Here is a 115,343-nt window from a genome sequence, read left to right on the forward strand (position 1 = left end):
GGGAATTCCTCAGCCAGACACTGGCTAAAGGGATTCCCTTTTTTATTAGCACAAATATGGTATCCTACTCTGTTCCATCAATCTTTGCTAGCGAACGGTAAATATCCATATAAGCCTCGGCCGATACATCCCAACTGTACTCTCCTGCAAAGGCTGTCTGTGTAAGCTTGTTCCAATGCTCAGGTTGGCGATAGTAATCAACAGCACGACGAATGGTGTGCAGCATGTCATGTGCATTATAGTTCGTGAAACTAAAACCGTTACCTTCACCTGTGGATTCATTGTAAGCCTGTACAGTATCGTTCAGCCCTCCAGTTTCTCGCACTATAGGGATACTTCCATAACGAAGCGCCAGCAGTTGACTAATCCCACAAGGCTCAAACCTCGATGGCATAAGATACATGTCACTTGCCGCATATATTTTTCGTGACAGTGGCTCGCTAAAAGTAAGCTGCGCCGACATTTTCAGAGGATACCGTCCCGCTGCTTCCTGGAACCAGTGCTCAAAAGCCGGGTCCCCTGTTCCCAGCACGACAAACTGAATATCGTCATAATACAAGATTTCGTCAAGCACTCTCGTAACCAGATCTAGCCCCTTCATATCCACAAGTCTAGTTACCATTGCTATCATAGGTACGTCCGGACGGACCGGCAGACCTAGCTCCTTTTGCAAGGCAATTTTATTTTCCTTTTTCTTTGCCAGACTTGTGCGGTACTTTGTATAAATACGGTTGTCTGTGGCAGGATTGTAGCTTTGGGTATCAATTCCATTCACAATCCCCGTTAAGCGTCCCTGCTCTCCTAATTTACGAAGTAAACCCTCCAGTCCGTATCCGTAAAATTCAGTTTGAATCTCCTCTGCATAGGTTGGACTCACGGTCGTGACATGATCGGAGTAAGTAAGCCCACCTTTCATAAAATTCAGTCTGCCATAATATTCCACACCTTCGGAAGTAAAATAGCTTCCATCCAAGTTAAGCAGCTCCGTTAAGACCTCATATGGAAAATCACCCTGATACAACAGATTATGTATCGTAAACACCGTGCGAATATCGTTGTAAAAGGGCAAATGTCGATAATCGGCATTCAGAAGCAGCGGAACCATTGCCGTATGCCAGTCATGACAATGCACAATATCCGGCCGAAAATTCAGTTCAGGCAGCACTTCCAAAATCGCCCGGTTAAAGAAGGAGAAGCGTTCGCCATCATCCATGTAACCGTAAATACCGTCACGACCGAAGTAATATTCATTATCTATAAAATAAACCCTGATCCCGTCCAACGTCAGCTCCTCTACTCCACAATACTGATCACGCCAGCCTACAGCTACATGCTTGACCGTTACCGGACGCAGAGACTTCTTATAGGTATCGGGAATGCCCGCATATTTAGGTAAGATGATTCGGACGTCGCATCCTGCCTGATGAAGTGCCTTTGGCAGTGCGCCAATAACATCAGCCAACCCGCCTGTTTTAATAAATGGATGTGCTTCTGCTGCCGCAAACAAAATGTTCATATGTGCTTCCTCCTTATGTGGTTAATCTACTTTTTTAGACCTACGTGGTGGTGTTTTCTTGAGTATAACGATGCCTAGGGGTGGAATCGTCACCTCCAAGCTGTGAAGCTGGCCGTGGTAAGGGATTTTGGAAGTACGTATCACCCCAGAGTTAAGCTGACCACTCCCCCCAAAGTCCTTATGATCGCTGTTCAGTAATTCCATATAGCTTCCTGCCTTTTGCAACCCAATTCGATAATTTTCTCTTGGCACAGGTTGAAAATTAATGAGGACAACCAGCGTATCTCCTGCTTTTTTGCCTTTACGTAAATACGTAATCACACTCTGTCCGCGGTCTTCAGCTTCAATCCATTGATAGCCGTCCCACGAATGGTCCAATTCCCATAGTGCCTTCTCCTGAAGATATAAATGATTCAGTGCTTTCGAATATGCGTGCAGAGACCGATGACTGTCATAGTCCAGCAAAAACCAGTCAAGCTGATCCTCATCCTTCCACTCAATAAATTGACCAAATTCCCCTCCCATGAATAAAAGCTTTTTACCTGGTGAGGTCATTTGATAGCCAAGAAGTGCCCGTAGTCCGGCAAATTTTTGTTCATAGGTGCCCGGCATTTTATCAAGCAGCGACTTTTTACCATGCACAACCTCATCATGTGACAATGGCAGTGTAAAATTTTCGCTGTACGCATAGGCTATGGGGAATGTCAGCAAATTATGGCGATCGGGTCGTTGATCAAACTCTGATTCCATATAATCAAGTGTATCGTTCATCCAACCCATATTCCATTTGTAATTAAAACCGAGTCCTCCATCGCTTACTGGGGAGGTCACCATCGGCCAAGCGCTGGACTCCTCTGCCATCATGAGTGCGTATGGATAATAGCGGAATACCGTCTCATTCAGCTGTTGAAGGAAGGCGATAGCCTCCTCATTTTCAATCCCTCCCTTGGAATTGAGACAATATTGTCCATCCTGCTTTTCAAAATCAAGCCGTAACATGCTCGTCACTGCATCTACACGCAGACCATCAATATGGTACACATCCATCCAGAACAATGCATTGGAGATCAGAAAAGAACGTACTTCTGGCTTGCTATAATCGAATGTCAGGGTTCCCCAGCCGGGCTTTTCCGCAATTAGCGGGTCCGCGTATTCGAACAGCGGCGATCCGTCAAACCGTCTCAATCCATGAGCATCCTTGGCAAAATGAGCTGGAACCCAATCCATAATCACTCCAATTCCCGCCTGATGGCAACGATCCACCAAATACATAAAATCATGTGGTTCACCATAACGGCTTGTGAGTGCAAAATACCCGGTGAGTTGGTAGCCCCAGGAAAGGTCATACGGATGCTCACTCAGCGGCATCAGCTCAATATGTGTATACCCCATATCTGTTACATAAGGCACAAGAAGCTCAGCCATCTCCCTGTATGTATAAAACGTACCATCTGCTTTTTGCTTCCAAGTGCCTAGATGAAGCTCATATATATGTAGAGGTTTACCATATGGTGCTCTACGTTTACGGCGCCAAGCTGCATCATTCCAAACATAACCATCCAATGAAGCTACCACTGACGCCGTAGCCGGTCTTACTTCAGCACGTACGGCGTAAGGATCTGCTTTCAGAAATCGTTCACCATTTGGACCTGTAATGTCGTATTTGTAAAATGTTCCTTGGGATATCCCCGGAAAAAAACGACTCCAAAAACCGGATTTGGGAACCCTATATAAGGAATCCTGTTCCCCATTCCAGTTGTTGCGATCTGTAGCAAGCCCGACATGGAGAGCATGAGGAGCCCAGACCGTAAAACGAACGCCCTGTTCTCCGTTCTCCACAGTAAGGTGGGAACCCAAAGATCGGTAGCTGTGATAAAGCGTTCCTTCATGAAACAAATAAATATCTTCCGATGATATCGTCTGTTGCGGAAGAGTTTGGTCTGTCATCACGTCACCACCCTTTTATGTTTTGTGAGTAAAAATGTATGAGTCGGTAATGCATTCGCTTTTGGGTCAAAGCTGACCTGAGTTATTACCCCATTCTAGCCACAATGAACAGAAAAATGACTAGGAAAAAAATAAACCTTAGTTTTTGGGGAATCTTATATACCTGATGGTTTCAAGAGTACCCCATACCGTTTATGTATGTACTACAACAGACAACTAAACCGGGAGGGAAACGAAATGTTTAATAAAGAATGCATTGCCATGCTGCTGGCAGGCGGAGAGGGACGCCGTCTTGCTCCCCTTACTTCAACGATTGCAAAACCCGCCGTACCTTTTGGCGGTCATTACCGGATCATCGATTTTCCTCTCAGTAATTGCGTAAATTCAAACATTGATACTGTAGGTGTACTGACGCAATATGAGGCGGAATCCTTGCACGAACATATTGGGGATGGGACTCCATGGGGCCTTACAAAAACGGATGACAAAGGAATTACCCTGCTTCCATCTTATAATACAGGTAACGCTGAATACTTAGGAACGGCAGATGCTATTCATAAGAATATCGAATATATTGACAGCCAAAATCCAGAGCATGTGCTTATTTTATCCGGTGATCATATTTACTATATGAATTATCGCGAGATGCTGAACTACCATAAGGAAAAAGGAGCTGCGGCAACCATTTCTGTCATGGAGGTTCCTTGGGATGAAGCACACCGTTTTGGTGTTATGAGCGCCGATGAAGATCTGCGTGTCACTGAATTTGCAGAGAAGCCGGAGAAACCCGAAAGTAATTTGGCCTCTATGGGGATTTATCTTTTCAAATGGGATTACTTAAGAAATTACCTGTTGGAAGACGCACAGGATCCTCAATCCAGTCATGATTTTGGCAAAGATATCATACCTAAAATGCTGGCGGACCAAGAATCTCTATACGTTTATGAATTCCAAGGCTACTGGAAAGACGTAGGTACAGTTAAAAGCCTATGGGACTCCCACATGGATCTGCTCCATGAAAATTGCGCAATTGACCTTCAGCGTCAAGACTGGCCGATGTATACACGTGAACGCCGCACAAGGCTGAGCGCGCAAAAGGTGCCTGGTCGTAAAATGCAGTCATTGGACAGCCTCCTGCATGATTCCTGCCAAGTAGAAGGCCAAATTGAGCGCTCTGTAGTGTTTAGTGGCGTCGAGGTGGGAAAAGGCTCATCCATCAAGGAAAGTATCGTTATGCCCGACACACGTATTGGGCGCAACGTGCATATTGAGCATGCCATTATCGGTGAAGGTGCTGTGATTCGTGATGGTGCTGTGATTAAAGGTAATCCGAGCGAAATTATGGTTATCGGACCCAATGAAACAGTATTTGGTAAAATGGCAGTACGGCCGCAAACTACACGTATGCTAAAAGAAGCCTATGAGCGTAACACACGCTTGCGTGCAGAAGGCTTTACATCATAACTCTCCCTAAAATTTCAAATAGCCAGCCCTCCAATATAGTGAGGACTGGCTGTTTTTTATTACCTCTTACAACTGACTTTAAATTTGCCCTTCCGAGAGTTGTGGTAGTTCCACGGATGACTCTGCTTGCAGAGCAGGCAATGAAACCGTAATGGTGGTTCCAGCTCCCAATTCACTTCTGATGAGCATCTGACCGTGATGACGCTCAACAAACTGTTGCGATATTGCCAATCCGAGACCCGTCCCCCCATTTTGGTGGTCTACCTGGAAAAAGCGATCCCTTACTCTGGCAAGGTTTTCTTCACTAATCCCAATCCCTGTATCCTGTACCGATATCTCGATATTACCCTTAATGCGTTGAAGAGACAGATAAATAATCGAGCTTTCATGCGAAAACTTGATAGCATTATCTACAATGTTCAAAAATACCTGCTTCAGACGGTTACCGTCTCCATGAACGAGATAAGCCGTTTCCTCGGAATCCAGTTGAAGCTTGATCCGCTTCATTTCTGCCTTTGCCCATACGTTCAGCATAATTTCCTGCAAAAGCTCTCGAAGATCAACTGTTCCCATCACGAGCTTCATGGCATTTTGCTCCAGTTTGGAAAAATCGAGAATTTCCTCCACTAAGCCAATCAGTCGATCCGTTTCCTTGGAAATAATCTGCATCCCAATTTTCGTCTCTTCCGGGTCATATCCGCCAGAATTTAACGTTTCACTCCAGCCCTTAATCGAAGTAAGCGGAGTACGCAACTCATGAGAAATGGAAGAAATAAAATCATCCTTGATTTGATTGGTTCGGACAATCTCCTGTGCCATGTAGTTCAACGTCGATGCCAATTCACCCAGTTCATAGCGATAATCGCCTTTAATACGTGCATCAAATCGTCCCTGTGCCATCTGAGCAGATACATCGCGAATGTTGTTAATCGGTCTGACAATGGAATTGGCAAGCCCTGTGCTTACTATAAATACAATAATCAGTACAGCTGCCATGATTCCCACCGAAAATAATGTAATGATGAATAATTTATCATTTACTAATTCCAACGAAGTCGTATACCGGATAATATACACCTGATCTCCGACGATATTGTCCAGTTTCTGAGATACCGCCATCACCTGCTGTCCCGTGCCGGGTTGCTTTCCGATCCATTTGCCCGTATCTCCAGCTAAGGCTTGTGTCACATCACTGGTTTGCACACTTAGATCCGCAGCAAAATTTGTCGAGTTATCAATTACATTTCCCTGTTCATCAAGCAATTGTAATTCAGTGAAGGGCAGAGAAAATGTATTCAACAAATACGATTGCAAAGACTGTTCTGGCTCTTTGAATTTGGATGCAAATTCACTTACCGATTCGATACGGCTTTCGATGTGTTTGTAAATGGAGTCGTAATAATATGACCGGAGTGCAAACATAAAAATGACTTCTACTAACAGAAGCGCCAAGAACACTACGAAAAAATAGTGAAGCACAATCTGTCGGCGAATTCCCTTTTTGATCATTGAGACTGACCTTTCCATTTATATCCATGTCCCCACACGGTTTGTAAGAAAGCCGGCTCGGATGGATTGTTTTCAATTTTCTGCCGCAGACGTCGGATATTCACATCTACAATTTTCGGATCGCCCATATATTCCTTGCCCCATACGTGGTCAAGTAGCACATCTCGGCTAAGCGGCGTATTTTCTTTCTCCAGAAAAAACTGAATCAGCGAAAACTCTGTCGGTGTCAGTTCGATCAGCTGTCCGTTTTTCTTAAATTGCTTAGCTATCAAATCCAGCGTGAACGGACCGGACTGGAAAGACACCTTGGCTGCTGTTTCACGATGTACATTTACCCGACGCAATAACGATTGGATACGTGCAATCAGCTCTGTCGGGCTGAAAGGCTTGCTCACATGATCATCAGCCCCTACAGACAAGGCATACACCTTATCCTGTTCCTGTACCTTGGCTGTCAGAAAGATAATGCCAATACGCTCATTCGTTTCCCGAATTCTCCGACAAACCTCAAAACCATCCATCCCAGGCACCATCACGTCAAGCAGCGCGATATCAATATCCCGCACCGTGTTCAAAATATTCAGAGCCTCATGCCCATCTGCCGCCTCCAGCACCTCAAAACCGTTACGTTTCAAGTTAATAACGATAAAGCTACGGATCGATTCCTCGTCTTCCATGATTAAAACTTTACTCACTCTATTCTACCTGCCTTTCCCCCATCTTGTTTTTAATGGTTTTACGTGGTTCCAGCTCGCTGGATCGCTTAATGCCAATTACCTGTGCGTTCGTTCGCCACAATTGGCTATAGCCTTCATTGTTTCGCTCCCATTGTGACAATGAGAAAAATTTAATTTCCGCTATTGTTTTGTCTGTATCATCCAGAATAAACCGCAAATAGCTGTCTTTCCTGGAAACCTTCGGATCAATAGTCACCTTGCCATGCAGCTCTTTCGGCAGTCTGAAGTAGACCTGTTCATTAGAATCACGATACTGTTGCTGCTTGAAAATCGTCCCTTTGGCCCCATCCCACTGATAGAACGATACAAAATAAGGAACTTCATCCAGCGGCCTGTTGCTCCAACCTTTAGGCTTCTCTAAATTCCCAAATTCGAGAATACCGTCACCATCCACATCACCACTGGCGATGGTAGCATCCTTAAAGGTAACATCCATAAGATTGAGCTTTCTGAGTTTGCCGTGATCCATCACGATAACATTGGAAACCGTAGTTGTCTCGGCAATCTTTGTATCAATAATGATCCCTTGCCTACCTTGGGCTACCTTACCAGCGACAACATTGTAGACACCTAAAGCCTGACTGTCCAATTCCAACGATCCGATCTCCTTAAAGGTCCCTCCGCTGAACTGGAATGTTTTCACGGTAAAAAATTCATTACGACGGAGCAAGATAATCGTCAAGTCATTCAGATTGTCCCCGTTCAAATCTATCTTCTTATGGTTAAAATCGTCTACCACGAAGTCCGTATAGCCCGTTGCATATATTTTTTCCAACGTTCCTCCAGTATAAGAGTACACGATGAGGCCCTTCTGGTCCCCGTTTTCACCACTGTCTCCGCTCGAAAAACCTGCTACAATATCAAGCGTACCGTCATTGGTTAAATCCACAAGCTTAAATGATTCCAACACCGTGCCTTCCCCATCAAATGTAAGCTTCTTTACCCACGTGCCGCCCTGATCTTCAAACAAGGCACCATGTATCTTTACGCTCTCATCTGGTGTTTCATAAAAGAGCACCGCTTCATCTATACCATCATTATTCAAATCTCCCGTCCGAATTGGCGTAGGATCATCCGGATCGTTCGGCCTTAAAGGCTGTACCGCCCCTAATTGCGTATTTACTGCTCCATTCAGCTGTTGTTTCTCATCAGACATCGTTGGTGTCTGCATCAGCGAAATCGGATCGCTAATCACATTACAGCCGCTTAAAAATCCAGCAAGGAGCAGCAAGGAACAGCAGCACGCCACCATTTTCAACAGCATTTTTTTCACTTCTCTTGCCGTCCCCTTCACAATTTGTTCTTTTCTGCCTGTGTCAATCGTCTTCCCTGGATATCAAACACCAGCTCGCCCTCATTCAGCCCCCAGATTCGGGAAGCAAAACGTTCAGCCATTTCCAGCGGCAGTACAGTAATGATTGTTACTCGTTCGTCAGAACACAGCTTGCGAAAGGTTTCCAGTACATGCGCTGCTGAGGCAGGATCAAGTCCATTTACAGGCTCATCAGCTAAAATAACCTTAGCTCCGTGAACGAGAGCACGCGCTGTGGCTACCCGCTGCCGTTCGCCGCCGCTGAGCTTGTCGCATTTATCATGCGCCTTATCCAGCAGACCCAGATCCTCCAGAACGTCCATCGCTCCCATATAATCGTCGGAACGCACCATACCAGTAACCATTCTCCACCAGGGGGTCTGACCCGATCTGCCAATGAGCACATTTTTAAGAGCGGTCCGATTCATATTAAGATGCGGATTTTGCTCCAGATATGCCCATTCCCGCTTTAATTTCATCTTGCCTGTCCACCCGGATTTCAGTACATCATTGCCTCCTACAATTAAACTGCCTTCTTCCCAAGATTCATGTAAAGCAAGACAGCGAAGAAGTGTCGTTTTACCGCTTCCGCTTGGCCCCACTATAGCAATGAATTCACCCTGATGAATTTCAGCATCAATCCCTCGAAGCAACGGGATACGTTCAGGCCCCACGTGCTTGGTCAGCTTCCGAATTTTAATCATCTATGATTCCCCTTTGTCCGCCATCAATACATATTTATATTTTATAGTAATTGTGAAACAAATACCATGCAAACCGCAGTTTTAAACCGCCGGTGCTCTTTTTCGGGAAAACAAACCTAACAATCCAAAAACAATGTAACTACCTCCAAGGACTAGAAACATGCTGCCTTGAGTTCCAATGTCCAGCAACCCTCCGCTAATATTAGGTCCGACCACACTTCCCAGATTAAAATGAAAGGATGCCAGCACATTTGCAGCCGCCAAAAATGATTTGGGCAACAGGTCAGCTGCATAGGCCAAACCAAGTGAGAAAAAGGAGCCTACCAATCCACCTGCGATGGTCAGCAATACCAAAGTGAACATAAAATGATTACCACTCCAGGGTAGCAACATAAAGGTCAATCCTCCCGCTATACCTACGCTCATTAGCACTTTTTTACGTCCCCAACGGTCACTTAATATACCCAAAGGCAGTTGCAACACTAAGCCTCCCAAACTAACGAAAGGCAGCAAAGCAGCAATTTCATCGGTATGGAAGCCGATACGCAGGCCATAGACTGGAAAATTACTGTTCAGGCTCGCTTCCATATAACCGTATAGAAATGCAGGCAACAGAGCGTACCATGCCCAGCTATAGCTGCGTCGGAATCTTTGTGTGGGACGCGCCTCAGTTTCCTGCTTCTCCGGTCTGGAGTCAGGTAGCTTGATTAACACTAACAGCAACACAAGCAAGCACAAAAAAGCCAACGCAGCAAATGGAACCAGCATTCCATAATCGAGTAGCCATAATCCCAATGGGCCTAATGCAAAACCCAGACCGTAAGACATACCATAAAAGGAAATGTTGCGGCCTCGATTCTCTGGTGGAGTTACTAGCAATATCCACAACTGCGCAGAATAGTGCAACGCACTGTCTCCAATACCTACGAGCAGACGCAGTACGAACCAAATCCGAATATCAGGAATTAGCGGGAACAGCAGCAGCGTAATGAGCACAAGCACAAGACCACCGGCCATCAGCTTTTTGAACCCCAGCCATCCCAAAGTCCGTTCAGCCACCAGTGTCATTGCAAATGAACCAATATACAGTGCAGCCGCGTTCATTCCGTTTAGCGAAGACGAAACCCCCATTTGTTCCAAAGAAATCGACAAAATAGGTAATAGTAAACCCTGACATAATCCAGCAACAATAATAACTGCAATTAAAATAAAATAATGAACACGTAACGACGACGACATCCTAGCTCCTCCTGCCCGAACAATTAAATTATTAACATCATAAAATGAATGCTTAGAAATGATTTGCATTTGATACCATAATCAATAATAATTCTTATCACGATGTATACCATGACCATCTGAAAAATCGGTATATTACATATTAAGATGTTTTTAGCGTTAATTTTAGTGTATTAAAGAGAGAAAGAAAAAAATCGCCATCTGAGATGACGATTTTACGGATAGAGCTAGTCTGGTATGTATCCGACTCCATTTGGTGAGCCTCGTATGTTCAATCCGACCAAGTTCACGTCACAACGCACTATTTCATATTATAGTGGACAATGCCCGGCAGAACAAGCCATAATAAATAAGTGGGCAATTTCAAAATGCTCATGTTTTGCTTATGGACGGGCTTTATTTACGTTCACCGCTCTGGGCTAGAAGACAGAATAGGAGGCATTTGGTTCCATGAGTTATCAAATTAAAATAGACACTTCTCCAATTTATGAATTGCTCGGCAGCTTTATGGCCTATGTAACTAAAAAGTGGGTCCAAGATATGGACTTGGGCCATGAATGGATCGACAAGGTGGATGCACGACTACAACAAGAAGTTCGTACTGAGCTTGCTACAGCTCAGGATTGCCCTTTTAGCGATTATGACGCACTCTATGCCTGGGCGTTGCTTCGACCGGAATCAGATGAAATATCCGACTATATTTCTTACTTGGATCACGGACCGGACAAGGATATGTTTGAGCTGCTTGTTCCGCATATTCCTTTTTTAACCTTTGAAGAATCTTTACGCATTCGTAAGGTATATGCACCACTCCTCAGATTGTGGGATCGTGATTACTTTCGGACGTTGGAAGGCGAACTGCGTGTGTTGGCAGAAGAAGACGCTGCAGAAAAGCGCATGCTGTTAAGTAAAATGGAACCGGAAGCACTTGTTGAATATGCGACAGCTGGACTAGTTGTGCCCCATATGGAAGATCTCGATACAGTGGTGCTGTTTCCGGTCGTCCATAACCGCCCAATTAATTCATACTGCTTTTATACCCGCACACTGCTGATTCAGTATCCGGTAGATATCCCCGAGGAGAGTGAGGAAGAACCGCCTACGCTTCTACTACGACTTACTCGTGCTGTCAATGATCCGCAACGACTGCGTATTCTGCGTTATGTAGCTCAAGGTCCTAAGTCTCTCGAAGACATGCGCCATGATTTAAGCCGATTGGAAGATACACTTATGTCTGATATGATGATTTTGCGTGTGGCTGGCTTGCTCCGCATCCACATTGGACGCTATCACAAGGAAAAATTCAGCATCCGTCCCGACGGTGCGGCTGATTTGCAGGTATTTTTGGAATCCTATATTGGATTGTAATTTGAATCGCAACTTAGTTATAAACCGAACACCGTTAAAGCTTTGGCTTGGAAGGAGTATGCATCATGTCGTATCCGAAGCAGCACATTTTATTTGATCTTGATGACACTTTGGTCCACTGCAACAAGTATTTCGATCTTATTCTCAACCACTTTTTCGATTTGCTTCAGGAATGGTTTGCAGCTCATAACCTAACAAGAAATTCGATCCGTGAAAAACAAATCGAAATTGATGTGGCTGGAGTTCATCAGGTGGGTTTTGCCAGCGAGCATTTTCCACAATCCCTAATAGATACGTACCAGTTTTTCTCGGAACAATTTGGACGCCGTACGGATTCTCGGGAAGAGCAGGAGCTTCGCTCGCTTGGCCGAAGTGTGTACGAGCAGGAAATCGAACCGTATCCAGGTATGGCCGAAACGTTAAATTCACTCCAAAAAGCAGGGCATTCCCTTCATCTTTACACTGGGGGTGAGCAGGTCATTCAAGAAAGAAAGATTGAACAAATGAAGTTGGCTACTTACTTTGATGACCGCATCTACATTCGCCAGCATAAAAATGTAGATGCACTGGAAGAAATCATCCAAATGAATCGCTTGGACCGAAGCATCACCTGGATGATTGGGAATTCTTTACGCACCGACGTATCTCCAGCCCTTGCGGCAGGTATTCACGCTGTGTATCTTAAGCAGCCCAAAGAATGGATTTACAATATGGTTGAATTGCAAAAAAACGTGAACTCTGTGATGTATACTATACAGAAGCTAACAGAAGTGCCACGGGTGATCCACGAAAGCATACAATTGCATCAACAAAAAAGGACCCTCGGATAGGGTCCTTTTTTTGTTGATGCTCCTATCTCAGGCATCCTCACGAACGCTAAGTTGTCCTGTTCCTGGCACATCCAGAACAATCCGCGCTTTGACGGTCGATCCATCTTTACGTTTAAAAGACAACAATTGCGTCTGCCCCTTGGCGAGCAGGGACTTGAGCATCGTTTCGGTAATCTGCTTGCCCGCATATTCCTTCCAAATGACAAAACCACAGCCCTGCTTAAAGTGGCTACACCCATACCCTTTGCGGCCTTCAATAATGCTTCCACCGCAATTGGAGCACGGGCAGCTGCCTAACGCCTGCCTTTGGTTCGCTGAAGTATCTGACTGTCCATCAGATGAGCTCCGCACTGCTTTTGTAGTCGAACTGCGACTTATTGGCGCCGATGCTTGCTTTAGCGCAGCACTTCCTGCACTGCTACCGCCTCCTGATGCTGTGCGGTCTCTTCCTTTGGCGGTGGTGGCACGTCCACTCGTACCTACGCCGCGGGCGTTCGTCTTTCCTCCCGAGCGATTACTCCTTGCCTCCTCGCCAAAGGCATTTGCGGGAGCAGGTGGCTGCTGCCTTACCTTATCAATGATGGACAACGTAAATCTTTTAACGTTATCCATAAACTTCTCCTGAGCTGCCTCACCCTTGGAAATTTGATGAAGACGGCGTTCCCATTGACCTGTCATCTCCGGTGAAGCTAATAGATCTACCCCGGCATGACGGATCAGGTCAATAGCCATCTTTCCCTTATCTGTAATAAGAATCTTTTTGCCCTTCATCTCAATGTAGCCGACTTTCTTTAATCGTTCAATTGTGGCGGCCCGTGTCGCAGGTGTACCTAATCCAGCATCCTTCATAACCTCGCGTAATTCCTCATTCTCCATCTGCTTTCCCGCGCTTTCCATCGCTTTAAGCAATGTGCCCTCCGTGTAGCTTTTAGGAGGCTGAGTCGCCTTTTCTTTCATCTCAGCGCGAACACAATCTACCGGACGCCCTGCATCAATTTCAAACTTCTTGTCCGTCCACTCGTCCGTTTCCTCTTCATCCTCTTTTTTGGATGTTTTGCTCTTTTTACCTTTATCCTGATCAGCCTTGCTCAAAACCACTTTCCATCCCAAGGACAGAAGCTCCTTAATATTAGTTTTAAACAGATGCTTGTCCACCTGCGTCATTACGGTATGCATTTTATATTCAGCTGGCGGAAAAAAATGCGACAGAAACCTACGAATAACCAGGTCATATACATTTTGTTCCTCCTTGCTTAGCGTTCCCGGCCTTTTTAACGTCGGCAAAATAGCATGGTGATCCTCAACACGAGACGGATTGCAGACCGATTTATTCTGTTTATGGACCAAATTAGGGTTTGCTTGTTGTACCAGATCAGCATAAGGGCCTGTCCCCAGCATCCGTAATGCCTTATGCATGCCGTCTATATTCTGCTCTGTCACATAATTAGAGTTGGTCCGCGGATAGGAAATGACCTTGTGACGCTCATAAAGAGCTTGTGCCACATCCAGCGTTTTTTTAGCCGAATAACCGTACTTGGCATTCGCCTCGCGTTGAAGCAGCGTCAAATCGTATAATTTAAAAGGATACTCCTTTGTCTGCTTCGTATCATATTTGGTAATTTTACCCTCTTTCCCGCGTACCGCCGCAGCGATCCCCTCAGCTTCTTCCGGATTCGTCAGCCGATCACCCTGCCATGCCCCTTTGTACTTAATCTGATCTTGTTTGAACTCAGCCCATACGTCATAGAAGGTTTGAGACTGAAATGCTTCAATTTCCTTTTCTCGATCATGAATTAGTGCCAACACGGGAGTCTGCACCCGTCCTACCGACAGCAAGGTGTTATGTCGTGTTGTGAACGCTCTGGAGGCGTTCATGCCAATCAGCCAGTCCGCTTCACTTCGTGCCCGCGCAGCTTGAGTCAGGAATTCAAACTCCGAGGCATCTCGCAATCGTTCAAAGCCAGTCGCAATACTTTCCGCCGTCAAGTCCGAGATCCACAATCGCTTAACCGGCTGTCGTAGCTTTAACTGCTGCTGAATTAACGCAAAAATATATTGCCCCTCCCGTCCAGCATCACAAGCATTCACGATAGCATTGCAGCGTTTGGCCAGCTCACCAATCATTTTTAGCTGATCTTTTGTTTTCGGATTAGGTACGATTTTGAATTGTTCAGGGATAATCGGAAGATCTTGAATATTCCATCGTTTGTACTTAGCATCGTAAGCATCCGGCTCAGCCAGACCCAACAAATGACCGATCGCCCAGGTTACAATGTATTTCTCCCCTTCCAAATAGGTACGGTTATTTTTAGCACGCGGCTCCATAACAGCGGCAATTGTCCGCCCCATATCTGGTTTCTCAGCAATAATCAACGTCTTCATTCATTCCATTCCTTCCTGACGGCCTTCTGTTTCTCCTCCATGAATCATAGATATACATGGAACGCAAATGAAAACACAGGTTCCCGGCCTCATGCAAAAGGAGCCTTCTCCCGGCGAAAGCTCCTTTGTAAATTCATTTAGTCTAGCGCTTCAACAATGTACGTCTATTATACCATAGATATCATGATTCTCTCAGGTCATGATTTTATGTAACCTTGGAAAAGATCATGTCATCTTCCTTTTAAAGCAATATAAATATAGAAAACCCAAAATAAAACTGCACTATTAGCAAACTTGTGTAATATTAATGTTAATTTATATTACGCAATTTAAGTTTTTATCTAATTATTTTGTAAAATAAATGTATTTTTCTTTGAAAAGGCTACACAAGCCGTCCTTATTTATGTTATGATTATTTTAGATAACAACTACATGATTAAAAAGTTAATTTTAAGTTAATTTATATAACATTTAGTTTACAACGTTTTGTATACCTCACTAGAAAATTGGTTTCAACAACGACTAGTGATAAAGCTTTAAACACAAATAAAGCCCCATCCTAAGATGGAGCCTTTACTTGATTCGTAACGTAACATAAAAATTTATAATTATACCAAAACAGTAGCACCCATGAGGTATTTATCAACTTCACGTGCTGCTTCTCGGCCTTCATTAATTGCCCACACCACAAGACTTTGTCCGCGGCGCATGTCACCCGCAGCAAACACCTTATCCACATTCGTCACATATTTCCCATAACGAGCCTTAACGTTGGAGCGACGGTCTGTTTCCAAACCTATTTCCTTCACAATCGTTTGCTCAGGCCCATCAAATCCAATTGCAATCAGCGCAATTTGTGCCGGAAATACGCGTTCCGTACCTGGAATTGGTTGATAGATTTTACGTCCAGTTTCATCAACAATACGTTGAATTTGAATGGTGTGTAGTTCTTTCAGATTGCCATTCTCATCACCCACAAATTTGGTTGTCATAATGGAGAACTCACGCGGGTCTTCACCGAACAACGCTTTCGCTTCTTCCTGTGCATAATCGAGAGAGTACACATTCGGAAACTGCGGCCAAGGATTCGCAATCGGATCACGTTCCAGCGGAGCTTTGGTGTGTGTGCCAAATTGAGTGACACTCCGGCAACCGTGCCGCAAAGAAGTAGCTACACAGTCCGAACCTGTATCACCGCCACCGATAACAATAACGTCCTTACCTTTGGAGGACAAATAGTTGCCATCTTCGAGGTTGGAATCCAGATAACTCTTGATGGTGCCATTCAAATAATCCATAGCATAATGGACACCATTCAAATCGCTGCCTTCAATATTGAATTCTCTCGGCTTTGTAGATCCACCGCATAGCACAACTGCATCATAGTCAGCAATCAGCTGCTCAGTAGGGATATCCTTGCCGATTTCCGTATTCGTGATGAATTGGATACCTTCAGCCTCCAGCAAATCTACACGGCGCTGTACAACCTTCTTATCCAGCTTCATGGATGGGATTCCATACATCAGTAACCCACCTACACGATCTGCACGCTCATACACTGTCACGCTGTGACCTGCTTTGTTAAGCTGTGCTGCCGCAGCCAATCCCGCAGGACCCGAGCCAACAATAGCCACTCGTTTGCCTGTACGTTTTTCCGGCGGGTTAGGAACGACCCAACCTTCCTCAAAGCCTTTTTCGATAATCGCTTCCTCAATTGTCTTAATGGTAACAGACTCCCCAATAAGGCCAACTGTACATGAACCTTCACATGGCGCAGGACAGACACGACCCGTAAATTCTGGAAAGTTATTCGTTTTGTGCAGCCGATCTAGCGCTTCCTTCCACAAACCACGATATACGAGATTGTTCCATTCCGGAATAAGATTATGAACTGGGCAGCCTAAAGTTGCTCCCATGAGATCCATCCCCGTATGACAATAAGGAGTTCCGCAGTCCATACAACGCGCCCCTTGGGTACGCAGCTCTTCTTCAGACATATGCTTATGGAATTCTTCCCAATCCTTTATACGCTCTGCCGGGTCCCGGTCTGTAGGAAGCTGTCGTGTGTATTCCATAAATCCAGTTGGTGTAGACATGTTACGTTCCCCCATCTCTTCGCTTATGAACCCCGATCATCCATTCAGAATTCTAATCAAATTCGAACTTGTCTGTTTGTGTTATGAAAGGGTCTGTTCTCATTGAATTTGATTTATTGTATCACAATACAGCGTAAAAGTAATGAAAACTTATGCAACTTTCTGCATCTACAGCCAAAAGGATTTTTTATATGGTTTATTAATTTTTCAAATGAGCTAGGTTGAATTCCTGTATGTTATTCTGTTCTCTCGTAAACAACAAAACGGTAGTCATACAAGTTTTTGTCGTCCTTGATACCTGGCGTCTCACTGACTATAGTCCAGCCGCTCCAATCCAGCTCAGGAAACGTCGTATCGCCTTCAAAAGTCTCCTCAATTCGAGTCACAATCAGTCGATCCGCATGTGGCCAAAACAGTGAATAAATCTCCGCTCCGCCAATGACCATTAGCTCTTCTTGCTGTGCAAGTTGGAGCCCCTCCTCCAGTGTATGGATCACTTCTGCACCTTCCGCCTGATAACTCTCATCTCGAGTCAAAACGACGTTGCGGCGGTTTGTTAGGCTTCTCCCGCCAAAGGATTCCCACGTCTTGCGTCCCATGAGTACTGTTTTATTAATCGTCTGCTCTTTGAAGAAGGCCATATCTCTGGGAAGACGCCAAGGAAGTCTGTTATCCCGACCAATCACACCATTTTGTGCCATAGCCCATATCATCGAAATGCTCATCTTTCCACCTCCTCTAATCAGATGGCGACAGGCGCCTTAATCCCTGGATGATGCTCGTAATTCTCAAAAACAAAATCCTCGTAAGTGTAATCAAAAATGGATTCAGGCTTGCGCAGGATTTTCAACTGTGGCAAGGGATAAGGATCACGCTCCAACTGCGTATGCACTTGTTGTATATGGTTTGAATAAATATGCACATCGCCGCCTGACCAAATAAACTCTCCAGGCTCCAAACCGCACTGCTGTGCAACCATATGCGTCAGCAATGCATAACTAGCGATGTTGAACGGCAGTCCAAGGAATGTATCCACTGAACGCATCGTCAGCATACAGGATAGCTTTCCCCCAGCTACGTAGAACTGGAATACAAAATGACATGGCGGCAATTTCATCGATTCAATTTCAGCCACATTCCAAGCACTGACAATATGTCGACGTGAATCCGGATTGTTTTTGATAGCTTCAATGACATTCGCAATTTGATCAATATGTTGTCCGTCCGTTGTTTCCCATGCGCGCCATTGCGATCCATATACAGGTCCCAGATTCCCCTGTTCATCTGCCCATTCATCCCAAATGCTAACTCCGTTCTCCTTGAGATAAGCAATATTGGTATCACCTCGCAAAAACCATAACAGCTCATGTATAACGGATTTCAAATGTACTCTTTTAGTGGTCACTAACGGGAAGCCCTTGGCCAGATCAAAACGAAGTTGCCTTCCGAAAACAGATAATGTTCCCGTTCCTGTCCGATCCTCTTTTTTTACCCCGTTCTCTAAAATATCCTCCAGCAATTCCAAGTAGTTGCGCACGTTGTTTCTCTCCTTTGAGCATGAATAAAAAACAGTATTGTCCATTTTTAATTTTGAAAACTCTCGATCTACACCATTAATCTATATTTAGTTTATCATGTAGGGTACTTTTTTGACCATGTACTGTGTGAATTTTCATGATAGTCCAATAATCTTAAAGTTTGAAAAAAAGAGACAAAGAGCGCACATATAGCGCTCCTTGCCTCTTTTTCATGTATGAATCCAAAAACAAGATAATGAAATGGAATTAGCGACGTGGCGCCAATGCGTGGATCGGATGACCCATTACGACTTCTGCTGCTTCCATCACAAGTTCGCCCAGTGTAGGGTGAGCATGGATAGTCAGGGAGATATCTTCAAGTGTAGCACCCATTTCAATCGCCAGACCCAGCTCAGCAATCAGGTTGGAAGCTTCCAGACCTACGATTTGCGTACCCAGTACCAGACCTGTATCTGCGTCAGCTACGATTTTCACAAAGCCTTCAGCAGCGTTCAGGGAAACAGCACGACCGTTTGCTCCGTAAGAGAACTTACCAACTTTGACATTGTAGCCTTTTTCTTTAGCTTGTGTCTCTGTGTAGCCTACGCTAGAGCATTCTGGATCTGTGAACACAACAGCCGGAATACATTTATAGTCTACAACAGATGGTTGGCCGGCAATTACTTCAGCAGCTACTTTACCTTCGTAAGAAGCTTTGTGAGCCAGAGCAAGACCAGGAACAATATCACCGATTGCGAAGATGTGAGGGATGCTTGTGCGTCCTTGGTGGTCAACTTTCACCATTCCGCGGTCATCCAGTTCTACACCGATCAAATCCAGACCCAGTTCACCGTCTGTATTTGGACGACGTCCAACAGTTACAAGCAGGTACTCAGCAGTTACTTCTTTGCTTTCACCGTTAACAGAGAATTTCACTGTTACATCTTTATCAGTTTGTTCCGCACTTTCCGCTTTAGCGCCAGTGAAGATTTCGATACCTGTTTTCTTCATGCTTTTCGAAACGATGGAAGTCATATCTTTATCGAAGCCAGGAAGAACAGTATCCATACCTTCAATGATCGTTACTTTGGAACCGAATTTGGAATACATTTGTCCAAGCTCTGCACCAATGTATCCACCACCGATAACGATCAGGCTTTTCGGAATTTCAGGCAGGTTCAATGCTTCAGTAGAAGACAGAATGCGTCCGCCAAATGGGAATGGCTTCAATTCGATAGGACGGGAGCCTGTTGCGATAATCGCATTTTTAAAACGGTAACGTGGTGATTCATGTTCGTTGAATACACGCGCTTCGTTTTCGTTGATGAACATGCACTCACCGTTGAAAACTTCGACTTTGTTGCCTTTGAGCAAGCCGCTTACGCCGCCAGTCATTTTCTTAACAACACCGTTTTTGAATTCTTGCGTTTTAGCAAAATCTACTTTTACATTTTCAGCCGTAATACCGAAAGTTTCGCCATGTTTAGCTGCTTCGTATTGATGAGCTGCAGAGATCAAAGCTTTGGATGGAATACATCCACGGTTCAGACAGACACCGCCCAGCTCAGATTTGTCAACGATCAATACGCTTTGTCCCAATTGTGCGGCACGGATGGCAGCTACATAGCCGCCAGGACCCGCACCGATAACCAATGTGTCAATATCCAGAGAAGCGTCTCCTACTACCATTGATTACACCTCCATTACAAGCAGCTCAGGGTTAGCGAGCAGCTGTTTGATATAGTTCATGAAGTTTTGAGCAGTTGCACCGTCAATAATACGGTGGTCAAAGCTCAGGGAAAGAGCCATTACTGGAGCGGCAACAATTTCACCGTTTTTCACGACTGCTTTTTCACTGATGCGGCCAGTACCCAAAATTGCAACTTCAGGGAAGTTGATGATTGGAGTAAAGAACATACCGCCTGCGGAACCAATGTTCGTGATGGAAATCGTGCTTCCTCTCATCTCATTGGCAGCCAATTTACCATCACGACCGCGTACAGCCAGATCACGAATGGAATCAGCAATCATCCAGATACTCTTACGATCAGCATCTTTGATAACAGGAACGATCAAGCCGTTGTCTGTATCAGTAGCGATACCGATGTTGTAGTATTTTTTGTAGACAATTTCGTTAGCTTCTTCGTCGATCGAGGCATTCAGAGCCGGGAATTGACGGGAAGCAGCAACCAAAGCTTTTACGATGAACGGCAGGTAAGTTACTTTTGTGCCTTTCTTCTCTGCAATTGGTTTGATACGAGTACGGAAAGCAACCAGCTCGGTTACATCCACTTCATCCATAATTGTAACGTGTGGAGCTGTGTAAGCCGACTTAACCATAGCATTGGAAATTGCTTTACGGATACCTTTGAATGGTACGCGTTCTTCCTCAGCACGCGAATCTGCAGCTGGTGCGGATGGTGCTGCAGCTTTCGCTTCTTTTTTAGCTGGCTCTTGCGCTTTTGCAGCTTCTTTCGCTGATGGTATAGCCGCTTGGCCTCCGCCATTTTTGAAAGCTTCTACATCTTCTTTAGTGATTTTACCGTTTTTGCCGGAGCCACTCACTTGAGCGATGTTAACACCTTGCTCACGTGCAAATTTGCGGACGCTAGGTGTAGCCAGCACGTCTTTGTTCGAAGCAGCAGGTGTTGCACCTGGTTGAGTGTTCGCTCCACCTTTTGCAGCATCCTCTTCTTGTTTAACAGCAGCTGGTGCTTCTTCTTGCTCAGGAAGTTCACCCTCAGCAGCGATGACAGCCACAACTTGACCTACGTTAAAGATGTCTCCGTCTTTGGCAAATACTTCTTGAACCGTACCATTAACCGGACATGGAACTTCAACTACAGCCTTGTCGTTTTGTACTTCCATGATGATATCATCATCAGTTACTTTGTCACCGGGCTTGATGTGCATCTTGATGATTTCACCTTCGTGAAGACCTTCACCCAGCTCTGGGAATTTATATTCAAATCTAGCTGTACCTGCAGCTCCGCCTTGCGCAGCAGCACTTGGCTCAGGGCTAGCAGCTGGTGCTTCCGGTGCATCTTCTTGTTCAGGAAGTTCACCTTCTGCGTCGATGATAGCTACAACTTGACCTACGTTGAAGATGTCTCCGTCTTTGGCAAATACTTCTTGAACCGTACCATTAACCGGACATGGAACTTCAACTACAGCCTTGTCGTTTTGTACTTCCATGATGATATCATCATCAGTTACTTTGTCGCCGGGCTTGATGTGCATCTTGATGATTTCGCCTTCGTGAAGACCTTCACCTAGCTCCGGGAATTTATATTCAAATTTTGCCACGTTTAAAACCTCCCAAATTTACGGTGTGCTTTAATTAAAATTCCAATACTTTATTAACCGCATCAATGATACGTGTTGGCGTTGGCAACCAAGTATCTTCAATTTGAGCAAATGGATAAACGGTATCCGGACCTGCTACACGCAGAACTGGTGCTTCCAGATGCAGGATTGCTTTTTCGTTAATTTGTGCAATAACTTCAGCAGCAACACCGGCACTCTTTTGCGCTTCTTGAACAACGATGGCACGATTTGTTTTTTGAACGGAAGCAACAATGGTATCAATGTCAATCGGGCTGATTGTACGCAAATCAATGATTTCCACTTTAATACCTTTTGTTTTTTCCAACTCTTCAGCAGCCTTAACTGAAGTGTGTACCATCATACCGTAAGTAATGATCGTTACATCAGAACCTTCACGAACTACATTAGCCTTGCCCAGTTCAACTGTGTAATCATTCTCAGGAACTTCAGCACGGAATGCATGGTACAGGTTCAAATGCTCCATGAAAAATACTGGATCGTTATCGCGAATAGACGCGATCATAAGACCTTTTGCATCGTAAGGGTTGGAAGGAACAACAACCTTAATACCTGGTGTTTGAGTCAAAAGACCTTCCAAGGAATCTGTATGCAGCTCGGCTGCCTTAACACCGCCACCAAAAGGTGTACGGAATACGATTGGAGAATTGTAACGTCCACCGGAACGGTAACGCATACGGGATGCTTGAATCGCCATTTGATCGAGCGCTTCAAAGATAAAGCCTACGAACTGGATTTCAGCTACAGGGCGGAACCCTTGGATACCCAGACCGACAGCAAGACCCCCGATTGCGGATTCCGCCAGCGGAGTATCGAATACACGTTCTTCGCCAAATTCTTTTTGCAAACCTTCTGTAGCGCGGAATACGCCACCTACATGACCTACGTCTTCACCGAAAAGCAGGACGTTAGGGTCGCGTTTCAACTCTACGCGCAGTGCGTCACGAATCGCTTCTTTCATGTTCATTTGTGCCATTTGCTTCATTTCCTCCTTAAACATTGACAGATCAATTTCAGTTCAGGTCAATCGAAAAGCAGACCGGATCGGGTTGCCGCCCGGTCTCTTTCAAGTTCAATTATTTAAAATCAGCTTTTTGTTCTTCCAAATGCTTAGGCGTAGTTTCGAACATGCTATCGATTAGGCCAGGAATTGTCATTTTTTCTGTTTTCTCGGCTTTTTTGATCTCTTCGTTCACTTTTGCCTTAGCTTCTTCTTTTACGCGAGCTGTATCTTCTTCAGTCCAAAGACCTTTTTTCTCAAGATATTTCGCAAAGCGGGCAATTGGATCTTTCGCATTCCATTCGCCTTCTTCTTCTTTAGAACGATATTTCGTCGCATCATCAGAAAGGGAATGCGGACGGAAACGGTAAGTAACGGCTTCAATCAATGTTGCGCCTTCGCCATTACGGCCACGCTCTGCAGCTTCTTGAACGGCTTTAATAACTGCAAGCACGTCCATACCGTCAATTTTAACACCTTTAATACCAGCAGCTACTGCTTTATGAGCGATCGAAAGAGCAGCTGTTTGTTTTGAGAATGGCGTTGTGATCGCGTAACCATTATTTTGCACAAAGAAAATAACTGGCAACTTGTACACACCAGCATAGTTCAGACCTTCGTAGAAATCACCTTCGGAAGAACCGCCGTCGCCTGTATATGTAATGACGACTTGTTTTTGTTTTTTCAGTTTGTAGCCCATTGCAATACCCATAGCGTGCAGAATTTGCGCACCAATGATAATTTGCGGCATCAATACGTTAACGCCGTCCGGAATTTGACCACCGTGTTGATGACCACGGGAATACAAGAAAGCTTGATATAATGGCAGACCATGCCAAACGAGTTGCGGAATATCTCGGTAGCCTGGTGCAATAAAGTCTTCTTTTTGGAGTGCAAATTCACTACCAACCATTGTTGCTTCTTGTCCGGATACCGGAGCGTAGAAGCCGAGACGTCCTTGACGGCCCAAGTTAACAGCACGGTCATCCCAAGTACGTGTAAATACCATACGATACATAATTTCTTTCAATTGATCATCTGTAAGTTTAGGCAATTTATCTTTATTGATAATTTCACCATCCGGAGAAAGCACGGACAGAGCCTCAACTTCCTCTGTGTAAACTTCATAAGGAACCTTGCTCATTTTCTTCACCTCAACAAAAAAATTTGAATATCAAGTTCCGCTGTTATAGGATTATTATACACCTGTTATATCGCTCGCGTCAAAGATTTAGTTATTTTTTTTGAGTTTGCCACATTTTTGTGTATGTAACAGGGTGTGTTTTTTACTATAACAGCTTAGTACATGATTGAAATTTTAAACATCTATTGCAATCAGGGTAATCTTAACTTATTGTGATCCTTAATGCAAAATAATACCCAAGAAAGGTGACGAAAAATGACGGATTCTAGGTATTTAAAACGAACTATCCTTAAAGACGAAGTAGACAGCCGCTTACTTGGCGAAACCCGAATTCTTCGGATTTATTTGCCGCCCGGCTATAATGAAATATTGAGCTACCCGGTCGTCTACTGTCAGGATGGAGAGGAATTCTTCAACTTTGGACGCATTGCAACACACGCCAACCGTCTCATACTGGATGAAGGCGTGGAACCCTTCATTATTGTAGGTGTAGAAGTGAACACCAAAATCAGAACTCAGGAGTACGCTCCCTTCGGCAATCGTTTTGAGGCATACACTGCCTGTTTTGCAGAAGAGATTATTCCCTATGTGGAACAAAAGTATCCTATAAGAAAAGATGCAGCTTCCCGCATTCTTGCTGGAGATTCACTGGGAGGCAGTGTGTCTTTGCATTTGGCGCTATTGTATCCTGAGCTGTTTAATCGTATTATCAGCCTCTCAGGTGCCTACTATGAAGCTTCGCAAGAAATTATTGCCCGTGAGAAAGAACTGTCGCATCTAAATGTTTGGATGACAGTTGGCCTTCAGGAAGATGCTTTTGAGAGTGATACCGGCATTTACAACTTTGTAGAGCTGAACCGTCAATGCGCACATTTACTGCGCGAGCGGAACGCCGAAGTTTCTTACCGTGAAAAGGATGGCAAACATTTATGGGGCTTTTGGCAAAACGAGTTGCCTGACGCGCTAATGTATTTTTTGGATCGTGCCTGAGTAAAAAAACATCCCAGCATGATGAGGAATTGAGCATTGACCTAGGAGGTCATAATGCTCCTTCCTCTTTTTTATGATTTGGTTGCGCTTTCAAAAATGTATAACGAAAAACGGCAACGATTGCCGTCATCTGTCGTTCACATTATAGCTTTTCTTCTATGATCTTGTCCAGCAAGGCTTCGCATCCCGCGTCCAATAATCGATAGGTCTCTTCAAAATTTCCGGTAAAATATGGGTCGGGTACTTCTCTTAACTTTTCTTGGGGAAGCAAATCCATAAATTTTAGAATATCAGCATCAGCTCCACCTGCAAGTTTACGCATATTTCGTTCATTAGAGTCATCCATGCACACAATATAATCAAACGCGTCAAAATCACGATCCGTTATTTGCCGTGCCTGTATGCCTTGTTCGCTGATTCCGTGCAGTTTAAGCTGCTTTAGCGTTCCCTCATGCGGAGGATTTCCAATGTGCCAATCTCCTGTTCCAGCCGAGTCCACCCGGATTTCTGCGTCTAATCCCCGTTCCTTTGCCTTATGTCTCAGTATTGCCTCCCCCATGGGAGAGCGGCAAATATTGCCCAAACACACAAACAAAACGTTAGTCATTTCGTTCCCCTTCCTATTCACGTCACACTTCTTTTTTCTGTTCCATTGTAGCCAGGTCCTCCAAAATTGTGCAAGCCATATTTATCGCGGTATACTTAAAATGATCGTATATATGGGACCGTATACAGAAAGAAAGGATGTTGGATATGAGGAAAAAACGAGCCATTGTATTTTCAGGCGGTCGTCTTAATGAAGAAGATTTACAACAAATACAACCCGATGATTTTATTATAGGTGCAGATAAAGGTGCCCTTTTCCTGATAGAACACGGTATTACGCCTCATGTCTCTGTAGGAGATTTTGATTCGATTACTTCGGAGGAACAAGAAAGGGTGAAATCAGCAAGCCAACGTATGCTTGCGTGTGATCCAGTACTTAAGGACCTAACAGATACAGAACTCGCTTTAGAAATCGCTATGGACGAACAAGCAGATCATGTACTCATGCTCGGTGTGACTGGTACTCGGATGGACCACACATTAGCCAATGTTCAAATATTAGTACGGGCTATGCAGCATCATATTAGTTGCGCTATCATGGACGCACATAATTATATCGAGCTGACCGGATCAACGCTCGAGATCCAGCCTATGGGCTATACATATACATCGCTGATTCCAATGACCGCCGAAGTAACAGGTATACAACTGGAAGGATTTATGTATCCACTTCATAATGCAACCCTTAAAATGGGACAATCACGTGGTGTTAGCAATAAGCTAACGGCTGCAAAAGGTACAATTTCTATTAAAAGCGGTCTACTACTCGTTATTCAAAGCAAGGATTAATTATGACATTATTGTAACTATTTAAAAAGTTGTTCACCCACTCAAAACCCTTGATTAACAAGGGTTTTTCCGTTTTCACAGGTTCTAGAATCATTTTATTTTTTACAAATTGTAATTTTTAATCGTTTTTTAATAATTACGACGTAAGCCTTGTCCCTCAAGCATTTGAGAGTAGTTTTCCAACTATTAGGTGGCTTCAAAACTGTTATACTCAACGCTGTCAGTTAGTTAGCAACTCAGCAAATTATTGCACAAATCAATTTTTGGAGGTATTTACAACATGAATATGCATAAAATCATAAAAAAGGTAATTATCGCAGGAGTCGCTGCCACGATCGGCTTTGGTACTTTTGCCATTGAGGGAACAAATACAGCACAAGCTGCTACTGCTACTACTACCGTAGGTCAAAAAGTAATTAACTACGGCAAAAAATATATGGGTACTCCTTATAAGTTTGGAGCTTCCACAAGCACCACACGCAATTTTGACTGTTCTTCTTTCATGAAGCACATATTCAAGAAATACGGAGTCGATTTGCCGCGTACTTCTGTTCAACAATCTAAAGTCGGACATGCCGTATCCAAGGCCAATTTGAAAAAAGGGGACTTAGTGTTCTTTTCAAGCGGTAGCCGTGCCACAGGACGTAACATTACTCACGTAGCAGTATATATGGGCGGGGGTAAAATTTTACACACTTACGGCGGACCTGGGGTGACCATCTCTGATTTAAACTCTGGCAACTGGAAAAGAACATACATTAAAGCACGTCGCGTGCTGTAATGTAACACTCATTTGAAATAGGTAAGCCGGGACGAAAAGTTCCGGCTTTTTTTATATAACTTATGCTATTTTGCTTCGGTTGGCGTTCTGAGTGAATAGCCAATACCTCGTTCCGTTCGAATCATTTTAAACTTTTGTCCTCTATCTACTTTAACCCTTAAATGCCTGATGTACACATCTACTACGTTCGTATCAGCGATATAATCATGTTTCCAAACATCTTTTAAAATTTGCTGCCTGCTGCAAACTTGGTTAAGATGTATTGCCAGATGTAGCAAAAGATCGAATTCTTTCGGAGTTAATTCCAGTTTTCGCTCCCCTCTGCTCACCATTCTGCTTGCAGTGTCTATATGTATATCCCCCGCTTCGATTGCCCTTTTCACATCACGTTCAACACCAAAAATTCGTAATAAATTAGCCACTCTAGCCTGAAGAACTCTAGGATAAAAGGGCACTACCATTACATCATGAGCTCCTTGTTCAAAGCAGGAAACCATATGTGCCTCTTCATCTGATGAAATCATTGCAAGTATCGGGACATGAGGATGGTTCTGCTGCAAAATGCGAATCAAGCCTTGAGTGCCCGCCTGTTCATCTTTAATGTTTAGGAGTAGCAAACTCACAGGATGCTGAGCTATATAAGAGCGTACATCCGACGTATTACGAACATGAACCACCTGATAACCTGCCTGCTCCAATGGACGAACGAATACAGCGGGCGCTTCATTTTCATCCACAAGTACAATTAACGGGCTCATCTTTTTCACCCACCTGGTTTGGACATCGCATTACATATTGGATACGAACAAGTTTGTTATAAGCCATTAAACATATTTGTATTAGTGTAACAAAAAAGCAGAAAATCATTCTCTGAAGAATGGCTTTCTGCTTTAAGGTTTATGGTTTTTAGCCCAAATAACGATGATATAGACTTCTTGCTTTGGCCACGTCCTTTGTCCCATGGATCAGCGCTCTGCCATCTGCAAAAACCACCAAGCGATGCTCTCCCACACTAAAGGAAACCAGATACGAATTCCACTCTACGTTTCCCTCGCCTAATGCTGCAAATCTATCTGCTATCTCTGCGAGATTCAGATATATCCGGTTGGCAGGTCTTATTTGAACGGTATCCCTACCGCACAAAACATCTGTTTTCTGCCGATGAGAGGTCGATAAATAGGGATACGTCGGTTGGCTACCGCAAGAAGGACAATTCGACTTTTTGAGACGATCCACTGCTATTGCTACATATTCATTTTTCCACAAATCAAACGAAAGCAATTTTCCTCTCAAGTCCTCGGGATATCCACCAAGAAGTTTGAAAGCTTCTGTAGTCTGATTAGCGGTGACCATTTGTACTGCCTGCGGAATAATGCCGGCTGTATCACATGTTTCTCCTCCAAACGGTACAGTTCCCATCAGACAGTGTAGACAAGGTGTTTGACCCGGTAAAAAAGTGTAAGTTACACCGTAGCTACCCACACATCCTCCATAAATCCAAGGAATATGATGCTTGAGAGCCATGTCGTTCATAAGAAGCCGAGTATCGAAGTTATCGGTTGCATCCATCATGAGATCCACCCCCTGGATCAACTCTTCCAGCTCTTCTACCCCAACATCCAAAACATGTGCATGGATGACTGTTTGCGAATTAATATCCTTTAATCTTCGCTGGGCCGCTATTGCTTTGGGACACCTTTGCGCTGCATCACTTTCCTGAAAAAGCTGCTGGCGCTGCAAATTGCTCCATTCCACATAATCCCGGTCTACGAGACTTACCGTACCTACGCCTCCACGAACTAGCGTTTCTGCAATGCCTGTACCCAGCGCTCCAACACCTATGATTAGTACGTGAGAAGAAGCAAGCCGGAGTTGGCCTGCAGGCCCAAAGGGTGCAAACCTTTCCTGTCTGGAATAACGATCAATTTGTGGTGTTCCAGCACCGGATTTTTCAGATATCCTCATCCTTGAACCATGCCTTCTGTTGGGCTGCTCGCTGAAGCATATCGTTTTACAGGTATCATCCCTGCCTCAAAACCATATCTGCCTGCACGCACAGCCAGCTTCATGGCCTCAGCCATTTTCACAGGGTTCTTCGCTCCCGCCACAGCTGTATTTAGCAGAACACCATCTGCTCCCAACTGCATCGCCATTGCTGCGTCACCAGGTGAGCGAATACCTGCATCGACGATAACCGGAACTTCTGCTTGCTCAATAATTAACTCTAATGAAAACGGATTGAGCAAACCATGTCCTGTACCAATCGGTGAGGCACCAGGCATAATGGCATGTACTCCAAGCTCTTGCAGCCTCTTTGCTAGTATCACATCATCCGATATGTAAGGCAGTACGACAAAGCCTTCCTCTAGCAGTTTTTCACTAGCCTTCAACGTTTCAAAAGGGTCAGGCAACAGCGTTTTGCTATCCCCAATGACTTCCACCTTAATCATGTCGCACAAGCCAGAGGCTTTTGCCAACTTGGCAATACGGATTGCCTCTTCTGCTGTTGTTGCTCCTGCTGTGTTGGGAAGAAGTGTATACCTGCTCAAATCTAGCGTATCAAGAAAATGTTGCTTATCCCGTTCCTCCAAATTCAGTCTGCGCACAGCGAACGTTAATATTTCCGTCTCAGCAGCCTCTACAGCCTGGGATTGGATATCCAGATCCGAAAATTTCCCTGTTCCCAGCAACAGCCTTGAGGTAAAAGATGCTTTTCCAATGGTTAACATGATCAACCGCCTCCTACAAAATGTACGATTTCTAGGCAATCTCCATCCTTAAGTACCGTCTCATGATGATCTTCACGGGTCAATATATGCCGATTCAGCTCTACCACTACGGTTTTCACCTTTAAATCAAGTTCATGCAGCAATTGATCCACATGAGTGATTCGATTAGAAATGGTCATGCTCTGTCCGTTAATGATCAGCTTCATAAGCTTTCCTCCTTGAGGAGTTCAGAAGAAAATTTGCTTATTCCAAGTCCAGCCGCATCAGCCCCTTTAAGCATAGCTGCCATCGCTCGCCCAGTCGCATCACTAAGCAAGACACCGTTACGATAATGCCCGACTGCAGCATAGACGCCCTCTACTCCAGGAACAGGGCCAATGAAAGGACGCTCCGCAGCTGCCTGTGGACGTAAGCCCGCCCAAGCACGTATAAAAGAAGCTTCTTGTACACGCGGCAACCAGGCAGATGCACGTACTAACAGTCCTTTTAAGCCTCCTACGGTCACCTCTTTGTCATATTGATGTGGAAGACTCGTAGCCCCAATCCAAAGCTCGTTATTCTGTTTAGGCACGAGGTAAACATCATCGGCATAAATGGTATAATCCAACGGATGGTCCTTCAAGGAGACTGCTACCACTTCACCCTTGACTGGATAAAGAGGATAATCAAATCCAATTTGTTCTAGTAATTTCAAGCTGTCCAAGCCTGCGGCAATCACGACCTGATCGCAGGAAAAAAATCCACTATCCGTTCGCACACCGCAAACTCGGCCGTCCTGTATGATCAGTTCCTCGGCATGAGTTCCAGACCATATTGTTGCTCCCAGCACCGCAGCTGCCCCTGCATAAGCACGGCAAAGCTGAACAGGGGCCACTTGTGTCTCCTTTGATCGGTATATAGCCCCAATTACTTGATCTGCCAAGCCCGGAATCCGTCGAGCCAATTCCCTGGCATCCCACCAAATAGGGCTATCATCCTCTCGGATATTCGCAGCATTCCAGCGCCTTTGGCCCTCTGCTTCTGAACGAAAAGGGGTCACAAAACCTTCTGTACGAAAATCAACTGAAATACCCGATAAACGCTCCAAATCACAGACAAGGTCAGGGAATGCATCTCGACTTGCGCGAGCAAATCGCGCCAGCTCAAGGTCTGAGAACTCTTCGCTTTCCGCTGCCAGCATTCCCGCCGCTGCTCCTGATGCTCCCTCACCGGGGATCCATCGTTCCAGCATAATTGTACTTCGTCCCTCCTTAGCCACATGATAAGCAATGGCACTGCCGATCACACCTCCGCCTATGACCAAGCATTCTGCGTGTCCTATTGCTTTTTTCTCTGTATGTGTCTTTGACATATGTTCCGTGTCTCCTCTCCGGTGAGCATTCTGCTTTCCCTTCGTCTCGTTTTCTTGCTACAGGTCATGAACTACAAGATCTACCATTCGCCTATATTCCATCGCTGCTGCAACGGGTGACTCTGCTTCCCATATACCAGACATCACCGCAATTCCGCTTGCTCCGGCATGATAGAGCTCTGGAACATGATGAGGTTGTATGCCTCCCAACGCTATCACCGGAATGGCCGACAATCTGCAAATGCGTTCAAGCTGTGCTACACCCCGCGGTACAAGACCGGCCTTACAATAGGTCTCATATACATGACCAAATAGTACATAGTCTGCTCCCCCCTGCTCAGCGGTCTGCACCTCCTCCAAGGAATGTACAGACACTCCACAGCGTGTACCCACTGGAAGCAGACTTTTCGCATCCATCACAGATAACCCATTAGCAGGTAGCTGGACAGCTCTTGCCAAGGTAAGTAAAGCTACGTCCATACGGTCATTTACTACAATTTGCTGCAAAGGAACTTCCTGCTCGATCATGCTACGAGTCAAAGAAAGCAAAGCAGAGGCACCCTTCTGTTTCGAACGTGCGTGTACATAATGAATATAAGGACAAATAGCGGCAGCCACTTTGGGTACATCCACACAGGAGACACTTTCCATCGTAATTACGTGTAATTCGATCTCATTTTCACCTCACTTGGACTAAAAAATATAAAATAATCGTATAAGCTGAACTATATTGTTGCAGCTCCCTATTGGGTAATATCATACGGAGCCAGCCACATGTACCAGCAATAATGAAAGGAGATCATATGTAAATCCGTCTACGGAAGCTCGAACAAATGAAGATGAACGAAACGCAAAAAGCCACTTCCCAGAGGAAGTGGCTTGACAAACGTTCAAAATCGAACGGACTATTATATCCGTAAACGTATATCGTTCCCTGCACAAACAAAAGTAAAGATCTACTACCTTGTTTGTACAGTACTCACTTCCCTACGCTGGCATAACCCAGATCAGGTACAAAGAGTCCGAAATCCATTTATTTCGTCTCAGCCGCATGGGCGGCTCCCCTAGTGTGGCTATTTTATTGTATCAGCTAAAGATAGCTTAGCATATTTTCCTAATTCTGCAAACCCCACCTTGTGTGAAATCTGTCAGAACTGGATTTTAGTTAACTTTACTAGACCACTCTTCTACATTCCACGTTTTGGTTACCCAATCCTCGTAAAAATCCGGTTCGTGGGATACAAGCAATACGGTCCCTTTGTATTCCTTCAAAGCGCGTTTGAGTTCATCCTTTGCTTTGACATCCAAGTGGTTGGTAGGCTCATCAAACAGTACCCAGTTGCTCTCACGCATTAACAGTTTACAAAGGCGGACTTTAGCCTGTTCTCCACCACTAAGCGCAGACAAAGGCCGGGTGATATGCTCATTCTTCAAACCACAGCGCGCCAAATGCGCTCGTACTTCATGCTGATTCAAATGCGGAAATTCATTCCATACATCGTCAATCGGTGTAATTTTCTCCGCCTTTACTTCCTGTTCAAAATAAGCAGGCTGCAAGAAATCCCCTTGATAGGTTTTTCCGCTGATTGGAGGTATTTTCCCAAGAATGGTTTTGAGCAACGTAGACTTACCAACACCATTGCAGCCAACAATTGCGATCTTTTCGCCACGTTCGATCGTCATGGACATTTTAGGCAAAAGAGCATGAGTGTAGCCAATTTCAAAATCAATACCCTCAAAAACCGTTTTCCCGCTCGCACGGGCTTCTTTGAACTGAAAGGTTGGCTTTGCAGCTTCTTCAGGCTTATCAATACGTTCGATCCGATCAAGCTGCTTTTCACGGCTTTTTGCACGGCCTGATGTAGATGCGCGCGCTTTATTGCGCTGAATAAAATCTTCCTGTTTCTTAATATATTCCTGCTGCTTCTCATATGCATCAATATGCTGTGCTTTGTTCAGATCCGCCATTTCAAGAAACTTTTCATAGTTAGCTGAATAGCGGGTCATCTTAGCAAATTCAAGATGGTAGATTACATTAACGACTTGGTTCATAAATTCAGTATCATGTGAGATGAGGATAAAAGCATAGGGATAATCCTTCAAATATCGCGTAAGCCATTCAATATGCTCCACATCCAAATAGTTGGTAGGCTCATCCAGCAGCAATACATTCGGCTTTTCCAACAGCAACTTAGCAAGAAGCACCTTTGTCCGTTGCCCACCACTAAGTGCTGCTACATCCCGATCCAGTCCGATGGCAGAGAGACCTAATCCATTCGCCATTTCTTCAACCTTCACATCAATGAGGTAAAAATCCCCCATATCCAATTGCTCTTGAATTTCTCCCATCTGTTCCAGCAAAACTTCCAACTCTTCGGGAGAAGCCTCTCCCATTTTGTCTGTAATTTGCATCATTTCCTTTTCTAGTTCCAACAAAGGAAGAAAAGCGTCTTTTAATACATCACGTACTGTTTTGCCCGGCGTCAGCTTGGTGTGCTGATCCAGATAGCCATAACGTACACGTGGAGTCCATTCCACTTTGCCTTCATCTTTAAGCAATTTTCCAGTCAGAATGTTCATGAGTGTCGATTTACCAACACCATTAGCTCCTACCAATCCTACACGTTCCCCCGCAAGTAATCGAAAGGAAACATTTTTAAATAATGCACGGTCCCCAAAGTTGTGGGATACATTTTCTACAGTCAATAAACTCATAAGCTGTTTTTGGCTCCTTATTGTCATCGGCACTGCCGAGTGTTCTTATTTCATCAATCTTTCGTTTCTTTCAAAGCTTTATTGTAGCACATTCGGCACCCTTATCGGAACATTGAAAACAGCGAATTTTAAGGTTTTCAGATGGAGTGGCCTAAAAAAAGAAAACCAGCTAATGTTAGTCAAGGGGTCCACCAACATTTTAACGAAAATATACGCTAAGGACATGGCTTGTTTTTTTGCCCTCATTGCCCTTATTAATCCGGATTTGAAAGTAGTAGAAATCGACATCGGCCAACTTGATATTGGTCAACTCGCTTCCCAAAAGTCGGTAAATAGCAACGTATTGACAATCAATATGTCTTGAAGGTTTTTCGCTTGCTAAATCATATCGAAGTAGCGCTTAATCTCCTCTTCGGTAGGTACATAAGGAGTTTCTTTGCTTCTTTTGGCAATTTAAGCTTCAAGCTCAGTTCTAAGATGTTGAACCAGACTCTAAGATAAGCATAATGGTAAGATCGGAATTATTGCGTTGAAGTTAGTATGCAGAAGCTTACAATTCCAAATAATGAATACCTTAATAATTGATAAGTTCTAATAACAATTAAAAAACAGAACTCTATGTAGACAGTCCTCATGAGTATTGAAGGAATAATAAAATGGAGAAAATGTAATTATCCCGGCCTGGGTTCCGGACCGGGAAGAAATAAAATAAAATAAAATATAATTGGATTTATTTATCTTTCAGCAGACATGGCAATTTCTTTTGATTCATGAACTGTTCCAAATGGATGCTCAGGCGGTGCATAGATAACGTATATCTTAAGGGGCATATTTCCTGTATTAATTACATTGTGCCATTTTCCAGCAGGTATCATAATTGCATAGCCATCATAGGCCATCACTTGAAAATCTAATTGGTCTTTCCTATCCCCCATTTGAACAAGTCCCTGACCTTCTTCAATACGTATGAATTGATCAGTTGTTGGATGAGCTTCTAAACCGATATCATCGCCAACATTAATGCTCATCAGAGTCACTTGTAAATGTTTTCCTGTCCATATAGCGGTACGATAATTTTTGTTTTGTTTTGCAGCCTGGTCCATATTCACTACAAATGGACTTTGTCCATAATCTCTTAATATTGTCTTTTCATAGAGATTACTGTCGTTATTATACCAATTGTAGTATTGAGGATCATAACTCCGATAATTGTAATTACAGCTGTTATACATAGGAATATGCCATGGAAAGTGATGGCATGATTTATGGTACATACTCATTCTCCTTTATTTGATTCAGTGTTTACTTATCATATGCGGCTACCTATATAAAGGACTAAAAAACCTTCAACAATAGGCAAAAGCCTAATTGATGCCAAGACAAAAATATTCACAAGCGTTTTCGTCCTTCACTTCAAAAGACGTTATTACTTAAAGTTACATTTAATACCATATACTCCCAATTGGTGTCATCTTCTTCGGAACTCCCCCGGTAAGTCGAGTATTAAATTCCATTTATTTGACTCACTCTTTAAAAAAGCAGTGACCATAAAGGCAAAAGACTAGGCTGGCACTGCTTCTATGGTGCTATCGGCTTGGCTTGGAGATTCGTCTATTTCTCTGCCCATTTCAAAACAAAGTTCTTCCCGGCTAACGTCATATTAACCTCCTATTAAAACAGGCCAACCTTTTGGTTGACCTAATAATACGAAACCCACCCCGGAGGGTGATTATTTTAAGCTGTTATGATATTGGTACTCAAAATAACCAGCAGCTGCCGCAGATTTTTCATCCGTAAAACGCTCAGTCGTTTGAAAAGGGGCTGGATATGAATCTCTATAAAAATATTTCATTCCAGTACCCGGTTCTATGCCACCAATAATAGATTGCTTTCGGACGACTCTTCCACCACCAAACCCATAATTATTGTAATATCTGTCTCCAACTGGAATGCCTTGGATAAACGCGATCATACCCACATCATCTATTGTGTTATACCACTCCTCTTGTGAAATGAGTGGTAGGGTGAACGTATAGGAAATGCCATTCCGTGCTGCTTTTTCGTTATGGACATTAATCAGTCGAGCCAGATCTTCCTGAATGGTGCGAACAATGGTGGAACGGCGTATTTGCTCAAAGGTTAATGAATTGTTCAGTAACGAAATGGGGGTCTGACCCTCAAGCTCTTTTTGAACCCCCTCCACCCATCTGTGATTCTGCGCATCATAGGCATGTAGATAATTATCCAGGGTGAATCCCACACTATTGCCTGCGGAATCAACATAGGCATAAGGCTTTTTTTCGCTCCACTTGGGGCCTATAACCGCTTGTCCATACGCATCTTTATAGGATGATGAAGCGAACGTATAATAACCATCATAATCCAGTATCACAATAGCTGGTATGTAATTCAATAACGCACGTTGTGCTGCTGTATCCCCATCAATGTCCATATTAAGGAAGAAAGTGTGCAAGAATGTGGCCAGCGCTTCTTCTTTATCTACACGAAAAAACTTATCTGATCCATATCCGGCCTCGCGTTCCTGACGTTCATTCTGTGAGAGCACAACACCTGCATCCTGAACTGCGGTACGGAGAGCAGACGTATATTTCATTTCTAGCTGCTGTACTTCACGCTGATTCTGCACTCGTAAATCACTAACCACACCAAAGGGCAAAAAGAGTAGGATAAATATAACTGCAAAATCAGTAATCTTCATTCAAAACCATGCCCCCGTAAGAAGCTGAAACTGCCGGCTTATCGTTATCTATTCCACCCAGAAGCCATGATTTGTATAAATCCGCAGGAGTCCGATTCGTATTATATAATCGTACTGTAAAATAATCACCGGCCATCAAGGTATACCGACGTATCTGTTCCGACTTGGGCTGCGAATGATCAGGAAACAGTACAGGTAAGATTTGCGGGTTATAGTAACTATCGTATACAACTTCATAATTACCCAGAAAACTGTCTGGCTTCGCCGCATCTGCATAATTCGGTACATATTTTTTGTGCATATGCTCCAAATCAACTTCGTACGTATTGCCTGTCAGCTCCAGATCACGTATAAAATCGTTATACATCGTCGGTGTAATGTAACCTTTGGTTCTTACCATATCAACAAAATGTACAGTCGAATGATATGTATTTAACCCGGATATATCATCCTGCCGTTCAGCAGCTTGAGCTGCGGGTACGATGTACAAAAGTAATACAGCTAGCAGTGCTCCCAACAGCTTAGATATTGTTTGAACCACTTCAGTCCTCCCCCAATTTCTCAAAACGTACAGATGTTATGTCTCCATTCCCATTACGCTGTGAGTACATGGCATATATAGAGGAAGCATCCAAGGTAGATACATCAGGCTCAAACGGTTCAGAATATACATCGTACTCTGAACCGTCAACTTGAACCGAAATCCCCTCCTGCAAGTTCAAGCGAATGGTCTGAATGACTTGAGTCCCTTTAATCCGTTGCGGTGTCTCCACCCCTATAGTACGGGAGATCCGTCCCTCAGATTGCTCCTCCTGCTGCGACCTTAATTCCAGTGCGCTATCCAGTTGACTGGACAAGTTTGCTGCTGCTGCACATGCGGTTACAAATAGAATAACTGACACACCAAGCCGCAGCATACTTGAAGCGTGATCAGACATACTCACGACTCCCTTATAACTATTATTCTTGCTGTACTACTTAAGACTGGGTAAACAACAACCCACGTACCACGTTAGATTTGTCTTTAACGATTTCAGCCTTGAATTTACCACTTGGATTTACATATTCATTCTCCTTTTCATTCAGTGTATTCGCGATTTTTCCTGTCTTATCACTGCCGCCATTCACAGCGCCATACTGCTCACTGTCTGGACTAATGTTCAGAGCATTTCCGTACCACTGTCCTGACATGTTTTTGCCAGTTTTAATTTGAATACCGAACTGGTCCTTTCCCTGAAACTTCCGCAGCGCATTGGTTACCTGGGAGCCGCTAATCGTTGTGCCGTCGTATACCGTAAAAGAGGCTTGAGACAATTCGGTCTGGATATCGGCGAAATTGTTTTGTGCCGTTTTAGTGGCTTCCTGAGCTGAGATAAACAGTATAACTACAATTGTGATTAGTGCGATGGTCAAAAAAATCCCAGCGGCTACCTTTAATGCCGTTGATGCATTATTCATCTTTTTCTCTCCTCAACTTGTAATATTGGTTAAGCATTATTGAACTTACTTACTGAATTTTTTGTATTTGCTCATAATAGCTATCCATTTGAACAAAGCTCATTCCAATCAGTGGAATTACCAAATATAAAAAGATAAGACCATACATTGGGGCAAAACCAATCATCCTCCCCCAGATCGCCTTGCTGTCTATTATTTTTTCATACTCCTGTTTTCTTTGTTCAAAATAGTAGGACATATGGGATTCCAAATCATCAAATGCCTCTCTAATGGTAATTTTACCCAAAGATAAATGGAGCTTGTCCACCAGACGTTGAAATTCCGGCAAAGGTGCTTCTTCTTTCAACAAATCGAGAGCTGCCTCTGGCCCATGTTCATAATGAAGCAGACATTTTTGCAGAGGTCTTTTGAAGATTACTGAAAATCTATTCAGCCACTCCAATATTTCCTCGACAGACATTCGTTCCATAACCCGTAAAATGGAAATAACCGTTTGAAACTGATAGACCTCATGCTTCATGTCCAAATGACGCATTTTCCGTTGCAAATATAATAAAAGTATGGGCATTTGGTAGGCTACATACCCAGCAATCATACTAATCAGTACTTCCCACCACTTTATATATTCTTCATTCCAATCTTTCAGCTTTTGGAGGATTCGATGAGTATTCCTGGATAGCTGCTCTGGAGTAGCTGTGCCATTAGCATAATGTTCTAAAGCAGCGTACGTTCGCTCGTATGTGCTGTCCGCTTTCATGTTCAACATTTGCATGATTTTGCGGTCAATCTCACTCTGCTTCAAAGCTTCCTTTTCCTCTGTCGGACTTAAACGTCCAAACATTTGCCCCGATTGTACTGGCGCGTGAAGGATATGCGTTTTTTCAGCTCCATGTAAAACAAATATAGTACTAATACTAAGCACTAATCCTAAGATAAAAAGAGCAATTCTGCGTATGTAGAGCCACTCGAGCTTTACCTCCGCACCACTTTCCTTTAAGAGTCGGGTTATCTGGAAATAAGATGACATATGCTGCCGAGGAATTAGAGAATCCACCATATTACGAATGATGGGCATACGATATAACCTCTGCTCCCACACCCTCTGCCCTTTACCCGCACGATATCCTGTCTCGTCGGACTGTTGCAGTTTCTGCAACAGAAAGTAGGATAGGATGATAACAATGTAAACGGTCAATTTTGTGATATAACCCAATTTCCCCTGATAAAACTCATCCATGGATGGAAAGCTGGATCTCGCCCATCTCTCGATTGGGGTAGTAAAGAAAACAGGGGCCAGAGCGATCACGTTTAAACTTTTTAGCAGGTAGTCCAGTTTATTTCTCCTCAGCAACTCCAACTGGATTTCGCGTGCAAGACTGCCTAGCCCCTTTAAATAAATGGAACCACCATCCTCAACCCGATCACCAAACTCCATGACCATATACGAGATACCAGCAAAGGCTTTTAAAAACCGATTTGGAGCTGATTCATAATATCTTTCGAGGGCCTCGTGGGGATCTGCATCTGTCAGCGCCTCATGGATGAGCCGTGCATGTCTTCCAGCCTCTGCCTCTGCTAAATCGGCTGCTTCGGATATGGCTTCTTCCACCATACCGTGCTGATGATAGTGATGACGTACATTGGCGAACAATTCGATCATTTGCCCAAGTAGCCTTTTTTCCATTTGGCTAGTGGTCACGTCTATAATAAGGCTGTTGATTACCACTCCGCATAAAACGGCCAATACAGCAAACTCTATTCCTGGTTTCATCATCAACAGCACAACGCCGCTGCAAGCAAAAGCCCCCCAAATGAACAGTATCATCTTCATGGTCTGCAGACGAAGCTTATACTCATCGTATGCATGCTGACCAGCTAGTCGCTTACGTACACTTGTGATGTATCCAGCTGTGATAGGGACCCTCATACACAGCGTATACAATTTATGCATTAAAGTTTGAAGTTCCCGTTGAAGTACCGCTTTTCCCTTTCGTGCTTCCTGTACAGAATGAATTCTACCTCTGAAAACTGCATAGCTCTTATACTTATGCAACCCATACAAAACTGTATATAGAACTGCAAATCCCCCACCTGATATAAGCAAAACCCACAATAAAATTTCTTTAAGACTCATAGTCTTCCTCCCAATAACGGGTCAAAAAACTGCGGAAATCTGCCGCATCGTTTGCATTCATCTGCTCACACATTTCTTCTACACTTTTAGCTGTTAAGGGCTCCATTGGTATATAGCTTCCATTTCGATATTCCATAACATGGCGATAGCTATAACTCGATGAAGCATTGGGACCTATATTCGTATGCTCTGGATTACGCGGTACACATTCTGTGATCCGTTCGATATAACGCCGCCCTTGCGCATCACGCTTGAGATGAACATCAAAGTTAATGACATGCACTACCTGTTCTTCAGCAATACCTTCATGCTGAAATACTCCTGTTTTGAGCAGTGAATTACGAAGTGAAAATACAAGATCACGAAATGTTTTAGCATGGTGAGTAAAAATAGTAAACAAACTAGCAACCTGCGACATTTGAATCATCCAAGCAGCTACTTCATCACTCGCTACTTCGCCTAGAATATTGACGGTTCCATCTGTTTTTTTCTGCAAGTCAAGACCTTGTTGCCCTGAAATGTGATCTGTTTCTCGAAAAGTAAGAATATTACGGCGACTGTAAATGCTGCGTAGATGCAGTTCAAAGGCCATTTCCTGAACGCGAAGCGTATACGAAGCGTAAATATGCTTGACCATCGCCATTAACAATGTTGTCTTACCTGAACCCTGCGCACCTGTAATTGCAGTAATCCGACTGCCTTTCATTAGATATGATAGTAGCTGGATTGGAACATCAGCGTTTTGTCCCCTAATTAACTGTTCGAGCGAAGCGCTTTGAATATCAAATTTACGAACAAAGAAAGCCCATGATTCAGAGAAAGGCGGGCGCACTACTACTACCCGTGATCCATCCTTCATCTCATTGACCTTATAACCATTCGCTTCAGAAAGCTGTCCTGGGTAATTGTATTTGTAAATATTTTGACATACCCTTTTAAGCTCACGTTCCGATCCAAAGGAGAGGAATGAAAGGTGGATAGTTTTACCTTTGTAGAAAATCCATACACTCTCATATCCATTCGTTATGGGCGCAGAGGTTTGTTCAAATGCATACCTATCTGAAGGCCACTGTGGTGATGAAGAAATACTCCCTTCCGGCACACCACTTACACCCCCACTTACACCATCGATCCTCTGGTCACGAATATCATCAATGACAGAAAAACCTTTGTAATGTTGATAAATCCGCTGCACAATAATATCCACTTTCTCCATAAAGGAAAGGGGACGGTATTCACAGTCATAGATATAGCGGATATCCTCTGTCGTTACGAAATAGCTTCCATCCTCTTCACCTTGCTGTGAATACCTCATTTCGGCTAAGTCATAAGTATCCAGCAAACGTGATAGTGCATCCGCGCCAAATTTCTGCTGATATTGGTAAAAAATAATTTCGAATTGATCTTGTGTGCTAAACAACTCAGGTCTAGAGAATGGCATAACAGTATCGGCGATTTTCTCGTTCAATCCGTAACCGTTAATCAGAAGCTCACTCATCAGATTTTTAACAAAACGTTTATCTCCACTGCTGCCATTGGCACAGTCCTTTAACGCCCTTCGTAGTTCTGCCCTTTGATGGATACGCCGCCTATATTCCTCTTCATGTAATCCGGCATCCGCCATCTGGCTATGACTTAGTTCATGAAGCGCATTTTTGATATACTCTATCAATGTTTCGAATGTGGCATCTTCGCTCTTTGGTTCTACCCGAAGAGCTGAATGTTGCGAGTGAAGATTTCCTCGATATTTAAAAATAATCAGTACGATGCACAGTAGCACAATGCAGGTAATAATTAATCCGTTGATCATATGAGCGGACAGCATTAAGCGCCCCTCTCCAAAGCCTTGAGCCGAAGATCGGACTCTGCCGCCTCCAGAATAGCTTTGCTAATCTGCCGTATGCTCTGCGCCCATCCTACAGACATAAAAGGCTTACGTTGCTGCTCTTTTCCACTTCGCACCTCGCGTTGCACATGACCAATCACATCCCTGCGGTTCCATGCATCCATAAAGTCGGTGCTGTAAGGGACTGTAAGCAAAGTACCCTTGTAGCCATATCTCCTGCGGATATTCGCTTCATTCGCTTGTGAATGCACATCATATTTTCCAAGGACAACTAATATGGGTAATGACGAATATGTGGATAATGGAGACACAGATTCAAAATAAGCGTCCAACTCACGCATATTCTGAGTGAGCGAAAGAACGGCCAGTTTGGCTTGTGCACATGCTTCATGCTGTACAGCCCCCCAGCCTACTCCACTCCCTGCATCAATCAGCGTTAAATCATAATATTGATTTGCTGTATCAATTACCACTTTTACAAGATCAGGGGAAAGTAGCGGCGGTGCAGCTCCAAAACCAGAGGTTCCCTCAAGTACATCCAGAGTGTGTTCTAGTACAGGTGTCGTATAGTTACGAATATTTTCTCTAGACAGCGTCCCTCTCAGAACTAAACGTGAAACAGCATCCCAGCCCCCTTCCTGAATCTGTAGACTTGGATCGTCCATGCCATACTCCTGTATAGGAAATCCTGATTCAATACCGGTATGCCTACGGCCCAAATGAGTCAACAAAAGTCTTCCTCTATATAAATTACCTATGGTAATTGCTATTGCTGCCGCTAATGAGCTACTTCCACTCGCTCCCTTAGTGGGGCTCCAAAACAAAATGGTGCTCATGCTCTCCTCCTTTCCGCACGCTTTAGCGCACGACGACTTTCTTTTATCTCCCAACTCATCCATTCTCCAATACAACGGCACAATTCTCTCTTATATATTCTGGATAGAGGTTTTAACAGAAGCTGTTTTTTATGCTCATTTTCTAGCTTTAGAGCAAGCTGTCCTTCATCCCATGGCAGTACATACGGCTCTGGTTGCCATAAGGCAGGAAAGCGATTCATGTATTCCCACAAATACGCCTCCTCCACACCGCAATCCACTGCCTGTATAAATAGCTTGTGAAATACAAGATCTTTGGGAAATCCAGGTTGGCCAAACAAATGCTCAAGCCAATTCTGTCCGCTGTGCATTAGCATGTGGCTATAATCACTGACCCAAACCCGGAGTTCCGAAATTTTCCAAACAGAAATTGGACAAAAATCAGGTAGCTCTACATCCAAAATAACAATGTCATAAGTCTGTTCTGCCTTTTGATCAGCCAGCATACCGATATGCAGATCTTCCCATGCTGTAAATCCAATCGCCACATCGAATCCACAAAACTGTGTAATGGGTAGTGGTTTATCGAGCATTCCTATGCTGTACCGATATTGTCCCCGCAGTGTAGCGTCCACAAGCAGTACCTGTTGGCCTGAAGCTGCCAATACGCTGCTGATGTATAATAAAGTATCGCTTTTGTCACAAAGACCGGCAAATATCCATGTTTTCATACTTCCGTTCCTTTTCTCTCATTTATTTGGCATACGGATCAGAGCTACCACCCTGCGTTAGAATCTTCGTTTGTTCTTCGTGGTCCTGTTCCTCACTCCCTGTATCATCAATTCCACTTACTGCATCTTCAATAGTTGTGCCTGCATGCTGAGCTGCAACCTCCTCACTTAGACCTTTTTCCACAGGTGTTGAAATCACATTGTTTGATGAATTAATTGCATTTTCTAGAGAATTTCGTAGCTGCTTGGACAGTTTTTGTTCAGCAACATGGACTAAATTCGGATCACTATTCATTAACGCTAACACCTGTGCATTAGGCGGATAGGTCTGTATGGCCTTGGGCTGAAATTGGGGATCTACATATGTCAGAGCATAGATGGATGCTTTATGCAGATAGGCATCTACAATAGCACTCGAAAGGGATAGTATTTCCTGCTCATTCATAGTAACCCATACGGTTGGGCCTTCTAGCCGAGAAATCTTCTTTTTGGATAATAGAATGTAATCCTGACCTGTTGGAAATTGAATGCGAATATCTACCTCGTCCCCTGGCTTCAGGCTGCTGGGCAGTACCACCACTTTTAACTCACGGTTGCGTAGATCCTTAGGTGTGGGTTCATCAGCAGTAATCATAGCTGATGTAAGCACAGCTCCTTTTTTTAGTTCTATCTTAGCTGTAGTGCGAGAAACTTCACTTTTATTTGTCAACAAATTAGACGGGGCTTGAGAACCAGGAACCTTAATTCCCTTCAAATCATTAGATGTAATCTGCTCGCCTGGTGAAATGTCACGAACAACCGCCCAGCCTGTTTTCGCAGTCCGTTGCTCTTGTTCATACAGTTTCCATTTCTGCTCTGCCTCCACCTTTGCCTGCTTCCTGATCTCACTCATTTGATGGATATTCACCATAAGGTAGCCCACAAAGATCATGCCTACAATACCCGCGCCAACACAACCTGCATATAGTTTTTGTTTGCTGCTTTTTCTTAGCTTGGACACACAGCTTCTCCCCTACCTCTTTAGATATATACCTGCCTATTTAGTGCTGTTGTTTAAGGAATCTGAAACGTCTTTTCCGAGTGTCTGTAATGACTCCACGAAAAAGCTCGTCCAATACCTGATCCATTTCATCATCCCGTTCGAAAGGATCTGAATGGAACGGCAGCGCAAATACTTTATCGTGATCTAGCTCCTTTCGTAACCTGCGGACAGCCCCCGAGGGTGCCAATGGCAAGCAGTAATTCCATTTGTGTTGCGGATGACGCTGAAGAGATCGGGCTAGACCCGTTATATCCTGAACTCTCCATTCGGCCCCTGAGCCGACAACTAGCGGATAATCGGCTCTCAAAAATTCTTCCAGTCGTTCATTGTCCTGCCCATTCCCCAAGTCCAGTACGATAAATCTGTAGGATCCGCCCAGCAAGGAAATGACATCTGCACGAGATGTTTGCCGCCAATAATGAACTCCATCGACTTCAAAACGCCGACTTGAACTTGCTTGTCCAACAGGTATGCCTTCCACGACTTCTTGCAGTCGGGCAAATGCCTTAGCTGTACTATGCAGCTCAACCAAGGCTACGGAGTGGGTCTTTCGAGCCAAGTAGTGGCTCACTGCAATTGCTGTGTGTGTAGCACCGGAGCCGGAAGACACACCCAACACTGCCACTACCCTTGTTCCAGCATAATCCGACGAAGCATTACTAACAGATTTCCCTGGTTGAGCAGACTGAAAATTAGCACTGCGCCTCAGTTCTCCAATGACCTCCTCAGCAGACTGAAATCGTTCCTCAGGATGATGCCGCAGCAGCTTTCGAATTATTGGAATCAAATGTCGAGGCAATTCCCCGCGAATATACCCTTCAACTCCTGCTGTCCACTCGCTATATTTACCACCTGTACATAGATACAATAGTAACGCCCCTAGACTGTACAGGTCCGAGCGAGCATCCGTCTGTCCTGTTCCATATTGCTCTGGGGCAGCAAAGCCCACTGTGCCCAGCTTTATCGTATCCTGATCCAGCTCGGACTTATAGCTCCTCGCTATCCCAAAATCGATTAGCTTAAATTCCATTTCCGGTGTCAGCATAATATTCGCCGGCTTGAGGTCCCGATAAATGACTGGCAATTGGCGGGTATGCAAATAATCAAGTACATCCAGTACCTGCAGAGCGAATGGAATGATTTGCTCCTGTGGAATACAGCCTTGGTATCCCCTCATGTATGCTTCCAGTGTAATTCCTTCGATGTAGTCCATAACCAGATATACCGCACCAGATGGAGGATATTCAAAAAAATCAACAATCCTCGGTAAACGTGGATGGCTTAGCGAAATCAACATTTCGGCTTCCGTCCGTACAATCTTCATTATTTTTGGGTCGGCAATCGACTCCTTCACTGCCCAATGCTTGCCCGGCAGCTTTAAATCTTCGGCCATGAACACGCGGCTCATGCCTCCCGAACCTAACGTACGAATAATTCGGTAACGTTCACCGACAATTGACCCGAACTCTAATTGTGATGGTTGATTCATCATTCTCTTACCTCCCTTCTACAAGCAGACAACACAAAAAAGGGAAAGCCACCGCAAAATGAAGTCTTCATAATGACATGAAAACAATTTTCGCGGGATGCTTTCCCTTGATTTAATACAAATATTTTTTAAAGGAACAATTTGGATTTATTATATAGCACACTGCATCTATTGTAAAGAATTATTTTCCATACTTGATCATATACAGGGTAATCTCATCTCGGTTATGGAAAAGCTGTTTGGCTCGCTGAATCTGCATGCCGGACTCTTCAAAGGAAGCAATCACATCATGAATAAGCGCCAAGGGCTTTTTATGCATTAGCTTGACTGTTACGATAGCCGTACCACCACTCCGCAAACTATACAGTAAATCAGTAACGAGCCTTGCCATCTGTTTTGGACTCCAACTCATATCACAAACCAGCAGATCGAACGAATTCTCTTTAAATTTGACTTCACTTGCATTTTTACGCAAAAATGTCAGATTGGCGTACTTCATCAGCGATGGCTCCATCTTGGCCGGATCAACCGCTGTAACTTTCAATCCACGCTCCAGCAAGAAGGAAGTCCATCCACCCGGTGCTGCCCCAATATCCAGTCCCTGATGGAAAGCGCTAAAATCAATGCCGAACGTTGCTTCTGCTTCCAGTAGCTTGAATTTGGCACGCGAGATCTGTCCGTCTTCCTTCTGAAAACGAACTGCACCTCCGCTCCAATCTGATAGGTTGTCCTGAGGATGTGATACGCCTGCGTACCACGTATCTGTATCTGCAAAAACGGATACAATAACATCGGCGCCATGCACTACCAATTCCATAGGTAGATCACTTAATTGTTCACTCAAAGCCAGCTTGAGCGCACCTGCGCTTTCAGCCCAACTGCTATTAGATCCTTTGCGTACTTGCAAAGAAACACGTTGATCTATCAATTCCCTGCGGTTACGGATAAATGCAACCAGACGCTCTTGCACTTGAACCAGATCCGTACCTTCCTCCTGAAAATGAACAGGAAACAAGTGACGCAGAAACATCGGTGGCTGACCTGTAATCGTCTTCACTGCCTCAATTTCTTGCGCAGGTAATGTTGCTAGAAAAATTTCACCAGGTAGAAGCATCGTGCTTTTCACAGAGCCAAATAATCTTCTAAGCTCCTCCTGAGCATAGGGTGCAAAACCATGGTTGGCCGTACAAACAAATCTCGATGTCGACAAAGTGGACTCACTCTGTTCATCTGTATTCACGTATAGTTCCTCCAAAATAACGTTACCCTCCAGCGCACACCCGAATCCAGGGACGTTCTCCATCCCATTCCAGCTCAACTGGAACTTCATAAGTGTGCATAATCAATTCTTTCGTTAAAACTTCTTTTTTCAATCCAGCAGCTGCGACCTTGCCATCCCGAATCAACGCAACATGCGTAAAGAGAGGGACAATCTCCTCAATGTGATGAGTTACATAGACCACTGATAAGTCTCGCTTGCGAAGCCGATCAATCTCGACCAACATCTTTTCCCGTTCAAATAAATCCAATCCGGCACAAGGCTCGTCCATTATCAGTAGGCGAGGTTCAGCCATCAGCGAGCGGGCCAGCATTACCTTTTTACGTTCTCCTTGAGATAAGGTACCTAACGGGTGATGAATCAGATCGCCTAAATTCATACCCTCCAAAAGAGATACGGCTTTTTCTTTTGCCTCCGTCGGAATCTCCTGATAAAAACGCAAAAAAGCATACGCACCTGTAGCTACCACTTCCCAAACGGGATCTTTTAGCGCCAGCTTTTCCAGTAATGTCTGGCTAATGTATCCGATCTGCTTGCGAACTTCCCGCACATCACATTGACCATACGTTTGCCCAAGCACCTCAATCGTACCACGACTTGGAAACATATACCCTGTCATCATTTCCAACAATGTTGTTTTGCCGGAACCATTTCGACCCAGAATAGCCCAATGTTCACCTTCTCGTATTTCTAGGCTTACATCGTCCAAGATACGTCTTTCTTCCCGCTGTAATGTAATGTTCTTCATGGATATCATTCCATCACGCTCCTTATCCTGCTCAGCAAGTGTTCTACAGATTCCATTTTGTAGATGATTTCAGGATTTTTGTTTTCACCATTATATATAAGAAGCGCGGGGACACTGGAAATCCGATACTCCTGAACCAGTTCAGGAATATAGTTAACGTTGCTCTGCACCACTGCTCCTTCGGGGAGCAAATGCTCTGCTACCTCTAACATTCTACGGGCAGCCGCGCATGTTCCGCACATGGGAGTGTATACAAACAAAGCCAGCTTGCATCCCTCCCATATGGCACGGCGTGCTTCTTTTTGTCCGATCTCTTTCATCGCTTAGACTCGTTTATGATCTCTTGCATACGCACCTCAGGAATCGGCCCGTTATGCACAGTGACTCCCTCCGGCTTATTCGCATAAAGCAGTTCATACATGGCTCGCCGCCCCTGCGGACTGGAGGAATGCAAGTAAATTTCACGCGGATATAACTGTTTACTTGCAATAGCAGCAGCTACATCCTTTCCCGTCGGTTGACCCGGGCCCAAATCATAATCTAACGATAGTATCGAAATTGGGTATTCATGAAGCAGAAGCAGACACTCATCCGCGTCCCTTGCCAGCTTAAAACCTGGAGGACAAGGTCGATAATCGTCCATAAACAAATACACCAACTTCTCCTCCTTCTTCCCAAAAAAGTAAGCTTACATAAGCCTCTAAGATAACTATTATTTATTTAAAATAATTTACTCCCAGCTTTGAATCATTCGAATGTCCTCCTGATGTGTCCCATCAGGTCCCGCCTCACTCTCCAAAACGACGGGAATACCTCTTACAGCTTCTTGTTCTGTTATCCAGCGCATGCCTTCAATACCAATGTAACCTTGCCCTACGCGCGCATGTCTGTCTTTTTTAGAGCCGTACGGGTGTTTGGAATCATTCAAATGAACTCCGTACAGCGCTGACCAATAACCGAGACGGTCCCCTTTTTCAAACAAAGCCTCGTCCACTCCACCGTTCCACAATCCTGCTGCATACGCATGACAAGTATCCAGGCAAAATCCGATGCTGCCAGGATCTCGACACAATTGGCGAATTTGGACCATTTCCTCGAGCGTGGTTCCCATGGGACCGTGATCCCCAGCTTGATTTTCAATTAATATTTTAGCATTTCCCTGCCAGCCTTCGAGCACATCATTCAGACAATTAATAATATTATGATAGCCCTCCAGCGGGTCAGACGAATGCATATGCCCAAAATGAACAACTATCCCCTTCGATCCACAGGCTTCAGCAATATCCAAATCGTTGCGTAATGAAGCAACCATCAGCTCATAAAGTTCCTGACCGCGTTCGCGACCATGAGCTGGATTAACGGGATAGGGCGAATGAGCAATAGATTGAAGCTGGTGCTCTGAACAGTAATCTTTACAAGCAGCAGCATCTATGGAGTTCCATTCCTTCAGCTTGAGACTACGAGGATTTTTCGGAAAATATTGAAATGAACGTCCTCCCTGCTCTCGTGCACGTATAGCAGCTTTGGAAAAGCCACCCCGCGTACTCACGTGAGAGCCGATAAGCAATTTAGGCATCATGCTGCTGCACCGGGCAATAAAATGCTTTTTTCCCCGCCAGCTCGACTCTTACAATTTTCCCACCGCTTGGAGATTCTTCTCCTTCACGGTCATATACTCGACACTGATGATCAAAGCCACCTGTGAGCGTGTCTCCCTCCATTAGAGGCATTTCCATATAACCGCCCTCCGCAGTAGCTTCACGAAGTACGGATTGAGTAGCATGATATAGCTTTTCCACTTTTTCTGGAGACTGTACAATGTTTTGCACCTTGGAACCCGGTGTAAATCCGGCGATATATGCAATTTCGTCTGAATAGCAATTGCCAATCCCCGAAAAAACCTGCTGGTTTACCAGTGTTGTTTTCAAAATTCCCCGTCGTCCTTTTAGACGTGCTGTAAAATTTTCCAATGTCATACGACGGTCTAACGGATCAGGTCCCAGGTCTGACAAAGCTTCATCTGTTTCTTTAGCCGTCAGCAAGTGCAGATAACCTAAGCGCAGTCCGATAAAATAAAGCTTCGCTCCGCTAAAATCCAATTCGATCTGAACCGTACGGTCTGGACGTTGCTCCTCCGTTCCCAGATACAACAATCCTCCCAACATGAGATGAAGCACAAGCCGTTTACCCGTATTTAAATGAAAAATCAAATGCTTGCCCCGACGCTCTAAATATACAACGGTCGCACCTAGCAATTGCTTCTTAAAGGTTTCCACTTCAGTATTAATGGACTTTTCACGGCTAACCGCCACTCCAGTAATTGGAATGTCCAAAATTTGTTTTGATAATAAGATTCTGTAGTTTTCCATTTCAGGAAGTTCCGGCATATCAACATCTTTCCTTTCGTAGCTCATAGCTTTGAATTCTCATATATTTCTAAGTCATATCCTTTTATGATTTCAGCTCTTTTTGCATCCATTCCTGCAGTTCGTCCAAACTTTCAAACATCAGGTCAGGTTTTACTCCAACGGCACGAATATGTTCATCCATATTAGCGCGAGTCGTCACACCCGTCAGAATCAGAGCTGTTTTACAACCTGCTGCTGCACCTGCCGCAATATCTGTAAGCATATTATCGCCCACAACCAGAGCTTCATCCGCTCTAATGTTCAAGCGATTTAGTGCATAATTCATTAGCATGCTTGAAGGCTTGCCGATGACGACCGGTTTGACCTGTGAAGCAGCTTCAATGGCAGCTCCAATGGTACCTGCACCTGGTGTAAGCCCGTCATGCGAAGGCAATTGTAGATCCGGATTTGTCAAAATAAATGTAGCTCCCTCACGAATCCAACGCATGGCAGCTGCCAGCGTTTCATATGTAAATTGACGATCTATCCCCTGTACCACATAATCAGGATGATTCTGAACAAGCTGCAAGCCAGCCCCTGTGAGTGCCTCGCGTAATCCCGTTTCACCAATACAATATACATGAGCTCCAGGGCTTTGCTGTGCAACATATTGTGCAGCTGCTAACGCTGAAGTATATACTTCATGACTAGCTGCTTCAATTCCCATACCAATCAAATGCTCGGCCACCGATTCGGGTGTGCGTGAAGCATTGTTGGTGACATATGCATAAGGTATATGCTCTGAACGCAATCGCGAAATGAACAGATCCGCACCCTTGATCATCCGATTTCCATGATAAAGTGTTCCATCCAGATCAATTAGTAACGATTTTATCGCAATCCCCTCCCCCGCTTCATTTCATACATCATAACATTGAAAATAATAATTCACCCCATGAATGGTATTCTCCTTTTTATTTAACCACCTGAATGACTTAGGGCATTAAATAATCGGTCATTTCCATTCCTCTCATCTATCTTAAGTCAAAAATGCTTATGAAGTCCATGTATTGCTGGTAAACCATCCAAAATAGCGTCATCCCTCGCTAAAAGCCGTCGCTTCCACATAGCATAAGATCATTTCTTCGTCGAATCTCATCGAAGATGCTACGTCTTCAAAGGAAATTCCCTGTATTTCCTGGGCGTACTCAAGCAACTAAATCCTTTAAATTCGATATATAGAAGCTCCAATATGACATGCCTCCATATGTGGTAGAACAATTTCGTTCATCCCATACTAATGCCCGTCTCACCTCTTGTCGCATCCTGCGCTTTCCCGGAAAATAATTTCTAGGGAAAAAGAAAAGCACCGGAGCAAGCCCCGGCACCTATGCACATATCTTCTCTCCAATCATTTATTGGCCGATATCAGGTACCGGTAACAACACATGCTGCTCCGCAAGCAATGAATTGGGGAATAGGCTTCGCGCTTCCTCCAGCAAAGGCTGAAGCTGCTCTTGATCTTTATACCTAGAACTAAAATGCGTCATAATTAACTGCCCTGCGCCTGCGGCTTTGGCAGCTTCCGCTGCCTGAAGCGCCGTACTATGATGATACTCGTACGCCGTATCCGCCAGATCATGCAGAAATGTGGCTTCATGAACGACGACAGTTGCATCTCGTGCCAGCACTACTGTATTCGGACAAGGTCTCGTGTCACCTAAAATAGTGACGATCCGCCCTTTTTTAGGTGAACCCAATACATCCTGAGGATGCAGAATAACTCCACCCTCTACTTCCACACTTTCTCCACGCTTTAATTTACCGTACACTGGGCCAGGCTTGATCCCGTATCGCTCCAACAGTTCTTGGTTAAGCTTACCGGGCTTATCCATCTCTACAATTCGGTAGCCATAACTGTCGATCCGATGATCCAATAAAGCTGATTCCACCCGAAATTGACCGTCATCGAACAGAACCCCGCCCGTATGCTCCACAATATGTAGTGGGTAATTGATACGAGATTGGCTGATCCCTAAAGATAGCTCAATATATTGCTGAAGACCAGGCGGTCCATATACCGTCAGAGGTGCCGTACCTCCCTGATATGCCCTGCTCGACAAAAGACCCGGCAGACCAAAAAGATGATCCCCATGCAAATGAGTGATAAATATTTTTTCAAGTCTGCTCAGCTTGAGCGGCGAACGCAACACTTCCTGTTGAGTGCCTTCACCGCAGTCAAACAACCACATGCTTCTTCGTTCCTCCAGTAAACGAAGAGCAATGGACGTTACATTTCGCTGAATTGTAGGTACCCCTGCATTTGTACCGAGAAAATATAATTCCATGACATTTACCTTCTTCCTGCTGACCAGCAAAAAACCTCCGAAGCTCGGAGGGTTTTTGCTATCCCATCTGATAAAGGTGTTAAACCTTTTCGACGTTAAAATACTGCGCCTGAGGGTGGCTGAACACCATGGCTGATACTGAAGCCTCCGGTTCCATCATAAACCCTTCCGTTAGCTCAACGCCAATGTCCTCAGGTTTTAACAATTGGAACAACGGTCCCTGATCCTCCAGATCCGGACATGCCGGATAGCCAAAGGATACCCGTATACCTTGATATCTGGCGCCGTGCCGCTGTTTCATCGTCATATCGGCAGGGTCCGGGAAACCCCAGCTATCCCTGATAATATGGTGAAGCCGTTCTGCTAACCCTTCTGCCACTTCGAGCGCTACCGCTTGAAGTGCATGTGAGCGCAGATAATCTCCGTTGTCTTTCCATTGGGTAGATAGCTTCTGAATGCCATGACCAGCGGTAACAACCATAAAACCTACATAGTCCATAACCCCTGATTCCACTGATTTCAAAAAATCAGCCAGACATAGATAAGGCTCTACCTGCTGACGTGGAAACGTAAATGTGTGCAGTACCTTGCTTACATCCGATGGATCATAGATTAGAATTTGGTTTCCTTGGGACTGAGCTGGGAAGAACCGATACATAGCACTCGCCTGAATAATTCCGTCTGTAACAGCTTCAAACATGATGCTGTCTACGGTTTCCTTCAACTGAATCGCTTTCGGATCCCCCGAAGCTAGCAGTTGCTCAACATTGCCTTTTAAGCCAAGATGATGCCCCATTAGCATCTGCATATTCACATAAGGCAGAATATAATTCAGTGGGTAGTTACGCAGTACATGGCGATCCGTATCCGGCGGGATATAGACGGGCAAATCCTGAGCAATGTTAGAACGTACAGCCCGAGTTAGCTTAGGGAGCGGCTTGACCTCCACGACCGTTGCCGCTTCCGCCTCCTGCTCAGCCTTCATGTCCTCGGCCATTTTTTTACGGGACTCAGGGTCCATAAGCTTATTGGCAATATCCAGTCCATCCATAGCATCTTTCGCATAGGCTACCAGCCCATCATACTCAGGACGAATACGATTTTTAGTAAACTTACGCGTTAAGGCAGCTCCACCAACCATTATTGGAATATCAATGTTCGCATTTTTCAAATCCTGCGCGGTTAGCACCATTTGTTGTGCCGATTTAACAAGCAAACCGGACAGGCCGATCATGTCAGCCTTTTCTTCACGATAAGCCTCAATGATGCGTTCTGGTGGTACTTTTATACCCAGATTTACAATATGGTAACCATTGTTGGATAGAATAATCTCCACCAAATTCTTACCTATATCATGCACATCACCTTTAACCGTAGCCAACAAAATTTTACCTTTTACTGAGGACTCATTCTTCTCCATGAACGGCTCTAAATAAGCCACGGATGCTTTCATTACTTCAGCGCTTTGTAGAACCTCCGCAACAATCAGTTCGTTGTTGTTAAACAAACGTCCTACTTCTTCCATCCCTTTCATTAGCGGTCCGTTAATAATCTCCAGAGAAGAATATTTAGCGAGCGCTTGCTCCAGATCCGGGATCAGTCCCTCCTTACTTCCCTCCACTACATAGGAAGCCAGCCGTTCTTCGAGCGAAAGGTTTGATATCTTCTCTTTTTTCTCCACTTTCTTGTTACGGAAAGCTGCTACAAATGCAGATAACGTATCGTCATTTGTTTTATAGATCAGGTCTTCCGCCAATTTCCGTTCATGCTCGGGGATCGATGCATAGCGTTCAAGCTTCTCCGTATTTACAATTGCATAATCCAGTCCCGCTTTGGTGCATTCGTACAAATAGACAGAATTGAGCACTTCACGACCCGCTTCCGGTAAGCCAAAGGATACGTTACTAATGCCCAATATAGTATGAACCCCAGGAAGCGCTTCTTTAATGATACGTATGCCCTCAATCGTTTCCTTAGCCGAACCGATATATTGCTCATCCCCTGTTCCTACTGGGAATACGAGCGTATCAAAAATGATATCCTCCGCTGCCAGACCGTAACGGTTCACCAACAGATCATAAGAACGCTTAGCTACCTCGAGCTTATCCTCACGCGCAATTGCCTGTCCACGTTCATCAATCGTTCCGACAACAACAGCAGCGCCGTATTTATGAATAATAGGAGCCATTTTCTCAAATTTCTCTTCACCATCCTCCAAATTAATGGAGTTAATAATTGCCTTACCTTGCGAATATTGAAGTGCTTTATCAATAACTTTAATATCCGTGGTATCAATCACCAATGGTACTTTCACCTTGTTTACAACCAGTTTCAAGAACGCTTCCATATCTATCATTTCATCACGGTCCGGATCTTGCACACAAATATCAATGACATGTGCTCCGCTTTTTACCTGAGCGCGCGCAATTTCAGACGCCTCTTCATATTTGCCTTCCACGATCAAACGCTTGAATTTCCGGGAACCCAGAACGTTTGTTCGCTCACCAACCATATACGGACGATTATCCTGTTCAATATACACAGGCTCAATGCCTGATACGGCAGGAGGATGATGACCTACGAGCTGACGTGGCTCAAACTGCGCCATACTTTCACTCATTACTCTTATATGCTCTGGAGTAGTACCGCAACAGCCTCCCGCAATATTCAACCAGCCTTTTTCAGCGAAAGCAGCCATTTTACGAGCTAATGAATCCGGCGATTCATGGTATTGACCATTTTCATCGGGCAAGCCCGCATTTGGATAACAGCTAATAGCTGCAGAGGACATTTCAGACAAAGAACGAATATGATCACGCATAAACTCTGGACCTGTAGCACAATTCAGTCCAATCGAGATTGGATGTAAATGTTCGAGTGATATGCAGAAGGATTCGATGTTTTGTCCGGCCAACGTTGTTCCCATCGGCTCAATCGTGCCAGAAATCATTAATGGAAGCTCAATCCCTGTCTGCTCAAAAGCCTGACGAATTCCAATGCTACCTGCCTTAACGTTAAGCGTATCCTGTGAGGTCTCCAACAGAAGAACATCTACCCCACCTTCAATAAGCGCCAAAGCCTGCTCCTGATAGCTTTCAATCAGCTCTACAAATGTAACACCGCCTGTGACAGACAAGGTTTTTGTAGTTGGACCCATAGCTCCTACAACAAAACGAGGCTTGTCCGCAGTGCTGTACTTATTCACCGCGTTACGCGCCAGTTTGGCCGCCACCAGATTAATTTCACGGGCACGTTCTGGTATATCGTAATCCGCCAAAACGACGGATGTCGCTCCAAATGTATTCGTTTCAATCAGGTCTGCTCCGGCCTCCAAGTATGCTTCATGAATCCCTTGAATGACATCCGGTCTTGTTAAGACCAACATCTCGTTGCAGCCTTCTAACTCTTCCCCACCAAAATCAGCGGCAGAAAGGTCTTCCTGCTGAATCATAGTGCCCATAGCCCCATCAAGAAGGAGTATTCTTCGTTGTAACGCATCCTGCAAGCTAACTTTATCCAAAATTTCTTCACCCCCGCAAAACGTTAAATCCTAGTTTAGCAGAAACCGTATCATTTAGATAGATTGAAGTAAAAACATACGTTTTATGCAGGCTATTCTTCTTTACAAACGACTTAGCTGATCTATTTTTGTAGTATGCATCGTTATAGACGAACGTCTTTAAACTGTATCGTATTACTATAGTCGTTCCCACATAAATGCTTCAGCCTGTATTGTACAACTGGTTAAGACATGGTATTCTTTATACAACATTAATCCAAGTGGAAAAGAGGGATTTGTGCATGGCAGAAATTTTTATACGCAATACGAATGAGCGAATTAGCGGTGAAGAGCGAGTACGTGAATTTTTGGAGAGCTACCAGGTATTGTATGAACACTGGGATGCTTCCAAGCTGCCAGGGGAGCTGCAAGAAAACTTTACTTTGACAGATGATCAAAAAGCCGCTGTTCTTAAAACATTTGAACCTGAAATCAAAGATTTAGCCGCACGTCGCGGATATAAAATCTGGGACGTCATCACTTTATCTGAAGCAACGCCGAATTTGGAGGAGCTGCTGGCCAAATTCGAGCAAATTCACACCCATACCGAGGATGAAATCCGCGCCATTGTTGCTGGTAAAGGGATTTTTATCATTAAAGGCTCTGAAGAGATCGGCTATTTTAATGTAGAGCTTTCACCAGGCGACGTTATTTCTGTTCCTGAAAATACACCGCACTTCTTCACTTTAATGGAAAATCAAAAGATCGTCGCAGTCCGCTTGTTCATCGAAGAAAATGGATGGATTGCTGAACCGTTTGAAGATCCAACATTCACTACAGCATAATTACGATGTATTGTGTCAATAAGAAAACTCCCTCTGCTCTGTAGCATATCGAGCGAAGGGAGTTTTCTTTATACTTGTTTAGAAGACTGTAGATTATTTACTTTAAAGATTGAATAATTCCATGCAACTCAGACAAATGCTTGATTTGGAACTTCGGCTTGATCTCTGTAGTATTGGTTTTATCGTTCCGATTCAACCACACCGAATGTACACCAGCTGACAAAGCCCCTTGAATATCAGTCGTCAGCTTATCTCCTACCATTAAAGCTTGTCCAGGTTCAATTCCTAGAAGTCCCAAAGCATGCTGGAATATAGAAGGATCAGGCTTGCCCCGACCAAAAGAACCTGAAATGACAACATGATCAAAAAAAGGAGCCAATTGAGGAACTCCATCCAGCTTCTCCTGTTGTAGATCAGGGGAACCATTTGTCAGCAATAGTAGCTTGTATTGTCCCTTCAATTGATCCAGAATTTCAAAAGTTTCTTCATATACATGTGGACGTGCACGTCTTTCCGAAGCAAATTGGGCAGCCAACTTTTCCGCCAACTCCTCATTATCTATCCCCAGTTGCTGAAGCCCTCTGCGCCATGATTCCTTACGATAAACAGGAGCCAACTGTTCCAATTGGCGGAATTCAGGTTGCTCACCTGCTGTAAAATTCGCCCACAGTCCTTCAAACGGATTAATGCCAATCATTTGAGTAAAACTAAAGGTTTCATAGGATTCATACAAAGCGCGCGCTTCCTTGCGTACGGCTTCTTCCAGCGTTTTCGGATCAGCGCCTGTTTCTCGGGAGCCTGTTTGACATGCTGCATCAAATGCCTCTTCTACACTACGTTCATCCCACAGAAGGGTATCATCAAGATCAAACATTATCGCCTGAATCGTCATACGAATTATCCACTCTCTTTCCACTGTATATGTAAGCTTGTCTGTTTGGTCACGAATCAGATCATTATGTGTGCCCATATTAAGCAAGTGGCCGCACCATGTTATATGAAAAATAACATCATACGGCCTTACTTACAGAGCTACAGGCTAAATCGGTTATTTCTTATCTACCTGTATCTGATTGGATAGTGCAAATTTTTCAAGGCGCTCTGCGATGGCATCTGTATCATAGCGTCCCAGTGATTTTGTGAAAATAAAATTACCGCCCTTCCCTTTTCTTTCAACGGTAACGTAACCCTTTTCAATTTTGATGGCTTTCATGTCCCCTGCCGTCATCGGCCGTTCTCTGCCACCTTTTAACATATAAAGGGTATCTTTTCCCACTTTTAAATAAGGACGGCGAATGAAGAAGATAACAGCCAGCATCAAGTACAAGCCAAATACCAGCCAATCCATTCCCCGCATGCCGGTCTTAGTCAAAAAGTAACTCATAAGCATGTACAATACAGCAAGACCAGCCAGCATGATTGGCACAGTAATATTACGGCCACGGAAAATGTCCATTGCTGAACCTGCGCCGTTAATGGTTTGAATGCCTTGTTTCTTGCGCGTTTTATTTAAATGCGCTGTGTTTTTACGTACTTTTCTTTCAAATGATCGGGCCATCTCTCAATTCCCTTCCCAATAAATATTACATTAAAACAATTGCCTTAAAGCTGATCTATATAGATACCAAGAAAGATACCTAATAACAAAAGGCAAATGATGCAGGCTTTAGCAACATTAATGCTTCAGCCCGCCATTTCCCTTCGACGTATCATCGTCCACAAATTCAATGGTTTCAAGTTGCTGCCGAAAATTACGGCGAATGTTGCCTAAATAAATTTCCCGAAGGTTGGCGCGCTCCGTGGTTTCCTCTTCCGTCAATCCTTCGGCTTTTGCTTTGCGCGCTAATTCATTAATGCGCTGTACCAAACTGTCTATATCCAAATTGTGTCCCCTCCATAAAAGCAAAGATATAATACACTTTGACATGTAGAAAAGAGCTTGTCAAGGCTCCCTCATTGCGCTCCTTGACAAGCTCTATAGTCTTATAGATCAGAAGGTGGGAGCTTAAGTACCTGACCTGCCTGCACCCCCCGATCCTCCAAATCGTTAATACGTACAATTCCTTCAATATATACCCGTGTATCCATTCGTTCCGGTTTATGATTCACGGCAATCTTCCATAACGTATCTCCAGGTTGTACAGTCAGCTTAATCACTTCTTCATTGGAAACTGGAGGTGCTGCAAAAACCGTAAGTACACCTGCCCCTGCAACCCAAACGATAATTACTAGAATAAGAAGCTTGAGTAAAAGAGTATTGGTAAGAGCCTGTAACAAACGTACCTTACCCTCTTTTCGGGTCTCCTGTAAATTCTCTAAATTCATCGGAAAAATACTTTGATAAGTGCTATATTTCATAATTGGCCGCGTCCTCCAAACGTTTGTTCTTATGTTTTTCACAATATAACACGAACGTTTGTTTTGTTCAATAGAAAAGAGAACAAAAGTTCGTGAATATTTTTAGGGATTATTTAGAACTTATGTTTGTACGAACGGAGGTTCTATGCTATAATTTTCCCAAACGTTACTAAATGGGGTTGATACGGTATGTCTAAGATTTCGAGCCGCCAGCAGGCCATTCTTGAATTTATCCGCAATGAAGTGCGTCTAAAGGGATACCCCCCTTCTGTGCGCGAAATAGGCGAGGCAGTCGGATTGGCCTCCAGTTCTACGGTTCATGGTCATTTGGATCGTTTGGAGAAAAAAGGACTCATTCGCCGCGATCCTACGAAACCACGGGCTATTGAATTACTCGGTCAAGACGAATCGGATAACAGCAACTTGATTAATTACTCCATTAGTCGTGTTCCCGTCGTCGGCAAAGTAACCGCTGGTCTTCCTATTACGGCGACAGAAAATATTGAAGATTACTTTCCTCTTCCCCAACACTTTGTTGGTGAGGATAAAATATTCATGTTATCTGTTGTAGGCGAAAGCATGATTGAAGCTGGTATTGCTAACGGAGACTATGTAATCGTGCGTCAGCAGCAGACCGCTGATAACGGAGACATTGTAGTAGCTATGACAGATGAAGACGAGGCTACAGTTAAAACCTTTTACAAAGAAAAAGATCATATCCGGCTTCAACCTGAAAATCCAGCCTTTGAGCCACTTCGACTGACACACGTCAGCATATTGGGCAAGGTTGTTGGACTCTTCCGGGACTTCCACTGATTTATCGTGCTTTCTTCCCCGTTATACTACCACGAATATAAAACCGGCCGCCTAGGCGAGCCGGTTTTATATTTTTGTTATATTTACTATGTATGTGTCTCCAACTATTCTTTCCTTTTCAGCAACCTATATTGTCTCTACTATTATATCCGCCCATATCCGAGATAGTTCCACTCTGATCTTAAACTGTTTACTTTTATTAGCTAAACAAATGGAAATTTGACACATATGAACCTACGGTGGCCTTCCTCTATAACGTAAAGTTGGGAAGGCGAACGCAGGCTAGCATGAGCTTTTTTTGTTAAACATTTAGGAACATAGGTACTAGCTTCTTTTTGTCTTTAGTAGATTTATGCTGATACATTACTAGCACAATTGACATATGTATATAGCAGACCTAAAGCAAAGGAGTTATGCAGATGATCAGAAATAGAGTTAAAACGTATAAGCATCGCATCGGGAAAAACAGATATCTGGTCGTTAAAGTCTTTCAAGCCGCAGCTGCTAAAACAGGAAGCGGAAATGCACTCGCAACTAACGCATTAAATATCAAAATTTCAAAGCGTAAGCATAAACATCATTAAGATTTAACCGTACCTTCATTTCTTTGAAGGGAGGTGATATTATGAGCAGAAGACACAGCAACCGTGAATTGAGAAGAAGAAGATTAAACATCCGTTCCAACCAAAGAGCCAATGCGCGTGCAAGAGGTAACGCACTGGCTGTTAATCTGTTTAGCGTGAATGATGGACAACGCAGACGTTAATAATTATTTTCAAGCAAAAAGCAGGAAGAATTCTTCCTGCTTTTTTTGTGTTAAATAATACACCAAACTACCAATCCCGCCAGTTATAGCTTCCTCAAACTTGTATCCGATTTTCATAACTTAAGCATTTCTAGCTGTAAAACCATTCATTAGCTTAACATTGCTGCAATGGATTTGCTCTATTATTTAATTTAATACTTTTTTATAAGGTCCCACTTGCTCGCTTTTCTTTATAAATTTTATAAACAAGGCTCGAACAACAGGACCCATAACCAATAATTGTAATGGATAGGCCACAACAAAGTTCTTTATAAAAATTTCTAAATAGGCTTCAAATAATGAATGATCGCCATTACCCTGACTTAGAATTGAAGTTAATAAACCGTAGAAAGACATAGAACAGGCCATTCCGAACACCATACATGTTGAAATCGTGATAATTAAAAATATTTTTTTGGATTTATCAAAAGGTAGACTTAAAGCAACTTTTTTTGCTACAGGACCCACGATATATAAATCTAATATGAGCGCTATAATAAATCCAATTAGAAATTCAACAGCAATGGTAATCAAGCTAATTTTTCCAATCAATCCGTTAATCAAAAGATTATAGAAGGTCATAATAACGACCATTCCAAAACACATAATAACCCCAAAGTAAAAGCTTTCCTTTTTAGTTGTTGGCATTTAATTCAACCTTTCATTTTTGGATGTGATTATTTTAGCTGCAACCAAATTTTCATGTAAGTGAACTTTTTATGAACATATCGTAACAAACAAAGACAAGTAAGGAATATTCTTCACAACTAATGAACTATGTACAAAATCATTACACATTTATAACATTAAATACAAATAACAAAAAATATCTCTATTACTTTGTATGGCTCCAATGGAGATTATGCTACCGCTACACTCGATGGAAGTTTTGAAGACCCTACCAGTTGGCTTAGTGATGGCGTTTTTCCAGATTTCGAAACACTTTTCCCTTCTTAAGAACACTACTTTCAACAATTTTCTAAAAGACTCTGTCAATAGTTGATGAAGTCTTATTTTATATTGAAAAATCCCCACTACCTTAGCTGGTCGGCGGGGATTTCGCTTATTTATAGTATTTACTTATACTACACATTAGGAATTTTCTAATATTTGATTATAGCTGATCCTGCTTTAACCCACTCTTTGGATTCTAGTTGAATCCATCCATATACAGGTGAGTCAGAGTTGATTTTTTGTTTTATCAGTGAAAGGTTTTCATAGTTGCTGGAACTGTAAAGCGACCCTGTCTTTGGCGCAACTTTTACTGTCAGAATATTTTTTATATTTGGTTCTTCATCAGTACTAGTCCAGACTAATCGATTGTAATAATTAGTGTTAAACGGGTTTTCTAAACCACTAATCGAAAATTTCACTCTTTTCCCGACAATAGATACATCTGTATATGCTGTGTCATCTTTAAAAATTACTAATTGAGATGAAACTAATTCCTGATTTAAAGAGTTTGTATAGGTGTCATGGGTGACGCTTGCTACATCTGCCGAGGCTGATAGCGGGGACAAAACTGAAAATAAGAGAGCAATTGTGGAGAAACATAAAGTAGTTTTCCTTCCTAATTTCATACTCATTATTTTCATCCTTTCCTTCCTATTTATCTTCATCCATAAACATACGGCTTATTGATTGTCAAAGTAAGGGGAGCTTTGTCTGACATAAAAAATACACATTCGGGTAGATTTCATTATCCACTTCTACTCTATATCCAAACTCCTTACATGCGGGTCACTTCTTAAGGTTGTGTTCCGTGGCGATGGAGTCCATTAAATTGCCTAAGCATTTGGTTAAAATTATGAAGCTCAGCATCTTCCCAGTCCGAAATTCGTTCATAGAAAACGGACTCTTTCTCCTTAAGCGCATCAATTAATTTTTGCTGTCCATGCTCAGTAAGAGATAATACAATTCCTCGTCCATCACTTCGGGAGGCCTCTCTGTTCAAATACCCCAAAGACTCAAGCTGTTTGACAAGACGACTCACTGAACTTCGATCCATCGCAGTTGATTCCGCTAAAGTGGCGGCATTTGTTGGGCCATAAGAATACAGCCAACGAACAATATGGAAGGCGGCAGGTTGTAAGGAGGAGTCAAATTTCGCAGCAGCTCTGACATTCAGGGCGTGTGAAGCGCTGATAAGTGCGTTAAGCTGCTCGCCCAACTCAATCTCCAATTTCTCCCTTGGTTCATTTTTAACTTCATTATATTTCATCTTCAATCACCTTTCTCTCGTTCAAAAAACCACAAGTCAAATTTGATTGACATATATCAACCAAATTATTATAGTGGACATATGTCAATCAAATATGCTAACTCACCGAATTGGCTACTCCAATAAAATTGTAACACATGAAGGAGAAATGACGATGTCTAAAAATACTACTGTTGTCATAACAGGTGCCACCAGTGGTCTTGGACAACTAGTCGCAGTTGAATTGGGAAAACGCGGCTGCTTTGACCTTGTTTTGACTGCCAGGAGTAGGGAACGTGCTGAAGCTACAAGAAAACAGATTGAGCTGGTTAGCCCATCAGCGAAGGTTGACTTTTTTTATGGAGATTTATCGGTACTGAAGGATGTTAAACGAATCGGGGATGAGATAGCCGCCGCATACTCTAATATTGATGTGCTGTTAAACAATGCGGGTATCCATGCTTTTGAGCAACGCGTCACTCCCGAGGGGTTTCCTGAAATGGTTGCCATAAATTATTTATCGCCGTGGCTGTTAACATATACACTAAAACCGTGCCTGCAGAACGTAGGCAAGGCCAGAGTTGTCAATGTTGCCTCCGAAGCTTCACGCCGTCATGGAGTTTTGAAGCTCCCCGAGGATTTAACGGATACAACTGCCTTTACCGCTCGTGGCTCATCGCCCATCTATGGAAAGACCAAATTATTGAATATTATGTTCACTGCTGAACTGGCAAGACGATGGTCGGATACGGGAATCAGCGTAAATGCACTAAATCCAGGATTCAATGTTACCGGATTGGGACGAGAACTTTGGTTTGCCCCTCTATTAGAACGATTGTTGAAAATCCTTCATCTTGGAGATCCGCGAAGAGGAGCAGATATCATCACCCGATTAATTGTAGATCCGGAATATCATAAAAAAACAGGTGGATACTTTAACGTCGGAACTGGGAAATCTATTCAACCAGTCTCACCTGGTGGAGATCCCAAGATGCAGCAAAAACTGTGGAAGGTCACAGAGGATTTGCTGGAACAGAAGGGATTCCTTCCATAAGAAATGATTGATGAAGGGATAAGACGGCAATGAATGAAGCATTAATCATCAATAATGCCAACCCCGCACTACATACAAGCATATCTTCAATCATTTGCTAAATCAATGAACGGAATGAGTCACCAAAAAGCAGCAGCGAACCCATTCAGCTTTGTGATTTCGTTTTTTATAACGTTGATAGCCCACGCGTTATCAGTCACACTGATAAGTTCGTAAATTGGTCCACATAAAAATAAGCCTCAGCTTAATCTGAGGCTCAGTGTTCCATACAGTATCTATTTACACTCCAGGCGGCGTAACACGATCTTTTGGGTCACGGCCCCAGCTTCACTATGATTACGGTATGCCTTGTGTCACTCTTGTCGCTTTATACAATATTTTAATTTCTCTATAGTAATCTATTTTTTGTAGTCTATTCTCCCGTTTGCTTCTGCAGTTTCATCACCAGTAATAATATCCCCTCTCAGAATATTGGAATGATTACATAATAAATCTACTATTCTAAGTGTGTCGGAGTAACTTTGTGCCATCAAAATATTTATATGTATGCTTAAAAACTGATCACTTCAGTGACTCATTCGGCGCGTAGTGTAACAATTCCTTTAACTAAAAAACTCTGCTAACCATAAGGCTAGCAGAGTTTTGTGCTTAAGCACCTCCAATTTGTACAAGGATCTGAATATGTTGCGTCAGGACGGGACCAGTTATAAAAAATAAAAAGCTACTCGCAACGATTAACAGTGCCATTTTTTTCAACATTGTCTAACCACACCTTTTCTAATAGTTTAAAATACTCTTCTCTGGTCTCTGGAGACGCATATGCTTGGAAATGTGCAAAGAGACCTGTGCAGTTTATGAAATATGTTTCATTGTTTAGTATATGTGCTTTTACCATTGCACATAATAATTGTTTAAAACCATCACTGTACTTCTTCCTATTTAAATTATAATAGGCCATTTCATAACAAAACAATGCAATATAGTCAGGTACCACTTGTTGGGTGTACATATCAGTAGATGTCGGGAGTTGAGTAGAGGCATCAATGTCTATTTTAAATTTTGTAAGTACACCATCTATATCCAAATTGTATCGGTTAGCTACTATAATAATGTTCAACAACTTTGAGAGCTTCTCACTTTCATTGGCGGTTGTTCCTATATATTCAACAAAATCTAGCAGCACACTAGTGTTTCCGGACATAAGTTTATTAACATAAGTATTACCTTCTGCCCAATGCTGAAACAAGCTAATCCAGTATTGGGTATCTTCGTCAGTCTCTTTGACCCAATCCAAATCTGTGTAGGCGTATGTATATTGTAAGGCTTGTTGATAGTCGCCTCGGGCTTCACAGACACTTGCACACAATAAATCGGCATAGGTAATGTACACAAACATGGGGCGAGTTAGCTTCTTAGTAGACTCAGTGCGTTCTCGGCTGCTCTGTTGATGTTTCAAAGTGTATTGGATTTCCGCTTTAGCTCTCATTTTTCTCGCTATTTCATCAACCTTATCCCATTTACGCAAAGACCTATACACATTAGCTAAGTCCTTTAATGCATCAAGTTGTTCTATTTCGTCTAGGCGCTCGACATAAGGCTCAAAAAGTATGGCTGCCCTAAGATTGCGGCTTTGATCGTCATCAATCTGAATCGTGAAAATCCGATATTGACAGATGGCCAAACGTTCAGAATGTTGATATTTCTCCACTTCTGCTACACTCTCATAGAGCAATAGTGCAGCATCATGTCGTTCCTGCGCTAATAATTCTTCTGCAATGTCAAATAGTTTGGGTGAGTAGAGTAGATTGTCCATGATAGCTCCCACCACTCGACGGATCGCATCCAACTTGTCCAACTCTGCACAGCGATACAAAAATGGTTCGATTCTCCTCATATTGGGGGGAATGTCGATGATATAGTTTTCTACATATAAGTCGTAAAAATAGCCTTCTGGTAAACCCATAGCCTCTGTAATTCTATCAATTTGGTTAACAGACATAGAACTATTGCCTGTTACAATGCCACTAACTATTCCCCTATTAATGCCTGCAATATGCCCGAATTGCGTCAGGTTCAGACCCTCTTGTTTTAGGTATCTATCTAGTTCCGCCCGAATCGTAGGTGTATGCTTCATGCCATATCCACCCTTCACATAAAAATTCCAAAATTTTTATATTGTTGTAGTCTATTTTTCTCTAAAATTGACCATATGTCAATATATTATGCGAATAATGTAAGATTTCAATGTATAGTCCATGCTGTTCACTGACAGCAGAACCCAATAAGCGCAACAACCTATTATGGCAGGGTCCCCTAAGTATGCTGTAAAAACTTAGTTAACCAAAAGGAAGAGATTACTATGGCTACTGCCAAATAACCTATGCACCATTGGGTTCAACTTTTACCATCTAAAAAAAGTGAAGTATGTTGCCTAACAGTTTTTTCATAAAATTAAATCCAAAATGCTTTAGTAATTATAACCAAGAGGATAAAAAGCACCAAAATTGCCGCTGTAGAAGTCCACATATTGTAGCCGCCTTCACATGCACCCATGGTTTTAACCTCCTTCGATTGTTGTACTTCTAATATATGTATAGCTGCGTTTTGTGACAGGGCATACAGACAAACAAAACAAAGGCTCAACCAGCTAAACCGGCAGAGCCTAATCACCTTTTTGCAAAAACTTCAAAAGCTTGTGCTATTAGAGTATCTTCTTTCCAACCGGATCACTTGCTTATCTCTCTGTTAATAAGGAATATGGGATATGCACCGTGAAAACGCCATGTTTAATAGTTCCTGGTTATAAACTAAATACTTACTGTTTTGTTCCAGCACCCAGTTGGCAAAACCTAAAGCTCTGGTGTAACTATCATAATCGTAGGGATTAATTTTAAACTCAAGAATATCCAGCATAATCTGGTTCTCTTCATCTGATAATTCCAAGCCTAACTTACTAAACTGTCTTTGACGAATTCTCCGAGCAGTAGCATCTTGTATAGCTCTGTGCTGATTGGACACTTGTCCATTATGTTGACGATAATACAATACGTTTATGGGGATGTTCGCCATTTGTACTTGGAAAGCTAGTCGGTTCCACAGCTCGTAATCTTCGGCATGAGGATAATTACTATCATATTGAACGCCAAGCCGACGGATCATGCTATTGCGCATGATTATAGCAGGATGGCAGATACAACAATGAAATAACAACCATGTTTTTATTTCGTCATGACTGGCCGGATTTACCTTTATTGATCCCCCACTAGATGAAGTAAAAGCAGCACCGCATACATCAATCAATGGATTTTGATCCATAAATGCGATTTGTACAGCTAGTCGATCTGGCGTAGAAATATCGTCGCTATCCATACGAACGATATATTCACCATTGGCCTTTTTTAATCCTTCGTTTAAAGAAGTGATCAACCCTCGATTGGTATTATGGAAGATTTTTATCACTCTAGGGTCTGATATTTGTGAAATAAGAAAGGTAGATCCATCTGTCGAACCATCATCAATAACAATTAATTCAAAATCCGAATAAGTTTGAGCTAAAATACTGTGTATTGCCTCCAAGACAAAAGCTGCATTATTGTAAACTGGCAGTATGACCGAAGCTCGTGGCACAATATTCCCTCCATTTCATATTTTTCAAATGGAATCAGTATTAAAATCACAAAGCAGCTTCCCTATTTTTTTGATAATGGTTCCCTCTATATTCTCATGTTCTAAGATATGTTCTGAAATATATTTCGAAGCGGCTTCCCGGTAATATAATATGCCTTTTTGAAAATTTAGAAGCTTCCAGTCCTAGAAGCTAGTGCCATCAAAGATTGATTGGTTTGAATATCCCTCCTTCAAAGTCGGTTTAATTACTTCTTAGATAAAGTTGACAATATAAGTAATAAATTTGTACAATTAGGAAAAAATATTTCACTTAGATTCTATTCTTCATCGGTAACAAACAAATATATCTAAGTGGAAAACGGACTGTGAGATTCAGCCTAAGATAATATCTGCATCTTAAAAAGGGAGATAGAATGATGGAACGAAATGTAACATCCGTAGAACACTACACTCCAATTTTGATTGTTGGTACGGGTATATCGGGGCTTGCTGTTGCTTATTATTTATCAAAAAACAATATCAAGTACACGATTACAACAAAAAAGAATGCGCCCAAACAGAGCAACTCCTTTCTTGCAGCCGCAAATACACGTGTTCCATCAGAGAATGATATTAATAATATTATTAATCTTACGGTTGATAAATGTGGAGCAGATCGATCGGTTATTGAAACGCTATATAGAAACTCCAACATAGTTATAAATTTTTTCGAGGAATTAGGAATCTCTTATGAGAAAACATCCTTTGGTATCATGCCTGAATGTTTGATTAAATCACAGGGAGGAAAGAAATTAATTAATTGTTTGTTACAACATATTGAACAACCGCTGTGTAATAAAATTTTGATTCATTTGGAAAAGTATAATGAAGGAATTATCGCATTATTTTATGACATCCAATTAGATCAATTTATCAGGATATATGCTAATTATTTGGTATTAGCTACGGGAGGATATGCGGGGCAATTTAACTACAATGATAATTCACCGGGTTCGACTGGAGAAACGCTTATCTTAGCTAAAAAAATGGGTGCAAGATTAAAGGGAATGTCTACAGTAATGTCTCATCCTTGGTCAATATACAATGGAAGACAAATTTTATTGGGCGGAGTTGTATCTTTAAGTCAAGGGAAAATAGTAGATGAGGAAGGAATTCAACTATTAAAAGATGAGTATATTTGTGATGCCATTGCTCGAGATGATTACCATGAAATGATTGACGAGATTTTACATTTTGAACTCGATTGCATCAAGCAAAAAAAGGATATGTACTTGGATATGAGCCATGCTGATGAAAATATATTGAATGAAAGATTTAAAAAATATGGATTTAGCACTAATGTGGTTAAAAATAAAAGAATCAAAATTACACCAACAATGCACTATTCTTCAGGAGGAATCGAAATCAATGCTAATGCTGAAGTTATAAACTTGAATCGTGTTTTTGCTACTGGTGAAGCTCAATTTAATGGTGTTCTTGGTATGGGAAGAATCCCTGGGCAAGCATTTGCAGCGGGTATCGTTTTCGGTAAATTAATTGCTGACAAAATAGCTAATGAAGGTGTCTTCAATACTCAATACCCGATTACATTTAAAGATCCACCTGAAACTATGCAGCTGTACTCAAAAGAAAATAATGACTTTCCAATTGAAGAGTTTCAGAAAAAGTTGTCCACTCTAATGGTGGATCTGATCGCTCCCGATTCATCTGTGGTTTCTCGATCACTCCATAAAAGAGAAATACAAGAAAGTCAAAACATAATATTAAGTAGAGCAAGAGGATCAGGAAAACGATATGAGGATATTTTAACATTATTTTTTGGATATTTTGTTGCGTTAGAAATTATAGAAGATCTTGAAGAAAAGGCATTCGGTATAGGCTAATAAACCCTTCAATGAGACATTCTCCCTTCCGACAAAACCCAATAAGCGCAAAACTATTATGGCAGAAATTCAGCGAGCACCCACCAAAAGAACAGCGAATGCTGTGGCTATTGCCAAATAGTTTATGCGCTTATTGGGATCAACCTTTTACAATCCATGAGTGAAGTGAAATTACCCAGCAGTTCTTTTCACAAATTAAACCCAAAGTGATTTAGTGATGATAACTAAGAGAATAAAGAGCACTAGAATTGCCGCTGTAGAAGTCCATACACCGCCGCCGCCATTACCTTCATATGCACCCATGCCTTTTAACCTCCTTTATCTGTCGTCACTTTAATATATGTAAAAATACATTCTGTGGTAGGGCATACTGGTAAATAAAAAACACCACACTAGCAGGACCTGCTAGGAGCTAGGGAAGGAAAGCATTGCTAGTTCACAGAAACATTTTTTCCCCTATTTTGAATATATCCACTCTTATTCCCGTTTTCATTAATATTGGACGCAACCTCTCCGTTAGAGCAGGCACCAATGAGAATAGGTGCTTTATCCGGCTCGGTCGCTGCCTACTGTAGTTCCAATCCCCATAACGATCGTACCAATTAAAATCTTATGGACAACTTTAATTTTAAGACTCAGCATTCTGTGACTAAATTTCCACATACCCAACATCAATTAACCCCTCATTTTAAAATATTAGATTGCACTATACTTTGGTAATTGTAACTAGAATATAAAGTGGATATCATAGCGCATCTGAGTTGTTAAAGCTAGTCGAGAAGATGTTCAAATAAAACAAGCTCTACTGACCTTAATCGGTCGGCAGAGCTTGTTATCTAATCTGATTTCGGGCAGATTACTAAAGAAATAAGGGCATTGAACTTGAATGATGGGGTCTATATAATTTTCTTCGCAATATTAAACCCAGCACGATTTAAGGATGATAACCAAAAGGATATAGAGCACCAAAATTGCCGCTGTAGAAGTCCACACACCACCTGCACATCCACTCATAGCTTAGCCCTCCTTTAATTGTTTTCACCTTAATATATGTATAGCTACGACTCTGTGACCGGGCATTCAGTTAAACAGAAAATATACCCAACCAGGCGAATCCAGTGAAAATGAAGTTGTAGACTAGGCATCGGCGTCAAAGTAACTGGCAAGTTAGTAGGTGAATTGTAAATTGACTCACGTTACATCGCGTGTTAGTATGTTTTTAGCCAATAACTGAATAAAAACGTTTTCTAGGGTTCCGCAATCACAAGATTGGTCTGGTCCGAGAGAAAACGCACAGCCATATGGCTGTGACACGGAGGGATAAAAGCCTGGGAGATAAACGCATTGTGCGGTTTATTTCCCAGGCTTTTATCTTTTTTCTTTTATGGCCCAATTTTTAATAAAAAGTTTAAGGAGGAGTGTGTTATGAACAAAACGTGGATTTCAGTCATTGTGGCGGCTATATTCGAGGTTGCTTGGGTTAGTGGGTTAAAGCATGCGGATAGTTTTTGGGAATGGAGTGGTACAGTAGTCGCTATTTACATCAGCTTTTATTTGATGATCAAGGCGGCTCGTTCATTAGCGGTTGGAACTGTATACGCTGTATTTGTCGGACTAGGAACGGCAGGAACTGTAGTAGCTGAAATCCTATTGTTTGGCGCAGACATAAGTGTTTCGAAAGTAGCTTTGATCGGGCTGCTGCTTATTGGAGTGATTGGTCTGAAAATGCTTAGTAAGAAGAAAGAGGAGGTAAGTGGACTATGAATTGGGTGTATTTGATCTTAGCAGGGATTTTTGAAATGATCGGGGTTTTGCTTATAAACAAGTTCAATCAAGCCCGCAGTTGGAAATCGCTGACTCTTTTGATTACTGGTTTTGGCCTAAGTTTTATATTTTTGTCGTTGGCAATGCAAACACTCCCGATGGGAACGGCTTACGCTGTATGGACTGGAATTGGCGCTTCTGGAGGTGCTATCCTCGGCATGATCTTTTATAACGAGCCACGCGGATTAATGCGTATTTTGTGTATAGGGTTGGTCCTTAGCTCTGCTGTAGGGCTGAAACTAGCCAGTTAAAAATATATATTGGTGTAGCTCTAAAGGTCGTTTCCTGAGCAAACTAACGATGAATGTTAACTTTGAAAAAGCTACGGCAGTCTGGGACTTTATTTCCTTGTCCATGGCTGCCGTTGAAATAAAATTCTACCATATTTGCTTATGCTCCCCTCTACTTTTCCATTAATTTATTGAATATCTCTCTATCTTTGGAAGTAAATTCGGAAATCCATTGCTTTTGCTCATACGTGTTGGTACTTGAATCCAATTTAATGAAGCTATTTTCACCAACCACATATACAATATTTTTTCTATTTTATAAGACCGAACGTTATCAACAGTATTTTCCAGTGGGTCCCATAATCCATTACCTTCGAGTCTTATTGACATGACATGTATGTAGCCTCCTGATGTGTTATGCGGAAATTATATTTTGAGTACAAAAAATAAACTCTGGATCATTGGAGGTTTAATTCCGTATAATGCCTATTTTCAGACGAGGAAATGTAATGATCTTTTGGTCACCATCCCAGCCCTCCATGATTACAATATAGAGCGTATCCGTCTTCGTTGGTTGTAGCGTTCGATATCAGGTAACAAAACATTCAACCTCTTCTGTTACCCGCGTTTCCGTATACTATACAGATCAGAACAATGAACGACGAAAGCGGACACAACTATTATGCGGCAATAGCGGAATAGACGGTTGCCAAAGTTACACTAAACTTTTGCAGAAGTTTACGATGGCGCACGATAAGCCATGGAAAGAATATGGGGGCGATATTCCTGAGCCAGTAGAATAAGACAAGAAAAGCAGTAAATTTAATGTGTTTATTCCTAAAAGCCTACGTCGTCATTGCCAAAAGAAATTACCGAAAATTCTCTCTTGAACCAGGATTGCCAGTTCGATCCCCCCATTAACCCAGCCTAAACAGACGCATCGCAGTTCGCTCCAACCTCAAACGGCAGGTCATTAATCGCATTGGTGCCCAGATGCCAAAGGCTGAGAGTAGCTGCGAGTTCCCAAAAAAACAGTTATCAATAAAGCGTACAATCGCAACACGTTAGATCCATTTAAACTAATCAGGAAATTATCCAAGTAGGAGGAAATAACCATGGCATTTGAAGGTTATGGAGAAGACAAGCGAGAACATTGGTTTGACTGGCCGTTCCCCTTATCGGTATCAATACTGTATGTGGATGCAGATGTAGATGAAACAGAAACGAAATGGTACCTCATTGACGAACAAGAAAAACACTTGATCCGAATTAGGGATGAAAAGCAAATTGAACTGCTTCATCATTGCATGTATGGAGTCTTGTTAAATGACGAGAAGATCAACTGGATTATTAATAAAAATGGTGGTAGATTTACCTATCACGATAGTGTGCAAGATTTTATCAAATTCCAGAAAGACTACCTTGATACACTATAAGAGGCGTGAACAGTTAAAGCTCTACCGACCCATTAAGGTTAGCAGAGCTTTCTTTTACTTTAGAATCCACCTATTTGTACAAAGGTCTGAATAAGCTGATCATGATTGTGAGCGGGTACGGTTATAAAAAACAAAAAGCTACTCGCAACGATTAACAATGCCATTCTTTTCAACATTACTTAACCACACCTTTTCAATAAGATTGTGAAACTCCGTTTTGACTTCAGGAGTCGCATGGACTTGAAAACGCACAAACAGGCCCATACAATTTATAAAGTAAGTTTCATTATTTATTATATGTGACTTTAGCATTGCATACATCAAGTGTTTGAAGCCATCATTGTAGTTTCCTTGTTGTAAATAATAATGAGCAATTTCGTAACCAAACCACGCGAAATAGTCTGGCATTACTTGTTGAGTATACATATCATCAGATGTGGGCTGCTCAGAAAACGAATGAATCTCCGCTTCAAAACGAGAAATGACATCATTCACATCTATTCCATATCGGTTAGCCGCTATCATAACGTTCAACAGCTTTGAGAGCTTCTCATTTTCGTCATTGGTTGATGTGGCTGCTATATATTCAACATAGTCCGGTAGCACGCTAATATCTCCAGACAGAAGCATATTTACATACGTATTACCTTCTGCCCACTGACTGAACAAGTTTACCCAGTATTGAGTGTCTTCGTCAGTCTCTTTGACCCAGTCTAATTCCGCATAGGCGTATGTATATTGTAAAGCTTGTTGATAATCGCCTTGGGCTTCACAAACACTTGCACACAACAAATCGGCGTAAGCAATATATCCAAATAGTGGGCCCTTTGTCTCCTTTTCATGCTCTTGAGAATTTCGTTTTGCCTGATGTTTTATGGAATATTGAACTTCCGCTTTCCCTCTCATTTGCCGTGCCATTTCCTCAACCTTGTCCCATTTACGTAAAGACCTGTACACGTTTGCCAAATCCTTCAATGCGTCAAGCTGCTCTATTTCGTCCAGACGCTCAATATAAGGTTCAAATAGTATGGCTGCTCTTAGATTACGGTTTTGGTCCTCACCAATTTGAATCGTGAAAATACGATATTGGCAAACTGCCAAACGCTCAGAATGTTGGTATTTCTCCGCTTCAGCTACACTCTCATAGAGCAGCAGTGCAGCCGCATGTCGTCCCTGTGCCAATAATTCCTCCGCAATGTCAAAAAGTTTGGGCGAGTAGAGTAGATTGTCCATGATGGTTCCCACTACTCGACGGATCGCACCCAACTTGTCCAACTCTGCACAACGATACAAAAATGGCTCGATTCGTCTCATATTCGGGGACGTGTCGATGATGTAGTTTTCTATAAATAAGTCGTAAAAGCAGCCCGCAGTTAAACCCATAGCCTCAGTCATTAGGTCAAGCTGATTAACAGACATAGACTTATTACCTGTCACAATGGCACTTACTATTCCCCTATTTATGCCTGCGATATGCCCAAATTGCGCTATGCTCAAACCTTCTTGTTGCAGGTATCTGTCTAATTCCGCCCGAATCGTAGGTGTATGCTTCATGCCATAGCCACCCTTCGCTTGAATATTCCATATTTTTTAAAAACATACTTCATTTTTCACCATAATTAACCATATGTCAATATATTATTCGACTAATATAAACATTCAATTTTTCGCATGAAATGAAATAAAAAACTCATCGCATGTCTCAAATACTAGCATTCCACCAACTATAGATGAGAATAATTAGCATATTAACAGATGGAATTAAATCAAAAGCCACAATAATATCTCACTAAACGTAAAAGTACCCCACTGGCTTTGGCTAGTAGGGTTTCACCGATACTTTCGGATTGCACAACGGGATTCTGTAAATACAATACATTAAATTATCATGATGCATTAGAATTTTGAATAGAAAAATACCGCATTTTCATCTTTGTATTTTGAGTTTGAATAAAGCATAGTGTCCACTGCTCCAATATCAAACCCATTTTTCAAATAAAATCGGCAAGCGAGTAAATTAACATCCTGCGTCTCAAGCGTAAATCCCTGCATTCCTTTTTGTAATGCCCACTCCCTTGCCTTGTTTAACAAGGCAGTTCCTATTCCTTTTCCTCTGCTACTTTCTAATACAATAAGTCTGTCAATAGAAGCAAATTTAGTTTCCTCTACTGTCCCCAGTCTTATATGTCCCAAGCATTTCCTTCCGGAATAGTATAAGAAAGCAATACTGTCATTGCTATTAATATATTCATCAAGATCTTCGTGTTCCGGGTATTTTGACTCATAAGGTTGTTCATAAAGTTCTTCATGATAACTCCATATGCCATTTTCTAGTTTGGGGATAAGTCTCCCTATGACCATAAAAGGTTGATCTTTGCATTCGTAATCATCCTTGTTATCAAATGTCATTTCAACAATTTCAATTCCTCTAATTTGCTCCAAAATATCTCTCCTTAATGCTGGACTTTAATACTTGATTGGATTCAATTATAGCATGTCTGTCTCGAATATAATTTCAGTTTACTTCATTCCATTCGCCTATTCAGATTCCCTCCTGCTAGACATATATGTATACTTCCCCAAACGCAAAAAACACTCACTCGCTTGAGCCATAGGGTGTCATCGATGCTGTCGGGGTTGCTCTGTATCCGTCGCGTCAAGTATAATCCGATTGGACTATTTTGTGAATATTAATAGAAGATCTTCTCCTGGTCATATATACTTTTGATAAATTCACTGATTGCCTGCTAATTGAGTTTGAAGTTTTCTACAAGGAAACAGAATTACTACCTAATCACATAGTCCAGACATTTGAATTCCGTGATCATGGTTTACTATTTGAATAGGCTAAAATGAAAACCATCCAGCTTAACAAAAAAGGAGCGATGATTATGAATTTAGAAAGATTCCTAGAAATACATCGCAGGAACATACAAGACAAATTACAAGAGGAACGGCCACGAACTGATGAACAAAAGCAAATAGTGGTAGCATTGTATATCGCCGAAGCGCTGAATCACCTTCGTAATAACCTGACAATGGAAGAAGTCTTGGGACTAACGGAGATATATAGAGATTACCGCCGAACCAGTGCAATGAAGTGATGACATTAAAAGCTCTGCTAACCTTAATGGGTCGGCAGAGCTTTTAATTTATTTAGAGTATTCACTTACTTCAAACATTAGGATACGATCATACAACATGTAGTCCTTACGGCTACTGAATGGACCTTTATTGTTATCATGTTTATTGATTGCATAGGATGCTGATCCAGAACCAGCTTGTTTGCCTTCGTACCATGCAATAAAGTCATTGACTTCTTTCATACTCAAATCGAATTCTTTCTCCAAGCCAGTTGTCATGGTGACTACTAAAATTGCACGGTTGCCTGATGGTGATTGAGGATTAGTAGGCTCACCAGTCGATGGTTCACCAGGATTTGTTGTACCAGGTTCGCTCGGATTACTTGGCTCTCCCGTTGAAGGATTGTCAGGAGTTGTCGGCTCAGTCGTTTGAGGATCATTTGGCGTAACTGCTACTTCATTGGAAATAACCGTCTCGACTCCGTTAAAAATAGCTACTACTTGAAAATAGTAATTCGTCCCGTTCATCAAATTTGGAATGACATAGTTACCTTCTGTATCTTTTTCTACAGAAATTGAGTCAGAATATTTATTGGGTTGGGTTCCATAATTAATTTTGTAGTTCGTAGCTTCTTTAATTGTATTCCAATTCAACTTAGCAGACGCATTCTGTGGCTGGCCTGTAAGATCTATGGTTTCGAACGTTCCCAGAGTGATCTCGGTAATTGCTAACCAAGACGAACCACCATCACCATCAATTTTTATACCACTATAAGCGCCCTGCTTTACCTTAATAGGGGGTGGCGTTGTATTTGCAGCTTTCAAAGTATGAGTTATACTTTCGCTTATTTGAACCCATTTTCCGTCTTTTAGTCCGTAGATTGTATATGAAACTGCTCTTGGTGGCGATGCATTAGTGGTGATATGGACAAAATTAAACTCAATAGCAGTTGGAAAATTTAATTCAATATTTCCTTTGTAGGTCGCGGCATTCCAAGACGTTTGGATATTTCCATCAATTGCTTTTTCTGCATTGAAATCAGTTGTATAAATCCTGCTTGCTTTTACAGTAGTTCCATCTGGAGGTGAGAATCCTAGCATTCCCTCAACTGTTTTATTCAATGTTGCTGCATGTGTAGCTGATGGTAGTAACATGATGCTGATTAGAAAAAAAGTTAGAACGGTAGTCAAAAATTTTTTTGACACGATTATTAACCCCCTATGAATATCTTCTATATCTATAAAGATAGATTGACACTCCCATATTCTCTAAACATAAACTTGATAATCTACATATTCGCATATTTATTTTTTATGGAGCATTAAAAAGGACACATACTCGTCAAATACCAGTCGACTCCTTCTTGACATCTACTCTAAATTCAAATCGATTAGAAAAAAAGGCTCTGCAAACCAATTAAGGCTGGTAGAGCCTTTAAATTTATTTAGAGTATTCACTTACCTCAAACGTTAAAATACGATCATACAGCATGTAGTCCTTACGGCTGCTGAATGGGCCTTTATTGTTATCGTGCTTATTGATTGCGAATGAAGCTGGTCCAGAACCAGCCTGTTTGCTTTCGTACCATGCAATAAATTCATTGACCTCTTTCATACTCAAATCGAATTCTTTTTCCAAGCCTGTTGTCATGGTGACTACCAGAATTGCACGGTTGCCTGATGGTTCTTGGGGTGTAGTTGGTATGTCGGGTGATGTTGGATTAGGTGATACCGGCTCAGGTGACGTTGGATCTGGATTAGGCGGTTGATTACCGCCTCGTGGCGTTGCAATTGCTTCGTTTGAAACGCTAGATTCCTTACCTTTAACAGTAGCACTTACAACAAAATAGTATTTTGTTCCATTAGTCAAACTTGGAATAACAAAGTTGCCGAAAGTGTCTTTAGTAGCCGTTACGGTTTCCGTGTATTTTCCAGATTCTGTTCCATATTTAACTGTATAACTATCAGCAAGATCAACAGGCTTCCAATTTAGTGTTACTAGACTATCACCCGGATTCGCTTTCAAATCCAATGGAGTGTTGATATTTAAAAATATACCGTTATCATCAATATCAATTGCATCTATCTGTAAATAATACCCGGATTCTCCGCTGGAAATAGTTACAGTATGATATCCCAATGGCAGATTCATTTTTTCAAAAACAATAGCTTGATTAACTTCCGACACTCCATTAGCAGAATATTTTTCTGTAACTCCATCAATGGTTATTGAGTTATTAGAAGCCCTATTTTGTTGGATAATATCTATGATACGAATTTTTGTCCCATAGAAATTAAATTTAAGACTTGCTCCCCCGGCTCTAGTATAATGAGCAGAACCTTTATATAAACTGTAACCTTGCCTTACATAACTTGATACACCCCAGCCACTTGAATAAGTGGCATTAATATCTGCATCATCAATACGCATCCAACCTTTTTCTGGAGTGGTTAATGCTTCTCCAACCGAAGCAGCAGATACTTGTGTTGGTGAAAAGGCAATAAGTATGTACAATAACATTCCAAACAACATACCGATTTTTGTTTTTAAATTTTGTTTCATAAAGTTTATTCCCCCTATTCGATCTATCAAACAGATACTAAGGTAATATATTCCTTGAAATGTGTCTAAACATAAACTTGCTAATCTATAAATATAATCTAAATATTTGCATATTTATTTTTTATTGGGTATGAAAAAGGACTCATACCAGCTTCTATACTGGTTGAGTCCTTATCTTTATTTCACTATGAATGTTACCTTTGTTCCATCAGCATACATATCTAACTGATGACTTACCCATGATCTTGCTCCCCGGTTATCACTAGGGGTTATGTATCTGATATCAGCACCTGCACCACCTTCGGCGCACATAGCATCGGCCATTCATCCCGGTCATATCCTTTTTTAGTTGGATAGGCGAATGCATTGCCTGTATAGATAATGGGCTTGCGTCCTGTAAGTCGCTCCAGCTTGAGCAGGAAGGCCAAAGCTACAGCACTAATAAGTGTTTTGGACAAGTTGCCAGGATTGTTTTCATAGTCCATTACAGGCGGCAAGTCCAGTGATTCCCACCACCTACTTGTTCCAATACCTCTGCAAAACGCCTTGCTTCCGCTTTCGCTGCCTCAACACTGGGTGCATCTAGGAGATGGTATGCTCCCAGCAATACGCCCGTTTCCTTAGCCCCTTTGGCATTTGTAATGAATGTCGGATAAACGTAACGCTGCCCCTGACTGGCCTTGATGAAGACAAATGAAATACCATCTTCCTTGACCGCCTTCCAATCAATCTTTCCTTGATAACGGGATACGTCGATCCCTCTTACATTACGACTGTTTCGTCGTTGCATCCTCTTTCTCTCCTTCCTTACCACTTTTACTTTTCAAAACTTCTACGGTCTATCGGGCCACGAGAGGGATAGGTGCGCCGAGTCTGCCGCCATTCTCTAAAATGAACAGCAGCTCATTTGCCATATAAAAAATAGGCGACCGCATCCCGGAATAGGTGCGAAACGCCTAAGACTCCATCAATCAGATGGGATACTGCTACCATTGCAAAGATAAATACCTCCAATAAGACCAATCTTACTTTTTAAACCAGGTCCAGTACCCTTCTCACCTTCTGCACCAGCAGCAAATAATCCAATCACATAATCAATAGCGACCAGAGCAAGCACCACCCCAATACTCCCGACCACCCATAGTAAAAATACGCCACCGTGCTACCTAAAGTGGCGCTAAATTTAAAAATCTCCCACTTATCCAGCCTTCTTCCCCCATCTCTGCTCAGGAAAATTATCCTGCCCCCTCTTCGTTTGGTTTCTTTTCCTTCAATTCCTGTGCATTTATCTCTGCTAATGCATTTCCTACCACCATATTCAAAATTTTAAGTATTTCTTTCTGGCGTGCTGGTTGCAAAGCAATGACAGCAGAAGATTGTTGAATAACAGTAATCAATCTAAATAGCATGTCGATCTACGCGAGGCTTCAGCCTAAACGGAACTAACACAGGTTGTAGTTAAATTACTATTGTGATAAACTGGATGTAATTTGATGATGGGAGTTGAACGGATACATGTAGAACTTTCTTGCTTCGAGATCATGAAAAGAACGGACGCAGCGATTGGCTGTGGTCGTTTTATTTCATCTCTGCAAGAAAGCTCTGCGTTTCGTTTGCGCTCCCTCTCCGGACAGTCATACGGCCCCTTAGACCGGGGTCTTATTTCCTCGTATGGATTAGAGCCGCAAGAAAGCACCTTTCTTGCGGCTCTTTTTATTTCCAAACGAAAGGATGATTGCCATGCCCGCCATTCAGGTAACCAATCTTACTTTTGCCTATCCAGGCAGCTATGACCCTATATTCGAAAATGTTCATTTTCAAATTGATACAGACTGGAAGCTGGGCTTTACGGGGCGAAACGGTCGAGGTAAAACGACGTTCTTAAACCTGCTGCAGGGGAAGTACGAATACAACGGTACGATCTCCACACCAGTTGCCTTTGATTATTTTCCATTTCCCGTCGAACACCCGGAGTATTTGACCTTAGATGTCGTCGAAGAGATCGTACCAAGCTTTGAGAACTGGAAGCTGATGCGTGAACTGAACCTGCTTAAGGTTTCAGAAGACGTGTTGTACCGACCATTCGAATCGCTGTCCCAAGGAGAACAGACGAAGGTATTACTAGCCGTGCTCTTCATCCAAGACAATCGATTTCTGCTCATCGACGAGCCGACCAATCATCTCGACTTGCACGCACGCAAGCTTGTTGCCGATTATCTGAATACGAAGCGCGGTTTCATTCTTGTTTCACACGACCGGGCTTTTCTCGACCGCTGTGTGGATCATATTCTAGCGATCAACAAAACGAATATCGAAATCCAAAAAGGCAACTTCTCCAGCTGGTGGACGAACAAAACTCGCCAAGATACATTCGAAATGGCACAAAACGAAAAGTTGTACAAAGACATACAGCGTTTATCAGCTTCCGCTAAACGTACTAGTAGCTGGTCTTTCGAGACCGAAAAATCTAAAAACGGCACACGAAATTCCGGTTCCAAACTTGACAAGGGGTACGTCGGGCATAAGGCAGCCAAAATGATGAAACGCTCAAAATCCATTGAACAGCGGCAACACACTGCTTTAGAGGAAAAATCAAAACTGCTCCGAAATATCGAACAGTCAGAAAGCCTTGCGATCTCTCAGCTCGTGTATCCCAAATCGGAACTGGCGATGCTGGATCACGTCACGATTTACTACGGGGAAAGAGCAGTTTGCAAGAACGTTAGTCTGACGATTGAACCAGGAGATCGGATTGCAATTTCAGGCCCAAATGGTTCAGGTAAGTCTAGCTTGCTTCACCTGCTCAACGCTGAGGAGCTGCACTATACAGGTACGTTTCAACGGGATCCGCAGCTTCGTGTTTCCTATGTATCCCAGAATACTTCTCATTTGCGAGGTACGCTTTCCGATTATGCAGCAGAGCACAGAATTGACGAAAGCTTATTTAAAGCCGTGTTGCGTAAGCTAGATTTCGCCCGCATCCAATTCGAGAAGGATATATCGGCGTTCAGCGGCGGGCAGAAAAAGAAGGTTCTGATCGCGAGAAGCCTATGTGAGGAGGCTCATCTGCATATTTGGGACGAACCGCTCAACTTTGTCGACGTGATTTCCCGGATGCAAATTGAGGAGCTGCTGCTTGAGTACACGCCAACCATTGTATTCGTGGAGCATGATCGGGAATTTCATGACCGTGTCGCCACGAAAACGATTGAACTCGGTGGGGATTAGAATTTTACAAAGTGACTTGGAGTAAGACATAATTTTAATGGCAGAAAGCTTAGCACCATAACTTTTATAAAAAGAGAAAAGATTGAACTAAAGGCACGCAATAGTTAAATCAAACATCGGCAGTCTAGGATTTTATTTTTTCGTCCACGGCTGCCGATGTTTTTATTGAAGACAGTTTAATAGGCTTATATTATTCTACAGCGGGCTCGCTTCTTCTGCTCTACTCTCCCTGTCAATCCTATAAGATTGTTAAGACATCCACTTATCTCTTTTATTATTTAGTTTGACAATTTGGTTGGGTTAATCTCTTGTGGGAAAGTATCTTCAAAGCAATCCTTTTTCTCATATAAATTGTACCAAGCCTCAGCAATAAGGTCTGGATCTCCAGCAGTACCTGCTTGTATGACAGTGCCAATTGAAAGATGACCGACATATATGCCTTTTTCTTTCAACTCAAAATGTAAATTTGTAGCATAATTACGAACACCACTCATTACCATACCAACATTTCCAACAGACGGGTAGGAAACCATGGCAGATATTCCGGTGGTCAATAGAATTGCACCCGAAGCATTATTTATCATATCTGGTATTACTTCATTCACAGAAAGAACGGCAGGGAGTAAGTAACCTTTTACCTGTTCTAACACATCTTCTGCTGTTGTTTCTAACACATGCTTGAAATGTGTAGGTCCTGCATAGGGGCTGAATTCCAAAACATCAATATGACCAAAGTCTTGTTTAACAGCATCTAATGCTTGTTTTAGTGCTGGCAAATCCCTAACATCCGCTACATAAGATTTCGCTTCAATATTTAGCTTCTTTAGTTCGTTCACGATTATGGCCAATTTCTTAGGGTTACGCGAAATGACAGCAACCCTAAATCCTTTCTCCCCAAATTTTTTTGCAAGGGACAACCCCAATCCAGGTCCTGCACCGATAATTGCTATAGTCTTCATTTTATACAAACTCCTTTTTTTGTGGTATACATATAACAACACGTGTTGTTTTAACATCTTAAATTCAATACACAAAACGAACAACCAACAATATAGTTACCAATGTTGCTATAGCAACAATATTAAAGAATTATTGGGTTAGGAGTGAATCAATTGGGGACAAAAGTAAGAAATTTACGAACAACTTATACTAAAGAATCTTTAGTTAACGCTTTTTTTAATTTAGCAAATAAGAAGGATTTTGAAAAAATTACAGTGGCAGATTTAACAGAGGGAGCGCAAGTAAATCGAGCTACTTTCTACGCACATTTTAACGATAAGTACGATTTATTGAATTACATTATGGGAAATTCCGCTTCAAATGCTATTGCAAAACGGACAACAGGATCAATAAAATTGGATTAAGAAAGTATAAGCCAACTTGTTTTAGCTGTTTGTGATTTTTACCAACAACCGAGATTACAATGTCGCCAAAGTAATATAAGTTTAGTAATACCCCAATTAAAAGAAAAAATATTGAGTGAGTTGAAATTGTATTTGCTTAAGAGCATAGAAAACTTATATACAGATATGGAAAAAGATCTATTCGTATCTATTTATGCGAATGTAACTCATGAAGCTGGTTTTTTATGGGCTTCCGGAAAAGTAAAATTGGACAAAGAAGAAATTGCTAAGAAAATTTCGTTATTCGTATTAGGTGGGCAGAACTCTCTTTAATGCTGGCTTTTACCCACTTGCTTGATTTTTTTCATCCTCTCTCCCACCAGATAAGAAGCAATAAAAAAACACAAGCATTGCGCTTGTGTTTTTTTGATGCAGCCCATATCAGATTACTCTCGAATTTTCGTAGCAATTTTCATCAATTCGTCAAAAGTGGTTTTTAAACTGTGCTCTTCATCCACTGTTGTTTTATGCGAGCTCCCTGCGCTAAAATTGAGTACATTCCTCGTTAATCGAGTTATGCTGGTTAAGCGCTGTCCGCGATCAGGCGAAAACGCCTTTGAATGGTGTGCGTAGCCTGTGACGAAAGTTGAATTAATAGTGATTAGGGTTTAAGCCTCCTCTAATCACTTAATTTTCTTATTAAATATATACGGTAGCACCACTAGCAACCGTCCGCGCGTAATGGGATCATCATAATTCCATGTAGTATCCACAAAATGAGTGTTACCGTTACTTAAATCGGCTAAAGCCGCGATATGTGAACAGTGAGCAACCGTTTGCAATTCTTGGCGAGGAGCCAAGACGAAATTGCGATCGCCAGCATAGTGATTTATTTGATGCTGCTGAATTTCTATCCATGCTTGCCCTTGCTCGATTAGGTGCATCACATTGGCAGAAGGACGAAAGGCAAGAGATTCGTACAAGGTGGCAGCCAATCCGCTCTGGCCCATAATATAAAGTTTTGTACCAAACTTGAGATAAACAGCAGCCGTCTCTCCAGCAACATAAGCATCTGCTAATTGCCTACGTAACCATCTTACTTTGTCCTCATATCTGGTAATCCATTTCTCCGCAGCGTTACTACGTTCAACTAGTTTAGCGATATACCGTAACCGTTCAAACAGTCTAAACTTACTGTTAAGTATAACAGTAGGAGCGATCGTATCTAGTTTCTGCAAATCTTGTTCAGGATGCACATAGCTAAGCAATAATAACTCCGGCTGTAGTTGTGCAATTTTATCTGGATCTGCCCAATACCCAAGATTATGAATATTTCGCAACTTATTGTGATAAATCACGTTATCTTTCATGATCGAGATGGCCGCCCCTATAGGGGGCATGGCTAAAACGAGTAATTCTCCAAGCGTAAATTTGCCATCTGTCACAATACGTGTTGTATCTTTGGGAACATGAATCTTTCTGCCAAATGAATCGATAACTGTTCTTTGCCGAGTACGAAGATGAATATTCGAATATTCACGCGGAGTGTGTCCAGTTAATTTATGAAAGCACCGGCTGAAATAATATTCATCCTTAAACCCAATTTGCCGAGATATTTTGCCCAATGTCTCGGTCGAATTACGCAGAAGTCCTTTGGCATGTTTTATGCGTAATTGGACCAAATATTCATTTGGTTTTTTGCCAGTCAATATTTTAAACTTCTGACTATATTGCCATCTGACCATTCCAGCCATGGAAGCAAGTTTTTCAACGGTTAAGTCTTCATCATAATGCTGTTCCATATAATGCACAGTTTGTTGAACCAAGTTTATCTTTTCATTGTTCTGCGACTGGGAAACTTGCTCATCGAACTGAACCATCAACCCAAGAATGAGCTGAAGTCTACCTTGCATCATAGCCATTTCTGATGTGGATGGAGAGGAACAGCATTGGTTACTTATCCGTGCTTCTTTTCCTAATACTCGATTGACTTGAGAAATCAACAGATTATAGGGGGAGCCACAAAGCAAAGGTGGATGAGCAACCGGATTCAAAGTCATTCCTTCTACTTTAAAGGTTTCAAAGGTAAAGCGTACAAGCTGTGCCTCTTTGTTGCTTGATTCCATAGTATAGCGCTGTACAGGCAAAATCAGAATGCAGCTTCCTTGTCGCAGATCGATTGCAATGTTGTCTACATACAGCCGTATGCCGTGACTGAGTGCTATCAATAATGTGCATAAATTGGTTTCATTGTCATTCATTCCCTCATTATGGCCGTTCGCTGGAATTATCTGGTCAAATCGAAACCTATCATAGTGTTGCAGCCTAATATACAGGGGTGCTAGATTCATAAGCAACTCTCCAACAATTGAAAATGAGAATCATTATCGTTATTGTAACATATAAAGACCTGCTTTCAACTATAAACTATAGTTCAGCTTTTAATAGTTGGAGTATGTACTATTTTAGAAAACTAGCGATATAAAGAACTGAATGTGCCAAAATAATTTCTTACTGTTGGTCCATCCATTGTGGCATCTGTTTAAACAATTGCTCCAAAGCTAACAAATTATCTGTATTCCATTCACTAGGAATAACATGAACATTTCCCTTTTGAACTGCAGGCAAAGTTGCCCATATCGGTCTTTGGAGCAGTCGGTCAGCTTCTGTTTTACTTTCACCATCATCTTGTACAACTACAAACAAATGATCACCAGCAAATTCTGAAAGCACTTCTTCTGAAATATTAACAAAAGACACGCCTTCTTTATCAAGAATATTCTTCTGTACAGCTGGTGGGACGGCAAAACCGTTCTCCCCATAAATAATAGCACCCAGGCTACGATCGCCCATAACATAAAGTGTTTTACCCAACTGGTAGAAAATTGTCGCTGTCTCCCCTTCTGCTAATTGAAACTTATCAAACATTTCTTTCGACTGTTCTTTGTACTTAGCAATCAATTGAGCTGCCTCTTCCTGTTTGCCAAAGATATTTCCCATCTCCTTTACACGTTCTGTATAAGGAAGAGCTGGGTTAAAGGGGATAGTAGTAGCAATTTTCGACAATGCCTCATTATGATCTGCTTCTGCTTTGTAATAACCATTAATAATCAGATCGGGTTTTAAACTCAGAATCGTCTCTAAGTCACCCGGATTTCCAACCTCAACGATTCCTTCAAGTCTACCTTCATAGTAACTAGGAATATCTTGGGGAAGGTTATTACCAACAACCGGAATGCCCATCGCCAAGAAATCACCAATTGTCTGGCCAATAAAAACCACTCGTTTGGGATCTGCAGGTATTTCAACCTGTTTACCTGTTATCGTTGTATATTGAACAGTTTTCTCACTTTCCTCTTTCTGTTCATCAGACACGCTGCTATTAGCATTAGAAGTACTGCATGCCGATATTATCAACAACAGGAGGAAACTCCCTACCCAGAGTATAATTTGCTTTCCACGTTGTTTCTTCACACTTGTTGCCCCTTTCCTTCTCTCTAATAATTGAAAATGATTATCATTTAAGGCATTATTATAGGTTATGTGAAAAGGGGAATCAATGAAAAAAACGCAACGGTTTATTTGGAAAAATGTCAATGATCGTCCCACACAAAACATCTGTTCTTGTATCTCATTTATAACTAAACAGATACGAATGAGATATATTTTAACAAATCCTCATGGTTTAGTTTATTGAGCTACCTCAACAAAGCCTCTTCTTTTGCTTCCCGTTTTACGGTAACTTTCCCCTCTAAGCCTTCCTCATCATGGTCCGTTCCTCTTCCAACATGAGATCCTTTCTAAAGGAAGTCTTTATGCATAGGTATACTCCGGTCCCAATCGTTCGATAATTCGATCCAACTGTCTGGTTAAATAAGGCGAAACGTCACCAATGCCAGCTACTGCTTCTAACAAGGGAAAGGGTTGTCCACCCCACGGGCCTTGTGGATCAAAGACTTGTCTACCGATTTGCAAGCCTCCTGTTTCCTTGAAGATGTTCAATCGTTCCAATCCTTCAATAAGCAGCCCGACCGGCAGCGTTTTGTTCCTACGTTGGGACCATTCTGCCAAGAAGGACATACCGCGTAATATATCATATTCAAAAAACCTCGGAAAGCAAGGCTTCAGCCATTCCATATCGATGACGCTTCTATTTTGTTTAGAACATACAAGACGATGCTCAATTAAATAACGTGCTCCTTCATCTAAGAAAACGGCTTTCTGTTCAGTAAATTCACGATCTGTATGCCATAAGATAGCTTCAAGCGGAGGAAGTGTTGAAACAATAGAGCTCTTTTTAGAATGAGTATAAGCTTCAGGGTCGCAGTTCAGCCCGCCATCAGGTAACTGATGCTTTAAGAGCCATTCGCGAATCCAAGGCAGTTCCTTGTCCAAATCACAGCCATACGCCATTAGAATCATATAGTATACGGCAAGTTCACAATGGCAGCAATCCAACTTCATCTTATCACTTTCACTTGTTGGATGGTCATCGGCGGTTATGATGAAGGTCGGCCAGACCTGAGTTTCGAGTAAATATTTTGCTCCGACAATAGCAGACTCGGGAATTAGTTTCACCTCTCCCATTTCATAAAGAGCAGCCATATGCCACCAAGCTCCATCCCATTTTCGACGGCTGCACTCGCCGTGAGTCATCCCCAAATGCGAAGTAGATTCAAGGAACTGTATAGATTCTTCGATTGCTAAACGAATATTTTGATTTGTTTCCATCTGGCTATCTCCTTTTTGGTTATCTCTACTTCACGCTTCAGTTAAGCAACGCCTTACTTCGTATAACCATCCACTTTTAAAAAATTCGATATGTTATTAAACTATCCTGCCCGTTCGTATTATGAGATCAACCAGTTCTTTCTGGTTGATCCTTTTTTCGTTTGCATAGAGGATTAAGGTAGCCTGGTCGAACGTACCTGCCCGTGGGACTTGATCCCGAGCGCTATAGTGTTCGCCCTACTTGTCATGACCATGATTGAGGCTGGTTGGGACGTAAGATCCCGTATAACAAGCGATGCTATGGAGCGACAAGAAGAACCTTAGGGATGCCGGGGAATCTAAACTTACAGGGAGAGATGAAATGAATCCAGTTGTCGGTCTAGATATTTCAAAAGAAGAAAGTCATGGACAAGCCTTTTTAGCGCGCGGAAAGCCCTTCAGAGGGACATTCCACTTCGAGCACACTCGTGATGGCCTAGCAAATTTACATCAAGTTTTGAAGGATGTTGAGACTGCATCCAAACTACGTTCTCTGCTTATTCTAGAAGCAACCGGCCATTACCAAAGTCCCGTTGTTCAGTTCCTAGAAGAACATCACTACATTTACATTATCATTAATCCGCTCATCTCAAATCGGCTTAGAAAGTCTCAACTTCGTAAAGTAAAGACGGATGCTGCGGACGCTTACCTATTGGGAGAGTTGTACTACAAGGAAGAGTTTGAACCTTTTAAAAAAAGAGGTGTGCAACTTCTCAATCTGCGCTATCTTACAAGACAGTATGAGTCCCTTTCAAAGATGTGTGTACAGACGAAGCTGCAATTCCAAGCCGTTTTAGATCAGGTTTTCCCAGCTTACAAAGGCGTCTTTGGAGCTATGTATTCCCGTATTTCACTACGGTTTTTAAGTAAATTTCCAACCTCATATTCAGTTTTGCAGACGGATGAAATTACACTCAAAGCTAAGATGAAAGAACTACTTTCTTCGAAACGGGGGCGTTCAGAGGGCTGGATTAACCAACGGGTTCAGCGACTGCTAGACGCGGCAAAGCAAAACCCATTTCAGCAAACCATGTATGCAAGCCACTTAATCAATTTGAAAGTTCTTATTACCCTTATTCTTCAGTACCAAGAGCATCTTGCTGAACTGGAACAGAACATAGATGCTCTGGCTGAAGAAATTGAAGAGTATGAATTAATTCAGTCGATTCCCGGTATTGGGCATAAAATTGCTGCAACAATTTTATCTGAAATTGGAGAAGTCGACCGATTTGATCATCCTAAAAAGCTAGTGGCTTTTGCAGGCATTGACCCGAGTGTCTTTGCTTCCGGTAAATTTACAGCAACTCGAAACCGAATCACGAAACGTGGTTCCAGGCAGTTGCGTTACGCACTGGTAATGGCTGTCCAGTGTGGGCTTATACGCTCCCGAAATATGCGACTCAAAGCGTTCTATGATCGCAAGAGAGCAGAAGGAAAACCACATAAAGTAGCTCTAATCGCATGTGCAAATAAGCTCATCCATTGGCTTTATGCAATCTTGAAAAACAAAAAGGGATTTCGTCCAATTTAAAAGATTATCATTGGCATAACCTTCCAAGACACAACGGAAATTGGAGGATTATTTGGCATGCTCATTTTAACTATACCACATGATTTAGAATCACTTTACTGGTAATCTTGACAAGCTATTAGCTGGTATAGCTTAATGAAGCATCGTCAGACTATTACTTTGTTTTACAGTCTAGAACTTTAGACAATACAAATATGACCGCAAAGGCTTAAGCCCTTACGGTCTTATTTACTTCTGCATTCTTAGTCCAATTTCGCCTTCCTCGTTTCGTCCCTGTCCATAGTCGGTCGTGACAAAATCTAAGGTGCAATTGATCTTAAACTGTGTGCTATGTTCGCAATTGCTCTGCGCCGCTTATCCGCGAATGTAGTAGCTGAAATACCCGGTATGTCTTTAGCGCTGGTCTTTAACTAGAGCGGTGTTGGCTGTCACATCTGCTGTCAGTTCTTGACCAGAAACTCGTTTGACAACCGATCCTCCCGCCGAAAGCAAATCATATGTAGTCATTCGGTTACCCAACTGTTGAAGTGAGTATTCGTAATTTTTTATTACACCAATTAAGTCAGTATACTGTCATTTATCATTTCTTTATATGATGTGATTATTTGGTGAAATCGTTATTTTTGGTAGATAAATGTAAATCGAAACACTATAATTACCTTACACCATAGTTTGCATACGAAGATAAACAAACTAAGGAGGCTTTACTTTTGAAAAAATCTATTATCGCTTTGGCTGCTGGCACCGTTCTTCTTGGAGCATTGTCTGTACCGTCTTTAAGTTTTGCAGAACCAGTCCCAAATTCAGCAAATATTTCTTCTGAGTCACCATATACTCCGCCTCAAGGGAACAAAAAATGGGTAAGTGGCATCAGAGGTGCAACGGTTAAAGAGGATATGAAATCGACAGTTCCAACTCAAAAATTTTACATGACAGGAGGCTTTGGAGGGAATATTTCTTTATATAAATGGCAACAAAAAGGCAACAATAAAGTATGCCCATTATATCAAGGCTACATTTACAAAATGTTCCCTTAATAATAAAATTAACCCTAAAGTAAGCACTTTTTTTCATAGGTGCTTACTTTTTTATCGTTGTTATCTGCCATATTTAATCCTCACCTATCTATACTGACTACACCAACATATAACAATACAGCGCATAGTATAGAGGTATAGGCTCTTATCATGGGGTGCCCTCCGCTATCTTTTGGAGTTGATTTACGTACACTTTATAAGTCTCGTCACTATAAGCAAGCACGGCAACTCTACCAACACGATGAATCTCAATATGATTAACTTTCATAAAAACGGAAACTCTGTTCTGTCATTGATGTTCCTCCTTAGAGATCAAAAACCAGAAGCTTAGGAAATTCTCTGCCGTCGTTGATTAACTCACGGTATGTTTTATAGACATGGTCATCCAGCTACTCGCACTCATCGCATCCATCTTAACAGCACGATTCAGTTTCGTAATCAATCTCATTTTCCAAATGCTCGTAATAGGCTTGCTCCAGATTTTCAGTAGCATTGTAATTCCGTCCAATCCTGTAGCATATTGAATGGTCGTTGCTCCCCATCTTAATTTACATGTTTTTCCACACTCATCCGCCATCTTGGCCCCATCCACTCTTTGCAGCATAAAAGAACATTTTACGGGCGTATACAATTAAAAATTCCTTTCCGCACTACTGTAAGTAGGGTGCCCGAATGCGTACCCGCCTTTTTTTCATCCGTGGAGTATTTTTAAAATCGAAATCAACATTTTCACAGAGGAAGAAACCTTTGTATCCGGCAGCATTACAACGATTGTTTCGATGAACATTGTATAAGGCTGTTTTCTCCTTCTTTACTCCCTATAGGCTAAAATATGTTTATTCTCACTGCCCTCAACAATGAATATGTTCTGCATAAACTATCAAAAAGGAGATGAGAACATGACTAGATTGTTAGATGCTCGAACATCTCAAAACGCAAGTTACGGTAATACGATCTCAATTCCCTTGCCAGCCAATACTGCTGTTGCCATCGCGGAGCTTGGTTTAGAAGTAACGGGTGCAGGGGAAAACATGCGTGTACAATTAACAGGGATAGCCGAGCTTGCATTTCCTACCACTCCACCATTTGACTCCGTAATTTCTTTTTCCATTGTTAGAGGCGATGTCGATTCGCTCGTTGCTTACGCCCTTTACTCCGTGAGTGTCTCCGAAGTAAACCCAAACGCTGTACAAGTTGTCACCATCAATGCATCCGATTACAATATCCCTCTACCACCATCCAATGAATTGGTATATACCTTATATATATTTTGCACAGCAGATGCTACCCGAATAGGAATGGAAAGCTTTAATGCTGTTGCTTATTCAGATTAAAATACTACCGTAACATGGAGGGCAAAGCCCTCTTATTTTTGTTTCATCTGCTCTTGGGGACAATGCTTTCTATCTGTCGTTCATTTTTGGTATAATTTACCCAAAGGAGGGTGATCAAGTGGGAATCATGCTTATTCTTATTGCTATTATTTTTTTCTCGCTTGGTATTTTAAGTAAACGGAATCCCACTTGGGGATGGCGTGCAAACGAAGCCTGGAAGATCAAAGGTGACTCAGAACCAAGCGATGCTTACATTGATGACATGAAATTTAGGGGCTCTGTATCTATTCTCTTTGGGTTCTTTTTCTTAGCATGTGGACTTTTGGTTATCTTACTGTAATCGCACTTCCTTAAACTTCAAAGCTCGACCAGCCAATGTAGTAGCAGTTCCATAACTGGCTTCATAGATTTCATACTTTTCTTTTTTTGTTTCTAAACACTTCTTCGCGCCCTGCTCGCGTTTGTATTCTTCCCAGTCTACTTTGTATTGTGGGGAGTACTACGTAGCCCAAGAAAATGATCCATTATCCTCATACAAAAAATCCCTCAACGCTTAGAGCGCCAAGGGATTCCTCATTTTAGTAAAGCGTCAGATATTGATCACGTTCCCATTGATGTACTTGGGTTCTGTACATATCCCATTCAATTTCCTTAAGCTCATAGAAGTAAGCCAGAGCATGATCACCCAGTGCATCAGAGATAACCTCGCTCCGAATAAGCTCAGACAAAGCTTCTTTCAGGTCTGCAGGCAGACTTGGAATGCCTTCTTCAATTCGCTCTTCCTCGGACATCACGTAGATGTTGCGATCAATTGGGGCTGGCAGAGCCATCTGACGTTTAATACCATCCAAACCTGCTCTCAGCATTACGGCCAGGGCTAGATAAGGATTCGCTGCCGGGTCAGGGTTCCGAACTTCGACGCGAGTGCTCAGGCCACGAGATGCGGGTATCCGAATCATCGGACTCCGATTGCTTGCAGACCAAGCGACATAACAAGGCGCTTCATAACCTGGTACGAGGCGTTTGTAGGAATTTACTGTTGGATTCGTGATCGCTGCCATTGCACGTGCATGTTTAAGAATGCCTGCCATATAGTGGCGAGCTGTCTGGCTTAATCCGAGTTCATCCGTCTCATCATAAAATACGTTTTCATTGTCCTTAAACAACGATTGGTTGCAGTGCATACCGGAGCCATTCACGCCGAATAAAGGTTTTGGCATAAAGGTAGCATGTAAACCATGCTGACGAGCAATCGTCTTAACAACGAGCTTGAACGTTTGAATCTGATCGGCAGCTTTTACTGCATCTGCATATTTAAAGTCAATCTCATGCTGACCAGGTGCAACCTCATGGTGGGATGCTTCAATTTCGAAGCCCATTTCTTCAAGCTTAAGAACAATTTCACGACGGCAGTTCTCACCCAGATCCATTGGAGCCAGGTCAAAATATCCACCTTGGTCATTCAGTTCTGTGGTCGGGTCGCCTTTTTCATCGGTTTTGAACAAGAAGAATTCAGGTTCTGGTCCGACATTCATCGAAGTGTAGCCCAGTTCTTCGGCTTCTTTAAGTACACGTTTCAAGATTCCCCGCGGGTCACCTGCAAATGGAGAGCCGTCTGGCTTGTAAATATCGCAGATCAAACGAGCTACACGATCCGAAGTTACCCAAGGGAAAACAACCCAGGTATCCAAATCCGGATATAAGTACATGTCAGATTCTTCGATGCGTACGTAGCCTTCTATCGAAGAACCGTCAAACATCATTTTGTTATCCAACGCTTTTTCCAGCTGGCTAACAGGGATTTCAACGTTCTTAATGGTACCCAGCAAATCTGTGAACTGCAAACGAATAAAACGAACATTTTCTTCTTCCGCAATCCTAATGATATCTTCTCTGGTATAACTCACACTAACCTCTCCCTTTCTGTAACGACTATATGCAAATCGGCTGTATCATAAATGACATAAATGACTTAAATGATGAGACCGTTTTTTAAGTAAAACAACCTTATGCCAAAAGGTAAGTCACAGCATTATCTTTTGTTGAAAAATCGTGATAATTCGCCTTGGATCAAAGATACCTGTCCTGGTCTTTTGCCTGCAACAAGTTGTTGTTTCAACAAACGATGAAGCTGAGTATCGGACATTTCACGGCGTTTGACTTCCGTATCTGCAGTAATAACTGTAGCTTCCTCTGATTCCTTGGTAACCGGATTCATGACTTGTTTAATTCCTGCAATGTTAACACCCTTCTCGATCAACGCCTTAATTTCAAGCAGACGCTCTACGTCATTAAATGAAAAAAGACGTTGGTTACCTGATGTACGGGCAGGAACTATCAAATTATGCTGCTCATAATAACGAATCTGACGTGCTGACAAGTCCGTTAGCTTCATGACAATACCTATTGGAAATAAGGCCATATTTCTGCGAATTTCGTCGCCCATTTGTCATCAACCTTCCAGTGATCTATTATTCACCTTATTGTACATTTAGCTGATGCAAAGTGTCAATGATATGTTAGAAAAACTCACAATAATTTACGTTCCTTCATCGTTTGCAGAGCCATAAGTACTCCATATTTGACATGAGAGTAGGTTAAGCCCCCTTGCATGTAACCAATATAAGGCTCCCGAATCGGAGCATCTGCGGATAATTCCAAACTTCCACCTTGTATGAACGTACCTGCTGCCATAATAACCGGATGCTCATAACCCGGCATATCCCACGGCTCTGGCACCACATGGCTATCCACGGCGGCTGCGCGCTGAATGCCCTGTACAAAAGCAATTAGATGTTCTGGTCCGCTAAAAGAAATGGCCTGAATCAAATCCGTACGCTCTTCATGCCAAGCAGGTTTGGTCTCAAACCCCATTTCTTCAAAGACTGCAGCAGCGAATATGCTTCCTTTAACCGCTTGCCCCACCAATGTAGGAGCAAGGAATAGCCCCTGGTATATGCCCCGTGTAGTGCCTAGCATGGCTCCTACTTCTCCACCAATACCAGGTGCTGTTAATCGGTAGGATGCCAGCTCTACATATTGATGTTTACCGCAGATATATCCACCCGTTTCTGCAATACCTCCACCAGGATTTTTAATCAACGAACCTGCCATCAAATCGACACCGACCTGGGTAGGTTCCAGCTTCTCAGTAAATTCCCCGTAGCAATTGTCCACAAAGACAATAACATCAGGCTTTATCTTCTTCACTCGTGCCGTCATTTCTTCAATATCTGCCACACTAAAGGAAGCTCTCCAATCATAGCCGCGTGAGCGCTGGATACCGATCACTTTGGTGTTCGCATGGATTGCGGACTCCACCGCTTTCCAGTCCACCTTACCTTCTGCTGTCAGTGCTGTCTCTCCATAAGTAACACCAAAGTCCTGCAATGATCCTGTTCCATCGCCAGGCTTACCAATCACTTTGTGTAAGGTATCATAAGGTCGCCCTGTAATGTATAACAACTCATCCCCTGGACGCAGCACACCAAATAAAGCCGTAGCGATGGTATGCGTTCCCGAGGCAAAATGCGGACGCACCAACGCTGCCTCCGCACCGAACACATCTGCATAGACCTCTTCCAGCACTTCACGCCCCCGGTCATTGTAAGCATATCCCGTTGAACCTGCAAAATGAAAATCGCTCACTTGCTTGCGCTGGAAGGCCTGAATGACCTTCCACTGATTTGCATCCACAATATGATCTATGTGCTGGATACGTTCTTGTATTTTAAGTTCTACTAATTCCTGAATTTGCTGAATTTCCGGACTAAAAACTACCATTTACCTTCTTGACCCTCTCTCTTCCGCAGCCTTAGGCTAATCATGTTATATTGTTATTCAATTGGAACATGAGCATTATCATCTTATGGACCCAAAAACATCATTAGATGTTAACTTTCTGTGAACTCACTAAGCGCATGACCATACTTTTCGTATTCTCCTCTTTGAATTTCTACCTCATAAATGACATCATTGCCATCATACTCTGTCAGCAGTACATCTCCAATTCGATAAAGCACCGATGTTAAATCCCCACGTTCCGCAGGAATACGAAATCTCAGTGTGTCACCGCTCAGATGCTCCTGAACCAGTTCGCGAATGCGTAGCAAATCTGCTTCATCAAAAGCACTAATTTTCAAATAGCCTTCCCCAGAAGGGAGCATTTCCAATTGCTCAGGGGTGCAAGCATCTTTTTTGTTAAACAATACGATCTGAGGCTTGTCCGCTGCCCCAAGCTGTTGCAGGATTGACTCTACAACTTTCATTTGTTCGTCACGCATGTCTGAAGAGGCGTCCACGACATGTAAAATGAGATGAGCCTCATTGGCCTCCTCCAAAGTAGCCCGGAAAGAGGCAACCAAATCATGAGGCAAATTTTGAATAAATCCTACTGTATCTGTGAGAATAACTTCTTTGCCACTCGGCAGTTCCATTGTTCTAGAGGTAGGATCAAGCGTCGCAAATAGTTGGTTCTCAATATATACATCGGCAGCTGTCAGTTGCTTCAACAGTGTTGATTTGCCGGCATTTGTATAGCCAACGAGTGCCACCTGCACGATGCCGGCCTTTTGTCTACGCTCCCTGTGTAAATACCGATGACGCGTCACTTCCTCAAGTTGGCGTTTCAGATCACTGATTCGGTCACGAATGTGACGACGGTCCGTCTCTAGCTTGCTTTCACCAGGACCACGTGTTCCGATTCCGCCACCGAGCCGCGAAAGATTTTTACCGTGTCCAGACAGTCGAGGGAGTAAGTATGACAACTGCGCCAGTTCAACCTGGATAATACCTTCCCGTGTCTTTGCACGCTGAGCAAAAATGTCCAGAATTAACTGTGTCCGGTCAATTATTTTGAGATCCAGGCTCTCTTCGAGATTTCGTACTTGAGCTCCCGATAGCTCCTGATCAAAAATAGCTGTATTCGCTCCCAATTCTTCAGCAACTGCACGCAATTCATCTACTTTTCCTTTGCCAATAAACCATTTTGAGTCCTTGGATTCCTTATTCTGTGTGAGGACGCTCAGCACTTCAACTCCCGCTGTTTCAGCCAGCTTCACCAGTTCTTCCAACGAATATTCCGTATTGATGCCAGATCGTTTGACTTCATCCGTAATTAGACTGACCAGAACCGCCTTATCCTGCATTTCGGTTTGTGTATCATGAGTGGAGTTCGCCATATTGTTTGCTCCTTTATTTTCATGTCAACTCTCGAACAGAAACCGACCTGATGTCAGGCCGGCCCTCGTTCGATGTCATACAATTCGATATGATTCAGATTCCTATTATCGCCTATCTTTTGTCCATTTTCAAATCCTCTGGTCGCAACGTCATCAATTCCTGCTTGCCGGGTTGCCCACTCCTGTATTGATTAAGCAGCCTGACGGCTTGGTGCCGAATCGCTTTTTCAATCACATTACGAACATAACGTGCATTACTAAATGCATGGAGACTGTCATTCCGCTCATTTAGCAAATGCTCCTTCATTTTGAGTATAGACTGAGGCATGAGAATATAATCCCGTTCCTTAGCCATCATCTCCGAAATTTGAATGAGTTGATCCACAGTGTAGTCAGGAAAATCCAGTTGAATTGGAAAACGAGAAGGAAGACCAGGATTTGTCCGTAAAAAAAAGTCCATTTCTCCCGAATACCCTGCGAGGATCAAAATAAATTGATTTTTTTGGTCTTCCATGGCCTTCACCAAGGTATCAATCGCTTCTTTTCCGAAATCCTTTTCCCCTCCACGTGCTAAACTGTAAGCCTCATCAATGAACAACACGCCGCCAAGAGATTTCTTTACCAGGTCCCGCGTTTTTTGTGCGGTGTGGCCGATATACTCACCTACCAGATCAGCTCTCTCCACCTCAATTAGATGGCCCTTGCTCAGTACCCCCATTTTTTGCAACATTTTAGCGATAATGCGGGCTACTGTCGTTTTCCCCGTACCTGGATTTCCTTTAAAAATCATGTGATATACGTGTGCGTTGCTCAACAGACCCGCATCAGTGCGCATGTGGGCGATTTGCAAAAAGGCATATACCTCAAATACCAGTTCTTTGATGTTATCCAAGCCGACGAGATGATCGAGTTCTTTCTGAATTTCCTGATAAAGACTGAGATACTGCGGTAGCGCCTGCGACTTGGTCGAAGCCACTGCTTCCGTCTCGTCCACAGTCACCGAAGCGATCGGCTCCGGGCTACGCAGCACGACATTGATTTGTCTGGAAGGTCTCTCCTCCGACCGCTTGCCCGCGGCGATTCCCCGTCCGTTCATGCATCCATCACCTCAACATTTCTTCAGGCACAGCTTACCCTATTAATGTATTCGGTCCAGCATGTCCTTATTAGCATAAAAGCAACGAGAACGCGTACAAAGCCTTCCCTCAATTCAGGCAATCCAAATTTGAGCACTGATCCACCACCGTTGTAGCGTCCATTTTGCGTAAGCCAATACTTCTCTTGATTGATGAATTGGCATATTCAGCACTTTGGATTCGGTCAGAGCCAGCTGGGGATGATCGAAATTCAAAAATTGAGCAATCTCCAACGCGCGAGGACCATGATAGCTATGTGTGATGATTACGGTGGAGTTCCAGCCATATTCCTTCATGATACGCTGGCTGTAGAGCAAATTTTCGTAAGTACTGGTTGCCTGGTTTTCTAACACAATATGCTGTACAGGGACTCCTCTATCTACCAAGTAGCGTTGCATCCCCTCGGCCTCCGTATACGGAAAATCAGGTTGATCCAGTCCTCCACTTACAATTAGTCGCTGCACCATCCCGTTACGATATAACCGCAAGGCTTCTTCTAATCTTTCTTTTAAACCAGGACTGGGCTCAGCTCCCCACATAGAGGCACCTAGTACGATACCAATTTGTGCATGCTGAAGCGGAGTGGTAGAGGCAGCTGTATTCATACTCCATACTCGGATATCTGCCCATACCAATCCGACCAAAATGAAAATCATCAAACCAAGTATGAGACGCTTCGATACCATAAATATTTTCCCATTGCGATTTTGCCCGCTTTTTGGCTCATGGCGTTGAATCCCAGTGCTTTTAATCCACTGCAAAAATTTCACCGTTCTCTCTTGAAATCACCGTTATGAAACCATTCTGCCCGGTGTTTCAGCGACATTTTAAAATAGGGGAACATGTGAGCATCGATCTGATGTAGCAGGTCAGCCGCTGTTCGGTTAGCCAATTCTGCTTCTTGCGTAGAAATATGCCCCCGTTGTAGCGCCTCCTCCAGTTCATCCTCATCCACCAGAAAGATTTCACCGTTTTTAAGCACGACCACATCCAAATACAAATCATCAAACCAAGGAACTCCTTGATCGGTTACTCCTTGATTTCGGCAGGTATCAATGTACCATTCGACGATTTGCTCTCGATTGTCAAACATAGCAGTCACCACATAATGCTTACCTTTGGGATAATATTGCAACCAGGAATAACCTTTATCGGCTATGCAAAACGTATGACCACCATAACTTTTCCATAATGGCTCCTTGAGACTCAAAATAGTATACAGGGTCACATATCCTGTAAACGCATCACTTTCTACATACCGGCAAGCAAACTTGCGATTGGTGATTCTTCGCCAGTTGGCCCGGTCTCCGAATTTGCGCTTCATAAATGATGTTCCTCTCCAACATTGGTAAAACCAGCTTACCATATTTAAACTATACACTCAAAAATAACCCCTGTATTACAGCAAAAAAGGTATTTTCAGACTGTCAAAACAGTCCGAAAATACCTTTGATTTAAAACCAATATCATCTTACATAAAACATATTTGCTAATCCCGGTTGTGACGTCCACGATTGGAGTTGGAATGACCGTTGGATTTGCCTTCCTGATTTCCATCCATTATAGCACCTGTGGTAGATGCATCTGTATTTTCTGAATTGGTCATAGTATTTTCATCAGTTATACCTGAATCCGGTGTAGTCGTCTGACCATTCCCCTGATTTGTATCGTTTCCGTTACCAAAATTGTCGTTACTGTTTCCTGTACCTCCAGTACCATTTCCATTGTTAACTCCAGGAGACGTTGGAGCTTGTTCAGAACCAGTACCGTTTTCGGTTCCTCCAGGAAGTGTATTCCCCTGGTCTGTGCCATTCTGACCGTCTATATTCTCGCCATTATCCGGTACGGTTCCATCCTGATTAGGATCGTTTCCTGGTTGCGGATCTATCGGAGTAGTTTCTGCTGGAATTTCTACGCTAATCGTATTGGAAGCTGCGGATTCTTTACCATCCGCTCCATAAGCTACGACATAGTATTGATACGTCTTTCCAGCTACGGGCGACGTATCTTCACCACTCGTGCCTCTCATCGCCTCCATAATCGTCCGGAAACTTCCTTCGGAAGATTCTTTACGATACACACGGTATTGCACATTATCTCCCTCAGCCGCATTCCAAGACAACGATACAATTTGGGTATCCTGACTATACGACCCGCTCAGTCCGCTTGGAGCGGTGGCCTGAACTGGCTCTTCTGGCTTCTCCTCAACGGGTGGTTCATATCCCTTCGGCTCGCTAAATTGCGTCACTGGGTGTCCCTTGAGTGCTTCACCCATAACCCTTCCGAAGAAGGCCGCTGACTGGCCGCTGTAGTTTCTCAACATATGCCTGCTATCTGGCTTGTCATACCCCATCCATACCGCTCCGGTATATTCTGGCGTATAACCGACAAACCAAATATCCCGGTTACCACTGTTGCCGCTAATTCCACTTTGGGTCGTACCCGTTTTACCAGCTACAGGCCAGTCGATACGTGCTTTGCGACCTGTACCGCTATTGACCACATTTTGCATCATTTTTGTCATTTCATAAGCCGTTTTCTCACTCATAACAGATTTGGATTCCTCATTATGAGTATAAACCACTTGATCATCACTATTGTTAATTTGCTTAATGGAGTAAGCTTTTTGGAATTGTCCTTTATTGGCAAAAGCGCTGTAAGCCTGCGCCATTTCAAGGGTATTTGTTCCTTTGCTTAATCCTCCCAATGCGATAGCAAGCGAGTGATCATTTTTGTCCATCGGTATGCCTACGCTCTCGGCGAATTGAACCCCTTTTTCCACACCGATTTGGTTCAACAACCATACAGGTGGTATATTTTCAGACTTTGTAATGGCATCCATCATGCTGATGGTCGAAGAGTAACCATGCAAGTTTTTCGGACTGTATCCGTTAAAACTCTGCCGTTCGTTACTCAAAGGAGTATCTATCGTAAATTTACCGGATTCAAGAGCTGGCGCATAGGCTACAATCGGCTTAAAGGCCGATCCTGGCTGTCTGCGGCTCTGCGTCGCACGATTAAAGGTTCCCTTTTTGTAATCCCGTCCGGGTGCCATCGCGGCAATACCACCTGTTTGGTTGTTAATAATAACCATAGAGGCTTGGACAGGCTGATCGTCGGGACTTTTTTCGAACATATCATCATCCGCCATCGCTTGATCCAGCGCATTTTGAGCCTGAGCATCCATTGTCGTATGAATTTTATAACCGCCAATAATCAGATCATTACCGCTGACTCCTGGCAAGGCATCCTCTGCCTCATCCATGACATATTCCATAAAATTTTGATACTTTTGTACTTTTTCCGGTTGTTTGTAATCGTAATTTATAGCTTTGGCTTCTTCCATTTCCTGCTTGCCAATCATTCCCTGCTCAAACATCAGCTGGAGAACCACAGCACGCCGGGCCTTTGAGTTTTCCGGGTTACTGATCGGGTTATACTTGGAGGGTCCTTTCGGAATAGCCGCCAGTGTAGCGACTTGCCACAACTTTAATTTATTTAAGTCTGACTCTCCAAAATAACCTTCCGACGCTGCCTTTATTCCAGAATATGAGCGTCCAAACCAAATCCGATTCAGATATAGCGTAATAATTTCATCTTTAGTCAAATTCCGCTCCAGCGCCATTGCGATGGATACCTCTGTCGCTTTACGGAAAAAGGTTTTGTCACGTGTCAAAAACAAGTTTTTGGCCAACTGCTGAGTCAGCGTACTACCGCCCTCCACCGCAGAACGAGCAACGATATCCTTCACTGCCGCCCGACCGATAGACCAAATATCAACTCCCTGATGCTCCATAAAACGCTTATCCTCGGTTGCGATAAAAGCTTTTTTGAGCAACGGTGGAATTTCTTCACTTTTCACAGGATCACTTTTTTGCACAGACAGCTCACCCATGAGCACACCGTTGCGGTCATAAACCTTTGATGTCTCGTTCACAGTAATTTTGTCCTTGTTGGCTTTGTAGATTTTTTCGCCATTAACCATGACAAATAAATAACCACCAAGTGCGCAAAATATGGCTAATGCTGCTGTAATAAACAGCGTCCACCCAACTCGCTTACCTGTTATTTTCTTTTTCTTGCCCTTCGGCTTCTCTTTAGATGTGTTTCTATTGCGATTGCCGGATCTGGACAATGAATCGTTTGGCATTCCCCTGACTCCCTTTCGCGAATAATCATAATGTCGCCGAGCGTAAGCTTAAAGCTAGCTGTCGGCAGCATGAAAGTAAACGGAATGAAAAGAACAACCCTGATCAGGTTGCTCCCGGTCACATTCCTATACAGTTAGACGAGACGGACGCCTGAAAAGTTTCATCACCCGGGCGGCCGTCCAGCCGTAATCAGTTATCGCTAGCGTTATCTTGTTGTACAAGCGATACGTTGCGTTGCGGTGTAAAGGTGGAGATGGCATGCTTGTAGATCAGCTGTTGCTTTCCATCCGAATCAATAACGATTGTAAAATTGTCAAATGCTTTAATCGTTCCTCGCACCTGAAATCCATTGATGAGGTATACCGTCACAGGTATAGAATCCTTGCGCAATTGGTTCAGAAACGTATCTTGGATATTAATAGACTTGTTCATTTTAGCCGTACCCCCAATAATCATTTGGATTGTTTTGAAGTATATTCAAGGTCTGTCCGGAACTTTCCTGCTATAATTTCGTGTATTCGGGCTGCATGAGCAGAAAAATTTTCGAAATCAGTGACATCTACCCACTGGATATCCTTCATATGGCGAAACCACGAGAGCTGTCGCTTCGCAAAATGACGCGTATCCCGTTTTAGCCAAGTCACCGCCTCCTCCAAAGACACCTCTCCCCGCAGGTAGGAGGATATCTCTTTATAGCCTAGACCTTGCATGGAGATGGCATCGCTTCGCACTCCCCGTTCCATTAAGGAGGTTACCTCAGCAACAAGCCCTTGATCGAGCATCCCGTCAATTCGGTCTTCAATACGTTTATATAGCATTTGCCTATCCATTGTCAAACCTACGATGCAGAGTTGGTAGGGAGATTCCTTTTTTTGACTGGCAAGTTGAGAGCTAAGTGTTGTTCCGCTAACATGGTAAATTTCCAGCGCTCTCACGACTCGACGACGATCATTTGGGTGCAGACGAAGTGCACTTTCGGGATCAACTGCCTGTAGTCGCGCATGAAGCGCGTCGGCTCCATACTGATCGGCATAGTCAAGCTGTTCCTGACGAAAAGCTTCATCTGCCCCTACCTCAGAAAACTGGTATTCATAGCAAACCGATTCTACATACAAACCTGTCCCGCCTACGATGAAAGGTAGCTTTCCTCTAGATTGAATATCAGGTATGAGACGACGACAGTCTTCCTGAAATTGGGCTACTGAATATGGGTATTCAGGCTCATGAATATCGATTAAATGGTGCTTGATTCCTTTCATTTCCTGTTCGGAAATTTTGGCAGTTCCAATGTCCATATGACGGTATACCTGCATGGAATCCCCGGAAATAATTTCCGCGTCAAATTGTCGAGCCATTTCGATGCTTAGTTTCGTCTTGCCAACCGCAGTCGGGCCAACAAGAACAAGTAGTTTAGGCTTAGATGCCACTGTCAATATCAATCACTCCGTACACTGTTTTCGTTGTGCCCCGTTGCTCCACACGGAAGCCGAGGCGGGCAAACTCTCCGCTACCCCTTTTTTCTTTCAATACAATTGTTTTTCTTGCAACCCTTTTCGCATGAGCAATACTTTCTTCATTCAATGCATCTGGATTGGCCAATCCTCTCAATGGACCGATTGCACTGGAATCAAGCAACGGATCACGGAACATCGGGTCAAAATAAATAATATCTACACTGCGGTTCGGCAAGCTACGCAAATAGTCCAGATGATGACCAAAACGAACGTCAATGTCGGAAAAGGCTCTATCTACTGCAGCATTACCGGAACGGTAATGTCTCATCCCATCCTTGATTAATGCATAGACAGGGAAGGAACTCTCCACAGCTGTGACTTGTCCAGAACTTCCCGTTCCAATGGAAAATAAAAGTGAATCCGTACCTAGCCCGGCCGTGCAATCCAGCACGGTATCACCCGGGGTAAGTCGGGCAGTCGTCAACATCGGATCAGCCTCGCCCTTTAATACCCTTTTGGCTCGAATGAATCCCATGCTTGGATGAAAAACCATCGGTGGTTGTTCCGGACTAATCAGCCTCACCCCGCCCTGCACCAGCACCAGAGCCTGACGGACTCTGTGAGCAGCGATTAGCTTAGCTACTGATATGCCACGACGTGGGGCGTACAGCACCCCAAGCTCGGCTGCAAGCAGCTTCGCACGCTCCACAACCTCGTCCGAGGGAGAATCTCCTGTCGTGACCAGTAATTCAGCTTGTTTCTCACGAAGCATCATCTGCTTTTCTTCTTCACGTTTTTCCCAATCCTGCAACATATTTATACTCCCTTACATTACTCTTTTAAACAGCTTCTCCAAATCATATGTGGAAAAGGAAACAACGATGGGGCGCCCATGGGGGCAGGTATAGGGTTGTTTGCAGGCTGCCAAACGTTCTAACAGCACGACGGCCTGTCGGTCAGTCAGCTTCTGATTTGCTTTAATCGAAGCACGGCAGGAGCACATGATTGAGGCTGCCTCCCGCAGTTTAGCTAGATCAATGGCTTTTTCCTCCAGCACCCATCCAGCCATTTCCTCAATAACATCCGCTTCTTCTCCTTTGGGGAGCCAGTACGGATATGAGCTGACACGGAAGGTTTGCCCGCCAAAATGCTCCAAATACACCCCCGCCTGTTCAAACCAATGCAACCTTGTTTTCAATTTTTCCGTTTCGGAAGGCGTAAATTCCAATGTAATTGGCAGTAACAACTCCTGTGATACTGATTCAGGATTGCCAAATTTTTCGTAATAAAATTCGTAATTAACCCGTTCATGGGCGGCATGCTGATCAATTAAATACAAGCCCTGGTCGTTCTGTGCAATCAGATAGGTTCCATGGTGCTGACCGATTAAATTCAGCTCAGGAAAAGTAGGCACCTCAGGAGCTGCCCCCGACAACGCTGCCAATTGCTCTGTCTTCAGACGTTCCTGGTGCGTCTTCTGATCCGTGAATTTAGTAGTGTTGTCTGCAAGGGGGGAAACAGAAGAACGGTAAGCGGCAGAAGCAGCCGTTTCCTGTATCCCTTCGCTGTACGAGGAAGAGACATCTGTTTCGGCATGATCTCCTGTGGATATCCGTGTAGTCATCCCATCAGGAAGTGACACGCTTCCTCTATCATCACTCCCGTTGTTTTCTTCCACAAAATCTGCATCCAGTTCGTCATCACTGATACTTTGACGAGCGAGAGTGTTTGCCTGTCCATTGACTGAATGGCTCCTCTCCCTACTCGGATGTTGCTCACGCTCCTGGCTAATCTTCTTCTTCTCTTCATTACTGGTCAAGTGATTGGATTGTGTCGATTCCTGGACCTGCGGCGAAGCCATAGAAAGAGGTAGCGTTCGATTATGACCATTATCCGAAGAAGCATCTACTTCTGCACCATTTCCTTTCGAGAAATGAAACTGCTCCTGCACAAACGAGCCACTATCCTTACCGCCAATTTCGCGTTTAACTGCCTTCGGAATCAGCACTTGCTGCCCTAAAACAGCTTTTACCGAATCTTCAACCAACTGAAACAGTTCAGCTTCTTTACTGAACCTCACCTCCAGCTTGGCTGGATGGACGTTAACATCCACCAAAGAAGGATGCATGTCCAGTTGGATCACAGCCAGCGGATAACGATTGATCGGCAACAAAGTATGATACGCCTTGAGCAGTGCCTGATTGAGCCCATAGCTTCGCACAAATCGTCCATTCACTACTGTCGAAATTGCATTGCGATTCGATCGGGTCCACTCCGGGCGACTGACATAGCCGCTAATTCGGTAATCAAGGCTCTCTCCTTCCACCATCAACATTGATTTTGCCGCAGAAGTTCCGTAAATAGCAGCTATCACTTGGAGCAAATCGCCATTTCCCAGCGTTTGCAGCAATGTATTGCCGTTATGCCGCAATGTGAAGGCCACTTCCGGGTGCGAAAGCGCCATTCGGTACAATACATCCGAAATGTGCCCCAACTCCGTCTGGATTGTTTTCATATATTTTAGCCGTGCAGGTGTATTATAAAACAAATCGCGTACGGTAAAATCCGTCCCCTGCCTACCAGCAGCATCCTCGTGAAGTACCAGTTTACCGCCCTCAATCACCAGTTTACGGGCACGGCCGTCATCTCCTGCTGCTGTGAGCAGCTCTACTTTCGATACAGCCGCTATACTGGGCAATGCCTCTCCCCGGAAGCCGAGACTTGTGATTTGGAATAGGTCGCGGCCATGTCCGATTTTGCTTGTCGCGTGCCGATAAAATGCCGTTTCCACGTCTTCAGGCTCTATCCCACTGCCATTATCCGTCACCCGAATACTTTGCAGGCCGCCCTCTTCTACCCATACGTCCACTCGTGTACCGCCCGCATCAATCGCATTTTCCACCAGTTCCTTCACGACGGAGGCTGGACGTTCAACGACCTCACCGGCAGCAATCTGGTTCGCAATATGCTCATCTAGCACTCGAATTTTAGACATCCTTTTAACCTCCTCCTGACTTCAAAGTGTGATGAAAAATAAGCAAAATAATAATGCCTAATATTTTTAATTACAGACCATTGGCCTTATTTTTTAATTCATTTAACAGTTGCATCGCCTGTAAGGGTGTCATGTTCATGACATCAGCATTCTTCACCTTCCGCAAAATTTGGCGCACGATCGGATTAGCTTCTACCGTCTCTGAGTGTGGCTTGGAGGGAGCAAGATCCTGCTCTCCGAAAATGGACAGCTGTACCACGTCAGAAGCTGATCGCTCCAACTCACCTGAATCTTCCACAATCCGTAAGGTATCTTCTTTTACCAGGGTGGCTTGCTGTGATCCAGACTGGATTTGTGGTGCTGTATCTCCGTTCGCTGACAATGTCTGGCCTACATATTTTGCAGACATTGGAGAAATCTCTTCTGTCCCTGACGCTGTACGAAGATCAGTCCCTTCCTTCGCTCCTCCTACTGCCTCGGTGCCCGCCGTTACTTGAGCTGCCGCCTGTTCAAAACCATACAGCAGACCATTCGCTCGCTCAATAATGTTATTAGGCAAACCTGCAAGCCGGGCACAATAAATACCATAGCTACTGCTAGCCGCGCCTGGTATGAGCTTGCGCAGGAAATTCACCTTATCGCCGCTTTCCTGCACAGCCATGGAGTAATTTCGCAGCGAAGACAGACCTTGCTCCAAATGGGCCAGCTCATGGAAATGCGTAGATACCAGCGCCTTACAACCAATCGTATCATGCACAAATTCGATGACCGCTTGTGCAATTGCCATCCCTTCGCTGGTGGACGTCCCTCGTCCCAGTTCATCAATAATAATCAAGCTTCGCGGAGTTGCCTTGTCCGTCATGACTTGAATATCCGCCATTTCGACCATAAACGTACTCTGCCCGCCGATGAGATCATCCGCAGCACCGATCCGTGTGAAAATGCGATCCAGCATCGGCACTTTAGCACGTGCAGCCGGGACAAAGCAGCCAATTTGAGCCATAATCGCAATGAGGGCAACCTGACGCATATACGTACTTTTCCCAGCCATATTCGGACCGGTGATGAGTAGAATATGCGCATCGGCTTCTTCCAACACTGTGTTGTTGGCGATAAAGCCACCATCTTTCATTACGGCCTCCACTACGGGGTGCCGTCCCTGTTCCACTACAAAATCATATCCTGTTGTCAGCTCAGGTTTCACGAATCCACGTTCCGCGCTAACCGTTGCCAGCGACTGATACACGTCGATTTCAGCAACTTGCTCTGCCAGCTTTTGCAAACGGGGAATTTCAGCGTTCAGTTTACCGCGAAGCTCGGAGAAAAGCGTGTATTCCAGATCCACCATTTTATCCTCAGCTTCCAGAATCAGCGATTCCTTTTCCTTCAATTCCGGTGTGATATACCGTTCTGCATTCGCCAATGTCTGTTTGCGTTCATATCGACCTTCCGGTAATGAAGCCAAATTGGATTTGGTCACCTCGATGTAATAACCAAACACTTTGTTGTATCCGATTTTGAGCGACCGAATGCCGGTTGCTACACGTTCCTTGGCCTCCAGCTCAGCAATCCAACGCTTACCGTTCACACTCGCTTCACGCAGTTCGTCCAGACGCTGATGGTAACCTTCCTTTATAAGCCCTCCATCTCTTACGGAAATCGGGGGTTCATCGGCCACTGCTTCCTCAATCAGCGTACACAGGTCTGTACAGCTGTCCAATGTTTGTGCAATCCGTCTCAGCGTATTCGATGGAGATTCAGCGCACAGCTCGCGTAAAGACGGAATTTGAGCCAGAGACAGCTTGAGAGCGATCAAATCTCGTGCATTAGCACTACCAAAAGCGATCCGTCCTACCAAACGCTCCAGGTCGTAAATCTCTTTAAGCTGAGCACGTACATCCTCGCGGAAAATAAACTGGTGGTACAGCTTGTCTACCGCTTCTAATCGTTCCTCAATTAAATTGCTGCTCAACAGCGGTTTGTCGATCCAACGACGCAACAAACGTGCGCCCATGGATGTCTCTGTCCGATCCAACAGCCACAGCAGCGAGCCTTTCTTGGAGCGTTCACGCACCGTCTCCACCAGTTCCAGATTCCGGCGGGTAAATGGATCCAGAATCATAAAATGATTGGGCTCATAGACCGAGATTTGGGTCAGTTGACCTAACGATCTTTTTTGCGTTTCATTTAAGTAGGCAATCAGGCGCGATACGCAACGTCTGCGTTCCTCCGTAAGCCTTGCCCATGTGGCTTCACCGAATTGATCCCGTACCAGATCATCTTTGGATTTGTCCCAGGCCGTATACACAACACGCCGTCCAACAGGGGACATACGAGAGGTCACAAAATCGAGCAAATGACCATCCCCCAACATTTCGGACGGCTCATAAATGTTAATTTCATCTAATAGCCATTCTTTCGAATCAGGTACGGAAGTCACATAGAGTTCACCTGTCGACAAGTCGCATGCCGCCAGCGCCAGCATCCCGTCCGTCTCTGTGACACATACCATGTAGTTGTTGGATTTATCACCCAGCACTTTGCCCTCCATGACCGTACCCGGGGTCACCACACGGACAATATCCCGCCGCACCATTCCCTTCGTAGCTGAGGCTTCCTCCATTTGCTCACAGATGGCCACCTTATAACCCTTCTCAATAAGGCGTTGTATGTAATTTTCTGCTGAATGATAAGGCACGCCGCACATTGGAATTTTCTCCGCGACGCCACCCTCACGACCAGTCAGTGTAATTTCCAGCTCCTTGGATGCAAGAATCGCATCATCAAAAAACATCTCGTAAAAATCCCCTAGGCGGAAAAACAAAAATGCATCTTTAGCCTGCTCTTTTATAGATAAATATTGCTCGATCATCGGTGTATATTTAGACATACCGTTACCTAACCCCCACACTTTGTTCCGTTTAAACTTATAATTATCTTTCATTATATCAAAAATGACAGTCGATAACATGAAACCCTCTCGGGTGTTAACACCTGATTTTACGAAAGCTTCCAGTACGGGCGCAAATCCCGTGTTTCATCCCATTGTTTTCCCTGGCGAAGGCTATCCAGCAGCGGCGCTATATAAGTTTCATATTGAGAATAGATCTCTAGTGAAACCATATCTAAAATAACTGGCTCCATATACTCTCTAAGTACAACCTGGTTTCCTTCATAAAAAGCTCTGTGAGCCTCTTCTTCTCCCAAAGGCCTACGCTGCAAACGTGAATATTGGGAAGCGATCAGAAACGCCATCCCAATCACACCTTTCGCCAGCTGTGGCGAGATTAGAAAACTAGGCAGTGTACGATATTCAAAGCCTCCGTAAGACTGACGGCGAAAATCGCCCAAAATGCCATAATGCGGTCTGCGCCGAGCCGAGCGCTTATCTTCTAGCAGCGCCAGAGGCAACGCCAAATAGTTATCTAGTGCCCTAAGTAGGGCACCATTTAGCGGAACACCGCTGAAATGCAGGTGTCCGCCCAGGGGAAAACCTGGCTGCGGCATTCCGCCCGCCTGCCAGATAAGCGTGCGGTCGTCAATACGTCGAGCTGCTGTTGCAAAAGCTTGGCGCAGATGCCTCAGCAGACGAGCCGGATCTTCGCTCGGGGCAGGACGAAGCTCAGCGACCGGATACAGCGTTCGCCCTCGGCGGGTAACGGCATCGCAGCCAGCTATGCCTAGTCGACCCAAAAATCTAGAAGCCGGAACAACCCTCCCCTCTGGCATACGAACCAGCACAAATTCGGGGTCCATTCCGATTAATAGTCGCGCGCTCCCCCGTTTCGCTGAAAGTTCCTCTCCCGGAGAATCCTCTTCACGAGCAGCAACTTCGTATAGCGTGGCCAAACGTCTATCGTTCAGCCAGGGCTGTGCCAAGACTTGGCGAACCTGACAATTGCGCTCTCCCAGCGGCGTCAGCACTACCTCACCACTGTCCAAACCGAGTGTATACAACGCACGTACAGCCAGCCGCTCCATCCGGACATAGAGCGGGGATTGAGAATCTAGTTCAGACAAATCATATGTGCTAACTTTGGTAGAACCTTCGAGGGCACGTCTACGGATTTCCAGTCCCCGCAGTTGATGGATTTGCACCGCGTAGCCGATCGTAAAATCTGCTGTACTCTCATCCAGCCAACGAACCGATATACCTGAACGCTCCAGTCTGCGCATTTTTTCATCATCCGTCATCTCTCTGAAGCGTTTGAGCGCCTGTCCCGGTTGCCGCATCATACTCCCCCTTCGTTCTACGTACGGACTTCAACGATCCAAAACGACAAAAAAGGAGGGCCTTTGCCCCCTGCGCAATATCAGCCGGCGCAAAGAGTAAAGTGGCCCTCTTTTTGGTCACTCCTGTCAGAGCTCGTCGTCAATGAGGTCGGGGTCGAGCTCCTCATAGTCCCCCTCTTCCGCTCCAAAATCAAAGTCCTTGTCAAAATCGTCACTGCTGCCATACGGGAATACTTCTACAACAATCTTCGTTTCCGCCACCAGCTCCACCGCAAATTCCCGCTCGACCCGGATCATTACGCTGCCACCTCCAGAAGACACACTGGCCTCAACGCAACTTGGCTCCTGTGTAGCTTCGGCGGATACTTCCACTGTAGACGCCCGGTGCTTCGGATCAAGATACGAGAGCGGCACATTTTCTACGTACGACACCGTTTCCTTTGCCACATCGGTCTGCGAGTTTTTATCGTATGAGTACCAAATATTGATATCATACGTCCCGATGACCTCAATGCCGTCTCCAGCCGCCACAGCTTCATACTGGTGGTTGATAATCCATGCCCCCAAAATACTGGTCGGATTATTCGGCGGAGTTACGGTATGGGTTACGGTAGAGAATCTGCGACCTTTACCACAGATCGCTTTGGTAATAATCTCTCTACGATTTTTATGACTTAATGCCATTCTTGAACCTCCTCCATACAATCAATCATTCCATACATATGTATGCAGGTTGTGGGCGAATGTTGAGTGAATAGGCGAAAAGGAAAAAATATTATTTGTATAAGCATATGCCGCCATGGCTTGAACTCATGCACGCCAATGTGTTACATGCTGCTCAACGATCTGTAAAAATTCGCTCAGAGCTGGCGATTTCCACTTTTTCGTGTGATAAGCGACCTGAGTAGCCACCTGCTGTTCACTGTCATCCCAGGCTAGATGCGCCATTTTCCCTTCTCGCAACTCATTTTGTACCGTGACTAGCGGAAGCAGCGCAATACCCAGTCCAGCCATGACGCATTGCTTGATGGCTTCAATGCTCCAAAATTCTAGACTAGGGTCTGCAAAAATACCGTGTTTGTTCAAATACTGCTCAAAAAGGATTCGGTACGTACATCCAGCCTCCGTATGCAAAATAGTTTCGTCCTTCAAGTCGGCAGGCTCTACCTGTGCACAGGCAACCAGTGAATGCTTCAGTGGCGCAACCAGCGCCATCGGCTCATGAATAAGCGTGGTGATATTCAGTTCTCTATCCTCCGTCTCAGGTTGAAGCAAAAAAGCCAAATCCAGTTCACCGGAACGGATCAAATCACGTAATTCCCAGCATTCGCCGGGCTTAAGTACAATTTTGACCTTTGGGTACCGCTCTCTGTACTCACGGATCAAACTCGGCAAACGAAAAGCAGCCAGAGACTCTGGTGCTCCTATTTTTAGCGTCCCTGTTAATTCTGTTTCTGAACGAAGCGCATCCTTAGCCATAGCATGCATCTTGGAAATTTCCTGCGCATAGGGCAGCAGGCGTCGCCCGGCATCGGTCAGCATGATTTTCTTGCCGATGCGATCAAACAGCGGCGTACCCAATTCCGTCTCCAGTGTTTGAATTTGAGCAGTAATACTTGACTGCGCATAATCCAGTATACGCGCTGCTCGCGTAAAACTGCCTGCCTCCACCACATTTAAAAAAGTAAACAAATGCCGCGATTCCATAATTCGCTCCTTCAATCGATTTTTCCGATGCAAGCAATCGTAATATTCCGTTTTTCCGATAGATTGATTATCTGATAAGCTGGAGAAAATAACAAGAGAAAGAAGGCTTTTCTGCATGACGAATGAAAATAAACTTCAATCCACTATTGGTCTTCCACAGGCCATTGCGCTCTATATCGGAGCTGTGCTGGGTTCGGGGGTATTGATTGTGCCTGGCCTTGCCGCCCAAATGGCGGGCCCAGCATCGTTGCTGGCATGGGGATTCATGACCCTGCTTATTCTCCCAATGGCGCTTTCCATGGGGCTTCTATCTGCGAAATTTCCAAATGCCGGAGGGGTATCGCATTTTGTGACGTTGGCCTTTTCCCCACGTGCCGGTGCTTATATCGGGTGGTTTTTTCTCATGTCGGTTCCAATTGGGGCGCCTGTTGCCGCACTTACCGGAGCCGGCTATATGACCACAGCTATGGGCTGGGGAGAGGAAAGTCGCATACTGTTGGCCGCTGCTATGCTGGCGGTGGGCCTGATCATCAACTGGATCGGTATGAAGGTTGCCGGACGCATTCAGATTGCCGTCGTTATAGCCATCGTTGCCGTCCTGATATTCGCTATTGCCGCAGCACTCCCTCAGATGAAAACTGTTCACTTTACGCCGTTTGTTCCACATGGCTGGCTTTCTGTCGGCCAAGCAGCTGCGATTCTGTTCTGGTGCTTTATCGGCTGGGAGGCCGTGTCTCATATGTCAGAGGAATTTACCAATCCCGAGCGGTCTGCCGTTAGAGGTGTGATCATTGCAGCTGTCATTGTCGGTTTGCTTTATTTCCTTACTGCGCTTGCTACAGTGGGCACACAAAGTTACCTTGCAGGGGGTTCAGATGCTTCGCTCGTATGGGTGATTAGTCGGGCTATCGGTCCATGGGGTGCGATCATTGCGGGCTTGACGGGTATCTTTATTTGTACCGCTACTATTATTGCTTACGTGGGTGCCGCTTCACGAGTCGCTTATGCTTTATCCCGACAAGGACAGGCCTTTCGCTGGATGGGGATGTTATCCCAACGTTTCCATACACCCATCGGGGGCATTGCTTTTCTTAGTGTCTGCTTCGTGATCATTATGGTGTTGTACGGTAGCGGTGCAGTTTCACTCACCAACCTGATCCAATTCCCGAACGCCACCTTCATTCTGACCTATCTAGGAGGTTGTGCAGCAGGGATTAAGCTCCTACGCGGGAGTCGTTGGGGAGTGTCCATTAGTTGGATTTCCTTCATCTCCACGGCAGTTGTCTTTCCTTTTGTTGGGTGGGCTATGCTGTACCCTTGCCTGATCACAGCTGTTTTATGGATTACAGATCGAATTCGGCATAAAAGAACTTTTACTCATCCGACTTCTGCCATCACCGAACAAGAAGAGGCTACTGTCCATCATGGATAGTAGCCGCTCAAGGTCTTTACTCTAATTTTTCACTGGAGTAGGGGCCTTGTCCTTTTTAGCGATTTTCAAATACTGATGAAGCTCATGTGTAAGCTGCAATAATGCCGAACGGATCTCGAATTCCTCCCGTGTGGCAGGAAGCTCCATCGCTTTAAATTCTTCACGAACCTGCTCTAACAGCTTCTCAGTCTGCCCCGTATAATGTCCAGCCAAAACGTCGTTGCTAAGCTGGTCGAACAGCTCGGCCAAAAGCTTGGCCTGCGGCATATGCTGATACATTTGTGCGATCAACTGCATCATGTTTTGAATCGAATCCAGCTGTTCTTTGCGCATATAAAAATACACATTCCAGCCCTCTTGGGGACGAAGCATTTGATTTTCCAATGAACGACCTGCCTCAGTGACCCCTTTGGTGATCACGCTGTCCGCTTCAATAACTTCCTTGCCATCCCATATGTATGCCGGACTACGCAGCGTGTTGGCCATATTTCTGAAAATAACAGAAAATGTCCGATCTACCTCCTGCCGGATTTGTTGCATTGTATTATCAGAACGCGGCAT

108 protein-coding genes, 3 pseudogenes and 2 riboswitches (1 of these 113 only partly in view) are annotated in these 115,343 nt (G+C 43.4%); of the genes and pseudogenes, 23 read left to right on the plus strand and 88 right to left on the minus strand.

The annotated features are described in order from the left end of the window. Window positions 1–64 precede the first annotated feature (64 nt). Window positions 65–1,516: a glycogen synthase GlgA gene (gene glgA / locus ACUC6J_RS13200; RefSeq protein ID WP_103042470.1), complete on the minus strand. Its 1,452-nt coding sequence runs from the start codon at window positions 1,514–1,516 to the stop codon at window positions 65–67. 21 nt (window positions 1,517–1,537) lie between these two features. Beyond that, window positions 1,538–3,463, minus strand: a complete 1,926-nt coding sequence (gene glgB / locus ACUC6J_RS13205; RefSeq protein WP_107733526.1) for a 1,4-alpha-glucan branching protein GlgB — start codon at window positions 3,461–3,463, stop codon at window positions 1,538–1,540. 237 nt (window positions 3,464–3,700) lie between these two features. On the opposite strand from glgB, the gene ACUC6J_RS13210 reads away from it, so the two are divergent. Continuing rightward, complete coding sequence (locus ACUC6J_RS13210) at window positions 3,701–4,927, plus strand: glucose-1-phosphate adenylyltransferase (protein WP_017427730.1); 1,227 nt, start codon at window positions 3,701–3,703, stop codon at window positions 4,925–4,927. Window positions 4,928–5,005: 78 nt separating this feature from the next. Here ACUC6J_RS13210 and ACUC6J_RS13215 read toward each other — a convergent pair whose 3' ends face one another. The 5 genes from ACUC6J_RS13215 to ACUC6J_RS13235 form a co-directional block, all read right to left on the minus strand. Next, the gene (locus ACUC6J_RS13215) at window positions 5,006–6,436 is read right to left on the minus strand and encodes a sensor histidine kinase (RefSeq protein ID WP_447248963.1); all 1,431 of its coding nucleotides are present in this window, start codon (window positions 6,434–6,436) and stop codon (window positions 5,006–5,008) included. Next, the gene (locus ACUC6J_RS13220) at window positions 6,433–7,131 is read right to left on the minus strand and encodes a response regulator transcription factor (protein WP_016820715.1); all 699 of its coding nucleotides are present in this window, start codon (window positions 7,129–7,131) and stop codon (window positions 6,433–6,435) included. Before ACUC6J_RS13220 ends, ACUC6J_RS13215 begins: the two co-directional genes overlap by 4 nt. A 1-nt stretch (window position 7,132) precedes the next feature. Continuing rightward, window positions 7,133–8,467 carry a hypothetical protein gene (locus tag ACUC6J_RS13225; protein ID WP_338128155.1) on the minus strand — a complete coding sequence of 445 codons (1,335 nt, stop codon included), beginning with the start codon at window positions 8,465–8,467 and terminating at the stop codon, window positions 7,133–7,135. After that, on the minus strand, window positions 8,464–9,189 hold the full coding sequence (locus ACUC6J_RS13230; RefSeq protein ID WP_330720979.1) for a phosphonate ABC transporter ATP-binding protein: 726 nt from the start codon (window positions 9,187–9,189) through the stop codon (window positions 8,464–8,466). Before ACUC6J_RS13230 ends, ACUC6J_RS13225 begins: the two co-directional genes overlap by 4 nt. 81 nt (window positions 9,190–9,270) lie before the next feature. Continuing rightward, entirely contained in the window at window positions 9,271–10,428 is a 1,158-nt protein-coding gene (locus ACUC6J_RS13235; RefSeq protein ID WP_447248964.1) for an MFS transporter, read from the minus strand. 450 nt (window positions 10,429–10,878) lie between these two features. Between ACUC6J_RS13235 and ACUC6J_RS13240 the strand changes: the two genes are divergently transcribed. Beyond that, window positions 10,879–11,796 (plus strand): hypothetical protein, encoded by a 918-nt coding sequence (locus ACUC6J_RS13240; RefSeq protein WP_017427725.1) that lies wholly within the window; start codon window positions 10,879–10,881, stop codon window positions 11,794–11,796. Window positions 11,797–11,861: 65 nt separating this feature from the next. Continuing rightward, the gene (locus tag ACUC6J_RS13245; protein WP_031461575.1) at window positions 11,862–12,626 is read left to right on the plus strand and encodes an HAD family hydrolase; all 765 of its coding nucleotides are present in this window, start codon (window positions 11,862–11,864) and stop codon (window positions 12,624–12,626) included. Window positions 12,627–12,653: 27 nt separating this feature from the next. On the opposite strand, the gene ACUC6J_RS13250 is transcribed toward ACUC6J_RS13245, so the two are convergent. The 8 genes from ACUC6J_RS13250 to pdhA form a co-directional block, all read right to left on the minus strand. Next, window positions 12,654–15,008 (minus strand): DNA topoisomerase 3, encoded by a 2,355-nt coding sequence (locus tag ACUC6J_RS13250; protein WP_447248965.1) that lies wholly within the window; start codon window positions 15,006–15,008, stop codon window positions 12,654–12,656. A gap of 608 nt (window positions 15,009–15,616) precedes the next feature. Further along, window positions 15,617–17,104 carry a glutamate synthase subunit beta gene (locus ACUC6J_RS13255; protein WP_164965479.1) on the minus strand — a complete coding sequence of 496 codons (1,488 nt, stop codon included), beginning with the start codon at window positions 17,102–17,104 and terminating at the stop codon, window positions 15,617–15,619. Window positions 17,105–17,340: 236 nt separating this feature from the next. Further along, window positions 17,341–17,829 (minus strand): dihydrofolate reductase, encoded by a 489-nt coding sequence (locus ACUC6J_RS13260; RefSeq protein WP_447248966.1) that lies wholly within the window; start codon window positions 17,827–17,829, stop codon window positions 17,341–17,343. A 17-nt stretch (window positions 17,830–17,846) separates the two neighbouring features. Continuing rightward, complete coding sequence (gene thyA, locus ACUC6J_RS13265) at window positions 17,847–18,641, minus strand: thymidylate synthase (protein WP_016820707.1); 795 nt, start codon at window positions 18,639–18,641, stop codon at window positions 17,847–17,849. A 247-nt stretch (window positions 18,642–18,888) separates the two neighbouring features. Next, window positions 18,889–20,310, minus strand: a complete 1,422-nt coding sequence (lpdA, locus tag ACUC6J_RS13270) for a dihydrolipoyl dehydrogenase (RefSeq protein ID WP_016820706.1) — start codon at window positions 20,308–20,310, stop codon at window positions 18,889–18,891. Between the two features lie 3 nt (window positions 20,311–20,313). Beyond that, the gene (locus tag ACUC6J_RS13275; RefSeq protein ID WP_447248967.1) at window positions 20,314–21,927 is read right to left on the minus strand and encodes a 2-oxo acid dehydrogenase subunit E2; all 1,614 of its coding nucleotides are present in this window, start codon (window positions 21,925–21,927) and stop codon (window positions 20,314–20,316) included. Window positions 21,928–21,961: 34 nt separating this feature from the next. Next, window positions 21,962–22,942 carry an alpha-ketoacid dehydrogenase subunit beta gene (locus ACUC6J_RS13280; protein WP_013371456.1) on the minus strand — a complete coding sequence of 327 codons (981 nt, stop codon included), beginning with the start codon at window positions 22,940–22,942 and terminating at the stop codon, window positions 21,962–21,964. A gap of 100 nt (window positions 22,943–23,042) precedes the next feature. Continuing rightward, a complete protein-coding gene (gene pdhA, locus ACUC6J_RS13285) occupies window positions 23,043–24,110 on the minus strand; it encodes a pyruvate dehydrogenase (acetyl-transferring) E1 component subunit alpha (RefSeq protein WP_013371457.1) in 1,068 nt (355 codons plus the stop codon). Between the two features lie 255 nt (window positions 24,111–24,365). On the opposite strand from pdhA, the gene ACUC6J_RS13290 reads away from it, so the two are divergent. Next, window positions 24,366–25,100: an alpha/beta hydrolase gene (locus tag ACUC6J_RS13290; protein WP_017427717.1), complete on the plus strand. Its 735-nt coding sequence runs from the start codon at window positions 24,366–24,368 to the stop codon at window positions 25,098–25,100. Window positions 25,101–25,242: 142 nt separating this feature from the next. On the opposite strand, the gene ACUC6J_RS13295 is transcribed toward ACUC6J_RS13290, so the two are convergent. Beyond that, the gene (locus tag ACUC6J_RS13295) at window positions 25,243–25,707 is read right to left on the minus strand and encodes a low molecular weight protein-tyrosine-phosphatase (protein ID WP_016821913.1); all 465 of its coding nucleotides are present in this window, start codon (window positions 25,705–25,707) and stop codon (window positions 25,243–25,245) included. 146 nt (window positions 25,708–25,853) lie between these two features. On the opposite strand from ACUC6J_RS13295, the gene ACUC6J_RS13300 reads away from it, so the two are divergent. Further along, window positions 25,854–26,495 (plus strand): thiamine diphosphokinase, encoded by a 642-nt coding sequence (locus ACUC6J_RS13300; RefSeq protein WP_447248968.1) that lies wholly within the window; start codon window positions 25,854–25,856, stop codon window positions 26,493–26,495. 280 nt (window positions 26,496–26,775) lie between these two features. Beyond that, the gene (locus ACUC6J_RS13305) at window positions 26,776–27,276 is read left to right on the plus strand and encodes a C40 family peptidase (protein WP_013371461.1); all 501 of its coding nucleotides are present in this window, start codon (window positions 26,776–26,778) and stop codon (window positions 27,274–27,276) included. A 65-nt stretch (window positions 27,277–27,341) separates the two neighbouring features. On the opposite strand, the gene ACUC6J_RS13310 is transcribed toward ACUC6J_RS13305, so the two are convergent. From ACUC6J_RS13310 to metH, 27 genes are all read right to left on the minus strand, one after another. Beyond that, window positions 27,342–28,034, minus strand: a complete 693-nt coding sequence (locus ACUC6J_RS13310; protein WP_016821915.1) for a response regulator transcription factor — start codon at window positions 28,032–28,034, stop codon at window positions 27,342–27,344. Window positions 28,035–28,182: 148 nt separating this feature from the next. Then, window positions 28,183–29,241: a ThiF family adenylyltransferase gene (locus ACUC6J_RS13315; protein ID WP_447248969.1), complete on the minus strand. Its 1,059-nt coding sequence runs from the start codon at window positions 29,239–29,241 to the stop codon at window positions 28,183–28,185. Further along, complete coding sequence (locus ACUC6J_RS13320) at window positions 29,238–30,005, minus strand: thiazole synthase (RefSeq protein ID WP_420538940.1); 768 nt, start codon at window positions 30,003–30,005, stop codon at window positions 29,238–29,240. Before ACUC6J_RS13320 ends, ACUC6J_RS13315 begins: the two co-directional genes overlap by 4 nt. Before the next feature lie 2 nt (window positions 30,006–30,007). Further along, window positions 30,008–30,211, minus strand: coding sequence for a sulfur carrier protein ThiS (gene thiS / locus ACUC6J_RS13325; protein WP_016821918.1), 204 nt, complete (start codon window positions 30,209–30,211; stop codon window positions 30,008–30,010). Then, on the minus strand, window positions 30,208–31,356 hold the full coding sequence (gene thiO, locus ACUC6J_RS13330; protein WP_019687412.1) for a glycine oxidase ThiO: 1,149 nt from the start codon (window positions 31,354–31,356) through the stop codon (window positions 30,208–30,210). Before thiO ends, thiS begins: the two co-directional genes overlap by 4 nt. A gap of 57 nt (window positions 31,357–31,413) precedes the next feature. Continuing rightward, window positions 31,414–32,007 (minus strand): thiamine phosphate synthase, encoded by a 594-nt coding sequence (locus ACUC6J_RS13335; protein WP_016821920.1) that lies wholly within the window; start codon window positions 32,005–32,007, stop codon window positions 31,414–31,416. Window positions 32,008–32,323: 316 nt separating this feature from the next. Then, window positions 32,324–32,432: riboswitch (TPP riboswitch) on the minus strand. 85 nt (window positions 32,433–32,517) lie between these two features. Beyond that, window positions 32,518–34,071 (minus strand): ABC-F family ATP-binding cassette domain-containing protein, encoded by a 1,554-nt coding sequence (locus ACUC6J_RS13340; protein ID WP_013371468.1) that lies wholly within the window; start codon window positions 34,069–34,071, stop codon window positions 32,518–32,520. Window positions 34,072–34,805: 734 nt separating this feature from the next. Next, entirely contained in the window at window positions 34,806–35,345 is a 540-nt protein-coding gene (locus ACUC6J_RS13345) for a cupin domain-containing protein (protein WP_025365028.1), read from the minus strand. A gap of 455 nt (window positions 35,346–35,800) precedes the next feature. Next, window positions 35,801–36,790, minus strand: a complete 990-nt coding sequence (locus ACUC6J_RS13350) for a hypothetical protein (RefSeq protein WP_025365029.1) — start codon at window positions 36,788–36,790, stop codon at window positions 35,801–35,803. Beyond that, window positions 36,777–37,331, minus strand: coding sequence for a hypothetical protein (locus ACUC6J_RS13355; RefSeq protein ID WP_045244605.1), 555 nt, complete (start codon window positions 37,329–37,331; stop codon window positions 36,777–36,779). The genes ACUC6J_RS13350 and ACUC6J_RS13355 overlap by 14 nt, the downstream gene beginning before the upstream one ends. 1 nt (window position 37,332) lies before the next feature. After that, entirely contained in the window at window positions 37,333–37,728 is a 396-nt protein-coding gene (locus ACUC6J_RS13360; protein WP_016821929.1) for a hypothetical protein, read from the minus strand. A 40-nt stretch (window positions 37,729–37,768) separates the two neighbouring features. After that, the gene (locus ACUC6J_RS13365; protein ID WP_016821930.1) at window positions 37,769–38,248 is read right to left on the minus strand and encodes a hypothetical protein; all 480 of its coding nucleotides are present in this window, start codon (window positions 38,246–38,248) and stop codon (window positions 37,769–37,771) included. A 49-nt stretch (window positions 38,249–38,297) separates the two neighbouring features. Further along, a complete protein-coding gene (locus tag ACUC6J_RS13370) occupies window positions 38,298–40,382 on the minus strand; it encodes a hypothetical protein (RefSeq protein WP_447248970.1) in 2,085 nt (694 codons plus the stop codon). Beyond that, window positions 40,372–42,207, minus strand: a complete 1,836-nt coding sequence (locus ACUC6J_RS13375; protein WP_025365031.1) for an ATPase, T2SS/T4P/T4SS family — start codon at window positions 42,205–42,207, stop codon at window positions 40,372–40,374. The genes ACUC6J_RS13370 and ACUC6J_RS13375 overlap by 11 nt, the downstream gene beginning before the upstream one ends. Then, window positions 42,207–43,064, minus strand: a complete 858-nt coding sequence (locus tag ACUC6J_RS13380) for a hypothetical protein (protein WP_017427708.1) — start codon at window positions 43,062–43,064, stop codon at window positions 42,207–42,209. Before ACUC6J_RS13380 ends, ACUC6J_RS13375 begins: the two co-directional genes overlap by 1 nt. Further along, complete coding sequence (locus ACUC6J_RS13385; RefSeq protein WP_016821935.1) at window positions 43,061–43,774, minus strand: hypothetical protein; 714 nt, start codon at window positions 43,772–43,774, stop codon at window positions 43,061–43,063. Before ACUC6J_RS13385 ends, ACUC6J_RS13380 begins: the two co-directional genes overlap by 4 nt. 22 nt (window positions 43,775–43,796) lie before the next feature. Beyond that, window positions 43,797–44,774: an SAF domain-containing protein gene (locus ACUC6J_RS13390; RefSeq protein WP_447248971.1), complete on the minus strand. Its 978-nt coding sequence runs from the start codon at window positions 44,772–44,774 to the stop codon at window positions 43,797–43,799. A gap of 40 nt (window positions 44,775–44,814) precedes the next feature. Next, window positions 44,815–46,308 carry a serine/threonine protein kinase gene (locus tag ACUC6J_RS13395; protein WP_019687422.1) on the minus strand — a complete coding sequence of 498 codons (1,494 nt, stop codon included), beginning with the start codon at window positions 46,306–46,308 and terminating at the stop codon, window positions 44,815–44,817. Between the two features lie 178 nt (window positions 46,309–46,486). Next, window positions 46,487–47,545 (minus strand): SAM-dependent methyltransferase, encoded by a 1,059-nt coding sequence (locus ACUC6J_RS13400; RefSeq protein ID WP_016821938.1) that lies wholly within the window; start codon window positions 47,543–47,545, stop codon window positions 46,487–46,489. A gap of 22 nt (window positions 47,546–47,567) precedes the next feature. Next, entirely contained in the window at window positions 47,568–48,341 is a 774-nt protein-coding gene (locus ACUC6J_RS13405) for an ABC transporter ATP-binding protein (RefSeq protein WP_017427705.1), read from the minus strand. Further along, on the minus strand, window positions 48,338–48,652 hold the full coding sequence (locus tag ACUC6J_RS13410) for a thioredoxin family protein (RefSeq protein ID WP_447248972.1): 315 nt from the start codon (window positions 48,650–48,652) through the stop codon (window positions 48,338–48,340). The genes ACUC6J_RS13405 and ACUC6J_RS13410 overlap by 4 nt, the downstream gene beginning before the upstream one ends. Beyond that, window positions 48,649–48,987: a cyclic-phosphate processing receiver domain-containing protein gene (locus ACUC6J_RS13415; RefSeq protein WP_016821941.1), complete on the minus strand. Its 339-nt coding sequence runs from the start codon at window positions 48,985–48,987 to the stop codon at window positions 48,649–48,651. Before ACUC6J_RS13415 ends, ACUC6J_RS13410 begins: the two co-directional genes overlap by 4 nt. Window positions 48,988–49,062: 75 nt before the next feature. Further along, window positions 49,063–49,911, minus strand: coding sequence for a deoxyribonuclease IV (locus ACUC6J_RS13420; protein WP_029515048.1), 849 nt, complete (start codon window positions 49,909–49,911; stop codon window positions 49,063–49,065). After that, entirely contained in the window at window positions 49,901–50,719 is an 819-nt protein-coding gene (locus tag ACUC6J_RS13425; protein ID WP_026065468.1) for an Fpg/Nei family DNA glycosylase, read from the minus strand. Before ACUC6J_RS13425 ends, ACUC6J_RS13420 begins: the two co-directional genes overlap by 11 nt. A gap of 64 nt (window positions 50,720–50,783) precedes the next feature. Next, window positions 50,784–51,524, minus strand: coding sequence for an HAD-IIA family hydrolase (locus tag ACUC6J_RS13430; RefSeq protein WP_447248973.1), 741 nt, complete (start codon window positions 51,522–51,524; stop codon window positions 50,784–50,786). Between the two features lie 571 nt (window positions 51,525–52,095). Further along, window positions 52,096–53,028, minus strand: a complete 933-nt coding sequence (gene rnz, locus ACUC6J_RS13435; protein ID WP_016821944.1) for a ribonuclease Z — start codon at window positions 53,026–53,028, stop codon at window positions 52,096–52,098. 79 nt (window positions 53,029–53,107) lie between these two features. After that, entirely contained in the window at window positions 53,108–56,548 is a 3,441-nt protein-coding gene (metH, locus tag ACUC6J_RS13440; RefSeq protein ID WP_447248974.1) for a methionine synthase, read from the minus strand. A 281-nt stretch (window positions 56,549–56,829) separates the two neighbouring features. Between metH and ACUC6J_RS13445 the strand changes: the two genes are divergently transcribed. Then, window positions 56,830–57,372 carry a 1,2-dihydroxy-3-keto-5-methylthiopentene dioxygenase gene (locus ACUC6J_RS13445; RefSeq protein WP_019687427.1) on the plus strand — a complete coding sequence of 181 codons (543 nt, stop codon included), beginning with the start codon at window positions 56,830–56,832 and terminating at the stop codon, window positions 57,370–57,372. 97 nt (window positions 57,373–57,469) lie between these two features. On the opposite strand, the gene ACUC6J_RS13450 is transcribed toward ACUC6J_RS13445, so the two are convergent. The 4 genes from ACUC6J_RS13450 to ACUC6J_RS13465 form a co-directional block, all read right to left on the minus strand. Then, window positions 57,470–58,264 carry an HAD family hydrolase gene (locus ACUC6J_RS13450; RefSeq protein ID WP_180986866.1) on the minus strand — a complete coding sequence of 265 codons (795 nt, stop codon included), beginning with the start codon at window positions 58,262–58,264 and terminating at the stop codon, window positions 57,470–57,472. Between the two features lie 156 nt (window positions 58,265–58,420). Then, window positions 58,421–58,930, minus strand: a complete 510-nt coding sequence (locus ACUC6J_RS13455) for a hypothetical protein (RefSeq protein ID WP_013371492.1) — start codon at window positions 58,928–58,930, stop codon at window positions 58,421–58,423. A gap of 117 nt (window positions 58,931–59,047) precedes the next feature. After that, window positions 59,048–59,254: a DUF896 domain-containing protein gene (locus tag ACUC6J_RS13460; RefSeq protein ID WP_016821948.1), complete on the minus strand. Its 207-nt coding sequence runs from the start codon at window positions 59,252–59,254 to the stop codon at window positions 59,048–59,050. A 101-nt stretch (window positions 59,255–59,355) separates the two neighbouring features. Continuing rightward, complete coding sequence (locus ACUC6J_RS13465; protein WP_447248975.1) at window positions 59,356–59,730, minus strand: LysM peptidoglycan-binding domain-containing protein; 375 nt, start codon at window positions 59,728–59,730, stop codon at window positions 59,356–59,358. A gap of 189 nt (window positions 59,731–59,919) precedes the next feature. Between ACUC6J_RS13465 and lexA the strand changes: the two genes are divergently transcribed. From lexA to ACUC6J_RS13480, 3 genes are all read left to right on the plus strand, one after another. Further along, window positions 59,920–60,546 carry a transcriptional repressor LexA gene (lexA, locus tag ACUC6J_RS13470; RefSeq protein ID WP_013310545.1) on the plus strand — a complete coding sequence of 209 codons (627 nt, stop codon included), beginning with the start codon at window positions 59,920–59,922 and terminating at the stop codon, window positions 60,544–60,546. 419 nt (window positions 60,547–60,965) lie between these two features. After that, entirely contained in the window at window positions 60,966–61,130 is a 165-nt protein-coding gene (locus ACUC6J_RS13475) for a hypothetical protein (protein ID WP_016821950.1), read from the plus strand. 41 nt (window positions 61,131–61,171) lie between these two features. Next, on the plus strand, window positions 61,172–61,312 hold the full coding sequence (locus ACUC6J_RS13480; RefSeq protein WP_162835279.1) for a hypothetical protein: 141 nt from the start codon (window positions 61,172–61,174) through the stop codon (window positions 61,310–61,312). Between the two features lie 186 nt (window positions 61,313–61,498). On the opposite strand, the gene ACUC6J_RS13485 is transcribed toward ACUC6J_RS13480, so the two are convergent. From ACUC6J_RS13485 to ACUC6J_RS13495, 3 genes are all read right to left on the minus strand, one after another. Next, a complete protein-coding gene (locus ACUC6J_RS13485) occupies window positions 61,499–61,999 on the minus strand; it encodes a DUF2798 domain-containing protein (RefSeq protein ID WP_447248976.1) in 501 nt (166 codons plus the stop codon). Window positions 62,000–62,454: 455 nt separating this feature from the next. Further along, complete coding sequence (locus tag ACUC6J_RS13490; protein ID WP_228552592.1) at window positions 62,455–62,937, minus strand: hypothetical protein; 483 nt, start codon at window positions 62,935–62,937, stop codon at window positions 62,455–62,457. Window positions 62,938–63,098: 161 nt separating this feature from the next. Then, window positions 63,099–63,572, minus strand: a complete 474-nt coding sequence (locus ACUC6J_RS13495; RefSeq protein WP_016821954.1) for a MarR family winged helix-turn-helix transcriptional regulator — start codon at window positions 63,570–63,572, stop codon at window positions 63,099–63,101. A 154-nt stretch (window positions 63,573–63,726) separates the two neighbouring features. Here ACUC6J_RS13495 and ACUC6J_RS13500 point away from each other — a divergent pair, with 154 nt between their 5' ends. After that, window positions 63,727–64,605 (plus strand): SDR family NAD(P)-dependent oxidoreductase, encoded by an 879-nt coding sequence (locus tag ACUC6J_RS13500; RefSeq protein ID WP_017427697.1) that lies wholly within the window; start codon window positions 63,727–63,729, stop codon window positions 64,603–64,605. A gap of 721 nt (window positions 64,606–65,326) precedes the next feature. On the opposite strand, the gene ACUC6J_RS13505 is transcribed toward ACUC6J_RS13500, so the two are convergent. The 3 genes from ACUC6J_RS13505 to ACUC6J_RS13515 all read right to left on the minus strand — a co-directional run bounded on the left by ACUC6J_RS13505 (window position 65,327) and on the right by ACUC6J_RS13515 (window position 68,232). Then, window positions 65,327–66,739, minus strand: a complete 1,413-nt coding sequence (locus tag ACUC6J_RS13505; RefSeq protein WP_016821956.1) for a helix-turn-helix transcriptional regulator — start codon at window positions 66,737–66,739, stop codon at window positions 65,327–65,329. Between the two features lie 317 nt (window positions 66,740–67,056). Continuing rightward, entirely contained in the window at window positions 67,057–67,158 is a 102-nt protein-coding gene (locus ACUC6J_RS13510; protein ID WP_016821957.1) for a hypothetical protein, read from the minus strand. A gap of 192 nt (window positions 67,159–67,350) precedes the next feature. Continuing rightward, the gene (locus ACUC6J_RS13515; protein WP_447248977.1) at window positions 67,351–68,232 is read right to left on the minus strand and encodes a glycosyltransferase family 2 protein; all 882 of its coding nucleotides are present in this window, start codon (window positions 68,230–68,232) and stop codon (window positions 67,351–67,353) included. 416 nt (window positions 68,233–68,648) lie between these two features. On the opposite strand from ACUC6J_RS13515, the gene ACUC6J_RS13520 reads away from it, so the two are divergent. After that, entirely contained in the window at window positions 68,649–70,115 is a 1,467-nt protein-coding gene (locus ACUC6J_RS13520) for an FAD-binding protein (protein ID WP_447248978.1), read from the plus strand. Window positions 70,116–70,310: 195 nt separating this feature from the next. Here ACUC6J_RS13520 and ACUC6J_RS13525 read toward each other — a convergent pair whose 3' ends face one another. From ACUC6J_RS13525 to ACUC6J_RS13535, 3 genes are all read right to left on the minus strand, one after another. Next, entirely contained in the window at window positions 70,311–70,418 is a 108-nt protein-coding gene (locus tag ACUC6J_RS13525) for a hypothetical protein (RefSeq protein WP_016821960.1), read from the minus strand. A 243-nt stretch (window positions 70,419–70,661) separates the two neighbouring features. Continuing rightward, window positions 70,662–70,787 carry a hypothetical protein gene (locus ACUC6J_RS13530; protein ID WP_257125939.1) on the minus strand — a complete coding sequence of 42 codons (126 nt, stop codon included), beginning with the start codon at window positions 70,785–70,787 and terminating at the stop codon, window positions 70,662–70,664. A 246-nt stretch (window positions 70,788–71,033) separates the two neighbouring features. Continuing rightward, window positions 71,034–71,129 (minus strand): hypothetical protein, encoded by a 96-nt coding sequence (locus ACUC6J_RS13535; RefSeq protein WP_016821962.1) that lies wholly within the window; start codon window positions 71,127–71,129, stop codon window positions 71,034–71,036. Between the two features lie 222 nt (window positions 71,130–71,351). After that, window positions 71,352–71,452, plus strand: a riboswitch (guanidine-I (ykkC/yxkD leader). An 88-nt stretch (window positions 71,453–71,540) separates the two neighbouring features. On the opposite strand from ACUC6J_RS13535, the gene ACUC6J_RS13540 reads away from it, so the two are divergent. From ACUC6J_RS13540 to ACUC6J_RS13550, 3 genes are all read left to right on the plus strand, one after another. After that, complete coding sequence (locus ACUC6J_RS13540; protein WP_016821963.1) at window positions 71,541–71,879, plus strand: DMT family transporter; 339 nt, start codon at window positions 71,541–71,543, stop codon at window positions 71,877–71,879. Continuing rightward, the gene (locus ACUC6J_RS13545; protein WP_031461602.1) at window positions 71,876–72,190 is read left to right on the plus strand and encodes a DMT family transporter; all 315 of its coding nucleotides are present in this window, start codon (window positions 71,876–71,878) and stop codon (window positions 72,188–72,190) included. Before ACUC6J_RS13540 ends, ACUC6J_RS13545 begins: the two co-directional genes overlap by 4 nt. Before the next feature lie 1,094 nt (window positions 72,191–73,284). Next, window positions 73,285–73,605, plus strand: coding sequence for a hypothetical protein (locus ACUC6J_RS13550; protein WP_016821966.1), 321 nt, complete (start codon window positions 73,285–73,287; stop codon window positions 73,603–73,605). A 138-nt stretch (window positions 73,606–73,743) separates the two neighbouring features. Here ACUC6J_RS13550 and ACUC6J_RS13555 read toward each other — a convergent pair whose 3' ends face one another. From ACUC6J_RS13555 to ACUC6J_RS13595, 9 genes and pseudogenes are all read right to left on the minus strand, one after another. Beyond that, complete coding sequence (locus ACUC6J_RS13555; protein WP_117289565.1) at window positions 73,744–75,159, minus strand: helix-turn-helix domain-containing protein; 1,416 nt, start codon at window positions 75,157–75,159, stop codon at window positions 73,744–73,746. 342 nt (window positions 75,160–75,501) lie between these two features. After that, window positions 75,502–76,047 carry a GNAT family N-acetyltransferase gene (locus ACUC6J_RS13560; RefSeq protein ID WP_052132611.1) on the minus strand — a complete coding sequence of 182 codons (546 nt, stop codon included), beginning with the start codon at window positions 76,045–76,047 and terminating at the stop codon, window positions 75,502–75,504. A 710-nt stretch (window positions 76,048–76,757) separates the two neighbouring features. Next, complete coding sequence (locus ACUC6J_RS13565) at window positions 76,758–77,894, minus strand: fibronectin type III domain-containing protein (protein WP_430208204.1); 1,137 nt, start codon at window positions 77,892–77,894, stop codon at window positions 76,758–76,760. Between the two features lie 235 nt (window positions 77,895–78,129). Continuing rightward, window positions 78,130–79,251: a fibronectin type III domain-containing protein gene (locus ACUC6J_RS13570; RefSeq protein WP_031461607.1), complete on the minus strand. Its 1,122-nt coding sequence runs from the start codon at window positions 79,249–79,251 to the stop codon at window positions 78,130–78,132. Window positions 79,252–79,428: 177 nt separating this feature from the next. Beyond that, window positions 79,429–79,604, minus strand: a pseudogene (locus ACUC6J_RS13575) (NucA/NucB deoxyribonuclease domain-containing protein); the annotation flags it as partial. Between the two features lie 3 nt (window positions 79,605–79,607). After that, window positions 79,608–80,041 (minus strand): annotated as a pseudogene (locus tag ACUC6J_RS13580) (glycoside hydrolase family 25 protein); the annotation flags it as partial. Between the two features lie 49 nt (window positions 80,042–80,090). Beyond that, complete coding sequence (locus ACUC6J_RS13585) at window positions 80,091–80,186, minus strand: phage holin family protein (protein ID WP_447248979.1); 96 nt, start codon at window positions 80,184–80,186, stop codon at window positions 80,091–80,093. 32 nt (window positions 80,187–80,218) lie between these two features. Beyond that, complete coding sequence (locus ACUC6J_RS13590) at window positions 80,219–80,371, minus strand: hypothetical protein (RefSeq protein ID WP_447248980.1); 153 nt, start codon at window positions 80,369–80,371, stop codon at window positions 80,219–80,221. Window positions 80,372–80,486: 115 nt separating this feature from the next. After that, entirely contained in the window at window positions 80,487–80,660 is a 174-nt protein-coding gene (locus ACUC6J_RS13595) for a hypothetical protein (RefSeq protein ID WP_164965469.1), read from the minus strand. A gap of 331 nt (window positions 80,661–80,991) precedes the next feature. On the opposite strand from ACUC6J_RS13595, the gene abc-f reads away from it, so the two are divergent. Next, window positions 80,992–82,479: a ribosomal protection-like ABC-F family protein gene (gene abc-f, locus ACUC6J_RS13600; RefSeq protein ID WP_019687448.1), complete on the plus strand. Its 1,488-nt coding sequence runs from the start codon at window positions 80,992–80,994 to the stop codon at window positions 82,477–82,479. Window positions 82,480–82,757: 278 nt separating this feature from the next. Here abc-f and ACUC6J_RS13605 read toward each other — a convergent pair whose 3' ends face one another. After that, window positions 82,758–83,438: an SDR family NAD(P)-dependent oxidoreductase gene (locus ACUC6J_RS13605; protein WP_045244476.1), complete on the minus strand. Its 681-nt coding sequence runs from the start codon at window positions 83,436–83,438 to the stop codon at window positions 82,758–82,760. A 153-nt stretch (window positions 83,439–83,591) separates the two neighbouring features. Between ACUC6J_RS13605 and ACUC6J_RS13610 the strand changes: the two genes are divergently transcribed. Together ACUC6J_RS13610 and ACUC6J_RS13615 are read left to right on the plus strand one after the other, a co-directional pair. Then, on the plus strand, window positions 83,592–83,843 hold the full coding sequence (locus ACUC6J_RS13610; RefSeq protein WP_447248981.1) for a TetR/AcrR family transcriptional regulator: 252 nt from the start codon (window positions 83,592–83,594) through the stop codon (window positions 83,841–83,843). Window positions 83,844–83,954: 111 nt separating this feature from the next. Next, window positions 83,955–84,155, plus strand: coding sequence for a hypothetical protein (locus tag ACUC6J_RS13615; RefSeq protein ID WP_447248982.1), 201 nt, complete (start codon window positions 83,955–83,957; stop codon window positions 84,153–84,155). Between the two features lie 350 nt (window positions 84,156–84,505). Here ACUC6J_RS13615 and ACUC6J_RS13620 read toward each other — a convergent pair whose 3' ends face one another. From ACUC6J_RS13620 to ACUC6J_RS13630, 3 genes are all read right to left on the minus strand, one after another. After that, complete coding sequence (locus tag ACUC6J_RS13620) at window positions 84,506–86,173, minus strand: helix-turn-helix domain-containing protein (RefSeq protein WP_447248983.1); 1,668 nt, start codon at window positions 86,171–86,173, stop codon at window positions 84,506–84,508. A gap of 160 nt (window positions 86,174–86,333) precedes the next feature. Continuing rightward, window positions 86,334–87,296: an ABC transporter substrate-binding protein gene (locus ACUC6J_RS13625; RefSeq protein ID WP_447248984.1), complete on the minus strand. Its 963-nt coding sequence runs from the start codon at window positions 87,294–87,296 to the stop codon at window positions 86,334–86,336. A gap of 339 nt (window positions 87,297–87,635) precedes the next feature. After that, window positions 87,636–88,553 carry a hypothetical protein gene (locus ACUC6J_RS13630; protein WP_447248985.1) on the minus strand — a complete coding sequence of 306 codons (918 nt, stop codon included), beginning with the start codon at window positions 88,551–88,553 and terminating at the stop codon, window positions 87,636–87,638. Window positions 88,554–88,914: 361 nt separating this feature from the next. On the opposite strand from ACUC6J_RS13630, the gene ACUC6J_RS13635 reads away from it, so the two are divergent. Then, window positions 88,915–90,123 (plus strand): IS110 family transposase, encoded by a 1,209-nt coding sequence (locus ACUC6J_RS13635; RefSeq protein WP_447248986.1) that lies wholly within the window; start codon window positions 88,915–88,917, stop codon window positions 90,121–90,123. Between the two features lie 228 nt (window positions 90,124–90,351). Here ACUC6J_RS13635 and ACUC6J_RS13640 read toward each other — a convergent pair. Next, window positions 90,352–90,696 (minus strand): annotated as a pseudogene (locus ACUC6J_RS13640) (hypothetical protein); the annotation flags it as partial. A gap of 137 nt (window positions 90,697–90,833) precedes the next feature. Here ACUC6J_RS13640 and ACUC6J_RS13645 point away from each other — a divergent pair. After that, window positions 90,834–91,160 (plus strand): hypothetical protein, encoded by a 327-nt coding sequence (locus tag ACUC6J_RS13645; RefSeq protein ID WP_016821986.1) that lies wholly within the window; start codon window positions 90,834–90,836, stop codon window positions 91,158–91,160. A 352-nt stretch (window positions 91,161–91,512) separates the two neighbouring features. Here the strand turns inward: ACUC6J_RS13645 and ACUC6J_RS13650 are convergent, their stop codons facing one another. After that, window positions 91,513–91,791 (minus strand): hypothetical protein, encoded by a 279-nt coding sequence (locus ACUC6J_RS13650; protein WP_447248987.1) that lies wholly within the window; start codon window positions 91,789–91,791, stop codon window positions 91,513–91,515. A gap of 268 nt (window positions 91,792–92,059) precedes the next feature. On the opposite strand from ACUC6J_RS13650, the gene ACUC6J_RS13655 reads away from it, so the two are divergent. Both ACUC6J_RS13655 and ACUC6J_RS13660 read left to right on the plus strand, forming a co-directional pair. Continuing rightward, a complete protein-coding gene (locus ACUC6J_RS13655) occupies window positions 92,060–92,494 on the plus strand; it encodes a hypothetical protein (protein ID WP_025365068.1) in 435 nt (144 codons plus the stop codon). A gap of 127 nt (window positions 92,495–92,621) precedes the next feature. Continuing rightward, the gene (locus ACUC6J_RS13660; protein ID WP_447250296.1) at window positions 92,622–92,834 is read left to right on the plus strand and encodes a DUF6199 family natural product biosynthesis protein; all 213 of its coding nucleotides are present in this window, start codon (window positions 92,622–92,624) and stop codon (window positions 92,832–92,834) included. A gap of 238 nt (window positions 92,835–93,072) precedes the next feature. Here ACUC6J_RS13660 and glnA read toward each other — a convergent pair whose 3' ends face one another. The 16 genes from glnA to ACUC6J_RS13740 all read right to left on the minus strand — a co-directional run bounded on the left by glnA (window position 93,073) and on the right by ACUC6J_RS13740 (window position 113,350). Then, window positions 93,073–94,401, minus strand: coding sequence for a type I glutamate--ammonia ligase (gene glnA, locus ACUC6J_RS13665; RefSeq protein ID WP_016822091.1), 1,329 nt, complete (start codon window positions 94,399–94,401; stop codon window positions 93,073–93,075). A 125-nt stretch (window positions 94,402–94,526) separates the two neighbouring features. Continuing rightward, on the minus strand, window positions 94,527–94,940 hold the full coding sequence (locus ACUC6J_RS13670) for a MerR family transcriptional regulator (RefSeq protein ID WP_007430683.1): 414 nt from the start codon (window positions 94,938–94,940) through the stop codon (window positions 94,527–94,529). Window positions 94,941–95,023: 83 nt separating this feature from the next. After that, window positions 95,024–96,277 (minus strand): methionine gamma-lyase family protein, encoded by a 1,254-nt coding sequence (locus ACUC6J_RS13675; RefSeq protein ID WP_031461616.1) that lies wholly within the window; start codon window positions 96,275–96,277, stop codon window positions 95,024–95,026. Between the two features lie 110 nt (window positions 96,278–96,387). Beyond that, entirely contained in the window at window positions 96,388–97,674 is a 1,287-nt protein-coding gene (hflX, locus tag ACUC6J_RS13680; protein WP_447248988.1) for a GTPase HflX, read from the minus strand. A 112-nt stretch (window positions 97,675–97,786) separates the two neighbouring features. Beyond that, window positions 97,787–98,770 carry an AAA family ATPase gene (locus tag ACUC6J_RS13685; RefSeq protein WP_016822094.1) on the minus strand — a complete coding sequence of 328 codons (984 nt, stop codon included), beginning with the start codon at window positions 98,768–98,770 and terminating at the stop codon, window positions 97,787–97,789. 114 nt (window positions 98,771–98,884) lie between these two features. Beyond that, complete coding sequence (locus ACUC6J_RS13690) at window positions 98,885–99,580, minus strand: YdcF family protein (RefSeq protein WP_447248989.1); 696 nt, start codon at window positions 99,578–99,580, stop codon at window positions 98,885–98,887. Then, window positions 99,577–100,134, minus strand: coding sequence for a DUF402 domain-containing protein (locus ACUC6J_RS13695; protein ID WP_013371544.1), 558 nt, complete (start codon window positions 100,132–100,134; stop codon window positions 99,577–99,579). The genes ACUC6J_RS13690 and ACUC6J_RS13695 overlap by 4 nt, the downstream gene beginning before the upstream one ends. Before the next feature lie 165 nt (window positions 100,135–100,299). Then, window positions 100,300–102,960, minus strand: a complete 2,661-nt coding sequence (locus tag ACUC6J_RS13700) for a PBP1A family penicillin-binding protein (protein ID WP_447248990.1) — start codon at window positions 102,958–102,960, stop codon at window positions 100,300–100,302. A gap of 190 nt (window positions 102,961–103,150) precedes the next feature. Further along, window positions 103,151–103,393 carry an RNA chaperone Hfq gene (hfq, locus tag ACUC6J_RS13705; protein WP_013371546.1) on the minus strand — a complete coding sequence of 81 codons (243 nt, stop codon included), beginning with the start codon at window positions 103,391–103,393 and terminating at the stop codon, window positions 103,151–103,153. A gap of 20 nt (window positions 103,394–103,413) precedes the next feature. After that, the gene (miaA, locus tag ACUC6J_RS13710; RefSeq protein ID WP_016822097.1) at window positions 103,414–104,394 is read right to left on the minus strand and encodes a tRNA (adenosine(37)-N6)-dimethylallyltransferase MiaA; all 981 of its coding nucleotides are present in this window, start codon (window positions 104,392–104,394) and stop codon (window positions 103,414–103,416) included. Continuing rightward, window positions 104,378–105,229 carry a class I SAM-dependent methyltransferase gene (locus ACUC6J_RS13715; RefSeq protein ID WP_447248991.1) on the minus strand — a complete coding sequence of 284 codons (852 nt, stop codon included), beginning with the start codon at window positions 105,227–105,229 and terminating at the stop codon, window positions 104,378–104,380. Before ACUC6J_RS13715 ends, miaA begins: the two co-directional genes overlap by 17 nt. A gap of 12 nt (window positions 105,230–105,241) precedes the next feature. Continuing rightward, on the minus strand, window positions 105,242–107,410 hold the full coding sequence (gene mutL / locus ACUC6J_RS13720; RefSeq protein ID WP_017427611.1) for a DNA mismatch repair endonuclease MutL: 2,169 nt from the start codon (window positions 107,408–107,410) through the stop codon (window positions 105,242–105,244). 70 nt (window positions 107,411–107,480) lie between these two features. Next, on the minus strand, window positions 107,481–110,300 hold the full coding sequence (mutS, locus tag ACUC6J_RS13725; RefSeq protein WP_447248992.1) for a DNA mismatch repair protein MutS: 2,820 nt from the start codon (window positions 110,298–110,300) through the stop codon (window positions 107,481–107,483). Between the two features lie 110 nt (window positions 110,301–110,410). Beyond that, complete coding sequence (locus tag ACUC6J_RS13730; protein ID WP_447248993.1) at window positions 110,411–111,646, minus strand: putative amidoligase domain-containing protein; 1,236 nt, start codon at window positions 111,644–111,646, stop codon at window positions 110,411–110,413. Window positions 111,647–111,769: 123 nt separating this feature from the next. Then, window positions 111,770–112,327 (minus strand): outer spore coat protein CotE, encoded by a 558-nt coding sequence (locus ACUC6J_RS13735; protein WP_013371552.1) that lies wholly within the window; start codon window positions 112,325–112,327, stop codon window positions 111,770–111,772. Between the two features lie 126 nt (window positions 112,328–112,453). Then, a complete protein-coding gene (locus ACUC6J_RS13740) occupies window positions 112,454–113,350 on the minus strand; it encodes a LysR family transcriptional regulator (protein WP_447248994.1) in 897 nt (298 codons plus the stop codon). 115 nt (window positions 113,351–113,465) lie between these two features. On the opposite strand from ACUC6J_RS13740, the gene ACUC6J_RS13745 reads away from it, so the two are divergent. Then, window positions 113,466–114,782 (plus strand): amino acid permease, encoded by a 1,317-nt coding sequence (locus ACUC6J_RS13745; RefSeq protein WP_017427608.1) that lies wholly within the window; start codon window positions 113,466–113,468, stop codon window positions 114,780–114,782. 21 nt (window positions 114,783–114,803) lie between these two features. On the opposite strand, the gene ACUC6J_RS13750 is transcribed toward ACUC6J_RS13745, so the two are convergent. Next, window positions 114,804–115,343, minus strand: partial view of an aromatic acid exporter family protein gene (locus tag ACUC6J_RS13750; RefSeq protein WP_013371555.1) — the 3' portion only. It continues 417 nt past the right edge of the window; only the last 540 of its 957 coding nucleotides appear in the window; its start codon lies beyond the right edge, outside the window; it ends in the stop codon at window positions 114,804–114,806.

Source organism: Paenibacillus sp. JJ1683 (assembly GCF_053006485.1).

Bases quoted from the DNA above. Each gene is read 5' to 3' on its own strand.
- ACUC6J_RS13300 (WP_447248968.1), top strand. From the start codon at position 25,854: ATGAGGAAAAAACGAGCCATTGTATTTTCAGGCGGTCGTCTTAATGAA.
- ACUC6J_RS13250 (WP_447248965.1), bottom strand. From the start codon at position 15,008: ATGAAGACGTTGATTATTGCTGAGAAACCAGATATGGGGCGGACAATT.
- ACUC6J_RS13620 (WP_447248983.1), bottom strand. From the start codon at position 86,173: ATGAATCTAGCACCCCTGTATATTAGGCTGCAACACTATGATAGGTTT.
- ACUC6J_RS13500 (WP_017427697.1), top strand. From the start codon at position 63,727: ATGTCTAAAAATACTACTGTTGTCATAACAGGTGCCACCAGTGGTCTT.
- ACUC6J_RS13480 (WP_162835279.1), top strand. From the start codon at position 61,172: ATGAGCAGAAGACACAGCAACCGTGAATTGAGAAGAAGAAGATTAAAC.
- thiO (WP_019687412.1), bottom strand. From the start codon at position 31,356: ATGTCAAAGACACATACAGAGAAAAAAGCAATAGGACACGCAGAATGC.
- ACUC6J_RS13450 (WP_180986866.1), bottom strand. From the start codon at position 58,264: ATGACGATTCAGGCGATAATGTTTGATCTTGATGATACCCTTCTGTGG.
- ACUC6J_RS13740 (WP_447248994.1), bottom strand. From the start codon at position 113,350: ATGGAATCGCGGCATTTGTTTACTTTTTTAAATGTGGTGGAGGCAGGC.
- ACUC6J_RS13550 (WP_016821966.1), top strand. From the start codon at position 73,285: ATGGCATTTGAAGGTTATGGAGAAGACAAGCGAGAACATTGGTTTGAC.
- ACUC6J_RS13385 (WP_016821935.1), bottom strand. From the start codon at position 43,774: ATGAAAACATGGATATTTGCCGGTCTTTGTGACAAAAGCGATACTTTA.
- ACUC6J_RS13695 (WP_013371544.1), bottom strand. From the start codon at position 100,134: ATGAAGCGCAAATTCGGAGACCGGGCCAACTGGCGAAGAATCACCAAT.
- ACUC6J_RS13655 (WP_025365068.1), top strand. From the start codon at position 92,060: ATGACTAGATTGTTAGATGCTCGAACATCTCAAAACGCAAGTTACGGT.
- ACUC6J_RS13570 (WP_031461607.1), bottom strand. From the start codon at position 79,251: ATGAAACAAAATTTAAAAACAAAAATCGGTATGTTGTTTGGAATGTTA.
- ACUC6J_RS13505 (WP_016821956.1), bottom strand. From the start codon at position 66,739: ATGAAGCATACACCTACGATTCGGGCGGAACTAGATAGATACCTAAAA.
- ACUC6J_RS13585 (WP_447248979.1), bottom strand. From the start codon at position 80,186: ATGCGGTCGCCTATTTTTTATATGGCAAATGAGCTGCTGTTCATTTTA.
- ACUC6J_RS13240 (WP_017427725.1), top strand. From the start codon at position 10,879: ATGAGTTATCAAATTAAAATAGACACTTCTCCAATTTATGAATTGCTC.
- ACUC6J_RS13320 (WP_420538940.1), bottom strand. From the start codon at position 30,005: ATGTTAACCATTGGAAAAGCATCTTTTACCTCAAGGCTGTTGCTGGGA.
- lexA (WP_013310545.1), top strand. From the start codon at position 59,920: ATGTCTAAGATTTCGAGCCGCCAGCAGGCCATTCTTGAATTTATCCGC.
- ACUC6J_RS13545 (WP_031461602.1), top strand. From the start codon at position 71,876: ATGAATTGGGTGTATTTGATCTTAGCAGGGATTTTTGAAATGATCGGG.
- ACUC6J_RS13495 (WP_016821954.1), bottom strand. From the start codon at position 63,572: ATGAAATATAATGAAGTTAAAAATGAACCAAGGGAGAAATTGGAGATT.
- ACUC6J_RS13345 (WP_025365028.1), bottom strand. From the start codon at position 35,345: ATGTACCATAAATCATGCCATCACTTTCCATGGCATATTCCTATGTAT.
- rnz (WP_016821944.1), bottom strand. From the start codon at position 53,028: ATGGAATTATATTTTCTCGGTACAAATGCAGGGGTACCTACAATTCAG.
- ACUC6J_RS13315 (WP_447248969.1), bottom strand. From the start codon at position 29,241: ATGAGGATATCTGAAAAATCCGGTGCTGGAACACCACAAATTGATCGT.
- ACUC6J_RS13455 (WP_013371492.1), bottom strand. From the start codon at position 58,930: ATGGCCCGATCATTTGAAAGAAAAGTACGTAAAAACACAGCGCATTTA.
- ACUC6J_RS13605 (WP_045244476.1), bottom strand. From the start codon at position 83,438: ATGAAGACTATAGCAATTATCGGTGCAGGACCTGGATTGGGGTTGTCC.
- ACUC6J_RS13540 (WP_016821963.1), top strand. From the start codon at position 71,541: ATGAACAAAACGTGGATTTCAGTCATTGTGGCGGCTATATTCGAGGTT.
- ACUC6J_RS13375 (WP_025365031.1), bottom strand. From the start codon at position 42,207: ATGCTGTCCGCTCATATGATCAACGGATTAATTATTACCTGCATTGTG.
- glgA (WP_103042470.1), bottom strand. From the start codon at position 1,516: ATGAACATTTTGTTTGCGGCAGCAGAAGCACATCCATTTATTAAAACA.
- ACUC6J_RS13380 (WP_017427708.1), bottom strand. From the start codon at position 43,064: ATGAGCACCATTTTGTTTTGGAGCCCCACTAAGGGAGCGAGTGGAAGT.
- ACUC6J_RS13210 (WP_017427730.1), top strand. From the start codon at position 3,701: ATGTTTAATAAAGAATGCATTGCCATGCTGCTGGCAGGCGGAGAGGGA.
- ACUC6J_RS13350 (WP_025365029.1), bottom strand. From the start codon at position 36,790: ATGAAGATTACTGATTTTGCAGTTATATTTATCCTACTCTTTTTGCCC.
- ACUC6J_RS13420 (WP_029515048.1), bottom strand. From the start codon at position 49,911: ATGATGCCTAAATTGCTTATCGGCTCTCACGTGAGTACGCGGGGTGGC.
- mutL (WP_017427611.1), bottom strand. From the start codon at position 107,410: ATGTCTAAAATTCGAGTGCTAGATGAGCATATTGCGAACCAGATTGCT.
- ACUC6J_RS13410 (WP_447248972.1), bottom strand. From the start codon at position 48,652: ATGAAAGAGATCGGACAAAAAGAAGCACGCCGTGCCATATGGGAGGGA.
- thiS (WP_016821918.1), bottom strand. From the start codon at position 30,211: ATGAAGCTGATCATTAACGGACAGAGCATGACCATTTCTAATCGAATC.
- ACUC6J_RS13230 (WP_330720979.1), bottom strand. From the start codon at position 9,189: ATGATTAAAATTCGGAAGCTGACCAAGCACGTGGGGCCTGAACGTATC.
- ACUC6J_RS13215 (WP_447248963.1), bottom strand. From the start codon at position 6,436: ATGATCAAAAAGGGAATTCGCCGACAGATTGTGCTTCACTATTTTTTC.
- ACUC6J_RS13520 (WP_447248978.1), top strand. From the start codon at position 68,649: ATGGAACGAAATGTAACATCCGTAGAACACTACACTCCAATTTTGATT.
- ACUC6J_RS13530 (WP_257125939.1), bottom strand. From the start codon at position 70,787: ATGTTGGGTATGTGGAAATTTAGTCACAGAATGCTGAGTCTTAAAATT.
- ACUC6J_RS13555 (WP_117289565.1), bottom strand. From the start codon at position 75,159: ATGAAGCATACACCTACGATTCGGGCGGAATTAGACAGATACCTGCAA.
- hfq (WP_013371546.1), bottom strand. From the start codon at position 103,393: ATGAACAAGTCTATTAATATCCAAGATACGTTTCTGAACCAATTGCGC.
- ACUC6J_RS13370 (WP_447248970.1), bottom strand. From the start codon at position 40,382: ATGAGTCTTAAAGAAATTTTATTGTGGGTTTTGCTTATATCAGGTGGG.
- ACUC6J_RS13245 (WP_031461575.1), top strand. From the start codon at position 11,862: ATGTCGTATCCGAAGCAGCACATTTTATTTGATCTTGATGACACTTTG.
- ACUC6J_RS13260 (WP_447248966.1), bottom strand. From the start codon at position 17,829: ATGAGCATTTCGATGATATGGGCTATGGCACAAAATGGTGTGATTGGT.
- ACUC6J_RS13635 (WP_447248986.1), top strand. From the start codon at position 88,915: ATGAATCCAGTTGTCGGTCTAGATATTTCAAAAGAAGAAAGTCATGGA.
- ACUC6J_RS13360 (WP_016821929.1), bottom strand. From the start codon at position 37,728: ATGTCTGATCACGCTTCAAGTATGCTGCGGCTTGGTGTGTCAGTTATT.
- ACUC6J_RS13660 (WP_447250296.1), top strand. From the start codon at position 92,622: ATGCTTATTCTTATTGCTATTATTTTTTTCTCGCTTGGTATTTTAAGT.
- abc-f (WP_019687448.1), top strand. From the start codon at position 80,992: ATGCCCGCCATTCAGGTAACCAATCTTACTTTTGCCTATCCAGGCAGC.
- mutS (WP_447248992.1), bottom strand. From the start codon at position 110,300: ATGTCTAAATATACACCGATGATCGAGCAATATTTATCTATAAAAGAG.
- ACUC6J_RS13675 (WP_031461616.1), bottom strand. From the start codon at position 96,277: ATGGTAGTTTTTAGTCCGGAAATTCAGCAAATTCAGGAATTAGTAGAA.
- ACUC6J_RS13595 (WP_164965469.1), bottom strand. From the start codon at position 80,660: ATGCTATTTAGATTGATTACTGTTATTCAACAATCTTCTGCTGTCATT.
- ACUC6J_RS13465 (WP_447248975.1), bottom strand. From the start codon at position 59,730: ATGAAATATAGCACTTATCAAAGTATTTTTCCGATGAATTTAGAGAAT.
- ACUC6J_RS13475 (WP_016821950.1), top strand. From the start codon at position 60,966: ATGATCAGAAATAGAGTTAAAACGTATAAGCATCGCATCGGGAAAAAC.
- ACUC6J_RS13255 (WP_164965479.1), bottom strand. From the start codon at position 17,104: ATGTCTACACCAACTGGATTTATGGAATACACACGACAGCTTCCTACA.
- ACUC6J_RS13715 (WP_447248991.1), bottom strand. From the start codon at position 105,229: ATGTTGCAGGATTGGGAAAAACGTGAAGAAGAAAAGCAGATGATGCTT.
- ACUC6J_RS13535 (WP_016821962.1), bottom strand. From the start codon at position 71,129: ATGAGTGGATGTGCAGGTGGTGTGTGGACTTCTACAGCGGCAATTTTG.
- ACUC6J_RS13430 (WP_447248973.1), bottom strand. From the start codon at position 51,524: ATGATCAAGGGTGCGGATCTGTTCATTTCGCGATTGCGTTCAGAGCAT.
- ACUC6J_RS13365 (WP_016821930.1), bottom strand. From the start codon at position 38,248: ATGAATAATGCATCAACGGCATTAAAGGTAGCCGCTGGGATTTTTTTG.
- ACUC6J_RS13425 (WP_026065468.1), bottom strand. From the start codon at position 50,719: ATGCCGGAACTTCCTGAAATGGAAAACTACAGAATCTTATTATCAAAA.
- ACUC6J_RS13335 (WP_016821920.1), bottom strand. From the start codon at position 32,007: ATGGAAAGTGTCTCCTGTGTGGATGTACCCAAAGTGGCTGCCGCTATT.
- lpdA (WP_016820706.1), bottom strand. From the start codon at position 20,310: ATGGTAGTAGGAGACGCTTCTCTGGATATTGACACATTGGTTATCGGT.
- ACUC6J_RS13700 (WP_447248990.1), bottom strand. From the start codon at position 102,960: ATGCCAAACGATTCATTGTCCAGATCCGGCAATCGCAATAGAAACACA.
- ACUC6J_RS13405 (WP_017427705.1), bottom strand. From the start codon at position 48,341: ATGATATCCATGAAGAACATTACATTACAGCGGGAAGAAAGACGTATC.
- ACUC6J_RS13310 (WP_016821915.1), bottom strand. From the start codon at position 28,034: ATGAGCCCGTTAATTGTACTTGTGGATGAAAATGAAGCGCCCGCTGTA.
- glgB (WP_107733526.1), bottom strand. From the start codon at position 3,463: ATGACAGACCAAACTCTTCCGCAACAGACGATATCATCGGAAGATATT.
- ACUC6J_RS13490 (WP_228552592.1), bottom strand. From the start codon at position 62,937: ATGAGTATGAAATTAGGAAGGAAAACTACTTTATGTTTCTCCACAATT.
- ACUC6J_RS13730 (WP_447248993.1), bottom strand. From the start codon at position 111,646: ATGATGCGGCAACCGGGACAGGCGCTCAAACGCTTCAGAGAGATGACG.
- ACUC6J_RS13735 (WP_013371552.1), bottom strand. From the start codon at position 112,327: ATGGCATTAAGTCATAAAAATCGTAGAGAGATTATTACCAAAGCGATC.
- ACUC6J_RS13685 (WP_016822094.1), bottom strand. From the start codon at position 98,770: ATGAACGGACGGGGAATCGCCGCGGGCAAGCGGTCGGAGGAGAGACCT.
- ACUC6J_RS13445 (WP_019687427.1), top strand. From the start codon at position 56,830: ATGGCAGAAATTTTTATACGCAATACGAATGAGCGAATTAGCGGTGAA.
- hflX (WP_447248988.1), bottom strand. From the start codon at position 97,674: ATGGCGAACTCCACTCATGATACACAAACCGAAATGCAGGATAAGGCG.
- ACUC6J_RS13235 (WP_447248964.1), bottom strand. From the start codon at position 10,428: ATGTCGTCGTCGTTACGTGTTCATTATTTTATTTTAATTGCAGTTATT.
- ACUC6J_RS13290 (WP_017427717.1), top strand. From the start codon at position 24,366: ATGACGGATTCTAGGTATTTAAAACGAACTATCCTTAAAGACGAAGTA.
- pdhA (WP_013371457.1), bottom strand. From the start codon at position 24,110: ATGAGCAAGGTTCCTTATGAAGTTTACACAGAGGAAGTTGAGGCTCTG.
- ACUC6J_RS13295 (WP_016821913.1), bottom strand. From the start codon at position 25,707: ATGACTAACGTTTTGTTTGTGTGTTTGGGCAATATTTGCCGCTCTCCC.
- ACUC6J_RS13670 (WP_007430683.1), bottom strand. From the start codon at position 94,940: ATGGGCGACGAAATTCGCAGAAATATGGCCTTATTTCCAATAGGTATT.
- ACUC6J_RS13305 (WP_013371461.1), top strand. From the start codon at position 26,776: ATGAATATGCATAAAATCATAAAAAAGGTAATTATCGCAGGAGTCGCT.
- ACUC6J_RS13745 (WP_017427608.1), top strand. From the start codon at position 113,466: ATGACGAATGAAAATAAACTTCAATCCACTATTGGTCTTCCACAGGCC.
- ACUC6J_RS13395 (WP_019687422.1), bottom strand. From the start codon at position 46,308: ATGATGAATCAACCATCACAATTAGAGTTCGGGTCAATTGTCGGTGAA.
- ACUC6J_RS13525 (WP_016821960.1), bottom strand. From the start codon at position 70,418: ATGGGTGCATATGAAGGTAATGGCGGCGGCGGTGTATGGACTTCTACA.
- ACUC6J_RS13340 (WP_013371468.1), bottom strand. From the start codon at position 34,071: ATGAGTTTATTGACTGTAGAAAATGTATCCCACAACTTTGGGGACCGT.
- ACUC6J_RS13630 (WP_447248985.1), bottom strand. From the start codon at position 88,553: ATGGAAACAAATCAAAATATTCGTTTAGCAATCGAAGAATCTATACAG.
- ACUC6J_RS13280 (WP_013371456.1), bottom strand. From the start codon at position 22,942: ATGGCACAAATGAACATGAAAGAAGCGATTCGTGACGCACTGCGCGTA.
- ACUC6J_RS13510 (WP_016821957.1), bottom strand. From the start codon at position 67,158: ATGGGTGCATGTGAAGGCGGCTACAATATGTGGACTTCTACAGCGGCA.
- ACUC6J_RS13485 (WP_447248976.1), bottom strand. From the start codon at position 61,999: ATGCCAACAACTAAAAAGGAAAGCTTTTACTTTGGGGTTATTATGTGT.